Annotated in this window: 99 protein-coding genes, 2 tRNA genes and 5 pseudogenes (1 of these 106 running past the window's edge); 58 read left to right on the forward strand and 48 right to left on the reverse strand. The window is 63.8% G+C overall.

Features of this window, described 5'->3' with window-relative positions; translation table 11 throughout:
- The first annotated feature begins 236 nt into the window (after positions 1-236).
- From HZ321_RS15425 to HZ321_RS15440, 4 genes are all read left to right on the forward strand, one after another.
- Entirely contained in the window at positions 237-2,021 is a 1,785-nt protein-coding gene (locus HZ321_RS15425; RefSeq protein WP_181703292.1) for a thiamine pyrophosphate-binding protein, read from the forward strand.
- A gap of 76 nt (positions 2,022-2,097) precedes the next feature.
- Positions 2,098-2,772: an HAD family hydrolase gene (locus tag HZ321_RS15430; RefSeq protein WP_181703293.1), complete on the forward strand. Its 675-nt coding sequence runs from the start codon at positions 2,098-2,100 to the stop codon at positions 2,770-2,772.
- Positions 2,773-2,841: 69 nt separating this feature from the next.
- The gene (locus HZ321_RS15435) at positions 2,842-3,108 is read left to right on the forward strand and encodes a DUF4242 domain-containing protein (protein WP_181703294.1); all 267 of its coding nucleotides are present in this window, start codon (positions 2,842-2,844) and stop codon (positions 3,106-3,108) included.
- Between the two features lie 149 nt (positions 3,109-3,257).
- A complete protein-coding gene (locus tag HZ321_RS15440; RefSeq protein WP_181703295.1) occupies positions 3,258-5,408 on the forward strand; it encodes a putative bifunctional diguanylate cyclase/phosphodiesterase in 2,151 nt (716 codons plus the stop codon).
- 285 nt (positions 5,409-5,693) lie between these two features.
- On the opposite strand, the gene HZ321_RS15445 is transcribed toward HZ321_RS15440, so the two are convergent.
- Together HZ321_RS15445 and HZ321_RS21695 are read right to left on the reverse strand one after the other, a co-directional pair.
- Positions 5,694-6,251: a dihydrofolate reductase family protein gene (locus tag HZ321_RS15445; protein ID WP_181703296.1), complete on the reverse strand. Its 558-nt coding sequence runs from the start codon at positions 6,249-6,251 to the stop codon at positions 5,694-5,696.
- 213 nt (positions 6,252-6,464) lie between these two features.
- On the reverse strand, positions 6,465-7,571 hold the full coding sequence (locus HZ321_RS21695) for a helix-turn-helix transcriptional regulator (protein ID WP_244635912.1): 1,107 nt from the start codon (positions 7,569-7,571) through the stop codon (positions 6,465-6,467).
- Positions 7,572-7,681: 110 nt separating this feature from the next.
- Between HZ321_RS21695 and HZ321_RS15455 the strand changes: the two genes are divergently transcribed.
- Positions 7,682-8,467, forward strand: coding sequence for a carbon-nitrogen hydrolase family protein (locus tag HZ321_RS15455; protein ID WP_181703297.1), 786 nt, complete (start codon positions 7,682-7,684; stop codon positions 8,465-8,467).
- 34 nt (positions 8,468-8,501) lie between these two features.
- Here the strand turns inward: HZ321_RS15455 and speB are convergent, their stop codons facing one another.
- Positions 8,502-9,479 carry an agmatinase gene (gene speB, locus HZ321_RS15460; RefSeq protein WP_181703298.1) on the reverse strand — a complete coding sequence of 326 codons (978 nt, stop codon included), beginning with the start codon at positions 9,477-9,479 and terminating at the stop codon, positions 8,502-8,504.
- A gap of 246 nt (positions 9,480-9,725) precedes the next feature.
- On the opposite strand from speB, the gene HZ321_RS15465 reads away from it, so the two are divergent.
- The 5 genes from HZ321_RS15465 (at position 9,726) to HZ321_RS15485 (ending at position 14,381) form a co-directional block, all read left to right on the forward strand.
- Complete coding sequence (locus tag HZ321_RS15465; RefSeq protein ID WP_181703299.1) at positions 9,726-10,949, forward strand: ABC transporter substrate-binding protein; 1,224 nt, start codon at positions 9,726-9,728, stop codon at positions 10,947-10,949.
- Between the two features lie 79 nt (positions 10,950-11,028).
- Positions 11,029-11,796: an ABC transporter ATP-binding protein gene (locus tag HZ321_RS15470; protein ID WP_181703300.1), complete on the forward strand. Its 768-nt coding sequence runs from the start codon at positions 11,029-11,031 to the stop codon at positions 11,794-11,796.
- Positions 11,786-12,445: an ABC transporter ATP-binding protein gene (locus HZ321_RS15475; RefSeq protein ID WP_181703301.1), complete on the forward strand. Its 660-nt coding sequence runs from the start codon at positions 11,786-11,788 to the stop codon at positions 12,443-12,445. Before HZ321_RS15470 ends, HZ321_RS15475 begins: the two co-directional genes overlap by 11 nt.
- A 45-nt stretch (positions 12,446-12,490) precedes the next feature.
- The gene (locus HZ321_RS15480; RefSeq protein WP_181703302.1) at positions 12,491-13,354 is read left to right on the forward strand and encodes an ABC transporter permease subunit; all 864 of its coding nucleotides are present in this window, start codon (positions 12,491-12,493) and stop codon (positions 13,352-13,354) included.
- A 1-nt stretch (position 13,355) separates the two neighbouring features.
- A complete protein-coding gene (locus tag HZ321_RS15485) occupies positions 13,356-14,381 on the forward strand; it encodes a branched-chain amino acid ABC transporter permease (protein WP_181703303.1) in 1,026 nt (341 codons plus the stop codon).
- Positions 14,382-14,486: 105 nt separating this feature from the next.
- On the opposite strand, the gene HZ321_RS21850 is transcribed toward HZ321_RS15485, so the two are convergent.
- Together HZ321_RS21850 and HZ321_RS15490 are read right to left on the reverse strand one after the other, a co-directional pair.
- Positions 14,487-14,609 (reverse strand): hypothetical protein, encoded by a 123-nt coding sequence (locus HZ321_RS21850; RefSeq protein ID WP_280514503.1) that lies wholly within the window; start codon positions 14,607-14,609, stop codon positions 14,487-14,489.
- 55 nt (positions 14,610-14,664) lie between these two features.
- The gene (locus tag HZ321_RS15490) at positions 14,665-14,901 is read right to left on the reverse strand and encodes a VOC family protein (RefSeq protein ID WP_181703304.1); all 237 of its coding nucleotides are present in this window, start codon (positions 14,899-14,901) and stop codon (positions 14,665-14,667) included.
- A 113-nt stretch (positions 14,902-15,014) separates the two neighbouring features.
- On the opposite strand from HZ321_RS15490, the pseudogene HZ321_RS15495 reads away from it, so the two are divergent.
- Positions 15,015-15,152, forward strand: a pseudogene (locus tag HZ321_RS15495) (HTH domain-containing protein); the annotation flags it as partial.
- A gap of 133 nt (positions 15,153-15,285) precedes the next feature.
- Here the strand turns inward: HZ321_RS15495 and HZ321_RS15500 are convergent.
- Positions 15,286-15,972, reverse strand: coding sequence for a hypothetical protein (locus tag HZ321_RS15500; protein ID WP_181703305.1), 687 nt, complete (start codon positions 15,970-15,972; stop codon positions 15,286-15,288).
- Positions 15,973-16,080: 108 nt separating this feature from the next.
- Here HZ321_RS15500 and HZ321_RS15505 point away from each other — a divergent pair, with 108 nt between their 5' ends.
- The 4 genes from HZ321_RS15505 (at position 16,081) to HZ321_RS15520 (ending at position 24,137) form a co-directional block, all read left to right on the forward strand.
- A complete protein-coding gene (locus HZ321_RS15505; RefSeq protein WP_181703306.1) occupies positions 16,081-16,578 on the forward strand; it encodes a hypothetical protein in 498 nt (165 codons plus the stop codon).
- Between the two features lie 639 nt (positions 16,579-17,217).
- Positions 17,218-19,389 carry a hypothetical protein gene (locus HZ321_RS15510; protein ID WP_181703307.1) on the forward strand — a complete coding sequence of 724 codons (2,172 nt, stop codon included), beginning with the start codon at positions 17,218-17,220 and terminating at the stop codon, positions 19,387-19,389.
- Positions 19,389-22,013: an SIR2 family protein gene (locus HZ321_RS15515; protein ID WP_181703308.1), complete on the forward strand. Its 2,625-nt coding sequence runs from the start codon at positions 19,389-19,391 to the stop codon at positions 22,011-22,013. The genes HZ321_RS15510 and HZ321_RS15515 overlap by 1 nt, the downstream gene beginning before the upstream one ends.
- Before the next feature lie 42 nt (positions 22,014-22,055).
- On the forward strand, positions 22,056-24,137 hold the full coding sequence (locus HZ321_RS15520) for a tetratricopeptide repeat protein (RefSeq protein WP_181703309.1): 2,082 nt from the start codon (positions 22,056-22,058) through the stop codon (positions 24,135-24,137).
- Positions 24,138-24,228: 91 nt separating this feature from the next.
- Here the strand turns inward: HZ321_RS15520 and HZ321_RS21700 are convergent.
- Positions 24,229-24,408: pseudogene (locus HZ321_RS21700) on the reverse strand (integrase core domain-containing protein); the annotation flags it as partial.
- Positions 24,409-24,762: 354 nt separating this feature from the next.
- Between HZ321_RS21700 and HZ321_RS15530 the strand changes: the two are divergent.
- Together HZ321_RS15530 and HZ321_RS15540 are read left to right on the forward strand one after the other, a co-directional pair.
- Positions 24,763-25,972: pseudogene (locus HZ321_RS15530) on the forward strand (IS3 family transposase).
- A gap of 9 nt (positions 25,973-25,981) precedes the next feature.
- Positions 25,982-27,072 (forward strand): annotated as a pseudogene (locus tag HZ321_RS15540) (IS3 family transposase); the annotation flags it as partial.
- A 211-nt stretch (positions 27,073-27,283) separates the two neighbouring features.
- Here the strand turns inward: HZ321_RS15540 and HZ321_RS15545 are convergent.
- On the reverse strand, positions 27,284-27,634 hold the full coding sequence (locus HZ321_RS15545) for a hypothetical protein (protein WP_181703312.1): 351 nt from the start codon (positions 27,632-27,634) through the stop codon (positions 27,284-27,286).
- 529 nt (positions 27,635-28,163) lie between these two features.
- Between HZ321_RS15545 and HZ321_RS15550 the strand changes: the two genes are divergently transcribed.
- From HZ321_RS15550 to HZ321_RS15560, 3 genes are all read left to right on the forward strand, one after another.
- Entirely contained in the window at positions 28,164-30,299 is a 2,136-nt protein-coding gene (locus tag HZ321_RS15550; protein WP_181703313.1) for a VapE domain-containing protein, read from the forward strand.
- Positions 30,300-30,809: 510 nt separating this feature from the next.
- Positions 30,810-32,042 (forward strand): tyrosine-type recombinase/integrase, encoded by a 1,233-nt coding sequence (locus HZ321_RS15555; RefSeq protein ID WP_181703314.1) that lies wholly within the window; start codon positions 30,810-30,812, stop codon positions 32,040-32,042.
- A 109-nt stretch (positions 32,043-32,151) separates the two neighbouring features.
- Positions 32,152-32,337 (forward strand): hypothetical protein, encoded by a 186-nt coding sequence (locus tag HZ321_RS15560; RefSeq protein WP_181703315.1) that lies wholly within the window; start codon positions 32,152-32,154, stop codon positions 32,335-32,337.
- A 615-nt stretch (positions 32,338-32,952) separates the two neighbouring features.
- Here HZ321_RS15560 and HZ321_RS15565 read toward each other — a convergent pair.
- Positions 32,953-35,805, reverse strand: coding sequence for a zinc dependent phospholipase C family protein (locus tag HZ321_RS15565; RefSeq protein ID WP_181703316.1), 2,853 nt, complete (start codon positions 35,803-35,805; stop codon positions 32,953-32,955).
- Positions 35,806-36,034: 229 nt separating this feature from the next.
- On the opposite strand from HZ321_RS15565, the gene HZ321_RS15570 reads away from it, so the two are divergent.
- Both HZ321_RS15570 and HZ321_RS21705 read left to right on the forward strand, forming a co-directional pair.
- On the forward strand, positions 36,035-36,673 hold the full coding sequence (locus HZ321_RS15570; protein WP_181703317.1) for a M35 family metallo-endopeptidase: 639 nt from the start codon (positions 36,035-36,037) through the stop codon (positions 36,671-36,673).
- 3 nt (positions 36,674-36,676) lie between these two features.
- A pseudogene (locus tag HZ321_RS21705) lies at positions 36,677-37,213 on the forward strand (LLM class flavin-dependent oxidoreductase).
- An 856-nt stretch (positions 37,214-38,069) separates the two neighbouring features.
- On the opposite strand, the gene HZ321_RS15585 reads toward HZ321_RS21705, so the two are convergent.
- Positions 38,070-38,972 carry a LysR family transcriptional regulator gene (locus HZ321_RS15585; RefSeq protein ID WP_181703319.1) on the reverse strand — a complete coding sequence of 301 codons (903 nt, stop codon included), beginning with the start codon at positions 38,970-38,972 and terminating at the stop codon, positions 38,070-38,072.
- A gap of 129 nt (positions 38,973-39,101) precedes the next feature.
- Here HZ321_RS15585 and HZ321_RS15590 point away from each other — a divergent pair, with 129 nt between their 5' ends.
- Entirely contained in the window at positions 39,102-40,520 is a 1,419-nt protein-coding gene (locus HZ321_RS15590) for an MFS transporter (RefSeq protein ID WP_181703320.1), read from the forward strand.
- On the opposite strand, the gene HZ321_RS21855 is transcribed toward HZ321_RS15590, so the two are convergent.
- The 8 genes from HZ321_RS21855 to HZ321_RS15625 all read right to left on the reverse strand — a co-directional run bounded on the left by HZ321_RS21855 (position 40,517) and on the right by HZ321_RS15625 (position 49,304).
- On the reverse strand, positions 40,517-40,645 hold the full coding sequence (locus HZ321_RS21855; RefSeq protein ID WP_280514504.1) for a GIY-YIG nuclease family protein: 129 nt from the start codon (positions 40,643-40,645) through the stop codon (positions 40,517-40,519). The two genes, HZ321_RS15590 and HZ321_RS21855, sit on opposite strands and share 4 nt — an antisense overlap.
- A 146-nt stretch (positions 40,646-40,791) precedes the next feature.
- Positions 40,792-41,085 carry a MerR family transcriptional regulator gene (locus HZ321_RS15600; RefSeq protein ID WP_244635916.1) on the reverse strand — a complete coding sequence of 98 codons (294 nt, stop codon included), beginning with the start codon at positions 41,083-41,085 and terminating at the stop codon, positions 40,792-40,794.
- Positions 41,046-41,177, reverse strand: coding sequence for a hypothetical protein (locus HZ321_RS21860; protein WP_280514509.1), 132 nt, complete (start codon positions 41,175-41,177; stop codon positions 41,046-41,048). Before HZ321_RS21860 ends, HZ321_RS15600 begins: the two co-directional genes overlap by 40 nt.
- Before the next feature lie 66 nt (positions 41,178-41,243).
- Positions 41,244-41,525: a hypothetical protein gene (locus tag HZ321_RS21540; protein ID WP_206682790.1), complete on the reverse strand. Its 282-nt coding sequence runs from the start codon at positions 41,523-41,525 to the stop codon at positions 41,244-41,246.
- A 631-nt stretch (positions 41,526-42,156) separates the two neighbouring features.
- On the reverse strand, positions 42,157-42,708 hold the full coding sequence (locus HZ321_RS15610; protein WP_181703321.1) for a hypothetical protein: 552 nt from the start codon (positions 42,706-42,708) through the stop codon (positions 42,157-42,159).
- 322 nt (positions 42,709-43,030) lie between these two features.
- Positions 43,031-46,444 (reverse strand): DEAD/DEAH box helicase, encoded by a 3,414-nt coding sequence (locus tag HZ321_RS15615; protein WP_181703322.1) that lies wholly within the window; start codon positions 46,442-46,444, stop codon positions 43,031-43,033.
- Positions 46,441-48,405: a DNA methyltransferase gene (locus tag HZ321_RS15620; protein WP_181703323.1), complete on the reverse strand. Its 1,965-nt coding sequence runs from the start codon at positions 48,403-48,405 to the stop codon at positions 46,441-46,443. The genes HZ321_RS15615 and HZ321_RS15620 overlap by 4 nt, the downstream gene beginning before the upstream one ends.
- Positions 48,406-48,413: 8 nt before the next feature.
- Positions 48,414-49,304: a BrxR family helix-turn-helix transcriptional regulator gene (locus HZ321_RS15625; RefSeq protein ID WP_181703324.1), complete on the reverse strand. Its 891-nt coding sequence runs from the start codon at positions 49,302-49,304 to the stop codon at positions 48,414-48,416.
- A 138-nt stretch (positions 49,305-49,442) separates the two neighbouring features.
- Between HZ321_RS15625 and HZ321_RS15630 the strand changes: the two genes are divergently transcribed.
- From HZ321_RS15630 to HZ321_RS15640, 3 genes are all read left to right on the forward strand, one after another.
- Positions 49,443-49,688: a hypothetical protein gene (locus HZ321_RS15630; protein ID WP_181703325.1), complete on the forward strand. Its 246-nt coding sequence runs from the start codon at positions 49,443-49,445 to the stop codon at positions 49,686-49,688.
- A 35-nt stretch (positions 49,689-49,723) separates the two neighbouring features.
- Positions 49,724-49,864: a hypothetical protein gene (locus HZ321_RS15635; protein WP_181703326.1), complete on the forward strand. Its 141-nt coding sequence runs from the start codon at positions 49,724-49,726 to the stop codon at positions 49,862-49,864.
- A 76-nt stretch (positions 49,865-49,940) separates the two neighbouring features.
- Positions 49,941-50,219, forward strand: a complete 279-nt coding sequence (locus tag HZ321_RS15640; protein WP_181703327.1) for a hypothetical protein — start codon at positions 49,941-49,943, stop codon at positions 50,217-50,219.
- A gap of 310 nt (positions 50,220-50,529) precedes the next feature.
- Here the strand turns inward: HZ321_RS15640 and HZ321_RS15645 are convergent.
- Positions 50,530-50,604: transfer RNA gene (locus HZ321_RS15645), tRNA-Gly, on the reverse strand.
- A gap of 196 nt (positions 50,605-50,800) precedes the next feature.
- Between HZ321_RS15645 and HZ321_RS15650 the strand changes: the two genes are divergently transcribed.
- From HZ321_RS15650 to HZ321_RS15665, 4 genes are all read left to right on the forward strand, one after another.
- Positions 50,801-51,307: a prolyl-tRNA synthetase associated domain-containing protein gene (locus HZ321_RS15650; protein ID WP_181703328.1), complete on the forward strand. Its 507-nt coding sequence runs from the start codon at positions 50,801-50,803 to the stop codon at positions 51,305-51,307.
- Between the two features lie 158 nt (positions 51,308-51,465).
- Positions 51,466-52,413, forward strand: a complete 948-nt coding sequence (gene trxA, locus HZ321_RS15655; protein WP_181703329.1) for a thioredoxin — start codon at positions 51,466-51,468, stop codon at positions 52,411-52,413.
- Between the two features lie 87 nt (positions 52,414-52,500).
- Entirely contained in the window at positions 52,501-53,187 is a 687-nt protein-coding gene (locus tag HZ321_RS15660; protein ID WP_181703330.1) for an LON peptidase substrate-binding domain-containing protein, read from the forward strand.
- A gap of 8 nt (positions 53,188-53,195) precedes the next feature.
- A complete protein-coding gene (locus HZ321_RS15665) occupies positions 53,196-53,399 on the forward strand; it encodes a Trm112 family protein (protein WP_181703331.1) in 204 nt (67 codons plus the stop codon).
- 4 nt (positions 53,400-53,403) lie between these two features.
- Here HZ321_RS15665 and HZ321_RS15670 read toward each other — a convergent pair whose 3' ends face one another.
- Both HZ321_RS15670 and HZ321_RS15675 read right to left on the reverse strand, forming a co-directional pair.
- Positions 53,404-53,718 (reverse strand): DUF167 family protein, encoded by a 315-nt coding sequence (locus HZ321_RS15670; RefSeq protein ID WP_425305410.1) that lies wholly within the window; start codon positions 53,716-53,718, stop codon positions 53,404-53,406.
- Positions 53,719-53,725: 7 nt separating this feature from the next.
- Positions 53,726-54,016 (reverse strand): YggT family protein, encoded by a 291-nt coding sequence (locus HZ321_RS15675; RefSeq protein WP_181703514.1) that lies wholly within the window; start codon positions 54,014-54,016, stop codon positions 53,726-53,728.
- A gap of 162 nt (positions 54,017-54,178) precedes the next feature.
- Here HZ321_RS15675 and HZ321_RS15680 point away from each other — a divergent pair.
- Positions 54,179-54,254, forward strand: a tRNA-Ala gene (locus HZ321_RS15680).
- A gap of 165 nt (positions 54,255-54,419) precedes the next feature.
- Here HZ321_RS15680 and HZ321_RS15685 read toward each other — a convergent pair.
- The gene (locus tag HZ321_RS15685; protein WP_181703332.1) at positions 54,420-55,283 is read right to left on the reverse strand and encodes an NAD(P)-dependent oxidoreductase; all 864 of its coding nucleotides are present in this window, start codon (positions 55,281-55,283) and stop codon (positions 54,420-54,422) included.
- Positions 55,284-55,304: 21 nt separating this feature from the next.
- Positions 55,305-56,021 (reverse strand): enoyl-CoA hydratase/isomerase family protein, encoded by a 717-nt coding sequence (locus HZ321_RS15690; RefSeq protein WP_181703333.1) that lies wholly within the window; start codon positions 56,019-56,021, stop codon positions 55,305-55,307.
- A gap of 115 nt (positions 56,022-56,136) precedes the next feature.
- Here HZ321_RS15690 and HZ321_RS15695 point away from each other — a divergent pair, with 115 nt between their 5' ends.
- From HZ321_RS15695 to pcaC, 3 genes are read left to right on the forward strand one after another with little or no spacing between them, the layout of a single operon-like run.
- Positions 56,137-56,910, forward strand: a complete 774-nt coding sequence (locus tag HZ321_RS15695; protein WP_181703334.1) for an alpha/beta fold hydrolase — start codon at positions 56,137-56,139, stop codon at positions 56,908-56,910.
- Between the two features lie 18 nt (positions 56,911-56,928).
- On the forward strand, positions 56,929-57,633 hold the full coding sequence (locus HZ321_RS15700; protein WP_181703335.1) for a GntR family transcriptional regulator: 705 nt from the start codon (positions 56,929-56,931) through the stop codon (positions 57,631-57,633).
- The gene (pcaC, locus tag HZ321_RS15705) at positions 57,630-58,019 is read left to right on the forward strand and encodes a 4-carboxymuconolactone decarboxylase (protein ID WP_181703336.1); all 390 of its coding nucleotides are present in this window, start codon (positions 57,630-57,632) and stop codon (positions 58,017-58,019) included. Before HZ321_RS15700 ends, pcaC begins: the two co-directional genes overlap by 4 nt.
- Positions 58,020-58,045: 26 nt before the next feature.
- Here the strand turns inward: pcaC and HZ321_RS15710 are convergent, their stop codons facing one another.
- From HZ321_RS15710 to HZ321_RS15735, 6 genes are all read right to left on the reverse strand, one after another.
- Entirely contained in the window at positions 58,046-59,089 is a 1,044-nt protein-coding gene (locus tag HZ321_RS15710) for a 2,5-dihydroxypyridine 5,6-dioxygenase NicX family protein (protein ID WP_181703337.1), read from the reverse strand.
- Between the two features lie 33 nt (positions 59,090-59,122).
- Entirely contained in the window at positions 59,123-59,683 is a 561-nt protein-coding gene (locus HZ321_RS15715) for a flavin reductase family protein (protein WP_181703338.1), read from the reverse strand.
- Entirely contained in the window at positions 59,680-60,975 is a 1,296-nt protein-coding gene (locus HZ321_RS15720; protein ID WP_206682791.1) for an amidase, read from the reverse strand. The genes HZ321_RS15715 and HZ321_RS15720 overlap by 4 nt, the downstream gene beginning before the upstream one ends.
- Positions 60,972-62,432 carry an amidase family protein gene (locus HZ321_RS15725; protein ID WP_181703339.1) on the reverse strand — a complete coding sequence of 487 codons (1,461 nt, stop codon included), beginning with the start codon at positions 62,430-62,432 and terminating at the stop codon, positions 60,972-60,974. The genes HZ321_RS15720 and HZ321_RS15725 overlap by 4 nt, the downstream gene beginning before the upstream one ends.
- Positions 62,429-62,845: a nuclear transport factor 2 family protein gene (locus HZ321_RS15730; RefSeq protein WP_181703340.1), complete on the reverse strand. Its 417-nt coding sequence runs from the start codon at positions 62,843-62,845 to the stop codon at positions 62,429-62,431. Before HZ321_RS15730 ends, HZ321_RS15725 begins: the two co-directional genes overlap by 4 nt.
- Before the next feature lie 66 nt (positions 62,846-62,911).
- Positions 62,912-64,393, reverse strand: coding sequence for a 4-hydroxyphenylacetate 3-hydroxylase N-terminal domain-containing protein (locus tag HZ321_RS15735; RefSeq protein ID WP_181703341.1), 1,482 nt, complete (start codon positions 64,391-64,393; stop codon positions 62,912-62,914).
- A 161-nt stretch (positions 64,394-64,554) separates the two neighbouring features.
- Between HZ321_RS15735 and HZ321_RS15740 the strand changes: the two genes are divergently transcribed.
- Positions 64,555-64,866, forward strand: coding sequence for a hypothetical protein (locus tag HZ321_RS15740; protein ID WP_181703342.1), 312 nt, complete (start codon positions 64,555-64,557; stop codon positions 64,864-64,866).
- A gap of 13 nt (positions 64,867-64,879) precedes the next feature.
- On the opposite strand, the gene HZ321_RS15745 is transcribed toward HZ321_RS15740, so the two are convergent.
- Positions 64,880-65,329 carry a hypothetical protein gene (locus HZ321_RS15745; RefSeq protein ID WP_181703343.1) on the reverse strand — a complete coding sequence of 150 codons (450 nt, stop codon included), beginning with the start codon at positions 65,327-65,329 and terminating at the stop codon, positions 64,880-64,882.
- A gap of 112 nt (positions 65,330-65,441) precedes the next feature.
- On the opposite strand from HZ321_RS15745, the gene HZ321_RS15750 reads away from it, so the two are divergent.
- The 4 genes from HZ321_RS15750 (at position 65,442) to HZ321_RS15765 (ending at position 70,163) form a co-directional block, all read left to right on the forward strand.
- Positions 65,442-66,473: a putative B6 ABC transporter substrate-binding protein gene (locus HZ321_RS15750; RefSeq protein WP_181703344.1), complete on the forward strand. Its 1,032-nt coding sequence runs from the start codon at positions 65,442-65,444 to the stop codon at positions 66,471-66,473.
- A gap of 97 nt (positions 66,474-66,570) precedes the next feature.
- Positions 66,571-68,145, forward strand: coding sequence for a putative B6 ABC transporter ATP-binding protein (locus tag HZ321_RS15755; protein WP_181703345.1), 1,575 nt, complete (start codon positions 66,571-66,573; stop codon positions 68,143-68,145).
- On the forward strand, positions 68,142-69,224 hold the full coding sequence (locus tag HZ321_RS15760) for a putative B6 ABC transporter permease subunit 2 (RefSeq protein WP_181703346.1): 1,083 nt from the start codon (positions 68,142-68,144) through the stop codon (positions 69,222-69,224). The genes HZ321_RS15755 and HZ321_RS15760 overlap by 4 nt, the downstream gene beginning before the upstream one ends.
- A 3-nt stretch (positions 69,225-69,227) precedes the next feature.
- A complete protein-coding gene (locus HZ321_RS15765) occupies positions 69,228-70,163 on the forward strand; it encodes a putative B6 ABC transporter permease subunit 1 (RefSeq protein ID WP_181703347.1) in 936 nt (311 codons plus the stop codon).
- A 17-nt stretch (positions 70,164-70,180) separates the two neighbouring features.
- Here HZ321_RS15765 and ppaT read toward each other — a convergent pair whose 3' ends face one another.
- The gene (gene ppaT, locus HZ321_RS15770) at positions 70,181-71,356 is read right to left on the reverse strand and encodes a pyridoxamine--pyruvate transaminase (RefSeq protein ID WP_181703348.1); all 1,176 of its coding nucleotides are present in this window, start codon (positions 71,354-71,356) and stop codon (positions 70,181-70,183) included.
- Between the two features lie 365 nt (positions 71,357-71,721).
- Here ppaT and HZ321_RS15775 point away from each other — a divergent pair, with 365 nt between their 5' ends.
- From HZ321_RS15775 to HZ321_RS15785, 3 genes are all read left to right on the forward strand, one after another.
- Positions 71,722-72,444 (forward strand): FadR/GntR family transcriptional regulator, encoded by a 723-nt coding sequence (locus HZ321_RS15775; protein ID WP_181703349.1) that lies wholly within the window; start codon positions 71,722-71,724, stop codon positions 72,442-72,444.
- Between the two features lie 101 nt (positions 72,445-72,545).
- On the forward strand, positions 72,546-74,093 hold the full coding sequence (locus tag HZ321_RS15780) for a GMC family oxidoreductase (protein WP_181703350.1): 1,548 nt from the start codon (positions 72,546-72,548) through the stop codon (positions 74,091-74,093).
- Positions 74,094-74,160: 67 nt separating this feature from the next.
- Entirely contained in the window at positions 74,161-75,240 is a 1,080-nt protein-coding gene (locus HZ321_RS15785; protein ID WP_181703351.1) for a serine hydrolase domain-containing protein, read from the forward strand.
- Here HZ321_RS15785 and HZ321_RS15790 read toward each other — a convergent pair.
- From HZ321_RS15790 to HZ321_RS15805, 4 genes are all read right to left on the reverse strand, one after another.
- Complete coding sequence (locus HZ321_RS15790) at positions 75,237-76,418, reverse strand: CaiB/BaiF CoA transferase family protein (protein ID WP_181703352.1); 1,182 nt, start codon at positions 76,416-76,418, stop codon at positions 75,237-75,239. The genes HZ321_RS15785 and HZ321_RS15790 overlap by 4 nt on opposite strands.
- Positions 76,415-76,972 carry a MaoC family dehydratase gene (locus tag HZ321_RS15795; RefSeq protein WP_181703353.1) on the reverse strand — a complete coding sequence of 186 codons (558 nt, stop codon included), beginning with the start codon at positions 76,970-76,972 and terminating at the stop codon, positions 76,415-76,417. The genes HZ321_RS15790 and HZ321_RS15795 overlap by 4 nt, the downstream gene beginning before the upstream one ends.
- Positions 76,973-76,984: 12 nt before the next feature.
- Positions 76,985-77,830 (reverse strand): amidohydrolase family protein, encoded by an 846-nt coding sequence (locus HZ321_RS15800; RefSeq protein WP_181703354.1) that lies wholly within the window; start codon positions 77,828-77,830, stop codon positions 76,985-76,987.
- Between the two features lie 99 nt (positions 77,831-77,929).
- Positions 77,930-78,733: an IclR family transcriptional regulator gene (locus HZ321_RS15805; protein ID WP_181703355.1), complete on the reverse strand. Its 804-nt coding sequence runs from the start codon at positions 78,731-78,733 to the stop codon at positions 77,930-77,932.
- Between the two features lie 206 nt (positions 78,734-78,939).
- Between HZ321_RS15805 and HZ321_RS15810 the strand changes: the two genes are divergently transcribed.
- The 11 genes from HZ321_RS15810 (at position 78,940) to HZ321_RS15860 (ending at position 89,698) form a co-directional block, all read left to right on the forward strand.
- A complete protein-coding gene (locus tag HZ321_RS15810; RefSeq protein WP_181703356.1) occupies positions 78,940-80,250 on the forward strand; it encodes an ABC transporter substrate-binding protein in 1,311 nt (436 codons plus the stop codon).
- A gap of 127 nt (positions 80,251-80,377) precedes the next feature.
- Positions 80,378-81,274, forward strand: coding sequence for a carbohydrate ABC transporter permease (locus HZ321_RS15815; protein WP_181703516.1), 897 nt, complete (start codon positions 80,378-80,380; stop codon positions 81,272-81,274).
- A gap of 1 nt (position 81,275) precedes the next feature.
- Positions 81,276-82,142 (forward strand): carbohydrate ABC transporter permease, encoded by an 867-nt coding sequence (locus HZ321_RS15820; protein ID WP_181703357.1) that lies wholly within the window; start codon positions 81,276-81,278, stop codon positions 82,140-82,142.
- 3 nt (positions 82,143-82,145) lie between these two features.
- Entirely contained in the window at positions 82,146-83,252 is a 1,107-nt protein-coding gene (locus tag HZ321_RS15825) for an ABC transporter ATP-binding protein (protein ID WP_181703358.1), read from the forward strand.
- Between the two features lies 1 nt (position 83,253).
- Entirely contained in the window at positions 83,254-84,372 is a 1,119-nt protein-coding gene (locus tag HZ321_RS15830; RefSeq protein ID WP_181703359.1) for a mandelate racemase/muconate lactonizing enzyme family protein, read from the forward strand.
- Positions 84,369-84,698, forward strand: coding sequence for an L-rhamnose mutarotase (locus HZ321_RS15835; RefSeq protein ID WP_181703360.1), 330 nt, complete (start codon positions 84,369-84,371; stop codon positions 84,696-84,698). The genes HZ321_RS15830 and HZ321_RS15835 overlap by 4 nt, the downstream gene beginning before the upstream one ends.
- 44 nt (positions 84,699-84,742) lie before the next feature.
- Positions 84,743-85,804 carry a Gfo/Idh/MocA family protein gene (locus tag HZ321_RS15840; protein WP_181703361.1) on the forward strand — a complete coding sequence of 354 codons (1,062 nt, stop codon included), beginning with the start codon at positions 84,743-84,745 and terminating at the stop codon, positions 85,802-85,804.
- Positions 85,805-85,813: 9 nt separating this feature from the next.
- Entirely contained in the window at positions 85,814-86,263 is a 450-nt protein-coding gene (locus HZ321_RS15845; RefSeq protein ID WP_181703362.1) for a MaoC/PaaZ C-terminal domain-containing protein, read from the forward strand.
- A gap of 60 nt (positions 86,264-86,323) precedes the next feature.
- The gene (locus HZ321_RS15850) at positions 86,324-87,457 is read left to right on the forward strand and encodes an extracellular solute-binding protein (RefSeq protein WP_181703363.1); all 1,134 of its coding nucleotides are present in this window, start codon (positions 86,324-86,326) and stop codon (positions 87,455-87,457) included.
- A gap of 99 nt (positions 87,458-87,556) precedes the next feature.
- On the forward strand, positions 87,557-87,856 hold the full coding sequence (locus HZ321_RS15855) for a c-type cytochrome (protein ID WP_181703364.1): 300 nt from the start codon (positions 87,557-87,559) through the stop codon (positions 87,854-87,856).
- A 90-nt stretch (positions 87,857-87,946) separates the two neighbouring features.
- Entirely contained in the window at positions 87,947-89,698 is a 1,752-nt protein-coding gene (locus tag HZ321_RS15860) for an alpha/beta fold hydrolase (protein WP_181703365.1), read from the forward strand.
- On the opposite strand, the gene HZ321_RS15865 is transcribed toward HZ321_RS15860, so the two are convergent.
- From HZ321_RS15865 to HZ321_RS15885, 5 genes are read right to left on the reverse strand one after another with little or no spacing between them, the layout of a single operon-like run.
- Positions 89,689-92,154: a glycosyl hydrolase 2 galactose-binding domain-containing protein gene (locus tag HZ321_RS15865; protein WP_181703366.1), complete on the reverse strand. Its 2,466-nt coding sequence runs from the start codon at positions 92,152-92,154 to the stop codon at positions 89,689-89,691. The genes HZ321_RS15860 and HZ321_RS15865 overlap by 10 nt on opposite strands.
- Positions 92,151-93,164, reverse strand: coding sequence for a DUF1839 family protein (locus HZ321_RS15870; protein WP_342343860.1), 1,014 nt, complete (start codon positions 93,162-93,164; stop codon positions 92,151-92,153). Before HZ321_RS15870 ends, HZ321_RS15865 begins: the two co-directional genes overlap by 4 nt.
- A gap of 51 nt (positions 93,165-93,215) precedes the next feature.
- Complete coding sequence (locus tag HZ321_RS15875) at positions 93,216-94,130, reverse strand: amino acid--[acyl-carrier-protein] ligase (protein WP_181703367.1); 915 nt, start codon at positions 94,128-94,130, stop codon at positions 93,216-93,218.
- A 6-nt stretch (positions 94,131-94,136) separates the two neighbouring features.
- Positions 94,137-95,321, reverse strand: a complete 1,185-nt coding sequence (locus tag HZ321_RS15880; protein WP_181703368.1) for an acyl-CoA dehydrogenase family protein — start codon at positions 95,319-95,321, stop codon at positions 94,137-94,139.
- The gene (locus HZ321_RS15885) at positions 95,318-95,572 is read right to left on the reverse strand and encodes an acyl carrier protein (RefSeq protein ID WP_181703369.1); all 255 of its coding nucleotides are present in this window, start codon (positions 95,570-95,572) and stop codon (positions 95,318-95,320) included. The genes HZ321_RS15880 and HZ321_RS15885 overlap by 4 nt, the downstream gene beginning before the upstream one ends.
- 315 nt (positions 95,573-95,887) lie before the next feature.
- Here HZ321_RS15885 and HZ321_RS15890 point away from each other — a divergent pair, with 315 nt between their 5' ends.
- Entirely contained in the window at positions 95,888-97,120 is a 1,233-nt protein-coding gene (locus tag HZ321_RS15890; RefSeq protein WP_181703370.1) for a VpsF family polysaccharide biosynthesis protein, read from the forward strand.
- On the opposite strand, the gene ppsA is transcribed toward HZ321_RS15890, so the two are convergent.
- The 4 genes from ppsA to HZ321_RS15910 form a co-directional block, all read right to left on the reverse strand.
- Positions 97,117-99,519 carry a phosphoenolpyruvate synthase gene (gene ppsA, locus HZ321_RS15895; protein ID WP_181703371.1) on the reverse strand — a complete coding sequence of 801 codons (2,403 nt, stop codon included), beginning with the start codon at positions 99,517-99,519 and terminating at the stop codon, positions 97,117-97,119. The genes HZ321_RS15890 and ppsA overlap by 4 nt on opposite strands.
- Positions 99,520-99,656: 137 nt before the next feature.
- A complete protein-coding gene (locus HZ321_RS15900; RefSeq protein ID WP_181703372.1) occupies positions 99,657-100,394 on the reverse strand; it encodes a DUF3750 domain-containing protein in 738 nt (245 codons plus the stop codon).
- 200 nt (positions 100,395-100,594) lie between these two features.
- Positions 100,595-101,887: a polysaccharide biosynthesis protein gene (locus tag HZ321_RS15905; protein WP_181703373.1), complete on the reverse strand. Its 1,293-nt coding sequence runs from the start codon at positions 101,885-101,887 to the stop codon at positions 100,595-100,597.
- Entirely contained in the window at positions 101,884-103,143 is a 1,260-nt protein-coding gene (locus HZ321_RS15910; protein ID WP_244635920.1) for a glycosyltransferase family 4 protein, read from the reverse strand. Before HZ321_RS15910 ends, HZ321_RS15905 begins: the two co-directional genes overlap by 4 nt.
- A 253-nt stretch (positions 103,144-103,396) precedes the next feature.
- Here HZ321_RS15910 and HZ321_RS15915 point away from each other — a divergent pair, with 253 nt between their 5' ends.
- Entirely contained in the window at positions 103,397-104,647 is a 1,251-nt protein-coding gene (locus HZ321_RS15915; RefSeq protein ID WP_181703374.1) for a glycoside hydrolase family 5 protein, read from the forward strand.
- A gap of 16 nt (positions 104,648-104,663) precedes the next feature.
- Here HZ321_RS15915 and HZ321_RS15920 read toward each other — a convergent pair whose 3' ends face one another.
- Positions 104,664-106,787 carry a GumC family protein gene (locus tag HZ321_RS15920; RefSeq protein WP_244635922.1) on the reverse strand — a complete coding sequence of 708 codons (2,124 nt, stop codon included), beginning with the start codon at positions 106,785-106,787 and terminating at the stop codon, positions 104,664-104,666.
- 274 nt (positions 106,788-107,061) lie between these two features.
- On the opposite strand from HZ321_RS15920, the gene HZ321_RS15925 reads away from it, so the two are divergent.
- Entirely contained in the window at positions 107,062-108,555 is a 1,494-nt protein-coding gene (locus tag HZ321_RS15925) for a glucosamine inositolphosphorylceramide transferase family protein (RefSeq protein WP_342343861.1), read from the forward strand.
- Positions 108,556-108,624: 69 nt separating this feature from the next.
- Here the strand turns inward: HZ321_RS15925 and HZ321_RS15930 are convergent, their stop codons facing one another.
- Positions 108,625-110,076 carry a flagellin N-terminal helical domain-containing protein gene (locus HZ321_RS15930; RefSeq protein ID WP_181703375.1) on the reverse strand — a complete coding sequence of 484 codons (1,452 nt, stop codon included), beginning with the start codon at positions 110,074-110,076 and terminating at the stop codon, positions 108,625-108,627.
- 448 nt (positions 110,077-110,524) lie between these two features.
- Here HZ321_RS15930 and HZ321_RS15935 point away from each other — a divergent pair, with 448 nt between their 5' ends.
- Positions 110,525-111,904 carry an HD-GYP domain-containing protein gene (locus HZ321_RS15935; RefSeq protein ID WP_425305411.1) on the forward strand — a complete coding sequence of 460 codons (1,380 nt, stop codon included), beginning with the start codon at positions 110,525-110,527 and terminating at the stop codon, positions 111,902-111,904.
- A gap of 208 nt (positions 111,905-112,112) precedes the next feature.
- Here the strand turns inward: HZ321_RS15935 and HZ321_RS15940 are convergent, their stop codons facing one another.
- Positions 112,113-112,856: a glutamine amidotransferase gene (locus HZ321_RS15940; protein ID WP_181703377.1), complete on the reverse strand. Its 744-nt coding sequence runs from the start codon at positions 112,854-112,856 to the stop codon at positions 112,113-112,115.
- Positions 112,857-112,949: 93 nt separating this feature from the next.
- Positions 112,950-113,405, reverse strand: a complete 456-nt coding sequence (locus HZ321_RS15945; RefSeq protein WP_181703378.1) for a tellurite resistance TerB family protein — start codon at positions 113,403-113,405, stop codon at positions 112,950-112,952.
- A gap of 332 nt (positions 113,406-113,737) precedes the next feature.
- Between HZ321_RS15945 and HZ321_RS15950 the strand changes: the two genes are divergently transcribed.
- A protein-coding gene (locus HZ321_RS15950) for an amidohydrolase family protein (RefSeq protein ID WP_181703379.1) crosses the window boundary here: on the forward strand, positions 113,738-113,975 show its 5' portion. The gene runs 1,040 nt beyond the window's last position; the window shows 238 of its 1,278 coding nt (coding positions 1-238); its start codon is at positions 113,738-113,740; the stop codon falls past the right edge of the window.

A 113,975-nucleotide genomic window follows, 5' to 3' on the forward strand; every position in this document is an offset into this window, starting at 1 on the left:
GAGAACGAAAAGGAAAAGCCCATCACCGTCAACTACGACGAGCTCGTGAAGAGCTGGGCCGACGCCAAGCAATAACGTCACCAGCTCTCCCATGGTGACGCGAGCAGGGCGCGGACCTTCGTGCCGCGCCCTGCCCACACCTTTCAAAGCTGCTCCAGCAGTCGAGTAGCTGCTGAAAACCCAACGTCGCTCGCAGCTTCCAGTCAGCGACCTAATCTCAAGAAGCGAGTTGTACTATGCCGCACATCGGAGACCTCGTTGCAGAAATGCTGGCGCAATATGGCGTCGAGCTGGTTTTTGGAATGCCGGGCGGCCAGACTACCGCGCTTCACGACGGCATCTCTCGTCGGACGGATCGGATCCGTCACGTGTTGATGCGAGACGAACGCAACGCTGCCTATGCTGCCGATGCCTATGCTCGACTGACCGGAAAGCCGGGAGTCTGCGACGTCACGGTCGGCCCGGGTGCCAACCTGCTCCCAGCCGGGTTCCTCGAAGCCTTGAACGCCTCGATCCCGATGATCGGGATCGTGGGCGAACTACCGCTAGACTGGCTTTCGCTGAAGGAGAAAGGCATCGCCTCGCAGGGTTTCGACCAACTGTCCTTCTTCAAGACCTTTTCCAAGGATGCGTGGCTCGTCCCCTCGGTTGAAGCTCTTCCCGATCTGATCCGGACCGCGTTCCGCGTTGCTACGGCACCGCGGCCGGGTCCGGTCGCATTGATCATCCCACATGACATCTTCGATGCCGAATGGGACGAGTCCTCCATCAAGGTTGCTGTCGACCACCGAGCCTGCCGCGCCCCGTTCATTCGATCCGCACCAACCCGCTCCGCAGTGGATCAGGCAGCCGACTTGATCCGTTCCGCACGCCGACCGGCGATCGTCTATGGAGGCGGTGTGCACGGGGCCGACGCCGTCACGGAAGCCGTCAGTTTTGCAGATCGACTTGGTGGCCTGGTCGTCACCAGCCTAACGGGGCGGGGCTCTGTTCCGGAAACGCTGCCCTACGCGGCAGGTGCTCTCAATCCGCTCGGTTCCTATGCGGCGATCGAGCTCATCAAGGAAGCGGATCTCGTGATCTGGTGCGGATCCAAGGCTAGCCAGAATACCGCGATGAACTGGACCCTTCCGCTGCCTGAGCAGGCCACAATCACGATCGACGCTGATCCGAACGAACATGGCCGGACATTCCTACCCACCGTTTGCCTCTTTGGCGATGTCAAGGAAGCGCTGACTATGCTCAACGATGTGCTTGAGCAGCAGGATCACCCGGAATGGCTGGATCGGATCGCGACAGTCAAAGCTGAGGGCGAAGCGCAAAAAGCCGAGGAGATCGCCAGCGAACGCATTCCGGTTAATCCTCCCCGAGCAATGGCAGAGCTCGCCAAGAGGGTGGAGCCGGACGACATCGTCGTCTCGGACGCCAGCTTTTCCGCCGGCTGGATCGCCAACTACCTCCCTGCGCGCAAGGCCGGGCGGCACTTTCTGTACGCACGAGGGCAGGGCGGGCTCGGGTACTCGACGCCCGCGGCAATCGGTGCCGCTGCAACGCGCCCCGGCACACGGATAATTACCGTGGCGGGAGATGGGGGCTTTTCCTACACGATCGGGGAGCTCGCAACCCAAGTCCAGAACAATCAGAAAATCGTCAATATCGTCCTCAATAACGGTCGGCTCGGCTGGATACAGCTTTGGCAGGAAATCTTCTTCAAGAATGTCCAATCGGCCATGCTGGAAAATCAAAGCTGCCAGCCGAATTTCGCCCAGGCAGCAAGTGGTCTGGGTTTGCTCGGAATCTATGTCGAGAAGCCCGACGAGATTGGCGCCGCTCTCGACCGAGCATTTGCACACGACGGCCCGTCGGTCGTCGAGATCAGGATTGATGATCTCGCCACTCCAATCCATAGCTTCAAGCGGCGGATGAGAGAAGGGTCGGATACGGCGCGGCCACGACCCGGTACGGTATACAAGCTTCGCGAGTGGAAGGTTTCTGCCGATCTTCGCAAAGAGCCGAAGTAATGATTTCTGTTAGTTGGACGTGGGGCGCTCCGGTTATGTGAGCGCCCGACAGCCTGAACGCGGAGGAGATCCAGTCATGCGACAGGAAACCACTTTCCTTTTTGATCTGGATGGAACTCTCGTCGACAGCGTCTACCAGCATGTCCTTGCCTGGCAGGAAGCGCTCGAGGAGGAGGGCATCTCGCTCTCGGTCTGGCGGATCCACCGTAAGATCGGGATGAGCGGCGGATTGTTTACGAACCAGTTGCTCCGCGAAACGGGTCTGACGCTCGACGACGAGCGCAACGATCGGCTTCGAAGGCTACACGCCCAAGCCTATCAGCGACTAGCTCATCGCATTCACCCCCTGCCCGGCGCCGTAGAACTCCTCAAGACGCTTGACGAGTACGGCCTCCGTTGGGCCATCGCCACGAGCGGCCGAATGGAAACCGCGGCGCAGAATCTCATCGCGCTTGGCCTTGACCCCGAGAACACGCCGGTCATCACGCGCGACCTGGTCAAGTATGCGAAGCCTGATCCCGATCTGTTTCTGGCTGCGGCCGAGCGGCTCGGGGTCAGAATCGAGACCGCCATCGTGGTCGGCGACAGCATATGGGACATGCTTGCAGCTCAGCGGTGCCGCGCGCTCGGTGTCGGTCTCCTCTGCGGCGGTTATGGATCCGATGAACTGGAGCGCGCAGGCGCATACCGGGTGTTCGAGGATCCTGCCGATTTGCTCAAGCACTTGGATGAGGTGGGCGGCAGAGTTTAGCTGCGCAGGCTACGGCCGACGCAGGCTGTGATAAGCTCGGTGCGCGGTGGGTCATCGCGGGAGGACCAGATGACCGTTTACATGGTCGAGCGCAATCTCAAGGGCATTGAGATGAGCGCCCTAGCTGAGGCACAGCAAGCAGCCATACGCAAAGCGAATGATTTTCGCGCCGAGGGCACCCCTATGAGGTACATTCGGTCGACGTTCGCGCCGGAAGACGGGCGGTGTATGTGTCTTTTCGAGGCCGAAAGTCCTGAAGACGTCAAGCGCCTGAACGACGAGGCTCAGATCCCATACGACCGCGTAGTTGTGGCGATGGACCTGACACCCCCCTAAAAGCTGAAGACTCAGAATTCAATCAGGATTGTACCGGTCGCTGGACGGGTCGACGCCCGTCCGGCACCGCGGCGTTGGCTCGACTCATACTGGCGGTTAATCGTTTTATGTAACGCTCACACAAGGGGGCGCGTGTCGGGATGTGAGGAATGGGTGACCTGAAGATCCAATCGGCCATCAACTGGTGCATGTCGGCATTCGTCTTCCTGCTGATCATCATGGGCGTTGCCACTGTGAGCGGCGTCCGCATCGTCGATCAGAAGATCGAGGCGCTTGAAGGCAAATGGCTGAATGGGACGCAATTGCTTGGCGCCATCAGCAGCGCCGTATCCGAATTCCGAATGGCGGAAGTTTCGCGCGCTTTGGCGCCCGACCGGGATAGCCGGGTTGAGGCGCAGCAGCGGATCATGGAAAGCACCATAAGGGTCCGGGACCTGCTGGATGAATACTCCTACATGCTTAACAGTGAGAAACCCAATGAGGAGGTACATGCATTTCTCGTCGCATTCCATGAATACAGGCGAGCGAACCGGCAGTGGGTCGTTGCCGATTTTGCTGGAGAAGACGATGGACCGGCCCAGGACGGGAGCGAATTGCATGCGCTCTACATTGACACGAAAATCGCGGTTGATCGGCTGGTCAGGGAAAATCACGAACTTGCAGGCAAAGACGCTCGAGGCGCGGACGAAATCAGCGACATCATTCTGATATCTGTTGGAATCATCTCTCTCGCAATCGGTTTGCTGGCAACGGGATTGCTGGTTTTCGTGCAGCGGCGGGTGACCGGTCCGCTCGGCGAGATGACATCGGCATTGGCGCGTCTTGCGTCCGGTGACCGGAGTGCCGGCGTTCCGGCCATCGACCGCCACGACGAAATCGGAGTTCTTGCTCGTGCCTTTGGCGTCTTCAGCGCGAACGCGGCTGCTCTGGAACTTGCCCATCAGGCCGTCGTCGAGGCTCAACGAGCGGCCGAGGAATTGGCCAGGCATGACGCGCTCACCGGTCTACCCAACCGCCGCACCTTCTCTGCCGCGCTCACCTCTGCCATCGGTGACCCGGATGGCACGGACACCGGTTCCTACGTGCTCTTGATCGACCTCGATCGCTTCAAGCCGGTCAACGACACCTATGGTCACGCTGCGGGCGACCAGGTGCTTTGTGAAGTATCAAGACGGCTCCTCCGCCTGGCTGGTCCGGACGACATGGTGGCGCGTCTTGGCGGGGACGAGTTTGCAATCCTGTGCCGGCCAGGATCACGGTCGGACATTCTGGAGACTGCAAAGGGTTTCGCCGAGCAGATTATCGCTTCGTCGCGAACACCCATATCTGTGGGAGACATTGCGGTGGAGATCGGTGCGAGCGTTGGGATCGCCCTCTGCAGCACCGACGGAGCGGATGCAGACGAGGTGCTCCGCGCGGCGGACGTTGCCATGTACCGCGCCAAGCAGGGTGGTCGGAACACCTACCGCAACTTCGAACCTCTGATGGACGAGGAGCGGAAAACCAGGGCAAAGCTCGAGGAGGATGTCCGCGCGGGTCTCCTCTCCGGTGCGATCGAGCCCTATTACCAGCCGCTCCTGGACCTCCGATCCGGCCACATCAAAGGGTTCGAAATTCTCGCCCGCTGGAACGACGAGGCACGGGGATCTGTGTCCCCTGATCTGTTCATTCCGGTGATAGAGCAACTTGGGCTTGCCGATGAGCTTGCGACCCGGATGCTGTCGCGTGCTTGCCAGGACACCCGAGATTGGGATGTGGAGCTGTCCCTCAACATCTCACCGCTCCAACTGCAGGATCCATTCCTCCCGACACGCATCTTAGCCGTTCTCACCCGTGAGAACTTCCCTCCTTCAAGGCTTGAGATCGAGGTGACCGAAACGGCTCTGATGGGAGATGTCGACCGCGCTCGACATGTCCTGAGCGAGTTCAGGGGGCTTGGGATAAGCGTTGCGCTGGATGATTTCGGGACCGGATACTCCAGCTTGAACCATCTGCGGGAGCTCAAGTTCGACCGCCTCAAGATCGATCGATCGTTCATCATGACGATGGCGGACAACCCGGAAAGCGAGAAAATCGTCGATGCCGTCCTCGGTCTTGCTGAAAGCCTCGGGATTGCAGTCGTAGCCGAGGGTATCGAGAACGAGGTGGCACGAGCCAAACTGGCTGGTCGAGGATGTGAGTTCGGTCAAGGCTATCTGTTCAGCAGGCCGGTTCCCGCCGATCAGGCACGCGTTCTGGTGGAGAGTGACGCGCGGAAGACGGGTCGCTCCCAAGCCCGAGTGGCCAAGCTGTCTCGTTGACCTTGGTTTGGTTCGCTACGCTGCTCCCCCCATGCTGACCTGCACCGTTATGCGCGACCAGCCATGGTACCGCAGTCGTACCTCCGGCGCCGCAGCCAGATGCGCTGTAGGATGGGACGAGGTGGCATCGAGCCGGTTTCGAGACCCTCCCCTGGTTCGACCTGTCGCACGGTACAGCCGACAGGAGGTTTGTCCGACCCCAGCCCTGATCCACGCGGAGTCAGGTATTCGTAGACCCGCCTTCGCCGCAGGCTCCCGAACAGGGGGCGTTGAGGTTGCTCCGCGTCAGCGCTCACGGCGATAATGCATAGCGACCGCGCCGCTGCGGAGCGGCTTCGCCGAGACCAGTTCGAGCCGTCGCGCCCTGTGCAGCCCGCTCTGATACAGGGTCGGGCCGTGGCCCGCGATCCTGGGATGGACCAGGAGTTGGTATTCGTCGATCAGATCCAGCCGGTCCAACTCAGCCGCCAGTTTGCCGCTACCGAGGAGCACGCCGGCGGGCGTGGCGTCCTTGAGCTTCTGGACGCTTGTTCGCAGGTCGCTGCCGATGTTGTGGCTGTTGGCCCATGGGAAGTCCGTTCGTGTCGACGACACGACGAATTTCGGTTTGGCGTCAAGCTTGACCGCCCATTCCCGTACCGCCGGCGCCGCTTCCACCTCGCCGCGAGCAACCGCCGGCCAGAAGCTCTCCATCATCTCGTAGGTGATGCGGCCCCACAGCATCGCGCCGCGCTCGTCCATAAGGCGCGTGAAGAACGCATGCGTTTCGTCGTCCGCGATCCCCTCCTCGTGGTCGACGCAGCCGTCCAGGGTGACGTTGAGGCTGAAGGTCAAAAGTCCCATGCGACAAGCCTTAAAACCATGCGTCCCAAAAGACCTGGGGCTCTCGGTTGATGTTCAACTCCCGAGGGGTCGGACCGGCCGTCTCCTGCCTCATCGCTGTCCATCCCGCACCTCAACGCCAGGGCCCTCACCCTACCCGGCTCCATGCGCATCGTCTCGTCTTCCCGCCAAATCCGCTCTTCGGAAAGATACTGGATGATAGCACCAACCCGCTTAGGCCAGAGGTGTCTCCTTCCCGGTGTCCATAGACAGAAGAGCCGTCAGGAACTGGTGGAACAGTTCGCGTTCGGTGGTGATGTCCAGCTTGTAGTAGAGCCTCCAGCGATGGTTCTTTACCGTGCCGGCCGAGACCCCGAGCCGCTCGGCAATTTTGCTGTTGGGAAAACCGAGCAGGATCAGCTTGACGATCTCGGCCTCGCGAGGAGTCAGGTCGTGGCGGCGGCAGAAGGCTTCCACGGCGTCGGTGGCCGACACACGAATTGGACCGTCTGATCGGCGCTCGATCATCCAGAGGGTGCCGCCAGGGGCGATCGAGAATTCCTCACCGAGTGCATCCCGATGGAGGACGTGCTCGTCGTCGAGCGTGACATGCGCAGCTTCGTCGCTTCGGGCCAGGGACAGAGCCCTTTCCAGGTCCTTCGATCCGGCATGCTCGCGCCAGGCCTCGTTGGCGAAAACGGTTCGGCCGGTGCAATCCTGGATGAGCACAGCACCCGGAATGCCGCTTGCGTCCGTCTGCCCGAGCCGCCTGAGGGCCGCGGCGAAGACGGCGTCCACATGCTGGCGGTGCAACGCTGCGATCAGCGGCAGCATGGCGCGGGCATTCTCGCGGTCGGCTTCGGTGAAGGGCTCGACGCACTTCTCGCAACAGATCGCGACCGTGATACCGCCATGCGAGGGCAGCATGAAGGCGAGTTCGTCGAAGATGAAGGCGATCTTGAAGATCTCGGCGAGATACTGCTCCTCGATCTGATCGTCGGGCTGGAGCGAGCGAAGGTTGACGACGACAGGCTCGCGGTTGCGGCGCGCGATCTCCTGAAGCGGATCCAGGCGATGAAGACCGCCGAGGTAGAGGTCCACTGCCTCCGGGGTCATAAAGCCGTTGACGAGGAACGCCGGCCGTTCGTAGGCGGCGTAGCGCATCACGAGGCGCTGGTCGCATCCTGTCGCCCGCGCGACGAAGCGGGACAGCACGTCGTAGAACCCCGTGCGGCCGGCGCTTTCCAGCACGTCGGCGATCTCGGCATAGATCTGCTGGTCCGGCGCGGCATGGGCCGGTTCGATCTCCTCGGTCCGGAAGCCGTGCTTCGGCGCGGTCATCACCGTCTCCGCAAGGCCGACCTCCCGGTGACTTCGGTCACCTTGCCAGAGGTCGACGGTTCGTGTTGGCGTCTTCAAGCCCATGATCCATGCCGCGCGGGAGTCAATCAATGCCAGCCCTTCTCCAATGTCTTCCCGTCGCGGCTGACAAGACCGCCAACCTCGCCACCCTGCGACGGACGGCGTTCCTCGCCTCGCAGTGCGGAGCCGACGTCCTGGTCATGCCGGAGCTCTTCCTGACCGGGTACAACCTCGGCGACCGGCTCGCCGGCCTCGCCGAGCCCCTCGATGGGCCTTCCGTGGCCGCCGCCCGGGCGATTGCCCGGGAGACGCGGACGGCCCTCGTGTTCGGACTTCCGGAGCGCGACGGATACGACGTCTACAACACGTCGGTCGCCATCGACCGTGACGGGAGCCTCGCCGGCCGATACCGGAAGATCCAGCTCTTCGGAGACATCGAGCCGACGATCTTTACGCCGGGCGACCGGACCGAGGTCGTCACTCTCGCCGGCCTGAAGGTCGGGCTTGCGATCTGCTACGACATCGAGTTCCCGGAAATCGCCCGGTCGCTGAAGCGTGCCGGCGCCGAGCTGATCTGCGTCCCGACCGCCAACATGACACCCTTCATCGACGTGCCGACCACGCTGGTGCGCGCGCGGGCGTTGGAGAATGGGGTCCCGGTCGTCTACGCCAACCTTGCCGGCGCGGAGGGAGACCTCGCCTACACGGGGCTCAGCGGCATCATCGGCTTCGACGGCCGGGACATCGCCCGGGCCGGCGCGTCCGGTGAGGTGTTCCTGGCCTGCAGAACGGAAGCGATCCGAGCCCCAGCCGCTCATCCCATGCTCAGCACGCAGCATCGGGACCTCAAGCTCGACGCACGCGCCGCCCGGTGAGGACGGCGCGCGCGCTCCGGGTTTCCGGTTGCGATCAGCCGCGCCGGACTGCGCCGGCGTTGCCGGTCAGGGCCTCCAGGATCAGCTGGACGGCGAGGCGGCTGGTGATGCCGTCGTGGTCGTAGGGCGGAGAAACCTCGACGAGATCCATGCCGCCGAGACCGACCTTCCCGATCTCGCGGATGAGGGCGATGGCCTCGCGCGAGGTCATGCCACCGGGCGCGGGCACACCCGTACCGGGCGCGTAGGCGCCGTCGATGGAATCGATATCGAAGGTGAGATAGACGCTGTCGGTGCCGGCACCGGCAATGGCCGTGGCTTCACGGGCGACCGCGACAGGTCCGCGCTCCAAGATCGCTTCGAGCGGAATGAGCGTGATCCCCTTCTCCCGGATGTAGTCGAGTTCCGACTTCGGGTTCATCCAGCCGTTGGTGCCGACGATCACGATCTTCCGTGGATCAAATCCGGCGTCCACCGCCCGCGTGATCGGGCAGCAGTGGCTGAGGTCCTCGCCACCGACATCCAGCGCGGTGTCGAAGTGGCTGTCGACCAGGATGAGGCCAGGATTGGCGTAGCGCTTCCGGAAGGCACGGACGCAGGCGATTGTGATGGAATGGTCGCCGCCGACCGTGACAGGCATCGCCCCGCCGGAGAGGACCTCCGAGACAATTGCTTCCGCCCGGTTCATCGTCGTGACGGCCGAACCGGGGACGACCGGGACATCGCCAACGTCGGCGAAGCGGTAGTGGTCGTTGAGGTCGATCCCGTGGTTGGCGTTGAAAAAGCTGAACTGGTCCGACGCTTCGCGGATGGCGCGCGGGCCGTAGTTCGTGCCGGTCCGACTGATGCACATGGCGTCCCAGGGAAAGCCCAGGAAGGCTGCGGTCACTCCGGCCTGAGAGAGCGCTGACGCGCTCGCCGCCAGCCGCGGCAGACGCATGAAGGTGCCGCCGGTTCCGGCGTGGAGAAGCCCGGCGAAGGCGTTTTCGCTGAAGGTCACGGTATCGGACATCTGATCTGTTCCTCGCGGTCAACCGGCGCCCTCACCCGGACGCCCGCCGTCGAATGGGCCCAGACTGTCGCGGACCGCCGCCGACTCCAATGGTGCCTGCGGTCACCATTGCCCACGGCGGTTCCGGCGCCGAACATCGCCCCAAGCCAAGAAGAACTGTCAGGGCCCGGCTGCCGCCGTTCAGCCGGAAACACAAGGGCGGCTGCAACGGATCGTCCCGACGACAAGACCTGGAGGGTGGAAGCCATGTTGACGAGGAAAGACGTTCTGCGCGGAGGATCCGCGGTCCTTCTGATGCTCGCCGGCTTTGCGGGATCAGGCCCGGCGACGGCGCAGGAGCCGATCGTGGTCGGAGCGCCCATTCCGGTCACCGGACCCTTCGCCAGCGACGGGATCGCCATGAAGATGGGCCTGGACCTCGCCGTCGAGGAGATCAATGGCCGGGGCGGCCTCCTCGGCCGGCCGCTCAAGCTCGTCGAGTTCGACATCGGCGACCTCACCCCCGACAAGTTGGAGGCCGCGGGCACCAACCTCGTCTCGCGGAACAATGCCGCCGTGCTGATCAATGGATACGGCGGCATGGGTCCGGACATCCCGGCCTTCTGCGCCTACCCGGTCCCCTATATCAACAACAACGCGACCTCGAACGTGGTGCCGCTCCGCAACCAGATGGAATGCGGCAACATCTTCATGGGATCCGACGTGGACAGCGCCTATGCGAAGGCCACGTTCCAGCAGATCCTCGACCTCGGCTACGCCTTCCCGTCGAAGACCGTCGCCATCGTCCACGGCCCCTACGACTGGGAACTGAACTCGGCGCAAGGCATCCGGGAAGCGGCCGAGGCCGCCGGCTGGGAGGTGGTGATCGACGAGGAGGTGCCTTACGACAACCGTCAGTGGTCGGGCGTCCTCTCCCAGATCAAAGCCGAGGAGCCTGGCCTGGTCTTCTTCGAGCTGCTGGACACCGCCGGCGTCAGCTCGTTCGTCGACCAGTTCCTGGTCGATCCCCCGAAGACGTCCCTGCTCTATGCCGGCTACATTTTCAGCACGCCGGCCTTTCAGGAGATCGTGGCGGGCGGCGGCGCAAACGGCGTCCTCGGCATGACCGTGTCGGCGCAGCTTCCCGGGGCAAAGGGCGAAGCCTTCGTCGCAGCCTGGGAGAAGAAGCACGGGGCCAAGCCTCCGTTCAGCATCGGCGCGGCGATCTACGACGAGTTGATGCTCTGGGCCGCCGCCGTGGAGAAGGTCGGTTCGGTCGACGACTATGCCGCCATCAACGAGGCGATCCGCGGGCTTGCCTACGAGGGCGTCACCGGCGTCTACCGCTTCAACGAGGAGCAGTATGTCCCCGTCGCCGACGACACGCTTCCGTCCCACCTCATCCAGGCGCAGGATGGTCGCCACGTGCAGTTGAAGGTCGGCAGCCAGAAGGTGGGCGACTTCAAGGTTCCTGCCTGGATCGCTCCCTGACCGATCCCGCCCGGGGCCTTTCAGGCAGGCTCCGGGCGGCTTTCATCCTGCCTATCCGAATGACGGGAGACCCGGCGCCATGCTGGCAAGAGCCGACGGATACCCCGGCGACGGAGCGCCTTCCGATCTCCTGGAGGTCCGCGCCGTATCCAAGCACTACGGTCCGATCCAGGCGCTTAGCGACCTCAGCTTCACTGTCCGCAAAGGCGAGATCCTCGGCGTCGCCGGTCCGAACGGTGCCGGCAAGAGCACGCTGCTGGCGGTCTGTACCGGCCACCAGAAGTCGGACGCGGGTGACGTCCTCGTGGAGGGAGCCGTCCTCTCGGGCCGGCCGCCGCATCGCTTCTGCCACGCCGGCGTCGCCCGCATGTTCCAGATCCCCCAAGTGTTCTCATCGCTTACGGTGCGCCAGAACGTGGAGGTCGGTGCGACCTTCGGGTGGCGACCCGGTTCCGGCAGCCGCCTCTCGGTCGAGGAGTTGATGCGCGTCACCGGCCTGGACGGGCTTGGCGATCATTCGTCCGCCGACGTCGACCTCATCACGCGCAAACGCATCATGTTGGCCGCAGCCCTGGCAACCGGGCCGAAAGTCCTCTTCATGGACGAACCGCTGGCGGGACTGAACGAAGAGGAGATCGAGACGCTCGCCGAGCTGATCGCGACCCTGCATCGGACGCTGGCGCTCTCGATCGTGCTGGTGGAGCACAAGGTGCGTGCGCTCGCCCGCCTCTCCGACCGCATCATGATCCTGAACTTCGGGAGGCTGGTCCGGCTCGGTCCGCCCGCCGAGATCCTGGCGGATCCGGAGATCATCGACCTCTATCTCGGTAGAAGCTATGTCGCTTGAGATTCGCGACCTTCACGTCTTCTACGGCGATTTCCACGTTCTCCACGGGGTCTCCCTCACGGTTGAGGAGGGGCAGCTCGCCGGTGTGATCGGCGCGAACGGACACGGCAAGAGCACGCTGCTCAAAGCGATCTGCGGGCTCGTTCCCGTGCGCGCGGGGTCCATGACCTACCGCGGCGAACGGATCAACGGGCTCAGCGCACCCGATCTCGTCGCCCGGGGCATCGTCTACGTCGCCGAGGTGCGGCATCTCTTTGCGCAGATGACGGTCCGCGAGAACCTGATGCTGGGAGCTTATCTGCCGCGGGCGCGGAAGGCCGCGGCGCGGAATCTCGATCAGGTCTACAGCCTCTACCCGCGTCTCAAGGAGCGCGAGCGTCAACTCGCCGGAACGCTCAGTGGCGGCGAGGCGCAGATGCTCGCGCTCGGCCGGGGGCTGATGTCGGAGGCGGCGTTCATGGCGATCGACGAACCGTCGCTCGGTCTCGCGCCGGGGCTGACCGCGACCATGCTGGACACGATCCAGGCCATCAACGCCCGAGGCATCACCATCCTCCTGGTCGAGCAGAGCCTGGCGCTCATCGCCGACCGGGTCCACGCGGTCCACGAGATCGAGGAAGGGCGGATCGCCGCCCTTGCCCACGCATGACCGATAGGATCCACCATCTTCCGACCAGGCGGGCCGATGCAACAAGTGCTTGAAATCCTTGTCAGCGGCCTGTCGCAGGGCGCGGTCTACTGCGTGTTCGCGCTGGGGCTGTCGCTCGTCTACGGCACGTCGCGGATCCTCAACTTCGCACACGGTTCGATGTACATGACGGCGGCCTACCTCGCCTGGCTGCTGACGGCAGGCTGGCTCACGCTTCCCGTCGGCGTGGCGCTCCTAGTGCTGGTACCTGTGCTCTTCCTGTTCGGGGTAGGGGTGGAACGGCTGGTGATCCGGCCGCTCCGGCCGCACGCCAACTGGAAGACCGCCACGATGATGGCCACCCTCGGCTTCGCCTTCGTCCTGGACAATCTGAACCTCGTCCTTTTCGGTCCGACCAGCATCACACTGGCGCCGCTCGTGGAGGGAACGCTTGCGCTCGGCCCGGTGGTCATCTCGCGGCAGAGCGCCGTCACGCTGGTCCTTGCAGTGCTGGTCGTGGCCGCGCTTCAGGTGTTCCTGACGCATTCCGCCTTCGGTCGGGCAATGCGGGCCGTCTCGCAGGACATGACCGGCGCGGAGATGGTGGGTATCCGGGTCGGCCGGGTCTATGCAGCGAGCTTCGGGATCTCTGCGGTATTGGCCGGCGTCGCGGCGGTGCTGCTGTCGCCGGTCTACCTGATCTCGCCTCTCGGCGGCTGGGCGCCGTTCCTGAAGGCCTTCGTGATCGTGGTGTTCGGCGGCCTCGGCAGCACCCAGGGCGTGCTCTACGCGGCTTTCATCCTCGGTCTCGTCGAGGCGGTGGTCGTCGCCGAACTCAGCGCGTCTTGGACGATGCCGATCTGGTTCCTTGTGCTCCTGACCGTCCTGATGGTCCGCCCGCGTGGGCTGCTCGGATCCTGGGGAGACTGACATGACCGGCGAAACCACTGCCCGTTTGGGCTTTCTGGCGGCCGTCACGGCCTTCGCCATCGCGGCGCCCCTGATCGGCGACAGCTACATCCTCCACGTGATGGTGCTCTGCTTCATCTGGGTGATCGTGGTCTCGGCCTGGGACCTCGTGATGGGTTACGCGGGCATCTTCAACTTCGCCCAGCTGGCCATCTTCGCAGTCGGCGGCTACGCCTCCGGCATGCTCGCGATCGGGACCGGGATGCCGCCGGTTCTAGCCGTGCCGCTCGCGGCGGTGATCGCCGGAGCATTCGGACTCCTCATCGCGCTGCCGTGCCTCAGGCTGCGCGGCGAGTATGTGGCCCTCTTCACCTTCGCCGTGCACCTCGCCCTCCCGACCCTTCTCGAGAAGGGCCGAGCCTGGGGTACGGGCGGTGCGAGCGGTCTTGTCGGCGTTCCCCCGATCCGGATCGGCGATCTCGCCTTCACCACAAGCAACAAGATCGGCTGGTACTACCTCGCTCTCGCGGCGGCCGCGATCAGCGTGTGGCTCATCTACTTCGTGGTGGTCCAGGGGCGCTGGGGCCGGGCCTTCGTCGCCCTGCGGGACTCCGAAGCCTTCGCCCGGTCGCTCGGGATCGATGAGTATCGCACCAAACTGAAGCTCTTCACCTTGTCAGCGGCGGTCACCGGCTTCGGAGGGGCTCTCTATGCCCACTACGTCGGGGTTATGACACCGCGCGTGCTCGGCAACGAGTTCTTCCTGATGGTGATGGTGATGCTCAGCATCGGTGGCCTCGGGCGTTTTCCAGGGGCCATCTTTGGTGCCTTCCTGGTGACCGTCGGCAACGAGCTTCTGCGGGAGGCCGGGCAGTACCGGCTCTTGTTCCTCGGTGCGATCGTCGTTCTCGTGGTCATTCTCCTGCCGAACGGGGTCTCCGATCTCTTGACCCGGCGGAAGAAGGCGGCCGCGGCGAAAAACATTGAAATCGGCAAAGCCGATGTGCCGACGATCAGATCCGGAGTGAACCCAAGCTGCAGTCCTTAGCAAGGGATCACCCCACGGCGGGTGGGACAAAGCCCGCCGTGTTCGCTGCTTGAACTGCTTTCGATCCCTTCTCCCGAGCTGCGAATCTCCACTGATCGCTCTGCCTTATGTCAAGACAAGGCGGTGAGCGGGCGACCGTTCAGGGCCACCATCGGTTTCACGCGCCGTGGCGGCCGCTTCGATGGCGCGAAATGGCCGCCAGTTGATCTGGCCAAGAACGTTGAACATCTAGGTCTCCGTGAAAGACCGAATGGGAAGTCAACCCCAGCTCTGGATTGCGTGACTAGGTGGCGGGGTGAGCAAAATGGAGATCGAGAACCCAGGTTACTCCGAAGCCATCCTTCAGCATTCCGTAAAGCGGGGAGAAGCCGGCGGGGCCGATCGGCCGGATCACGGTGCCGCCCTCGGAAAGCTTGTCCCAGTAGCCCTTCAGGGTCCCAGCATCGTCGCCGGGTACCGAAACGAAGACCGGATCTTCGCCCGGGTACCAGGGGCGTGCGCCTGGCACGTCGTAGGCCATGACATGAAAGCCGTCGGCAGAACGGGGGTCTCGATGGTCATGGACGGCTCCTTGGTCCGGGTTGATGCAGATGTTAGACGTGATCCCAACTGACAGTATCTGGCAGTTGGATCATGGCCCGGGCAGACAGGCTTTTTCAGCTTCTTCAGGCAATGCGGGTCATGCCGGCGCCGATCACGGCCGCCCGTCTCGCCAAGGAAACCGGCATGTCGCTGCGCTCGCTCTATCGCGACATCGACAGTCTGCGGGCCGAGCGGCGGGCTTGAAGGTTTGGCTTGAAGACCGGATCGACGACATCACAGGTTATTGCGTAGACTAGGTGCATCCACCTGGATCCAGGTCCAACAGCCAAACGACCGCGCGATGATTTGTCGGTGAATTGTCCTATTGATCGCCGGTTTGCGATAATCGCTCGACCTTCAGCGCCCTATCGTGACCGCCGATGATCGGGACGACTATGTTTCCCAGTAGCACAATGACAAACCCAATCTGCTGCAGGACAAAACCTACGAATGTGTAATAGTCCCTGTCTCTGGAAGCAGTCTCTTTCAGTTTATCTTTATCTTCCGTCTGCTTGATCAGCTCAGTCTGAAGACGTCGCCCAAATGTCAGTACGTCTGATTCATATCTCACGAGTTCATTAAGCGCTTCACTGCCCCGACTCGCAGCTGATGCAACCTCATCGAACTTGGCGATGGAAAATGGGGGATTCGGTACAAATGCCTGAATTTCAGCAACTACAGCTCTGATCGGCTGACGCCTGCTTGTATCGATCAACTGAACGAACTCCGGTCGATACGACGGAGAAAGGCTGTCCGTATGAACGACAGCCGTTATGAGCGCCCCGGTTGTGACAAAGAGCTGATACTCCGAAACTGCGCGATCGATTGCTTGGATGCTACCTCGGAGAATCGCCAATTCTTCGTCTGCCGCATCAATTCGGCGCCGCGCATCGTCAGCATAGATGACAGAGGCAATACCGGCGACAACGGTCAGAACGCCGCCGACAATCGCGTTCAGATTGCTGAGCGACCAGAATTGCCGCGAGCCAAACACATGAAGAGCTTTCATTGCTCGCCCTCACTTTCAGATATACGATCGCCCATGTAGCAGTGCGTTGTATTGTAGCACTCGCGAAGCGCTTCAATTTCTACGGCGATCAAATTAGGAGGGAAAGACATGCGGCTAGCAGTTTTCTCACTCTTTATCGCTGCCGCTGCTCCAGCATTGGCGCAACCAGCACCAGAAGGGTGCTATATAACGCGGGATGGCCCGATGATCGCGGGAAACACCGCCGCCTACTTTGACCAGAACCTGACCGCGAACTGGTTAGCTACGCAACGGGCGGCCAATCCACAGCTTATGGCGAGCATTGCCGGAACCTATTACATAGAGATCGTAAGTCCGAACAACGACGCGGTCAGTCGGAGTTATCGAACGATCGACGCGAATGGTCTGTTTTCGTATCAGGATCAAACCTGCGGTGGTTTCACCTGTTCGAACAACGGCGGCCATGGTCAATGGGCCGCCCATGCAACGCAGCGGAATACGATATATCTCATGATCAACTGGTCTGACTTGAGTCGCACCAGCGCCTGCATAAGTGCAGAGCTGTATATGGACGGATCGGACCTGGTTGGCGCCGGAGATCAGATTCGCTGGCGCCGAGTACAGTAGAACGTAAGCGGGTCTTCAGGCTCCCAGGCTGCGAGCTCTTTCTACTCAGGCTGGTCGCACGTCACGAGGCGTGGATCTCGACCTGATCTGCATCTGCTGGGGTCCGTCTTGAAACCCGGCAATGACCCGACGCCCCCGCAATCCGGAATCGCAGCTTCGATGCTCGGCCCAAAAACGACAAAAGCCGCGGTTTCCCGCGGCTTTGTAGTCATCGGAAACTGGAGCGGGCGATGGGATTCGAACCCACGACCCCAACCTTGGCAAGCAAGAAATTGGAGCGTTACAACCTTACACTGCAGTTCGGTGGCATTCAGCGGGGTGTACTGGAGTACTATATCGCGACCGAGTACGGGCCGCGGAGCGGTATGTACCGCAGGCCAATCCGGTGAACTGGAAGGAACGGGTGTGACGGTGACCGGGCGGGGACCCGGCCCTTGGGCGAGGCTGCCCTACTCCAGATATCAGCGCCAACTGCAACGTCACCAGATGTACCCGCGCACCATCAAGCTGATCTCAGTGGCGCGCCTCAGCTTCGCGTCGCCCTTGTTACTTCCTGTCAACGGACACAGTGTTCTTCCAAACGTGCTTCCCAACCGTTAGACTGCAACTAAAGAGAACAACAGACACTCGGGGGCAACCTTGTTCGAAGAGCAAGCGAGGAAAGCCGAACACTGTCAGGCACTGATCGCCGTCGCGGGAGACCCAGCAATTGATAGCTTTCAGGAGGAGGTTCGCGAGCAGATTACCAACCCCACCAGTCAGGAAAACTGGCATCGCGAGGTCGGTTTCCGGCGGTACAGATTGGGGGGCGGTGTTCTCCTTCTTGGCCACCTCTTGAAAGCATGCGCCGAGCGAGCGGGTCTTTCGATCGCGGTATCCACGCCGCAGTTCGAACTGCCGGACCGATTTGATGCCCCCGTAAAGATCATCAGGTCGCTCGCCTACCTCGTGAGAAGAGAGACCGTCATTGACGGAAAACTTCAGAACCGCTGGTTCGCCTCGCAGTTCGCGGGGTTCAGTCGCTCAGCCACGCCCTCCAGCAATAAAGGAATTGAGAAGACACTTCGCGGGGTGGATACGGACGGAAGAGAGCCTGATGTCGTAGTGATTGACGATGCGGGCAACGGCTTCCGAGACGATCCCGAATTGTGGCCCGATTGGCTGCGAAAACCTGGCGCCCATTCATGTTTCCTCGCTGTCCTGAAGATCAACCGCCCCTTCCGGACCGAAAGCCCCCTGTTCCAAAGCTTCACTTCCTATCCGGCCGCCAACAGGATTGTTGTCGTCAACGGCTACGATCTTCGCGATGACGGGCACGACATCAGCCGCCGGCTATCCTGGGAAAGGACGACAGCGGACCTCGCGCGATACGCGACGAAGGAACCCTTCAGTCAACTTTCCAACGGCGGACAGCATACCGTCGTTGTGCGTCTTGGTCTTGAGGGCACGGGCATTCTCTCGAACGGCGAGGTTCAACTTATCGCCGAGCCGTCTGCAATCGAAGACGATCTGGAAGCTGGCTCGGGAGCCCAGATGTCCGGAAAAACGTCTGCCTTTACCGCTGGCCTCGTCGTGGCGGCACTTCGCGGTAAATTGAACAGCCCCGATCTCGACGTGGCGCAGTGCGTTGAAGCTGGTATGAACGCCGCCCTATCGTACCGCCTGAACGGCTACGTGGTGGAGTCCGGCCCTGAGCCAAAACTCACCATTCCCCCGCCGGCCAATGAAACAGCAGGCTTCAGACCCCAATCGGACAGATCACGTTTTGTCCGGAACTACCAAACCGATGCAGCCGTGACGGCACTTTGGCCGACTCACTATCGGGCGACTGCAACCACTGGACACGACATCCAGGCTCTCGCCAAGCGGGTCGTCCGAGAGGGTGAGGGTCCGCTTAGACCCTATCTGCGGGCTCGTTTTGGTGGCCTGGTGGTCACGGACTGGCGCGAGGTCGAAACCTTCCGTTACGTCGACAATCTGATCCGCAAGTACATCGCCGGACAGCAAGCGACGCCCCTGTCCCTCGCCGTTTTCGGAGCCCCCGGGTCTGGTAAGTCGTTCGGTGTCAAGGAGATCGCACGATCCTTCTCAAAGAAGCAGTTGAAACCGGATATTGCCATCTTCGAGTTTAACGTCGCTCAATGGTCGAGCCAGCGGGACCTCACGATGGCTCTCCACCGCATTCGGGACGAGGCGATCGCAGGAAAGATGCCTCTAGCCTTCTTCGACGAGTTCGACGGTAACTGTCGAAACTGGCTCAAGCTCTTCCTCGCGCCCATGCAGGATGGAACATTCCGCGACGAGGCGCAGGACCACACCATTGGCAGAGCGATCTTCATATTCGCCGGTGGCACAGCAAAGTCTTACCGCGAGTTCACGGCACCACTCGAAGACAGCAAGACAGAAAAGGAACTACGCGACGCTAAGGCACCGGATTTCATCAGCCGCTTGAGCGGTTCCGTCGACATCCGCGGTATCGACCGCCCGGACGACGCCGAAATGGATGACGGATCGTGGCAGATCCGCCGGGCGTTGATCCTAAGAAGCCTCCTCTCGCGGCAGTTCAAGAAAGTCTTCGACCAAGACGGGGTCGCTGACATAGACGAACCGGTACTGGACGGCCTCCTCGGGGTTCCCCGTTTCAAGCACGGGACCCGCTCACTTGAAGCAATCCTGCGTATGAGCAGTGCGGACGCCGAGACAACCCATTTCGGACTGTCGGAACTGCCGCCCGACGATCAACTGAAACTGCACGTCGCAACCGGCGAGCTGCTTTCCGCCATTCGGGGAGAGTTGAAGACATTGTCCTGATGCAGCTCATTCAAGAGCTTGGGGCCATTTGCACCAAACCCGTTCCTACGAAAAGCGATCGATCACCCATGTGGACGCATGTTCATCCCTACGAGAAAGCTGAGTTGACCGCCGAGTCGATTGAAAGGCACGGGCGTATGGCTCTGTACCGAGCCCTTAGCCTGCGCCGGGTCGTCGGGTTTATCGGCTCAGGCGTGACGATCGCCTATGGGCAGCCGACTTGGGCGGAACTCGCGGCCGTCGCAATCGAGGCTGTCCGAATGAAGATTGACGACCACAAACCGAATGACTGGCCGGGCGAAGCGAAGAGCCTTGCCAAACTCCTCGGGGCCTCTGACAAGGACATCAAAGAACGGGTTGCAGTAGTATTCAAACTCGACCCAGAAGACGAGTTTCGGCTGAGTAGCCGTATTCCCAATCTCCTCGCGCTCTGCGAAGCTACGCTCAAGATCCTGGCCAAGAAGCCCGGGGGCGGGACCAGCGCCGAAATTGCCGCGGCTGCCCGAAAGGAAATTGCACGTGAGATACTATCGCCACCCAAGAAAGTCGCGCAGAACCGGCTAACGCGCGCCAAAGTGAAAATCGATCTCAAGAAAATCCCTCCGTACAGCCCGTTCGACTTCGTCCGCCTCCTAGCGCACCTGATTACGTCGAGCGAAACGGTATCCCCCAATCAGACGTCGTTCCTTAGGGAGCACTTTGAGGACGTCGACGAAGGAATTCGATGCGCCCCGGACTGCGACATTATCAAGTCTCTCATGGATCTCGGACTTCGGCGATTTGTTACATTGAATTATGATGTTGAGATTGAGAGGCGAATCGCACACGAGGCAAAGGACACATCTAAAGAAGATTTCGGTAGACTATTGAGCGAAAGTGAGCACGGAAACTCGAAAGTACGTAAGACGCAACACGCTCCTGGTGTTGCCCCGTCCATCAGCGTGGAAATGTGCGAGGAAACAGCTGCCGACCTGATCAACTTCAGTGCGCATCCAAAGCGAGCAGAGCGATCCGTCTTTCATCTCCACGGTCGCGCTGATCGCCCGGAGGGCATGATCCTGACGGAGGACGACTATAAAAGGCTCTACGTGAAAGACGGGATCTCGCGTCGCATCTTTCGAGACGGCCAGGAGATCCTACTGTCAGGGAACGATGTGTTGTTCGTCGGTGTCGGTATGGAGGAAAGCGACGTTCTCGGCGCGCTCCGACTTTACATGACCCGAGACCCGAATTCTGACACGGAAACGCGCGAGACCTACGTATTAATTGAAAGCGTCGCCGATACAGAAGATAGCGATACAAAGTACTCTCGAGACGATGTTCAAAAGGCGATCGATCTCAAAATCAAGTACGGGGTCAGCACCCTCTTTTTCGGAAGGAGGATGAAGGGCTATCGGCAGATACAGCGGGCGTTCAAATCGGCTCAAGAGGTAATGGATGACGCGTCTTCGTTCTCAGCAGGCGAAGTCGACCAATGGAAGATGTGGCTAGAACGCGCCGGTAAAAGTCTGACTAAAATAGATGAGATCGTTAAGAGTGACAATGCGACTGGCGATGTTGGCGTCGAATACAAACAGCTACCTATAAGAAGATATGAGGTAGACGCAGTTAACGCATTGCGCAGAGAAATTTACGGACATTCGGAGGATCTGACGGGCGGGAAGAATAAAGACGACGTCCGCAAACGCATCCAACAAAAACGTATCCAACAAACAAGACGACTTGGCCGGCTCCTTATCGCCGCCATCTCCAGCCGTATGCGGACGCGCGCCTTGATGCATGAACTCGAACACATCGAGAAAAGGCAGCAGGAATGGTGGCGTGACTGGCGTGTTCTGCCCCGCTTTGCGCGACCCACTTTCAACGTTAAGGAAAAGTCTGAAAAAGTTCCTCACCCGGTTTGGAGCAGGCAAGCAGTCGTGCTGGAGCGCTCCGTCAATGAAATTACAGATTTCGAGATGCTAAAGCAGGCTCAAGCCGCTGCGAACCCCGCTGTCGCATACCCTTGTCCGTTTGGATTACGTATACTCCGCCTAGCCATGACGCGGGGAGCCGGACGCGGCACTTTCCTCTCTATGCTCCAGAATCCTCTGATTCACAAGCAATTATTCCCCAAAAACAGCTCCAGTAACGAATATCAGAGTGCCTTTTTCGCTTCTACCGCCTTCAGCATACAATTTAACTCCGTCATCCAAGCTCTTTGTTCCATGCTGGCTGGCGCGATCGCTAAGGTAGATGACGAAAACGACGAAATTGCGCAGAAGTATCCGCACAGGGTGTTGAAACGTGACGACAAAATATCGGTCGTCCACGTCCATGTCCTCGATCTTCTGAAGGCGCTTATGGAGAAATACGTAGCTCTATATAGAAGCGGGAAGGTCGGCCGAATCTTTTTATGCCTCGGAGGTCTGGATCGGCTTTGCGATTCCAGCGGGCACGCGTTCAGCCCGACCCATCGAGCCTTCTTTCGAATGATCACGGCGTACGGCTTTGATAGCAAGGACTGGCCACTGGATCTCGTCCTCGTTTCCAGCTGGGTCGAAACGCCGCTCGCTTACCTGAGCGAGCCCAGTACCTCACACGACTTGGCAAGTAGCGGAGTCAACAGAGAGTTGAAGAACTGAACAGTTCTGAGCAACCTTAGTCTGCACGAGAAAATAAGAGTTTTGAACTCCACAGTAAAAAGCAAAGAGGCGGGCGATTTTTTAAGTAAATTTATTGAGGGTCTAGATGTCGCCACCGCAAAAAGCATCTGGAAGCTGGGCCAAATCCTGAAGACCCTCGAGAGTAGTATGGCGCTGACGGCCTGGTGTTTTCACCTGTATCGAGAGACCGTCTACGGTAGGACTGGAAAGGATTCGAAGGCAGAACTCATAGAGTTTTTGGAGCGCTTGGATGACGGTGCTGCGGAAGGTGGCGCCTCGGGTGTTCTCTCAGCTGTTTTGGGCAGTTGGGTTGCCTGGGATCGGAACAATCTTGAAAAGAGCGTTCCGCGGAACGATAGCGTCATATTGCGCCACCTGACGCTGTTCGTCACGCCGGTATCGGCTCGGACATTAAGCAATTGCCCGGACGTCTGTCGAATCGCCGACAAGAACACGACTGCGCTACGCGCCGTAACCGCAACACTTGAACGCTTGTCTGCACGGGGTTTGCTACAGAAATTTAATAAAAATAAATATCAGGACGTAACATACGTCATGCATGATCAGATCAGAGAGCATTATGCCCGCAGCATGGGCCTATTCGTTCCAGACGGAGCCGAGAGAAACCATTACCAAGCGTCGCTCTACTGCACACAGCCTCGTGACCTACCTACCCCATCTATGGAGCATTTCACGTGGGTTCGAGATATCGTGATGCACCAGATCGATGTGTGCCGTCAGATCGTCGGAGAATACTACTCCAAAAACGACCCGCGTCCAGTTCAAATTGAAACGATTTCGAGAGAATTGAGGCTGGCCAGAGCTGTAGCGCAGTCTCTACAAGCAACTTACGGAATCCTGAGAGGTGGTTTTTCGATCGCTGTCCTTGCTCGACTTCCCTTCACTGAGGAGGATGTTGAACAAAAAAAACCATTTGGCGAATTCCGAAATTGGCTTCGCAGGCTAATCAATGCCGCAAACGGCCTAGACGAGATGATCGATAAGATCGACAGAAAGATTGAGAAGCGGCTGGAGAATTCAGGTATTAAAAATGGCGAGCAAGCGAAGCTTCGTGAGAAAAGGCAGACTCTGTCGTATCTGCGCCCTTTATTCATGGAGGAGATCGCCTGGCTCCTGAATGAAAGGGGCCTTGTTTCATTCGTCCAAGGGCGAACCTACGATGCCGTCCAGCATTTCCATCGGGCTCATCAACTCGTCCGACACACACGCGATGCGAGTGTCCAGGAGAGCGCCTATTTCGCCATGGAACGGCGGATCCGGCTCAATTGGATCGCGGCCCAGATCGACCGCGGTAACATCGTCAAGGCTCGGGATGAGGCGGTCTCCATCCTCGACCACACGGCGGAGTTCGACTGGTCGACCCGGAGCGTGACGAATCTCTACGCCCGAGGATACTTGGCCCTGTCCGATCACCTCTCTGGAGCCGTCGATCCTGCCAAGAAAAACTACCTGTCGGTGATTGATGGATGTAACGAGCAGGGAAACATGCGCGGCGTCGCCATCTTTCGACGTCATCTCTCGGACCTCTACGCCAGTCAGGAACGTCTGGACGACGCCCGTGAGCAGATCAATCTGGCGGTCGCTGCGGCGGCGAGGTCAGAGCAGCAGGACGTGCTCCATGGATGCCTTTTGACACTTGCCAGTCTGCTTGGTCGGGGCGGAAACCCTCGAGGCGCACTCGAGCGATTGGATCAGGTCGACACCTACGGTCGACGTGCCGGGATCTTGAAACTTCAAGCCGATGTGCTGCGTATGCGCGCGGAAATCATGTTCCAGCAGGGGGAAACCGATCAGTCCGCAGCCCTCGTAGCGCGCTCAATCGCGATCTGCAACCGACACGGCATACGTCTCCGAAAGCTGCACGCTCTTATCCTCTATGCGGAGATTATCCAGAGCGAAGGTCAAGACGAACACGCTCGGAACCTGCTCATCGAGGCACGGCTGAAATGCGAACGGTTGGGCTACAACACCAAGGGTGCTCGAGCGCATCGTCTTCTGAATCGCTTTGCTCATGAACGAAGGGGACAGACCGGGAGTCTATTGAGCGATGCAGCTAGGACGACCGGTTCGGCATGGAGCTAGTGTTCGACTCAGTTACGGACGAGAGGCTGAGGTGCTCCCCGTTTCCCGGACGTTTTAGCGGCGCTGCGAAGCTTGTTTCTTCCCGTCGTAAAGCCGCCAGTCTGATGCCATCGGCACCCTGGCGGACTTCCTCCGGCGTCCGTCCGCCTAGTGCCGGGTGTGGCCGTGAGCCGTTGCAGGAGGTCACCAATCGTTCGAGCCCGGCGCGGGCTTCGGACCCGGTCTCGGAGGCGTGGAGATAGATGCATTCGTATTTCTGCGACGTAAGCCTCCGGCGACACCCGCCTTGTGGCCGCTTCCGCGCCGATCAAGGTTCGCCCTTAAGTCCAGACCTAAGGTGATCATCTTATGAAGGTCGAAGTGCTCGGAGCTGAACGCCAGAGGAGGCTCGGTTGATCTGAACAGGTTCCGGGCGTTTTCAAAGTGGTTTTCCGCCTCGGTTATGAACCGCCCTGGGTTTGCCGGAGGCTCCAACTCCTGAGAAGGTGGAGCCTCCATGGGCAATACGATCAACAAATCTTCTCCCGAAGTCCGCCAGAGGGCGATCCGTCTTGTGCTGGATTGACCTGCCACTGCTTCTTTCCTCCACGTGGCGTTAGAGTCCGGCCTGACGAGGGACGGACAGATGAAGCGAGCACGGTTCACTGAGGAACAGATCATCGGGGTGCTGAAGGAGCACGAGGCAGGCGCCAAGACGGCCGACCTCGCCCGGAAGCACGGCATCTCCGAGGCGACACTGTACAACTAGAAGGCCAAATACGGCGGCATGGACGTGTCCGAGGCCAAGCGGCTGAAGGCGCTCGAGGATGAGAACGCGAGGCTGAAGAAGCTGCTGGCGGAGTCGATGCTCGACGCGGCGGCTCTTCGTGAACTGCTTGCAAAAAAATGGTAGGGCCCGCCGCCAAGCGCGAAGCGGTCGCGCATCTGAAGGCCGTGCTCGGCCTGTCGGAGCGGCGGGCCTGCAGCATCGTTTCGGCAGACCGGACCATGATCCGCTACCGTTCTCGCAGGCCGGCGGACACGGCGCTGCGTGAGCGTCTGCGGGCTCTGGCGAACGAACGGCACCGGTTTGGATACCGTCGTCTCTTCGTCCTCCTGCGCCGGGATGGCGAGCCGTCGGGCATCAACCGGGTCTATCGGCTCTACCGCGAGGAGGGACTGACGGTGAGGAAGCGACGCGCCCGGCGGCGCGCGGTCGGCACCAGGGCGCCAATCCTCGTCGAGGCGAAGGCGAACGCCCGCTGGTCGGTGGACTTCGTCCATGATCAGTTAGCCTGCGGGCGGCGCTTTCGGGTCCTCAACGTCGTCGACGACGTGACCCGCGAGTCCCTTGCGGCGATCCCGGACACGTCGATCTCCGGACGCCGTGTCGCGCGGGAACTGACGGCCCTGCTCGCCCGGCGCGGCAAGCCGGGCATGATCGTCTCCGATCACGGGACGGAGTTCACCCCCGCCTTCGCGGGGGCAGGCTCTCGAACGCCATGCTCGCTTGGGCGGCTGAGCATCGGGTGACCTGGCACTTCATCGCGCCGGGCAAGCCCATGCAGAACGCCTACTGCGAGAGCTTCAACGGCCGCATGCGCGACGAGCTCCTGAACGAGAGCCTGTTCTTCGGCCTCGACCATGCCCGGGCGAAGATCGCAGCCTGGGCGGACGAATACAACCGGATCCGACCTCACTCGGCTCTCGGCTACCAGACCCCGGCCGTCTATGCGGCCAATCTCTCCGCAATGGCCAATCGGCTGCGCAACCCCGACCAGCTCCGCCGATCGGCCATTGCTCCACCCGCGCCAGACGGCGCACAATCCGCCGAGACTCTAGTCGCCGCTGGATGAAGGTTCAGTGGCAGGTCACCCAGCCTCGTGTTTCGATGGAGGCAGTTGATGAGCGAAGGCGGGAAGGAAGCCGTTCGTGTCGACGACGATGTCGTCGGTGCCAACGAGGTCCGCCGGCTCGAGGAGCGCGTCCGCGACCTCGAACGCATGCTCGGCCGCAAGACCTTGGAAGTCGAGATCCTCAAGGAGGCCCTCGACCTCGCACGGGCAAAAAAAGCGATCTCGCTGTCGAGCTCTGTGCTGAGGGACGGTTCCCGATGAAGGCCGTCACGGACACGTTGGGCGTCTCCCGATCGAACGTCGCCGAGCGGGTGCGGCGATCGAGACCCAAGCGAGGACCACAGACCCGGGACGGCGACCTGGAACTCTGCGCCGAGATCCGCCGCCTCGTCGATGCTCGGCCGACCTATGGATATCGGCGGATCGCCGCTCTTCTCAGGCGCGAACGCGCCGCCGCCGGACTGCCAACCGTCAATGCCAAACGGGTCTATCGGCTCCTGAAGAAGCTCGGCCTACTCCTGGCCCGGCACACCGGCCGCCGTCGCGCCCGGGAGCACGACGGCCAGGTGGCGACACTCCGATCCAATATCCGCTGGTGTTCGGATGGGCTGGAGTTCACATGCTGGAGCGGCGAGGTGGTGCGCGTCGCCTTCGTCCTCGACTGCCACGACCGGGAGATCATCGGCTGGACTGCGACAACGGCGGGTCTTTCCGGCGAGATGATCCGGGACATGATGGTGCAGAGCGTGGAGGCCCGCTTCGGGGCACCGCGCGCACCTCATCGTGTGCAATGGCTAAGCGACAACGGTTCGATCTACGCGGCTGCCAAGACCATCGACATCGCGCTCGCCCTCAATCTCGATCCCTGCTTCACTCCGGTCGAAAGCCCCGAGAGCAACGGGATGGCCGAGGCCTTCGTGAAGACGTTCAAGCGCGACTACGTCCGCGTGAGCCCAATCCCCACCGCCGCTGCCGCGATGGCGGCGATCCCAACCTGGATGGACGACTACAACGACGTCCATCCCCACAGCCGGCTCGGATACCGCTCACCACGCGAGTTCATCAGAACCATGTCGAAGCCCGCCGAGTGTCCGGTCTGACGGGGTCAACTTCACGCTCCCAATCCAGAATGGTCAAACTTTCTCGCTGAATTGTTCGGACCGGCTACGCTGCTCCCTGCCATATCCCGCTACATTCCCCTGCGCCTACTATGGCTTCATATCCCAGTCGTTAACCGACGCGCCGCAGCCATATGCGCTAAAGGGCAGGACGAGGTAGCATCGAGGCAACACTATCAGCAGAGTAACAGCTTCACATCCTACCAAACCGGATAGAGACATCTTCCAATTGCTTGAGAGGTACTGGAGATAAGACGAAAGTCTCGCCATTATTCTCCTGCTTCCACACGAAACCGTGCACGAAACTGTTCGATCCACTCACCAGCGGAAGCAGTCTGGGTTTCCTGCCCGATCTGAAGGTACCGTCCCAATTAACCTTCTTAGCGAGGCTTTTGGCAATCTGCAGATCGAGCCGAATTCGGTTGATTTCATTTTGTGTGAAACCAAACTGGTCCGGGCTACTGCACAGAACTTCATCAACTTCGACAAGCCGCTCCCGCCCGAAATCAATTGGGTCCAGCTGATAACAATGCCAATCTGCCATAATGTCTCCCTCCAAACCACGAGAAGGCTAGGTCGGCACATATAGGGGTGTCAACCCTGAACAGGCGCAACATGTGGTTCGGCGGGGCAATATGGGGCCTGGATTATATACCCCCGAATCACTTATCCTACGCATGCGTGACAGAGGTTAGCTGCGTGCAGACACCACCGGGTGCCGGCGCTGACCTTGAGGCGGGAAAGCCGTGGGCAAACCGCCGCGCTAGGTAGACCCAATCTCGAAGGGTCCCGGCTGGATCGCATCAACGTATCCGTACTTTACGGAGCGATGATGCACGACCAGCTCTGCAGCATCGCTCCCCGTTCAGAGGAGTGGCTGCAATGTCCAGCCCGGAGAAATTCTATACCATTAGGGAAATGGCCCAGGCGCTCGGGCTGCCGTACTGGAAAGTTCAGCGGGCAGCTAAGGCCGGCTGTTTCCCGGTCCACCAGTTTGGCAACTCTCGCCGACTTCTGCTCATGTCTGAGGTTCTGGCCTACGCCGGTTGCGGATGCCGTTCGGGAGATGCCGAATGACACCCGAGCCGACCGCCGAAGCTGTCGAATTTCTCCGGTGCTTGGCACCGGATGAACCTGCTCACCTTGTGGCCATGCCGCCCGACAATCGCCCCGTGTGTCGCACCTTCGACCCGATCGATTTCGCAAAGGTCCGCGACTGGATCGAAGGCAAGATGGGGGCGGAGAACATCTACTATCATGTGAACGTTCTGAAGGATGGAGTTCGCGACAAAAAGGCGACCAAAGCGGACATTGAGCACGCCCGCTGCCTCCACGCTGATGTCGACGACCTAAACGCGTTAGATCGCATCCGTAGCTTCTCCCCTCCGCCTTCGGTGGTCGTGGCGAGTGGTGGCGGCTATCAGGCGCTTTGGCTCCTCAAGGAGCCCTCTTTCGACCTCGACCGAGTGGAACGCTGCAACAGAGCTCTTGAGCAAGCCCTCGGCGCCGACCACTGCCACAACGTGGACCGCATTCTCCGGCTCCCGGGCACTATCAATGTGCCGAACGCGAAGAAGCGGGCGGCCGGCCGGGTAGCGGTGCCGGCGCGTGTCGTCGAAGCGAACTGGGACCTTCGGTATGACCTGGCCGACTTCAAAGAGGCGTCCCCGCCCACGGCGGCAGCCGCCACGAGTAGCGTCGAGGTCGTGCCGATCGGCCCTGAAGACCTGCCCGGAGCGCTCACCGCTTACGAGAAGGTGCTGATTGCGACCGGCGATGACCCGGTCAGGCCTCGCGGGTCGGAGAACGCGCGGTACCCGTCCCGCAGCGAGGCGGTGTTCCGGGTCGCTTGTGCACTGGCCCGAGAAGGTTGGGAGGAAGCCCGGATCGCCGGCGTCCTCATCAACCCTGTGTTCGGCATTTCGCAGTCGATTTTGGAGAAACGGAATCCAAATAGATACTCCGTGAAGCAGGCCCGGGACGCCATTGCTGCGGTTGGTGACGGCTGGCCGGACGTCGACAAGAGCATTAACCCTCGACCGACCTTCCGCAACACGCTGGTCGCCTGCCAGCGGCTCGAGATCCGGTTCGCGTTCAACCAGTTCAAAAGCCGCAAGACGCTCAGCGGCTACGAGCTGGAGGAGCACCAGGGCGAAATCAGCGACGACGCCGTGTTGGCCATCCGGGGCCTCATCCTGAAGCGTTTCGGATTCGACCCGCGGTCCGACAACGTCCGCGACGCGGTCAATTTCCTCTGCATCGAGAACGCCTATCATCCCGTTCGGGAGGAGATCGACCGGCTGACGTGGGACGGTGTTCCGCGGCTAGACACCTGGTTGACGACCTACCTCGGCGCCGAGGAGACGCCACTCAATCGGGCCATCGGCGCCATCCTGCTGATCGCGGCCGTGCGGCGGATCCGGAAGCCCGGCACCAAGTTCGACCAGATCGTCGTCTTGGAGGGGCCGCAAGGGTCGGGCAAATCAACCGCGGTTCGGATCCTTGCTGGAGAAGGCAACCACTCGGATCAGGAGATCATCAACCTCGACGCCAAGGCTCAGATGGAGATGATGGAGGGCGTCTGGTTCTATGAACTCGGCGAGCTCGACGGCCTCAACAAGGCTGAGGCCAATCGGATCAAAGCGTTCGCGTCCCGGACCGTCGACCGGGCCAGACCTGCTTACGGGCACTACTCCGTCGCACGCCCGCGACAGGCTGTGTTCGTCGGCACGACGAACGAGGAGAAGTACCTCAGAGACCCGACCGGAAACCGGCGTTTCTGGCCAGTCATGACCAGCGCCATTGACCTTGAGGCGCTCGCTCGCGACCGTGATCAGTTAATCGCCGAGGCAGCCAGCCGCGAGGCGGCCGGCGAGTCCATCGTTCTCCCGACCGAGTTGTGGGCCCAAGCCACTGCGGAGCAGGCGGCCAGAACCGAAGATGACCCGTGGATGGATGCGGTCGAAAATGCCCGGCCCCAGGTGGTCGACGGGATGTTGCGCCACTTCACGACGAACCTTCTCGCGAACATTCTCGATATCCGGCCCGACCAGCAGAATCAGGGACACACCAAGCGGCTGGCCGTCTTGATGAAAAAGCTTGGGTGGAAGCCAGTCCGTTTGCGCCAGGGCGGGCGCGTGATCCGCGGGTACGAGAAGCCGAGGCCGGACGGCTACGTCTTGCCACCGAAGACGCCAGAGTCGTTTTGAGAGGCCAAAGGGACCGGGTCGCTGTAGCGGGTGTAGCGGGTGTAGCACGTGTAGCGGGACCCTTATGGAGGTCCCGTGCGCGCCACCGCTGCCCCGCGCTCGGGTCAGCGTTTTCCCATCCCCACTCAGGGAGAACAGGTGTGACACGTCTACTGTGCGCTAAATCAAAAGGGGAAAGAGGGGGGTCGGCCGGCAGCCGCGGCGTGGGCACCTCCCCAGGTGTGTGCCACACCCGCTACACCCGCTACACCCGCTACAGGCCGCGCCGGCAGTGGCCGCCTACCTGTCTGTCCCGCCGCTGACTTGCGATTTCAATCCTGGTCCACTTGGAGTCAGGTATTCGCAGACCCGCCTTCGTCGCGGCCTCTGAATAGTCGCGTCGTCCAAGGTTACACGCCAGGTTACAAGCTGCCGCTTTGGCCGGAATACCTGGCCGCGTCGCGATTAATTGTGTCGGTTACACAGCCGTGTTTTCGTCTCGTTTTGACGTTCTCGTTCAGGCTCATCGTCATGGAACTCGTTATCAGCATCACCACGACCGTCCGCCGCCGGAACCTTGCTTCCGGTGAGCGCACCTACAAACAGTACTACGCTAACTACCGCGACCCAGAGTCCGGCCGCCGGATCCGCCGGGCCTTCAACACCCGCCGCGAGGCGGAGACGTACAAGGCGGAGGTGCTTCGGCGCTTCGCCGAGGGCTCGTTCGTGGACGAGCGGAGGGTGCCAACGGTCGCCTCCGCGGCAGAGCATTGGCTGGCGACCAAGGATGGCGCGGTCAAGCCGAGCACGCTGAAGAACTACCGTGTCGTCGTCCGCGGCGCCATTGTCGGTCCGCTCCTCGTCGGGACGAAGCAGCAGCGCGCCGACTTCACCGAGAAGGGGATCACGCCGAAGGGCGCCCGGTTCTTGAAGCTCCTCGGCGACGTTCGCCTGAACGACCTCACGACGGCGCAGATCCGCCAGTGGCATAGGCTCCTGTCGATCGAGGTCGCTCCGTATACCGCCAACCGCGCTATGTCGCACCTGAAGTCGATCCTCGCACTCGCCGAAGAGGACTTTCGGGTGCGGGCACCGTCGATGCCGACGGGCATCTCCCGCGGTCGGGGCAAGCTGAAGAAGGCGATCCTCAAGCCGGAGGACATTGCCCGGCTGATCGCCCATGCCCGGACCGATGACGAACACGGCCTCTACTACGCGTTTCCGTTCCTTGCCGGCACGCGGCCGTCCGAGCAGCTCGGCCTTCTATGGACCGACGTCGACTTCAACCGGAGCGTTATCCGGATCTGCCGCGTCCAGGAGCGGGACGGTTCGCTGACCGACATGACCAAGACGGAGGCCGGCACGCGCGAGATCCCGATGAGCCCGCTGCTTCGCGCGATGCTGCTCGACTGGCGCGACCGGTGCCCGCGGAAGGGCAAGACGCTGCATCGGGTGTTTCCCGGACCTGGGCGCCTGCAGCCTTGGCCGAAGCCGCGGATCGGCGGCGGTGGGGTGCTGCTCTACCAGAACTTCCGTCGGCGGTACTGGGAGCCCGTGTTCAAGGCTCTCCGGCTTCCCTACGTGACGCCGCACTCGGCCCGACACTCGTTCATCTCCACACTGCAGGCCCAGGGCGTCGAGGTCGGCCTCGTCGCGCAGATCGCTGGCCACGCCAATCCGACCGTCACGCTCGGCCATTACACGCAAGCCGTTCGCGGCGGCGAGAGCGCAATAGCGAATCTCGATGAGGCATACGCGCTGTGACGGCTGCAATCGGCAGCGGCAGCCAATCGCCGGCTGCGATCCCCGCATAATTGTGGGCGATATCGGGCCCGTGTTTTCCTGGATTGTAGAAATTCGGGAGATCCGAGCCATGTCGAAGTACCGCGTCGAAGACCTGGAGACCGGCGATGTCCAGACCCTCACCCTCGAAGACGCTGAGGCGCTGACGGAGATCGACCGTCACGAGATCGAGTGGGCCATTGAGGAGTGCGGGACCTGCGAGACCGACCGGTTCGCCATCACCGCCTACGAGGCCGCGGCCCAGTCCGCCGCATGAGCCAGGGAGCGGCCACGGGACGGGCGCTCCTGCCGCCCGCTACCGGCGTACCGCCCGCCTGCTCACGGCCGCCGGCGTAGCACTCCTGGCCTCAGGCGTAGCGACGTACGTCAGGGGCGCCGGGAGCGGGCTGTCGGGGGTCCTTCTCCGTGCGGGGGCGATGCCTCGCATCCTCCCCCATGTGCGATGTTGCAACCACTGTCAGAGGGACCCGGAAGACACGACGGAAATGTCCGGGGTAAACAGTCAGATCTCCCTCGCTCCGGAAGCGGATGCTCTGCTTAAGATGCACCAAATATCCTACAGCCGGGTAGCTTCAGCCGCCGCATCTCAGGGGCACCAACCCATCGTACGGGCGTTACTCTGGGCTTCTCCCGTCCAGGCAAGCCGACGGAGTGTTCCGCCTTCCGGTAGCTTTCCGTCACTGGCATGCACTCGTCTCCTACTACAGAACGAACGCCTCCGGGGAATTCGTGGATCTCAATGCCGTCATCGGCTCCGCTCCTCTCAGCCGGTATTTTTCATACTGGGAATTTAAACTCGAATGCACCAGTTTCCCCGGGAATAGGCCAAGCCTAAGAGAGCGTGCTCCTTTCACGGTGCCAAGCTCCTGTTTTACAACACCGACAACCGTACGGGATGCGACCAGGGGTTCTCAAGTTTCTGCCCAGGAAAAATAAGGTCTTGATCCCTAATTCTATTCGAATTAGCTTGGAAGAGCGTTGAATACTGAGATCCTTCGCCCGTTATTCTCTTGCTGATCTTCCACAGGCTATCGGCAGTGACAACCTCTATGAAGCCATGCTCAGAAACCAGAGTATCCTTCGCCAGGCCGGTGCATCCGAGCTCGACAACGTAGGAAGATATTATCTCTCCGTTTGCAGTCTTTTTAACTACCCGAAGCGCGGTCGCAACTGACCCCACCCTAATCTCAAAGGTGTGGTGCATAACACCATTGCTATCATAGGGGGCCACGGAGATAATCTCTCCGTCCGCCGATATTTCGGCGCTAGCAGCTTGCGGATCAGCATCCTCGAGCAGCAGATTGAAAACAGTCGCTGCAGCGCTTGCAGTGAGCGTTATGCCATCGTCGTCCCAAGCATTCCCGCGGAACAGGTCAGGATAGCTGGGATCGAGGACGGGCGCGAAACCCGATCCTAGCCCGGCAGGATCATCAATGCCAGCCGCAATCTTTCCCTTAAACAGCGCCATAAAAAGCTTTTTACGCGCGCGGGGATCGACCCACATCCGCATTCCTAGGCGCCTCGGGCACGCCCGGTCGTAATAGCCGTATCTTAGGTCAACATCTGCGCTTCGGTTCGAAAAGTCCGTTTTATCATAACCTCCAATTCTTGGATGGGGGGGCGAAAGATCATGCCATTGATCATTTCCATCGATATTCTGCAAGAACCCGAACAGAATGTTTTCGGACGCGACATGCTCATCACCATAGAGATTAGGTCCGAAGACAGAATCCTTTATACCTGCCGCGCGCGAGAGGTTGACAAGCCCGGTTCGATCCAGCATCGCAAGCTTCGAAAGGACTACCGCGTTGTAAACGGCGTTGAATCGAGCTTTATCAAACGTACCATCTCTGATGTGCATCTCCTCCAGAATGCGTTGCGCCGCATCAGGAATGAGGAGCAAGTTTTGACCACTCTCATCCCTCGACATGACCTCGTTGAGCTCCCCAGCCCCAACTGGCTGGGTAAGTCCTTTGAATATATATGTCGTGTTCGTGTTTGCGCGCTTATCGAATTCCTGTAGCAGCGCTGAAACTGCGACATTGCTCACTTTCTGCTTCACTTCCTCCAGCTTGCGCTCCAGTCGAGCCTTCGCCTCGAAAATTTCTTGGGTAATTGGTGTCAGTTCAGCTAGCGATTTTTCGAGCTCCTGCAGCTCCTGCTCAAATTGCTGCACCCCGTTCCAAACAATGCAAATGCCTTCGGTCGCTTTGACGGGTACCGCAAACAACCCACCACCATAGCAGACGATCCACTTTTTTAACGGCTCCGTAATACTGGGTTTGGACGGATCAATGGTGTTAACGATCGCTTGTAGATTAGCTCGAGTCCATTCGGTCATCACAACTGGCAGGTTATCCCTCCAGATTTCAAAGTGGCGCCGGAACGCATTGCCAAACGGTTTATCACCAACGAAGGCAATGAACTGATTAGTTAATGCTATGCGCGTTTGCAGCTCTACCTCGATAATGTCAAACGCTTCCCGAATCGCGTCTTTGAGTTTGGGAGTTAGTTGATCAATCTCGCGCCGAGCATCAGCTATGGCCTTCTCAGCCTGCTCGATTAGAAATTTTTTAGCCAGCCGAGCAGGGTTTAATTCTAGAACTACGTCGCACAACTTGTCCAATGGCCAGGGCAGGTTTCGGCAAACTTCCTTGGCAACTTTCTCTGGAAGATTGTTGAATTCGTCTATGAGACGCTGCAGCTCCACAAGCTTCGCTGCCACGTCCAGATGAAGTTTCGCCAAGTTCTGCGCTAAACTAATTGTTTCAGTCATCCCTTTCTCAATTACGTCATTCCGAAGCCCTTCAATCTTATGTAGTTCGGTATTTACGTTTTGCACAAATTTTGAAAGATCACCAGCATAGTTATTAAGCTCTGAGTTTACCTTGTTTGAGAGCCTCTGAACCTCCTTCGCCAGTTCCTCGGCGATGGGAATTCCTGCCGCCGCTTCGGCTAACAATCTTAGGACAAGAGCCTCTAGGTCAAACAGTTGTCCGTCTTCGGCGAGAAATCCATTGAGCGAGCGGTGTAGGTCATAGACGCCCGTTAAGTGGCCAGCTGTTCCGGACCTTTTGAGTTGCTCGATCGATTCTGGGTTCAGCAAGAATTTACGAAGAATTAGGTCGCTTGGGAAGTTTAACTCGCCATCCGACTTAATAAATTCGTGCAACGGTTGCGCCGCCCCACTGCCATTATTCAAACGGGGTAGATAGTTAGATATAAATGTCTCAATATGTATGTGACGAATGGCGGCCCATTCGTGTTCAGACAGGTCGAACACGTCGCCAGCGTACTTGTTCACGAAGGTATGCGCGAACGCGTCGGCTGCCGCATGTGTGAGGTAACCTAGCGCAAAGGCCAGCTCTGCCCCTTGTAGGCTCGGGTCTCTTATGAGGTGCTGTAGCCATTCCGAAGTGCCCCAACCGCCAGGAACAGACGGGTGGATAACCATTTGTCCAGAGAATACGTCCGGGAACGCGTCTGGCCCAAGGCTGCCGAGTAAGAAGCTCTTGGGGTGGTTCCTGAGGGCTGCACGGTATCTTTCGCTGATCCGAATCGTTTTAATTATACCGCCAATTTCGATTTCCAGGTCACCGTCCCGAAGATCGTTGAGTACTTGCTGCGCCACCCAGATGTGGACGTCCACCTTGAAGGCATGCGCCGGAGGTGTGAGGAGCATCACAACAAGTAGAATGCAGGTTGCCAATCCGCGGGTGAACATCGCATCCTCCTCAGTGGCACGCTGTCGCGGTTCGGAACGCCAGATTGAGACAAAAGACTGTGCGACGCAAGGGTGTTGGGGACCCTGTCTTGATTGCCGCCGATCTGCGGGCATATAGTACTAGAAGGTAGCTAGTGGCACGAGTTGGCCGAAGACCGGTGTCTAGGGGTCGACGATGTCTTGATATGGACGCGTTGCGCGATATGAGACGACCTGGAGCGGATGAACAATGACGCTTACGAAGGCCCTCGCAGCAAGCGCTCTAGTAATTTATGCGGCTTTCGCGAGTCCCGCTTTGGCGGTTGACTTGGAAGCATATCGCGTGGTCTGTAGCGATACAGATGCCGCCATAGCGAAGGCCGCCGTTGCTGAATCTGGACGGCTCGTGGGTGTGGCAGAATCCGCGATCCCGCCGGTTAACTCGGTGGAGGGCAATGCCTTCAAACGCTGGTTCGGTGGTCCAGAAGGAGACACCGATGCAAATCTCGAGAAGATCTTCTCCGGGATGAGGACTACTTTGATAATCAGTAAAATCTGGTGTCCAAATCTTACGCTACCGGATGAAGAGATCGGAAGAGATACTATAGCTTGGGTGCCCGCTGATACGACGGGCGAACTGTTCCTCCAATCTTTGTTCTTCTCTCTATCGACTAAAGGGGCGGATTCTCAAGCAGGCACAATCCTCCATGAAGTTGGCCACCTGTCACCATTTGCTAACGTAGTCGATACCGACGTGAACGGCGACCAAGTGCCGGACTACAGCACCGAGGATGCCGAGCAGCTCGCGCGTACGAATAAAGCGCTGGCGCGCCGCACCGCAAACAATCTCCAATATTTTGTTGAGGATCTGGCGTACGGGATTCCATAAGCGATCGTCGCCCAGGGCGCCGCGACGCTTCTGGAGATGTATCCCGACCGGCTGTGGCTGGCACTCGGCAGCGGCGAGGCCATCAATGAGGCGATCACCGGCCTCCCCTGGCCGGAGAAGGCGGAGCGGAACGCGCGGTTGCGTGAATGCGTGGACGTGATCCGTTCGCTCTTCGCGGGCGAGACGGTGACGCACCGGGGCCAGATCACCTGCGTCTAGGCGAAGCTCTACACCCGGCCGGCGCGGCCGCCGAAGCTGATCGGCGCGGCGGTCTCGGAGGCGACGGCCCAATGGCTGGGGAGTTGGGCGGACGGGATGATCACCGTGCACGCCGAGCCGGACCAGCTGCGCAAGGTCATGGACGCCTTTCGGCGCGGCGGCGGCGAGGGTAAGCCGATCATGACCCAGATGGTGGTATCCTGGGGCACTACCGAGGAAGAGGCCTTGCACGAGGCGCACCAGCAGTGGGCGCCGAACCTCATCGGTGGCGACGTAAACTGGGAGCTGCGTCGGCCCTCGGATTTTAATCTGGCTAAATGATTCGTGCGGCCGGAGGACGTGCGTTCGTCTTGCCTAGTGTCGGCGAGCGCCCAGAAGCATGTGGACTGGCTGTCCGAGTTCGTCGCGCTCGGGGCGGATGAGCTGCAAGTGCATGCACTCGGGCGAAACCAGGACGCGATATCGAGGCCTACGGCACGTCGGTGCTGCCGCACGTGGCCCGGGATGTCGCGACGACCAGGACGATCGAACCGCGTTGACGTTTATGGCTGGAGGACTCACGGCCGGCCTTGACATCGATCGGATCCGAACCAGGCGACGGCCATAACAGAACGGCCGTTAGCGCAAGGCGGGGATGGCGGAGGCGCGGCGCTATCACTTACTCATCATCATGACAGCCGCTTCTTCACAAGCGGACTGCTGATGTCGCTGCGGGACGGCCCCGGCGGCTTTCTCAAGATAATGAGGGACCGGACGGAACACCTCCAAGCCCAGCGCAACCGGCTCCGGCACCTTGATCAAATGCGTCCCCTGGCGCATGCCGCCGGACGATTAGGTCCAGAGACGCTGTATCAAGGACCGTCGGCCAGCAGTTCACCGCAGTTTTGAGCGGGGATTCCTGTGCCGGTGGCCTGCAACGCCGAGGTATTCGGTCGGGCGCGTTTTAGATCATTTTCAGTATAGCTGCCGGGCTTCTATCGTCGGAAATCGTGTTGGCCTGGGTCTGCGAAAGGCCATGATTCGGCATGCGGCACCGCCGACGTCAGTTCCGGTTCAGCCCATCTCGCGGCTTTGCAGCTTCAGCTTCCAGCGGACCTCCATTGAGAGAATCTCATGAGCCGTCTGTGTATCGTAGAACTGATCAGCTGGATAAGGCGATTAGTTCGGTCGGTGAGGATCAGCCGCAGTTAACATTCTGGCATACCTCCCGAACACACTCGCGCAGCCAGCGATGAGCAGGGTCGGCGTCCATGCGCGGATGCCAGAGCAGCGAGATTGTCAGGGCGGGCAGTTGGAAGGGCAGAGGCAAGGTGAGCAGGCCCTCCCGAAGCGTGCCCGTGAAGCGCTCTGGGACCGTTGCGATCGAATCGGTTGCACGGACGAGTGCGAGCGCTTCCGAAAAGCTCCCGACCTCGGTACCCGCCGCCCGCTCCAATCCAAGGCGCGCCAGCCCTGCATCGACCGGGCCGCGAGCCGAACCACGGCGCGAGACGAGCACGTGCCGAGCAGCAGCGTAGGCCGTCGCGGTGATCTCGCTCGATACCAGTGGATGCCCGGCCCGGACTACCGCCACGAACCGGTCTCGGAACAGTGCCTGCGCCCGGATTTCCGGTCCGATGTCCTCACCGAGCACTCCCGTCTCAAGGTCCACTGCGCCCTCGCGGAGCAGCAGGCTGTCCTTGTCGGCTTTCGGGAGAAAGCGAAGCCTGGCCCCGGGTGCATCGAGTGCCACCCGGGAGACGAGAGCCGGTCCGAAGTTCTCCACGAATCCTTCGCGGTTTCGCAGTGTGAACACCCGGGTCAGGCGAGCAAGGTCCAGGGTTTCGGCTGGCCTGAGGACCGCCATCGCTTCATCGACGAGGGAGCCGACCCGACCGCGGAGTTCCATCGCCCGGGGGGTCGGGACAAGGCTGCGGCCCGCCCGGACCAGAAGCGGATCGCCCGTGGTCTCCCGTAGCCGCGTCAATGCCCTACTCATGGCGGACGGGCTGAGTTGCAGTCGCTTGGCTGCCCCGACAACACTGCCCTCCGAAAGGAGCGCGTCCAGGGTAACGAGAAGGTTCAGATCTGGCTGACTCATGGCTGCACAATAACACAGCCTCCGGATCGTTGCGTCTCATGCACTGATATCCTGCGTTTCATGCGCCTTCCGCCTGTTCAGCTCCAGGCCTACTCATAAGGGCACACACCCAATGCGGAGATCCGCGCCATGCCGTCTGCCCGCCTGGCCATCGCCAGCCTCTCTCTCTCCATGCTGCTGTCGTCGCTCGGCACGAGCATCGCGAGTGTGGCCCTGCCGACATTGAGCGATGCCTTCAACGTCCCGTTCCAGCAGGTCCAGTGGGTCGTCATCGCCTACCTCGTCGTCATAACCAGCTTCATCGTCAGCGTCGGCCGCCTCGGCGACATCGTCGGGCGCCGCAGACTCCTGCTGGCCGGCCTTGCTGCCTTCACGACGGCATCGGCCCTCTGCGCGGTGGCGACGAGCCTGCAAGCACTGGTCGTCTTCCGTGGCATTCAGGGATTGGGCGCGTCCGTGATGATGGCGCTGACCATGGCCCTGGTCACCGAAGCCGCTCCCGAGGAGAGGACCGGCAGCGCCATGGGATTGCTGGCCACGACCTCTGCCGTGGGTACGGCGCTTGGCCCCTCCCTGGGCGGGATGCTCATCGCCGGCTGGGGTTGGCCGGCTGTCTTTCTCATCAACGTTCCAGTGGGTATCTTGGCCTTCGGGTTGGCCTCACTGTACCTGCCCCCAGACACCAAGGCCGGGACATCCGCTGCTCGGTTCGACGGCTTGGGCACTGTGCTCCTGGCGAGTTCAATGGCAGCTTTCGCCCTATCCATGACCCTAGGGCGAGGCCATTTTGGTTTGCTGAATGGCGCGTTGGTCGTCGGCGCGGCCGGAGGAATGGTTGTCTTCCTCTTCTCCCAAACGAGAGTCGCGTCACCGCTCATCCGGCTGGCGTCCTTCCAGGACAAAGGCTTCAGTGCCGGGCTTGCCGCAAATTCCTTGGTCTCGACCGTGATGATGGCGACCTTGGTGATTGGACCGTTCTACCTCACCGGTGCACTTGGGCTTCGCGAAGTGGAGGTCGGCCTGGTGATGTCGATTGGGCCGATCGTTTCGGCATGCGCAGGCGTGCCAGCAGGCCACCTTGTGGACCGCTATGGCGCATCGCGAATGGTGCCCGCAGGCCTCATGACGATGTTGGCCGGAGCTGCGGCGATCGCAGAGCTGTCCAGTCCGTATGGGCTCGTCGGCTATGTCGCAGGAATCCTCTTATTGACCCCGGGATATCAGCTGTTCCAGGCGGCCAACAACACAGCCGTCCTGGCCACTGTTGCCCCCGGCGAGCGCGGCGTGCGGTCCGGCATGCTGAACCTGTCGCGCAATCTCGGGCTCGTCACTGGTGCTTCAGCCATGGGGGCAATTTTCGCGATCACCGTCGGAACGTCGCCTGCCGGTCCCGGGGATCCGAACGCGGTCACCTCGGGCATGCAGATGACGTTTGCAGTCGCTGCTGCATTAATGACGGTAGCGGTTGCGCTGGCGATGTTTGGCCGGATTGTGGTCCAGAAAACAGCCGCCAACAATGTGTACAAAGCGTCTAGCCCGGATCACTAGTTGCGGTTCAGCCCCATCTCGCGGCTCTGCAGCTTCAGCTTCCAGCGGACCTCCATCGCGAGTATGTCGTCCACTGTCGCTACGGACCCTGCGGCCTCCAGGATGGAAACTTGGTAGTCGCTCATCTACGCAGCTGCATCAGCTCTTGCGCCCTGCGATGTATAACCGCTCGGCTTCCTCCAGCGTACCGCGCCAGGAGTGGTCGACATGAGCCGTTGAACGCTGATTCCCTGTCCGGTGAACGGGCGCGCGGGACTGCAAGGCGGTTGGTTCAGAGCTGGTTATCCTCAAGCCGCGGTGCGGGTCCCGTCTTGCCGGCCTTAACCCATTCGACTTTCCTATGAAGGAAGGTCAGGGCTGCTTCCAACGCATCCTTGCGCTGCTGGAGTCGTCCGATCTGCAGCTGAAGAATCTCAACAGTCCGCTCCGAGGAATGCTCGCCTGCCCGGTACTCCTCGTTAAGAGCGAGGATCTCTCCAAGAGTGTAGCCAAGCGTCTGCTGAAGCCGGATCATTCGAGCAGTAATCACATCCTCAGGCTTGAACAGCTGGTACGCGCCTTCCATTCCGGCTCCGGCGCGTCGAGCAGATCCCGCATGGCCTGCCAGCGGACGGACGGATCGGAATCGAGCAGCCAGGCGATCACGTCGGGGTTCATGTTTGTCTCCGGTTGAGGCGCCAAACCGTCGCGACCAGCCTTGGTTCGTCACATCCGAAAGCCTGCCTAGAGCTTGCACCCTATCCAGCCCTTGAAGGTCAGCGCGGCATAGAACAGTTCGACCTCCTCAAGTCCCGCCTCGTATAGCACCGCCTCGTCCTCTTCCGGCGTAAGCGCTGGGAGGCGCTCCCTCATTGCTGCGATCATCTCGCCGCTTCGCAGGCCGGGTATCCCCGATCCCGCCAGGAAGGCCGCGTTGCGCCGAAGCCAGCGATCCGGGTCGGCATCCGGCTTCGGGAAGCTGTGATGAATCGCCACGAACGGCGCACCGGGTTTGAGGCGCTTCACGACCTCTCGGACGGTTCGGAGTCTCTCGTTCCTATCGAGGAAGTGCAAGACCAGCAACGCCGTCGCCCCATCATTTGGCCCTCGGGAGCGTCTTCGATGGTGCCGAGGTGGAAGCGCACTCTGTCGACATCGCCGCCCAGAACGGTTTCCGCGTGACGGATCATCGCCGCGGACGGATCGACCCCGTCGAAGCGCCACGTCGGGTGCATGTCGATGGGACCATTCACCTACGCGGACCAGTGCGTCGAATACGAACCGAGTTCCAAGTACGACCCGGCCACAGCCGACTCCGCTAATAGGCCTAATCTCTGGACCATTCTTCAATCGAACAAATCATCAACGATTTTGGCGCCGCCCGCTGCGTTGACACTAACCGCGGCGTAGAGATTCCGCATCAGAGAGAATTCTTCCTCTTCCTGGGTTACGGTAAAAAAAGCATCACCTTTCCCTCGGATAATACGGAATGAGTAAGCAGTCTCTTCTGTCTCTTGATCGAACAGGAATCTAAAGTGAATATTTGCATCCTTTAGGACAGCGAAGTAAGCGCTCTCGGCGCCTTCTCTCCAAGTAATTTGGCCCTCGTTTGTGGCTTGCAGCAGTCGATGAATAAAAGGTCTTATTGGAGTTGGTATCATTGTTCAGTTTCCGACATTCTTGCGCTTGCGGACGCGGTGACATGGGCTAGCATTTCAACGAGCGTTCCCTTCAGGCGTCCGAAGGCTTTTGGTTTAAGTGGGCCAGGCGCGCTGATCGCATGCGATTGCAGTGCGGCTATTGCTAGGCTCTGAGGGGAATTCTTTTGGTCATACGCCGCGTAGAACTCCGCAGAGTATAGCTCAATTACTCGCGATAGCAGCGAGATCGAAACCCAACCCTCTTTATCGAGGTCCTGCAAAGAGCTTTTGATACACAATTGGCATTCAGCTGCATTTCTGATTTTGGTTAGATCAGTTATTCTTCGATTTGCTGAACGAGCGGCTTCCCTAGCTAGTTCGGATGCAGATCGGGCGCGCCAAGTCTCAATCACGGCGAATACGACGCCATAAAATGTGAGAAAACCGCTTGCAGTTGAGAATACCGCGACGCGATTACTCCAGAGTTCTGGGACATACCCTCCTGACGCATAAGCCAGTGAGGTAATGATTACAAGCGAAATCAAATGAACTATCTTGCTTGAGTTCAATTAAGACATCCCGTCGAGTGCAGCCCGACTCTTAAACGGCAGAGATTCAGTTTTTGTAAGGGTACAACCTCCGCTTAGACGGCGTCCGCTTGCTTGCCCTCGCGCCGGTGACGAGGTGTGGAGCTTTCCTGTAACTTGACCGGTCAGGGGCTTGACAGATTCCGGAGCGGTTCGCGAAGCGTAGCATATCAAGAACCCCTCTTGCCAAGATACACAATCCTTTTCTTCAGCATAGTCCGGCGCCGCCACCGTGCAGTACACCCGAACCAGTTCATGAGACGCCCGTGTGAGGGAACCCGCCTTCAGATCAAGAGTACCCACGTCACATGACGGCTACGTCCGCCAGCGCCGAAACCCACGCTCGCAAGTTATGCTCAGCAACCTTCGCATCTCGGACCTCCTTTTCGGCATGAGCGACATATGTGTTGCGGAAGTCGTTGACCATCGTCACTTTGTCCAGCAGTGCACGCGCCCCCTCGACGCGGAACGCAGTCGTCACAGCCTTGAACACGCCGTCCACCTTCGTGTTGTCGTTCAGCGCGAAGTCCAAGCAGGAACGAAGCAGGCCGATCACGGAATGTGGGTTGCCGTAAACGAGCCCGCGTTTCAAGTTCTTTGCCATTCCATTGTAGTGGTCGAGGCGTTTTTTATCGATGCCGCTCGGCATATAGGGTTCAAACCAATCCCGTTGATCGACAGGCTTGGCTGGAAGCTGCGACTGAAGGCGGGAAACGATCACGGCCTTGCACGCCTCGTCGAAAGATCCAAGCAAGGCGCTGAACACAGGCGCGAAATTAGGGGCCTCGGTCTTCTTCTCGAAGAACCGATACAATTCGAGCGCATCAGTGGCCGCCTTCTTGGCGCGAAGCGGGAGCCGGTCGAATGTCTCCTTGCCGAAGAACTGCTCTGCGTCATTGTCTGACTTCGGACCGAACAACGGAAGTTCGGGCTGCGCGGTCGTCTCGCTGAGCAAGTTCTGAAGTGCCGGGACGCACGCTCTCGCAAGATCGGCGAAGCGATTGCCAGTCAGCCGCTCCATGACGTTCTGCGGGGTAAAGACGTAGGTCCACTTTATCCCACCTTTCGAGGCGGCCTTGCACCACTCGATGGCAGCTTGCGCCTTGCGCGGAACGTCGCTGTCTTGGCGTCCTTTCGTCTCGACAAGGGCATACTCGCCCGTCTCCATCCGAACGAAGAAGTCCGGGCGATAGAACGCAAGGCGTTGGTCAGCCGTCAGGTAGTCGATGCGAAGCGCCTGCGGGCCAGCATTCTTGGCGAAGGCGACAACATCGGCGCAATTGTCGAGGAACGCCGTCATGGCGACTTCAAGCGACTGATCGCATGGAACGAGGTTGAAGAGCGTATGCTTGGCTTTCTCGACGGGCTTTCGCTCGGAAAGCGTCGCCTGAAACGGCTTCCAGTTCCGAAGCTGCGTCGATGCCCCGTTCGGTCGCCGCTTCTCCGTCTTCACAGTGCGCGCCCGGATCAGGGGAATGAACACCGCCCGGATGTGCTCGCGAACATCCTGATCCGCGAGGCGGCTTGTCAGCCGCTTGTCGAACAGCCCCGCCTTCTCGGCGAATAGGATGTCTGTGAGGAAAGTCTGAAGCAGAGGCGCAAGGACAGGATGGGTCGATTGCACCTTGCAGGCGGCTTCCAATTCGCGAACGTAGAACGAGATCGCTGTGACGCCGTTCTGAAGCAGCGGCAAGCTGATGTTCATCACCTCAACGACTTCATCGGTGATGAGGTGGCGACCCTCGTAAACGACATCGACCGCGCCTTTACTGCCAAGAGGCAGAGGTGAGTAGCGCGCGAAAGCACCTTTCACGTCTTCGATGGTCAGCCCTTCAAGCTTCGGCTGGATTTCGTGAGCCGCCGTCAATGCTGGAAGCGCGATGTCGAGCGCCGTCAGGTCTTTCGACTCGTCCGGGAAAATGGTGACGGTCGTGGCGGGAACCTTGTCAGTGTCCAGCACCTCAATGGGTAGGCCTTCCTGCTCAAGCTCCTGCTCGTAGAGGCTGGAAAAGGCGGGATGTTCGACAACGGTCACAAGCTCGTTGGCTTGGCCGGGCGCGGTCATGCGGCGAAGGCCGCGACCAAGGGTTTGCTCGGGAAGGATGTTGGCGACAGAGCTATAGGGACGTAGTGGGACGATAGTCGTCACGTTCCGGACGTCCCAGCCTTCGCGAAGCATGAGCACCGACACGATGCACGAGTAGGGACTGTCGGCGCGGTCAAGCTCACGGCTGATGCGCCGGATTGCCTTCAGGTCGTCGTCACTGATGTCCTTTTCGCTTTCCTCGAACACCTCGATGGTTTGGCCGCCGATGTTTCGGCGTTTCACCGACCCCTTGAGGTTCGTATGGAGATTTATGGTCTTCCCGTTCAGTTCCGCGAACACACCATCGGCGTTGAGACGTGCCGTGATCTGGTTCGCCGCGTCCGTGTCGGTGCACATGACGAACAACAGCGGCTTCTTCCCGCTCTTTTCCCATTCCGTCCGGCTGCGCTTCCACCGCTCATAGCCAAGGCGAAGATGGGCCTCGTAGCGGTAGGCCGCGTCATCATGGGCCTGCTCAACCAATTCCTTGGTGCGACCGATGATCGGCGTCTTGACGATACCGGCGTCAACGGCCTCGCCAAGGGGCGTGTCGCAAACGACATGCGGAAAGATGCGGCCCTTGTTGTCCTTCGGCGTGGCCGAGAAATCCAGTTGCGCCCTCAGGCCGCTGCCGGTGCGCTTCCTGATCGCCTCGTGCAGCCATCGAATGGCCTCACTCCAAGCCGAACCGGGGTCCCAAACGTGATGGGCCTCGTCGTTCAAAACCATGATGCGCGGATGCGACGTGATGCGGTCGCGAAGCTCTGCGCCTGTGTCGAGCGCTTTGGACTTGGCGACGGCGGGGCCAGCCCAATCATAGGTCTCCGCCTCGGAGCGGCTTCCGCTGCGCGGCTCGAACAGCCGATGGATATTGGTGAGATAGAGAATACCGCCCGTGCTCGCGCCACTGGCCTCGTCCTGGAGCACACAGGTGAAATTCCAGTCCCCGCGCCATTCCGGTGGAATGAGGGGGTCTTTCTGGAAGATGTCAGGACCGCCGCCTTCGGGACGGAAGTCTTCCTTTAAACGCTCGAAGACGGTGAGGTTCGGCGCGATGATGACGAAATGCTTCGCCATCTCGGAGCCGCTTTCTCGCAAGGCGTGGAAGTAGCTCCAAACCATCGCAAGGCTCATGCACTTGGTCTTGCCTGCTCCGGTCGCCAGCTTGAAGGCATAGCGCGCCCATTCGTCATCTTCGGGCTTGATGCCGAGCGCTTCGGTTTCGGCGTTCGGTCCGCCGTACTCGAAGATGAGGGATGAGAGGGATGTGAGGCGGCGAACCTCGATCAGATAGATGAAAGTCTCGATGGCCTCCCGCTGGCAGAAATAATAGCGGAAATCGAATTCCTCGCCGCCCCCGTTCATCAGCCGGTGCGGACGCTCGAACCAGTAGGCCAAAAGTTCGCGGGTGGTGTCGCTGGCTCCGAAATAGTTGAGTTCGCGCCATTCTTTCACGGCGGCGCGAAGCGGGTTCACCATTCGAATGGGTGATTGCCGACGATAGGTTTTGATCTCAGGCGGTTGCCCTTTCGCGCCGCGAATGCGGTGCTTGCTCGGCTCCTCCCAAGGTGCGAACAGCGGTTCGAGCGCTGCCACGTTGATCGAAATTGTCTCGGCGGGTGCGTCGGTCATATCTCGATCTCCACCGTGATGCTGGTGTCGCAGCCGAACACATCCACCACCTTGACGCAGGCGGTGTATCGACCCGGCGCGTCATAGGTGAATTCAGCGTCGCTCACCGTTTTCAAGGAGCGGTCCTTGCGCGTACGGTAGTCCTGCCAATGGTGATTGAAAGGCTTTCCCGGCACCCAATCGAAATCCACCGCCCAAAAGTCGATGAAATCGAAGCCGCTGGTCATCGCGCGTTCCTGTAGGGCTTCAAGCTCCTTTGACGGCACTTCCGTGAGGCTTGGCAAGAAGTTCTTCAGCTTGATGTCCACCGACTTGCCCTTCGCGGCCTTGCGGATCACAGGTTCGGCCTCAAGCAAGGCCACCTCGAAGAAAGGGGGAACCTCCGTGCGGTTCTTCTCCATGATCTCGCGCGGGATGCGGTGCAGCCTGATCTTTACATCAAGCTCGGTCTCTATAGCGGCGATGGCTTGGCGAATGTCCATCTCGAAATCCCAAGCGAGGCAATGAACCTGCTTTCCGCCTGCTGCTTTGACGGCAGCGGCAACCGCCTTGGCTTCCTCGCGCGAGAAAATGCTGTCGATCCCATCGACATGCACGAAAGCTGCCGCTTTGCGGGCGTGGATAAGCGGCGAAGGTGCGTTTGGCAGCGGCTCAGCGCGGAAGAAGTTTAGGACGACGGTTCGATGCTCTGTTTCAGCGCCATTTAGCGCGTCCTGCTGCCACCATTGCCGTTCGTAGCGCCCGAGATTGAAGACATCGAATGACCTGTAAGGAACAGACTTGTCGTGTAGGTCACGTTGGACCCCTATCATTCGCTTTCGAGTAGTATGAATTGCAAACCTACCCAAATCGGCCATCAACCATCGCCGCCCTAAGCGTTCTGCGACGGCTCCAGTCGTTCCAGACCCACAAAAGAAATCTGCTACGAGATCACCTTTATTGCTCGATGCTTTGATCAGTTTTTCGAGCAACGCGGTTGGCTTTTGCGTTGCATAGTCAGTTCGATCATTCGAGGACTGATTTTCCATCGGAATGAAAAACGAATCATTCGGAGGTATTCCCGCTCGAAGATAATCCCTAACAACTAACTCAGGATTTGTAGTTTCCCACTTTGGATCTACGTCTTTTGCTCCTTTGATGGGACTGCCCTTGATGAAGCGGCCACAAAGCCGGTAAGGACCGTTTTCATCTCTGAGTCGATATTTTTTGACCGTTACATCTGATAGCGGTTGTATTACCCCTTCCACGTTCCAGTTGAAGGTCCACTTGGCACCCTTCTTGTACAAAAGAAGGTCATCGTGCTTTCTATTCCAGAACCGGTCACTACTATGCCGTGTTTGATATGACCAGATTACGTTATTTAGAAAATTATCCTTTCCAAACACGTCATCCATAAGCAACTTGATCGAATGCCCCATCGTGTTATCGCAATGCACATATATGCACCCTGTCTCTGAGAGCAGATCACGCATAAGAGTGAGTCGCTCGAAGAGCATATGAAGATACGAGCCAGTCCCCTTGCCCCAAATATCACGATACGCGACCATCTCCATTATTGATTGGTCTTTATAAATGTGCTCGTCCTCCTCACCAAGAGGAACGTTAAGCTTGAAATCTGCGCCAACATCGAACGGCGGATCAATATATATCAAGTCTATCGAATTCCTGAATTCTGCTGCGAGTGCAGCGAGAGTGACTTTGTTATCTCCCCATATAAGTCTGTTTCTGAAGTCATCATGATGAGCCTTCTTCTCGTCAAAGAGCGTACCTTGTGCATGTGATCTAGAACGAGGCTCGTCGATCGTCTCAATCCGTTGCAGCGGCATTGCAACGTTGGCTACGTTGACCTCTCGGCGGTTGCCGAACTCATCGTATTTTCCCTCCCACACCAATTCCGTCCGCATTTGCGAGAGCGGGTGCGGGTTACCGGGGCCGTAGGCGATCTTTGATTTTTCGGACATGTCTACTCTCACAGAACGGGCGGCAGCTTGGCGCGGGCTTCGGCTTCACGGACGGAAGCGGGATCAGCCATGACGATATGCTGCTGTTGCGGTGATCTCTGGTGCTCTTTGTAGTCGAGCCTCTGGTGTTTCATAAAGTAGAAGAGCATCGCGAGACGCATCGGCACCTCGAATTCCCCATCTTTCATTCCGTAATCGGACGCGACAGCGCGCTTCTGCTCGTCCGAGAAGCCGGGGTGGGGTTTCAGCTTGATCTTGTATGTCTCATGCCAAGCGTGATCCTTCACCGCCGATAGGCCCGGCTCTGCTTCCGCCCGTAGGCCGATGATTCGCGGCAGCATGAAATCGCGGAAATCGAGATTGTCGTGACAGAAGGCGCGGGCATGCCAGCGCATTCCGTCGAAGCAGAAGGCGTGCGGGGTGATTCGTCGCCATTGCGGCTTGGGCTTGTCCGGGTTCAGGGACTGGTACCGGATTTCCACGGATTGCCCCGCACGGATCACGCCTAGCAGTTGGCGCAGCATCGCCGGATCGATCATCCGCTTCGGCAAGGGAATTGTCGCAAAGGCCAAGGGCTGGGCCACCCAAGACTGGCTCGCGGCATAAGGTGCGAGGTCCTTTGCCGCCATTTGCATCAGGTAGTCGGAAGCATCGGGCTTCAGATATCGCGGCGTGAAGGTCTCGCTCGCGAAGTACCGCTTCATGCTGGCGTCGTAGCGCAGATTTTCCGGCGCGATCTCGCGATAGTGGGTGAAATCCTTAGATGCCTGCGGCTCCGAGACTTTGAAGCGATTGATGATATCGGCCCGGTTTACGCCATCCTCCCAAAACGCCTTGAACTCGATGAATTCAAGCCGCTGCTCGATGCCCCACTTTAGGCCTTGTCCATCGTCTGCCATCTGACGCTACGCCTCTCGAAAATGGGGATCGAAAGTATGAGAACCTTGACAGGCCTAGCGCTCCCCTAATATTTTCTACGCCCATCGGCGACTCGTGGTCAAGGGGCCATCCGGGTCGATGCGCAAGGAGCGGCGACGATGGTCAAGGTCGAGTTCAAACTGAATGGGCGCACTGTTCGCCCCAATGACATCGCCAACCAGTTGGAGAAGGCGATGCTTAAGCAGGTTCAGGACGGGATTGCGCAGAAGCTGCGCAATGTCCGCGATCCCGAAACCGGCGCTGCGCCGACCGTGAAGGTCGTCGGGCGCTCTCTCGACAATCTCTCCTTCGAGGTCGCGGGGTCCCCCGCGCTCATCGAGGAAGTGAAGCGCCGCTTGCGGTAGGCGGCGGCAATGTGCCCGGAAAGGAGGTGATCAACATGGCGAAGTCGAACAAGGAAGTGACGAGCGCGAAGGCTGCTACGGCGGCGTCGAAAGTGCTCCGCGACCCGAAGGCCAGCCCGGCGGCGAAGTCGGCGGCGGCCTCGGCCCTCACTCAGCGTCCGAACAAAAAGAAGTAGGACGCGGCGAAGTCAGGGGCCGGGCGTTTCCCGGCGCTTCTTTCCTTAGTCAACCGGCTCAAGGAGGGCCGAAATCATGATCTACGCGATCGATTACGACCTGAAGCGTCCGGGTCAGAACTACGAGGCGCTGTATCAGGCCATCAAGTCGTGCGGCGTTTGGTGGCACCACCTCGACTCAACGTGGCTCGTCGACACCAGTTTGACCGCCCAAGGCATCTGGGATCGGCTCGCCCCGCATGTCGACAAGAATGACTTCTTCCTCGTGATCGGCGTCACCCGCGACTATCAGGGCTGGCTTCCGAAAGAGGCTTGGGAATGGCTCGACAGCCGCAAGCCCAAGATGGCGGCGTAGGAGGCGGCGATGCGTGTGCAAGGCGCGGTGATCCGCGAGCAGGGGCAGACCTTCGCGGTCGTGGTGGTCAAGCCCAGCGTTGCCCTTCGGTGCGGCGCCGGTGGTGATCATTGCGCAAGACGGTCGGGCGCGTCCTATTGCGGGATACCTCGTGAACCGCAGCGACGCCGCGACTTCAACCGCTTCCCCGAATCCGCCGTGTAACCCGGCGGTGACCCGACGCCTGCTTCAACTCCGAATCGTGGTCCTCATGGAAGGCCCAAAAACGGCAAAAGCCGCGGTTTCCCGCGGCTTTGTAGTCATCGGAAACTGGAGCGGGCGATGGGATTCGAACCCACGACCCCAACCTTGGCAAGGTTGTGCTCTACCCCTGAGCTACACCCGCTCGCACCGTTTCCGGCTTGCTCCGTCGCCGGAGCGAGGGCGTATATGAACCAAAGCGGAGGGGATTGCAACAGGGAAAGTTGGCTCCTCGCAGAGGGTGGGAAGCGCGGGCGAAAGCGGCGGCGGACGGACTTGCGCACCGCCGGGTTCTGTCGCAAACCGTCCGTCGAAATCGACCGAACCGGGGAAACAGCCGGATGCCGAACACGCCCGAGGACCTCATTTCGTTTCTCACCGAACTCGGGATCGAGACCCGGACGACCGAGCATCCGCCGCTGTTTACCGTGGAGGAGAGCCAGTCGCTGCGGGGCGAGATTCCCGGCGGGCATGCCAAGAACCTCTTCGTGAAGGACAAGAAAAGCCGACTGTTCCTGATCACCGCCCGCGAGGACGCGCGGCTGGACCTCAAGCGCGTCCACGAGGCGATCGGGGGATCGGGCCGGGTGTCCTTCGGCTCAGGTGAACTCCTGGAGGAGGTGTGGGGAGTGAAGCCGGGTGCGGTGACCCCCTTCGGTGCGATCAACGATACGGCCGGACGGGTCACCGTGGTGCTGGAGCGGGCGCTGATGGCGTTCGATCCGGTCAACTTTCATCCGCTGGTGAATACCGCCACGACGTCGATCCGGCCCGACGACCTCGTCCGCTTCCTCGGGGCCACCGGCCACGAGCCGCTGGTGGTGGATCTGCCGCTCGCCGAGGGCTGATCCGGGCCGCCGGCCGGGGCGCGTCCCCCTGCTGCAGGCCGGCCAATTCACGGCGTCGTTTTCCGGATTTGTTTTCCGGCCCGTTTCACGCCAAATAAGGTCCAACTTGCGAACGCCGGTCATCTCCGGACGAACGCGCACCAACCCTGGATGCGATCATGAGCGGACCCACTTTCTCCTTCGGCAACAGCTTCGGCGCTTCGCCCCAGCCGGCAGCCGCCCCGGCCGCCCCGGCTGGCGACCTCATCAAGGACACCACCACGAAGGACTTCGCACGCGACGTGCTTGAGGCGTCCAAGGCGGTGCCGGTGCTGGTGGACTTCTGGGCGCCCTGGTGCGGTCCCTGCAAGCAGCTGACGCCGGTGCTGGAGAAGGTGGTCAAGGCGGCCGGCGGGAAGGTGCGCCTGGTCAAGATGAACATCGACGACCACCCGCAGATCGCCGGCCAGCTTGGCATCCAGTCGATTCCGGCGGTGATCGCCTTCGACAAGGGTCGACCGCTCGACGGCTTCATGGGGGCGCTGCCGGAAGGCCAGGTGAAGCAGTTTATCGAGCGGCTGGTCGGACCGTCGGGCCCGAGCCAGGCCGAACAGATCCTCGAGGAAGGGCTGGCCGCGCTGGCAGAGAAGGATTTCGAGGGCGCCGCGCAGCTTTTCATGGCGCTGCTCCAGGCCGAACCGGAAAACCTCCCCGCCACCGGCGGTCTCGCTCGGGCGCTGATCGGCGTCGGGCAGTTGGAGGACGCCAAGGCGGTGCTGGACAACGTCCCGGAGGCCAAGCGGGGCGACGCGGCGATCGCGGGAGCCCGGGCCGAGCTTGAGCTCGCCGAACAGGCGGCAAGCCTTGGCGACGTGGCCGAGCTGGTCCGCCGCGTGGACAGCCACCCGACCGATTTCGACGCACGCTTCGAGCTGGCGGTGGCGCTGGCCGCCCGCGGCGAACGGCAGAAGGCGGTCGACCACCTCGTCGACATCGTGCGCCGGGAACGCGGCTGGAACGACGAGGCGGCGCGCAAGCAGCTGGTCACCTTCTTCGAGGCGTGGGGCGCGACGGACCCGGCGACCCTCTACGGCCGGCGACGTCTATCGTCGGTTCTCTTCTCCTGAGGGGAGTCGCCGCCGTCGGGCGGCGACCTATATTGAGGCGAGCACCGGGGCGATGCCGGTGAGTCAAGCCCGAGGTGGTCCGCAGCCATGATGGCCGGAAACGCGCGATACGACACTGCGACAGACCTGCCGCGCCGGATGCCGGTGTTTCCGCTGTCCGGCGCGCTGCTGCTGCCGCGCGGACAGCTGCCGCTCAACATCTTCGAGCCGCGCTACATTGCGATGGTGGATGCGGCGCTGGCTGGCGACCGGGTGATCGGCATGGTCCAGCCGCGCTTCGATGCCGGCGCACAGCGCCACGGCTCGGAACCGGCACTTTGCAACGTGGGTTGCGCTGGCCGAATCACCACCTTCAACGAAACAGGCGACGGCCGCTACCTCATCACCCTCACCGGGATCACCCGCTTCCGGATCGAGGAGGAGGAAAGCTCTGCCGGCCGGCTGTTCCGGGTCTGCCGGGTCACCGCGGAGCCCTTCGAAGTCGATTTCCTGACGCGGGTCGGCGAGAGCGAGGTCGACCGGCCGGCGCTGCTGCGGGCGTTCCAGGCCTATCTTTCCGCCAACGACCTGGAGGCGGACTGGGAAAGCGTGGAGAAGACGCCGACCGAGGCCCTCGTCAACGCGCTGTCGATGATGAGCCCGTTCGGGCCGCCCGAGAAGCAGGCTCTCCTCGAAGCGCCGGACCTGAAGACGCGCGCCGACACGTTGATCGCCATCACCGAATTCGCGCTCGCCCGAGCCAAGGGCGGCGGCGAATCCACGCCTCTGCAGTGAGGGACAGCATGTCCGACGAAGGCCGACGGGCCGGTGCGATCGATCCGAAGCTGCTGGAGATCCTGGTCTGTCCGCTGACCAAGACGACGCTGGAGTGGCGGGCGGACGTTCAGGAGCTTGTGTCGCGCTCCGCACGGCTCGCCTATCCGGTGCGCGATGGCGTGCCGATCATGCTGCCGGACGAGGCCCGCCCGCTCGGCGACGACGAATAGGCGGTCAGCCCTTTAAGAGGGCCAGGAGCGCAGTCTCGGCCGTCACGGGTGCATCCCGCAGGCGCACGGTCTTCAACCGGGCGGTTTTGCCGGCGATCACCGTCGCCGAGGATTTTGGCACGCCCGCCATCTCGGCCAGCAATCGTTCCAGCGCCGTGTTCGCCTTGCCGTCCTCGGGCACCGCGCGCACCCGCGCGGCGATGACCGGCCTGCTGTCGGAAAGACGCTCCAATCCGTCGATGCGATCCATCGCCGCCCGCGGGGTCAGCCGCACGTCGACGTCGAGATGCACACCGTTGCGCCGGACAGCCCCCTCCACCGCCGCCTCAGAAGGCGATGGGGATCAGGTAGATGTAGATGATCTGCTCGATCAGGATGATGCCCAGCAGAAGAACGATCGGGGACAGGTCCAATCCGCCGAGATTGGGCATGACGTTGCGGATGGGTCGCAGCAGCGGCTCGGTCAGCTGGTAGAGCGTGTTGCCGATCATCGCCACCACCTGATTGCGCGGGTTGACGACATTGAAGGCGTAGAGCCAGGAGAAGATGGCCGCCGCGATGATGACGTAGGTGTAGAGGTTGAGGGCGATGAGAATGACGTTCAGGACGGCGAGCATGAGGCGCGTGCGCTCCGGCTTCAGGTTGGAACGGGTGTAGCGGATGCGCGGCATGGCCTGCAACCCTGTTGATCCGCGGGCGAACCGGCGGGCCATGCTTTCCGCCCCAGACGGGCGCTTGACATCACCCGGCCCGGTCTCCTAAATGCGCGTCACCTGACCGGGGCCGTAGCTCAGATGGGAGAGCGCTGCAATCGCACTGCAGAGGTCAGGGGTTCGATTCCCCTCGGCTCCACCAACCCCCTTTCCTGTCCATACCTGTGCGCAAGGCGGACCCCTTGGCGCGGTCGGTAAGCCGAGGATTGGGGCCGGCTATAGTTCCCATCTGCTCTCATCGATACGGATCGGCGTTGTCAAAGGCGTAGCCATCCTTTGGCCGCTTCGCCGGTTGCAGTGACGGCGATCACCGCTCGTCGATGATCTCGGCGATCCGGGTGATATCGTTGCTCCCGCCAAGGGAATCGCGGGCCGAGGTCCAGAGCAGCTGCAGGGCGTCCAGTCCGCGCGCGTCGACGCCGGCCTCCTCGGCCAGTGAGGCCGCGATCGCAATGTCCTTGCAGAACAGCTCCAGCGTTTGGCCGAAATCGAAACGACCGGTCAGCACGTGCTGGGGCAGCTTGACCTCGGTCGCATGGCTGCGGCCGGAGCCCGCCGTCCAGACCTTCAGCATGGTTTCCGGATCCACGCCCAGCCGCATGCCGATGATCAGCGCCTCGGTGGCGGTCCAGAGGGTGGCAGCCGACAGGAAGTTGTTGAGGGCCTTGACGACGTGCCCGGAGCCGACGGGACCGACGCGGGTCACCGCGCCGCACATCGGCTGAAGCAAGGGCGCGAAGCGCTCGAACACGGCCGGATCGCCTCCCACCATGGCGGTGAGGGTTCCCTTGCGGGCGCTCGCCATGCCACCGCTGACCGGCGCATCCAGCATGGGAATGCCGAGCGCGGCGAGTTGGCCGGAGAGGCGAGCGGTGGAACCGGGCGATGCCGACGACATGTCGATCACGGCGCTGCGCGGCAGGCCGCGGCAGGCGCCCTCCGGACCGAACAGGGCGTCCTCGACCTGCCGATCGGTAGGGAGCATGGTGATGACCACAGCACCGGGGAGTTCCGCGCCGCGATGGCCGACCGGAACGCCGCGTGCCTTGAAAGGCGCCAGGGCGTCGTCGGAGAGGTCGGCTACGGAAAGCCCGATGCCGGCATCCAGCAGGCGTTCGGCCATGGGTCCGCCCATGCGTCCTGCGCCGATGAAGAGGACGGTGTCGTCCATGGTGGCCTCCCGGCTCGGTTTTCAGTGCGGCACCGAGGCTTTCGCCGCCAGCATGATCGCCATGGTCGCAACGCCGTTTTGCGCCTCCTGGTCGTCCGAGAGCCCGGCGACGCGGCGGGCGAAGGCGCGAAGCATGCGCACCGATTCCCCATCCAGACCGGCGATGAGGTGTGCAAAGGCGACCGCCCGTGCATGGGCTTCGCCCTTCGGGACGACTTCCGTCGCGACGCCGATCGCGACAGCCTCCTCGGCACCGAACTCGCGGCTGGTCAGCGCGAGCTCGAACGCCTTCTTGAAGGGGACGAACTTGCCGAAATAGGAGAGCACGATCAACGGTGGCAGCTTGTGCGACATCTCCGGCAGGGCGAAGCGGGCGCCCTCGGCGGCGATCGTCACGTCGCACTGGGTGGCGAAGCCGCAGCCAAAGCCGAAAGCTTTTCCCTCCACCGCAGCGACGAAGGGTACCGGCGACTCGCGAAGTCGCTTGTTCACCTCCAGGATGAGGTTCAGGTCGGCGGAGACGTCGGCTGCGGAGGCCAGCCCCTTCGCGCCGATGCGGCCGCCGCAGAAATTCTCGCCCTCCCCGCTGATCACCACCGCCTTCAGGTTTGGCCGGCCCAGGACGGTGTCCAGGGCGGCGGCGAACTCCGCCAGCTGGGCCGAGGTGACGGTGTTTCCGTCCTCGCTCCGCGTGAAGACGACGCCCGAAACGCCGCCGCCGTGATCATCGATCCGCATTCCAACAACCTCCGTCTCTGGACTTCGCCACGCTTGACCGAACGGCATGCGTGTCTGATTGTATGTCTGTACGACAGTTATGGTTCGTGTGGTCCGATCTGCTCGGGAGGCTTGCGTGCCCATCATCGACGTCAACGGCGAAAGCCTCGCCTACGAGCGCGCAGGATCGAGCGAACCCCTGCTCCTCATCCACAGCCTGGGCACCGCCGCGTGGCTTTGGGAGGAGCAGATCCGGCGCTGGTCCGATCGCTTCGACGTCCTGGCCATCGACGCGCGTGGGCATGGACGGTCGACGCGGCGCGGCGGCTTCAGCGTGCGCAACGTCGCCGCGGATTGCGCCGCGCTGCTGGACGCGCTCCGGCTTCCGGCCGCCAACGTGGTGGCGATATCCATGGGCGGGCCGATCGCGGCGCATCTCACCGACCTCGCTCCGGAGCGTGTCCGACGGCTGGTGATCGCCGACAGTTTCGCCACGCAGGGCGAAGCCGGCGCGCAGCGCGCCACCGCGATCGCCGAGACGATCGAGGCGCGCGGCATGGACGCCTACGCCCGGCAGTATGCCGCGGACACCCTGGTCGAGGACGGCGATCCGGCCCATGGGGAGAAGCTGGTGGCGAGCATCGCCGCCATGTCGGCGGAGGCCTACGTGGAGGCGGCGCGCTCCGTCTTCACCGCGGACGTGGTGGAGCTGATGCGCGCCATCCGCGTCCCCACGCGCGTGGTCGTGGGTTCGCGGGACCAGAGGACGCCACCGCGGCTGTCGGAGGAGATCGCCGGGTTGATCGCAGGTTCCGATCTCCAGGTGATCGAGGGGGCGCGGCACCTTGCCAACCTCGACCGGCCGGACGGCTTCCATGCAGCCGTCGATCCCTTCCTCATGTCCGGCTGACGAGCCGGGGGCGCAATGATGCGGAACGAGCCCGACCTCGCCGATCACATCCCACGGGAGCATGCCCCGCTTCGTCGCCGCCTGGTGACGACGCTGAGGCGCCTGGTGGAAAGCGGTGACCTGCCGGCCGGCCGGCAGTTGGTGGAGAAGGATCTCTGCGAACGGTTCGGCGTCAGCCGGACCGTGCTCCGGGAAAGCCTGCGCGAGCTGGAGGTGGACGGCCTGCTGACACCCGGCCGTCGTGGGTTGGTCGTCAGCACCATCGACCGAACCGAAGCCGAAAACGTCTATGCGGTCCGTGGAGCCCTGGAGGCGCTGGCCGCGCGCGAGTTCTGCGCGCGAGCCGAAGCGATGGACGTTCAGGCGCTCCGGACGGCACTCGACCGGCTCAAGGCCGCCTACGCAGCGGATCTGGTGGCCGACATCCTGGCGGCCAAACAGCATTTCTACGCCGCGCTGCTGGCGGGCGCGCGCAATCCGGTCACCACGGAGCTGCTCGGCCGGCTGACGGCGCGCACCGGACTGCTGCGCGGTCGATCGCTGGCCGACCGCAACCGGCGCGTCGCCTCGCTCGCCGAGATCGAGGCGCTGACCGAAGCCCTGGCCGCGCGCGACGCGGCGAGAGCCGCTGAGCTCGCCGCCCGGCACGTGTCCGCCGCGGCCAAGGCTGCCCTCAGTACGTTCGACCCAGCGCCAAAGCGCCACGAGGAGAGTTTTCAATGACGGACGACCTTTACGAACGAGGCCTGGAGATCCGCCGTGCGGTGGTCGGCAGCGAATATGTGGACAAGTCGCTCGCCGAAGCCGACGACTTCACGCGGCCGCTGCAGGAGCTGGTGACCCGCTACTGCTGGGGCGACGTGTGGAGCCGGCCCGGTCTGGAACGCCGCGAGCGGTCGATGATCAACCTTGCCATGATCGCCGCGCTCAACCGCCCGCACGAGCTGAAGCTTCACGTCCGGGGTGCGCTGAACAACGGCCTTAGCCGGGAAGAGATCCGCGAGATTTTTCTGCAGGTGGCGATCTACTGCGGCGTGCCGGCCGCGCTCGACAGCTTCCGCGTCGCCAAGGAGGTGTTCGCGGACGTCGACAAGAAGGCGGCGGGCTGACGGGGAACCGGTCCACATATCCCACATCAGAGCTGGTCCTCCGGGATCACGCGGCCGTCGATGGTCATCGGCTCGCCGTCGAGCGAGAGCGAGCAGCCGCGGAGCGGAATGTCCATGTGGCAGGGCGTGTCGCGGGTGCCGCCGGCCTCGGTGTTGGGGCCGCTGGACCACAGGAAATTGCCCATGAAGGAGCGGGCATCCATGCTGAGACCGGCTTCCCGGTCGTAGAGGCCGAGGGTGGTCCAGTGCGCCCGGTCGTGCAGGCCCCAGCCGACGTGGGCCATGGCGTAGGCGTCCGGATCGTCGAAGGTCTCCATGTAGCTGCGCAGGTACTCCGCCTCGAAGCCGCCTTCGATCCGTCGGATCCAGCCGTTTTCGATGACGATCCGGATCGGCTCGCGGGCATAGCGCTTGAACGGCAGCAGGATGTCGCCGGTGTCTATTACGATGACGCCGTTGCAGCTGCCCTCGTTCGGCCAGGTCGCCACGAAGCAGCTTGGCCAGTGGTCCCACCCGCCGGGCTTGTCGACGAAGCCTTGCTGTTTCAGGACAGGATACTGCCCGAGGTCGCAGCGGAAGTCGGTGCCGGCCTTCGACGTGACGGTCATGGTGCGGGCGCGGGCAAGCCGGTTCGCGGCGTTGCTGGCGCGGCGGCCGTCGTTGGCGTTCGGCTTCATGCGGAGCATCACCTCCGGCGGTTCGCAGGCAAGCAGCATCCGGGCACCGGTCTTCAGGATCTCCTCCTGCTCGGGCGAGAAGAGCAGCATCATGGTGTCGATGACGAGGTCGGAGTGCTTCATCGCCTCTAGCGCGGGCCGGTTTCCCTTGAGGGCGGTGTGGCCGACATAGCCCGACTTGTCGCGTGAAAGCGCCACGTCGCCGTTCAACGGCGGCAGGGTCAGGATCGTCAGGATGCCGCCGAGCTGGCCGACCGCGATGCGGGCCGTGGACACGAGCTGTGGGTTGCTGTCGTCGCTGACAAGCAGCGAGACCTGCTCGCCGGCGGTCAGCTTCGACAGGGTCAGGACGTCCTTCCAGGCTTCGACGAGTTGAAGATCACTGATGGCCATGGTGCGTGTCCCCCGATGGACTGATGCGATGTGTCAGGCGAGCGTCCGGTAGGCGCGGTCGAAATGGACCAGCGGCGGACCGCCGTCGCCGATCCGCACTTGGAGCACCGTCCCGAAGAAGACGGTGTGGGTGTAGGCTTCCACGCTCTCTGCGACCCGGCAGTCGATGTTGACGAGGGCGCCGTCCAGCGCCGGCGAGCCGCTGGCGAGCTCCGTCCAGGTGCCCTCGGCGAATTTGTCCGCGCCGGATGCGCCCGCCCTGCCCGCGAAGCGGTCGGCCACCGGCCGGTTGGCAGCCGCGAGGATGTTGACGCAGAAGGTGCCGGTCTCCGCGATCGCCTGGTGCGCCTCGCCGGTCCGGTTGACGCAGACGAGTAGCGTCGGGGGCGCGATCGAGACGCTGCTGACGGCGGTGGCGGTGAGGCCGCGCGCCAGGGGGCCGCGACCGGCGGTGATGATGGTGACCGCGCCTGCCAGGTTTCCCATCGCCTGCTTGAAGACGTCCACCAGTGCCGGGTCGGCGGCTGGCCCAGGGTTGGACGGGATGGCGAGGCCGGGCCGGCGCGTTGCGCCACCGGCGGTCGAAACGGTCATGACGTGGCTCCGTGGAGAGCGCGTTCCAGAAAGGCGGCGGCGGCAAGCGTCTCGGCGTCCCTGCCGAGGCGGCCGACGACCTGGACGCCGACCGGCAGTCCACCGGGGCCGACGCCGGTCGGGACGGTGATGCAAGGCCCGTGCAGCAGCGTCCAGACCTTGTTGAACACGGGATTTCCGGTGGCTTGGAGCCCGGCAGGTGCTTCGCCGGGCGCTGCCGGCGTGATCAGGACATCGGCGTCACCGAGGAGGCTGTCGAGCAGGCTGGCGCGGTCGACGAGAGCTTCGAGCGCGGCGTCGTACTCCGCCCGGGTGGTCCGGGCGAGGACATCCAGGAAACGGCGGGTTTCAGCGGCGAGTTTGTCGGTCAGCACCTTGCGCTCGTAGGCCAGCGACCGCGGTGTCTCCCAGCCCATCACCGCATCGTGGCCCGCGTAGAGATCTTCGAACCAGTCCGGCACCTCGGCCGGCCGGACCTTCGCGCCGCCAGCCTGGGCCGCGGCCGCGGCGCGGTCCAGCGCTTGCCGGGTCGCCGGCTCCGCCTCGGCCCAGCGGGACGTCGCGAAAACGCCGATGCGCAGGTTCGCCGGGGCCGATCCTTTTGCCAGCGCCGGGTTCTCCGCTAACGCGGCGACCACGGTGGCGGCGTCGCCAACGGTGCGCGTCACCACCCCGATCGTGTCGAGGCTGTCGGAAAGCACCTTGACGGCGGTGCGGTTGAGGGTGCCGAAGGACGGCTTGTAGCCGACCACCCCGCAATAGGAGGCCGGGCGGATGATCGATCCGGACGTCTGCGTGCCAAAGGCGACGTGCACCATCCCCGCGGCGACGGCGACGCAGGATCCGCTCGACGACCCGCCGGGCGTGTGGGCGAGATTGTGCGGATTGCGCGTCTTGCCGGGGCTCGACATGGCGAACTCGGTCGAAACCGTCTTGCCGAGGACCGTTCCGCCGAAGGCGCGCGCGAGCGCCACGATCGGCGCGTCCCATCGCGGACGGAAGCCTTCGTAGGCGGCCGAGCCGTAGCCCGTCGGCATATCCGCCGTGTCGATCACATCCTTGACGCCGAAGGTGACGCCGGCGAGCGGACCTGCCGCCTTGTTGGAGATGGCTTCCTGTCGGGCACGATCCGGATCGAGGAAGGCGAAGGCCTGCACGTCCTTCTCTCGCTCCGAAATCCTGGCGAGGTGCGCCTCTGCGACCGCCGAGGGCGTCAAGCGGCCCCCGCGGACCGCGGTCGCGACAGCGGCGATGTCGAGCCCGCGGATCTCCTCGTCGGACATGGACGTCATGGCGTGCTCCCGCGGACGTTCGGCGGCCGCCTTCCGATCCAGGGACGGGCGCGCTCGAATTGGGCGGCGAGACGGAACAGGAGGCCATCGTCGCCGAACCGTGCGCCGAGATGCAGGCCGACGGGCAGTCCCGTGGACGTCTGGCCGAAAGGAACGCTCATTGCGGGAGCTCCGGCGGCATTGAAGACGCAGGTGAATGGCGCGTGGGACCAGAACGCATCGTAGAATTCGTCAAGCGATTTCCCCGCGCCGGCCAGCGTGCCGAGAAGCGGAGCCGGGGTGGCCGTTGTCGGGGAGAGCAGGACGTCGTAGCGCTGGAAGAAGGCGCCGAGGGCGCGGGCGCTCTGATGAAGGCGGTTGACGGCGGCAAGATAGGCTGTCGCCGGCAAGGTCTTCGCCTCCTCGATCCAGGCGAGGTTGACCGGCTCGATCCAGCCGGCGAGATCGTCGATGCCGAGATGGGCGGCGCGGGCGGTCACGCCCGCAAGAACGTTTGTGCCGGCGATCACCCGCCAGGCCGCCTTCAGGGCATGGGCGTCGTAGCCGTGATCGGCGACCTCGACGCTGTGGCCGAGACCTTCCAGAAAGCGAGCGCCGTCCGCCACGATGGCAGCCACATCGGGATCCACCGGCGTGCCCAGCGGGGACTGCGGTGTGTAGCCGATCCGCAGCCGGCCGGGCTCGATCTGCGTCTCCGCCAGATAGGAGCGTGGCTTCGCCGGCGAGGCATAGGGGTCGCCGACGTCGGGTCCGCCGGAGACGTCCAGAAGGGCGGCGTTGTCCCGGACCGTCCAGCTTGCGGCGTGCGGCGTCGACATGCCGGCGATACCCTCGACGGCAATCGGCCCGAGCGGGTTCACCATGCGGCTCGGCTTGAAGCCGAACAGGCCGCAATGGGAGGCGGGAACACGGGTGGAGCCGGCCCCGTCGGAGGTGTTGGCCATGGGCAGGTAGCCCGCGGCGACGGCAGCCGTCGATCCGCCCGAAGACCCCCCGGGCGACCGGGCCGTATCCCACGGATTCCGGCTCGGCCCGAAGGCTTCCGGCTCGCTGGTGAAGCTCAGGGCGAATTCCGGGGTGTTGCTCTTGGCGAAGATCACCAGTCCCGCCGCCTTGTAGCGGGCGACCAGCGTGGTGTCGGCGCGTGACACGGCGTCGGCGAAGAGCCGGGATCCGGTGGAGAGGATCGTGTCCTTTGCTTCGAAACCGGTGTTCTTCAGGATGAACGGAACGCCGGTGAACGGACCGTCCGGCAGGCCCTGGCCGATCGCCTTGCGGGCCAGATCGTCGAAGCGATGCACGAGCGCGTGGAGCACCGGTTCGCCAGCCTCGACGCGGTCGAGAGCCGCTTCCAGGAGCTCGGAGGCCGTGACCTCTCCCGCCTTGACGAGCGCGGCCAACCCGAGCGCGTCGTAGTTTTCGTAGTCCGGAAAAGAGGACGGTCGCGGGCCTGTCACGCCGCCTCTCCTCGGGCCTGACGCTTGAAGTCGTCGAGGCTCCAGTAGTCGCGGGTTCCGGCGATCGAGTCCCCGTCGAGCTCGATGAGGTGGACGCCGTCCAGGCGGATCGGGCGGCCCTTGGTTTGAGCGCCGCCCATGTCGATGCCGAGATGGCCCGTCAGGGTGTAGACCACCGCGACCGTGCTGCCCGCCGGGATGGTCTCCCGTCGCTCCCAATGAGCGTCCGGCAACAGCGAGAAGAAGCCGGACAACCCGGATTCCAGAGCCGCCCGCCCGGTCCGGCGAGGACCGGCAGTGCCCTCCTGGTGCCAGGCGTCTTCGCGATAGAGGGCCGCCGCGGCTGCAGCGTCACGGCTGTTGTAGGCGCGATAGAACGCGTCCACGAGGTCGAGGGCCGACCCATGGCTCATGACTGTTGCTCCGGACTGACTGGGCGGATCGGTCGGGCGCCGCTCCATGAGCGACGCCCCGTTCGTTCAGGGCATGCGGGCGAGCGTCTTGACCTGGTTGACGAAGGCGTCGCGCTTCACCTCGTTGAAGAGGCGTTCACGCAGACGCGGCGCCGGGCTCGCGTTGACGTTCTCGAACAGGGCCACGCGGCCGGCCAGCGACGACGCCGTCATGTCCCAGATGAAGTTCATCAGCTGTTCCTTGACCTCGGCGGTGACGCCCTTGCCCGGCAGCAGATCCTGGAGATAGTGCCCGATCTCGGGGTTCTCGAAGGCTTTCTTGCCGAAGCGCATGACGAGGCCCTGACCGCAGAGCTCCTGCAGGATGTGGATGATCCGCGGGTAGTGCTCGATGGAATAGAGCCGTCCAGCGGTCAGCATGCCGACGTCAGGCGCCATGACGCCGCCCTCGGTCAGCTTGGCCTTGGCCTCGGCCGCCGTGATGAAGGCCCGAAGCGTCTGGGCGTACTGGATGATCTCACCGAGCATGCCCTGCACGGCGGGAATATGGCCGGTGCCGAGAACGTCGAGCACCAGCTGCCCGGCGCCGACGAAGAGCTCCGCCTTCACGGCGAGGCGCGTCAGCACGTGCCAGTGCGCGAAGACGCAGACCGGGCCGTAGTAGGACATCGCAGTCGGATCGCCGAGATTGAAGATCCGGTCCTTCGGCACGAACACGTTGTCGAAGATGATCAGCTGGTCGGCTTCCTCACCCATGCTGGCGACGGGGTGGTCGAAAGGGTCGGAGCCGGGATGGGAGACCATCTCGCGGGAGATCAGGCGGATGCCTTCCGAAGCGATCGGAACCGAAGCCCAGATGCACGCCTCTGCGGGGGTTTCGCGAATGCCGCCGAGGTTGGTGAAGAAGATCTCGTTGGCCTGCGCCGAGATCGAGCCCACGGTCTTGGCGCCCGAGACGCGGATGCCGTTCTTCTCGACGCTCTTGACCTTGAGAAGCGAGGCTTCGGCGCCCTTGGGGCTCGAGCGATCGTTCTGCGGTCCGGTGAGGCTCTCCGAGGCGGTCAGGTTGTTCTCCCGACCGAACTGGACGTAGGCCTCGATGTTCTCGGCAAAGTCCGGCGAGCATCCGTCGATCAGCGAGGTCTTGGCCTTGAAGGTGGGCAGGTGGGCCAGCAGGCCAACGGCGATCGCCGGCGCCAGATCGGGCGGGCGGCCGAAGGTGCCGGCGGTCTTCAGGCTGGTGTACTCGATCATCTTGCGCCGGTCGGCGAGATCCTCCAGCGTGCGCGGCACCTGCCAGGCGCGGCTGTAGACCACGCCGTCGCTCGGATCCGTGTAGGTGGTGGCATCGGCGAACTTCGGATCGAACTGGTCGTCGAACATGCTGGCGACGAGGTCGACGCCGGCCGACAGGGCGGGATCGTCGAACACCGTTTCGATTCGCTCGCCGTTGACCCAGAGCGCCCGCCCGTCGCGCAGCGTCGCTTTGAACTCGGCGCCGGTCTTCAACCGGTGCTTCACGCTCGTCTCCCGCATTTGCGCCGTCATGTCCACACTCCTCTGGATGGACCGGGCTCGCGCGACGCTTCTCTGGAGGACTGCCGCGGAGGGTCGCCAAGGGCGAACGCTCCGACCGGCAGACACTCTCGGCGCACTCAGCGACCGGGTCGGTTTCATGATCCAACCATTAATCGCCCGAATTGGTCAAGATGGCTTCGTTGGTTGAGAGCCGCGGAACCTGCCTTTCATTTGAGCGGCAGCGCCGAATTCGACCAATCGGGCCGCAGGCACGCACCGCGATGCACGATATTTTCTGGAAAATCAACTACTTAGAGATGCGCGACAAAACGGCAGAACGGATTTCCGCACGGCGGCGGCGTGCTGCGTTCGGTAAAATCACCGCCGCGATCTTGTTGACCAAATCGTCCGGTTCTGGTTTTTTGGTTGAAGCATACGGTGCCTCTCGGGACGATCCGTCACCGGAGGTCGGCCAGTGGGGTCGCCATGTCGATCACCGATAGACGCACAACGCGATCATGGAGCCGGAAGGGGCGTGCAGTCCAGTCGGTTGGTGCCCGCCGCGCCATGGCAGGCGACCGAAATAGGCTTTTCGGCCGCTCCGGCTCGTCGAAGAAGCGGCAGGTCGCTGGCCGTGCTGACGTCGGCGCCGGAGTAGCCACACCAGACGCGCAGCAGCGGCATGCGATCCAGGTGCTCGTTGAGCGCGAAGACCTCGCCGGTCTTCGGGTCCGACCAGAGGGTCGCAGTCACGCTGGCGCCAGGCGCGGCGCTGCCAACCTCGGCAGAGTACCAGTGAGCGATGGTCGCAGCGCAAGTGATCGCCGCGGAGCTCCTGTTGTCGGCCCGGAAGGGAACGGCGGTGAGGCCGTCCGTCCCTCGTTTCATCGGGTGAGTCTCTTCGGCGGCGGCCACCGTCGTGGCGAGAATTGCGGCAAGTGGAATCAGGTATGTACGCGCTCGCATCGCCGGCAAAATCCCTATCCGATCTGAATAGCTTCAGTATATCGATATCACCGGCGATCGATCTGTTACAAGTAGGCCAGTAAACGATAATCAGCAAACGGGGAACAAAGTCATGAAGACGTATTTGCTTGGAGGCGTTGCGATCGCCATGATGGCGTTCGCGTCTGTGGCGCATGCGGCTGAACTGAAGTCCATTGCGATTCTGACGCCGGAAGCCGGCACCGACTACGGCTGGAACCAGCAGGGCGTGGATGCTGCCAAGGCGGCGGGCGCCGCCGCCGGCATCGAGGCGGTCGTGGCCGAGGACCTCGGCTACGGGGACGTGCGTCCGACGCTGCGCGGACTCGCCCAAGAGGGCGCCGGCCTCCTGATCGCCCACGCCAGCGGCTACAACACCGCCGCGCCGGAGATCGGAGCGGAAGCGAAGATCCCGGTGGCGATCGTCGATCGTCCCGACGCGCTCGCGGCCGGAGCGGTCGCGGACTACACCTGCAGCGGCCACGAAGGCGCCTATCTGGCCGGTCGTCTGGCCGCCAAGATGTCGCGCACCGGTACCGTCGGGATCGTCGTCTCCGGCGAGCCTCCGTCGTGGAATGCGCAGTCGGTTGCATTCGCCGAAGGCGCCAAGGCCGAGAAGGCGGACATCACCGTCCGCTACGCGGTGATCGGGCCGGCGGCCTATGCCGACGCTGCGGGCGGCAAGCGGGTCACCGAAGCGCTGATGGCCGCCGGCGCCGACATCATCTTCGGCCAGGGCAACGGGTCGAGCTTCGGCATGCTGCAGGCGATCGAGACGGGCAAAGCCACCGACGGCGGCAAGGTCTTCTTCATCGACGTGATCGGCGACAAGACCCCCATCGACAAGGGCAACCTCCTGAGCTCGGTGGTCTGGAACCTGACGCCGGTCTACTCCGCGATGATCGAGGACGTGAAGGCCGACAAGTTCGGCACGCGCAACTACGGCATCCAACTCGCCGACGACAGCGTCAGCCTGTTGAAGACGAAGCAGATCCCGGACGACATCTGGGCCCAGATCGAAGCGCTGAAGAAGGACATCGTCGACGGCAAGATCAAGCTGACGCCGAAGTTCGACGCGGAAAGCGTTCATGCGGTGGTGACCCAGCTGGCGGTCGCAGCCGAGTAAGCACGAACCGAGGGCCGGGACCCACGTCAGGGGTCCCGGCCGCTCCCTCCGGGGTTAGCACGCCCGCGCCTTCCGGCCATACCCAGTTGGACCGTTCATGACCGATCCGGCCGCATCCTCCGGTATTCATCCCTCTCCCGGCATGCCTGATCCGTTGATCGCGCTGGACCACGTGACCAAGCGCTTTCCAGGCGTCGTCGCAAACGACCAGGTGTCGGTGGCGATCTGGCCGGGCGAGGTGCACGTGCTGCTGGGGGAGAACGGGGCGGGAAAGTCGACGCTGGTCGGTATGCTTTCCGGCATCCAGCAGCCGGACGACGGTGGGATCCTGATCGAAGGCAGGGAAGTTTCGATCGACACGCCGGCCACCGCCCTTTCGCTGGGAATCGGAACCGTGTTCCAGCACGCCATGCTTGTGCCTTCCCTCACGGTGGCCGAGAACATGGCCCTCGGCGGCAAAGCCTGGACCAGGCCCGACCGTCAGGGCATCCGGCGCGACATGGACAAGGTCTGCACCGACCTCGGGATCACGATCGACCCGCACGCGCGGGTCGGATCCCTGTCGCTCGGCGAGCAGCAGCAGGTCGAGATCGTCCGCGCGGTGCTGCGCCACAGCCGCGTGCTGATCCTCGACGAGGCGACGGCGATGCTGACGCCCAAGGGCGCGCAGGAACTGGGTGCCCTGATGCGCCGGCTGGTGGCGCGCGGACTCGCGGTCATCTTCATCACCCACAAGCTCAACGAGGCGGTCGAGTTCGGCGACCGGATCACCGTGCTGAGGCTCGGCCGGAAGGTCGGCGAAATAGCCCCGGATCGGCTGCGCACCCTCGGCTCGGAAGCCGTGACCGCGGAGATTCTGCGGCTGATGTTCGGGTCGCATGTCGTCGGCGCCGACACCGGCGGCCGTCGCCGGCCGACGCCGACCGGCGAGACGGTCCTGGCCCTCTCCGCGATCGACGTTCCCGACGAGAGCGTACCCGTGCGCGGCGTCGACCTGACCATCCGGTCGGGCGAGATCCTCGGGGTCGCCGGGATCGACGGCAACGGACAGAAGCAACTGGCGGAGGCCATCGCCGGCCAACGCCGGCTCGGCGCCGGGACGATCCGGTTGGCGGGCGTCGCCATCGAGACCCTGTCTGTGGCCGACCGGCGACGCCTCGGCCTTCGCTACGTCACCGACGACCGGCTGAACGAGGGAACCGTCGGATCGTTTCCGATCGCGCTCAACCTCGTCCTCAAGCAGGTCGGCGAAGAGCCGTTCTGGTTTCGCGGCGTGCAGCGGTCCGCCCCGATCGCGGACCATGCCCGCCGCCTGGTCTCCGAGTTCGACGTCCGCACGCCCGGGGTGGAGACGGCGATCGGCAAGCTGTCCGGCGGCAACATCCAGAAGGCGTTGCTGGCGCGCGAGCTTTCCGGCGAGGCGCGGGTGGTGATCTTCGCCAAGCCGACCTACGGGCTCGACGTCCAGAATATCCGGGCGACGCGGCAACGGATCCGTGACGCGGCCGAGCGCGGGTGCGCCGTGATGCTGATCTCGACCGATCTCGAAGAAATTCTGGAGCTGTCCGACCGCATCGCGGTCATGGACCAGGGCCGCGTCGTCGGGGTGGTCGACAACGACGCCGACGCCCGATCCCGGGTCGGGGCCCTGATGAGCGGGGCGCACAGATGACGTCGGAACTCGCGCGCAAGAGAATGACGGCCTCCGCGCCGCGACCGGATCTAGGGCCGCTCGCCCGGCGCGCCGCTCTGGCCTTGGGGCCGGTGTTGGCCGCCTTGGTTCTCGGTGGCCTGGTTCTGCTCGTGCTCGGCGTCAATCCGATCGCCTACTATGTATTTGTCGTGGAACGCGGCCTGCTGTCGCCGACCGGAATCCAGGCGACGCTGACCCGGATGGCGCCGCTTCTCCTGATCGCCGCCAGCCTCATCGTCGCGTTTCGGGCGGGGATCTGGAATCTCGGCGGTGACGGCCAGTTTCTGCTTGGCGCGGTCGTCGTCGCGGCGGCGGCGCCACTGCTGATCCAGCACCTCCCGAGCTGGGCCGTGCTCGTCGTCTGCATGGCGCTTGGCGCCCTGGTGGGAGCGGTGTGGTCGGTGCTGCCGGCGCTTCTCAAGGCCTATCAGGGCGTCAACGAGATCATCACGACGCTGATGATGACCTTCCTCGGGGTCTCCTTCGCCAATGTGCTGGTGAAACTCGCGTTCCGCGATCCGGGCACGACGGTGCCGCAGACCCGCACGCTCGAGGTCGCGGACCGCCTGCCGCGCCTGTTCGAGACGACGATCTCCAGCGGGCTGGTGATCGGCATCGTCGCGATCCTGGCGGTCCACGTGATGATGACGCGCACGGCCTTTGGACTGAAACTACGGATCGTCGGAGCCAACACCCGGGCGGCCGTGCACGCCGGGCTCTCCGTTCCGCGCCTGACGGTGGCCGTGTTCGCGATCTCGGCCAGTCTCGCCGGCCTGGCGGGCGCAGTGGAGATCCTCGGCGTGCAAGGAAACGTCAGGGCCGACTGGAACCCGGCCTACAGCCTTACGGTGGTGCCCCTGGTGTTCCTGGCGCGTTTCAACGGGCCGGCCACGATCGCCTTCGTGTTCCTGTTCTCCGTGCTCTCGATCGGCGGTGAGAGCGCGGCAAGGCGGATGGGTGTGCCCAACTTCTTCACCCTGGTGATCGTCGGCATTCTTCTCATCCTGCTCGGCCTTGCCGAGTATCTGGACCAGCGCCGCCGCGCGGGAGGGCCTTGACCGATGTCAGCGCTCTTCACGGAAGCCTTTCTGACGGCGCTCATCCTGGGAGCAGTCACCGCCGGGATCCCGCTGATGCTGGCCGGTCTCGGGGAGCAGATCTCCGAGAAGGCAGGCGTACTGAACATCGGCATCGAGGGAATGATGCTGATCGGTGCCTACACCGGCTTCCTGGTCGCCTATTTCACCGGCTCGATCTGGCTCGGATTCTTCAGCGGAAGTCTCGGGGGGATGGCCGTCGCGTCCCTGATGGCGCTGTTCTGTGTCCGGCTGGGCCTCAGCCAGATCGTCATTGGCATCGCCCTCACGCTCGGCGCGGAGGGTCTGACCGCACTGCTCCACCATTTCCAGTTCTCGCAAAGCTATCCGCGGCTGGAAGCGGTCGAGTCGCTTGCGATCCCCGGCCTGTCCGCGCTGCCGGTCATCGGGCCTGCGCTGTTCGATAGGCCGCCGATCATCTATCTCGCGATTGCCGCCGTGGCCGTGACCGCCTGGGTGTTCCGGTCCACGAACCTCGGGCTCGCGCTGCAGGCGGCCGGCGACAAACCCGCGGCGCTCGACGCCGCCGGCGTCGACGTGATCGCCGTGCGGACCGGCGCCGTGCTGACCACCGGCTTGCTGGCGGGACTTGGCGGCGCCTTCATGGCGGAGGTCGGCGCCGGGATCTTCGTTCCTTTCATGACCAACGGAGCGGGCTTCATCGGAATCGTGCTGGCGATGCTGGCCCGCGGTCGCCCGCTGTGGGTGCTGCTGGGCGCGCTGCTCTTCGGAGCATGCCTGTCGGCGACGACGGCGCTGCAGGTCGCCGGTGTCGACATCCCGACCGACGTCATCCAGATGCTGCCCTTCGCCGCCGTGCTTGCCATTCTGGTGGTCTTCGGCCGTCGGGCCAGCTTGCCGCCGGCGCTCGGCAGCCACTACGTGAGGGGCGCGCGATGACGGCTCTCCCCCGGCAGCTATCCGGCATCGATGGCGGCGAGTGCGGCGGCCACGCCCCTGCCGACATCGACCGCATGACCCAACGCGGCAAGCGCGCCGCCGAAGGCCGCGACAGCCGTGACCGCATGGATCGGCTGGGCCGTCGGACCCATGTGGCCGATGCGAGTAAGCCGGCCGAGCGTTTCGCCGCGCCCGGAGGAAAGCACGACGCCGTAGCGGGCGCGGATCTCGGCACGCAGGGCCGCCTCGTCAATCCCCACCGGGGTGCGGACGGCGGTGCAGGTCGGCGAGGCGAACCGTTCCTCCCGCGGCCAGAGCGACAGGCCCATGGCCAGGATGCCGGCCCGGCAGGCCTTGGCGGTCAGAGCATGGCGAGCCCACACCGCGTCCGGTCCCTCGGCGATGTAGAGGTCGAGCGCTGCTTCAAGGCCGTTGACCTCGGCAACCGAGGGCGTGAACGGGAAAGGCCGGTCGGCGCGCCATGCATCGCGCCAGTCGAGAATGCTGAGGATCGAATCCCGCGGGGCCGTCGCGGTTGCGGCCATCTTGGCCCAGGATCGCTCGGACACGCCGAGAATGGAGAGTGCCGGCGGGCAACCCAGGCACTTGTTCGGTCCGGTGATGAACATGTCGGCCCGGCAGCTGGCCGCGTCGACCGGCATGCCGCCGAAGGACGACACGGTGTCCACCAGGAACAGCGCTCCATGGCGCGCGACCACCGCTCCGATCTCGTCGATCGGATTGACGGTTCCGGACGGGGTATCGTGGTGGCAGGCGGCGACGATGGTGACGTCGGGTCTCTGGCGGAGCGCCTCCGCCACGGCCGAGGGTTCGATCACGCTGTCGTAGGGCACGGCAAGCTCGACGATCTCGGCGCCGGACCGGGCCGCCCAGCCCTCGAAACCCTTGGCATAGACCCCCGACACCAGGTTGAGGACGACGTCGCCCGGACCGATCAGGGAAGCTGCGGCGGCCTCAAGGGCAAGGACTGGTTCGCCGTGCAAGAGAACCGGCACGGTCTCGGACCGGACCACGCTCTTCAGCGTCTCACAAACGCGCTGGTAGGTGGTTTGGAAGGCAGGGTCGTAGTCGTAGAGCACGGGAGAGGCGAGGCCCCGCAGGACCGCCGGATAGGCATCGACCGGACCGGTGGTCAGGGTCAGGACCGGAAGAGCGGTGGTGGCGTAGCGCATGACGGGCCCCTCTTTGATGGTGGTATTGCGAACTTGACCTCGTCGGCCCGACGCAACCAAATTTCGACCAATATCGAAACAATGGTTCGACAATGTCAACCGGTGACGAACGTGCCGACGACACGGTGGAAGTCACGAACTTTGCCCGGGAACAGGCCTCGACAGGCGTGCGTTTCGGGACTTGTACAGCCGCGGCGGTCGGGATACAGACCGGCTCCCGGCCAGCAGGAAGCCTGTGTTGCGGACGACCATGTTCCAACCAATGTTGAATTCGGTGTCGACGGGCGTCAGCCCTCCCCTCATCAGGTCAGGCCTTGGCACATCGGGGTGCAGGGCCCGCACGAGGCTCACGACGGAGTAGGCCATTGAGCTCGATCGACATCATCGCGGACAAGCCCGCGAAGAAGGAGCGCAAGCGACCCGTCGGTCGACAGGCGGGTTCCGCCGGCCTGGACGATCTCGTCGAATCGCTTCGCTCCATCCTGGCGCGGACAGGAAGCATGCCGCCTGAACGCACCGTTGCGGAGGAACTCAGCGTCAAGCGACATACGCTGCGCCGGGCCCTCGGCCTGATGCGGGCGCGCGGGGAACTGGAGCCGGCACGCGCCGGGCGCCGCGCTTCGACGGAGGCCGGCGAAGGCCGCAGCCTGATCAACTCCACCAATCCCCTGGAGGTGATGGAACTGCGCCTGATGCTGGAACCGTCGCTGGCGCGGCTGGCCGCGCTGCGCGCCTCGCCGATGGAGATCGAGCGTATCCGCCGAGCCGCCACGACGGCGCAGGGCGCCGATCCGAACACGGCGGACATGACCTTTCACAAGGCGATTGCTGCTGGATCCCGCAACAGCCTGGCCTCCGAGCTCTACGTCATCCTCCACAGGGTGGCCAACGACGGCCGCCTGCGCTTCACGGACAGCGACGCCAGCCTCGTGCCCGAGCGCGTCCGCCAGCGCGACGCTGAGCACTGCCTGATCGCGGAGGCGATCGCCTCGCGGGATCCGGAAGCGGCGGAGCGCTCGATGCGGCAGCATCTGGTCGCCATCCAACAGAAGATCATGGGCAGGCTCGCGCCCGGGAGCGCCTATTAGGGCGAACAGGCTTCCCGCCTGAAGAGGTTCACTTCCCGCCGGCGGCTGCTCGCCGTTGGCGATGGCGGATGCATGTCCGATCGAAAGAGCGTGGGGGCGGCATGACGGGACCCTTCGACATCCTCATTATCGGCGCCGGGTCGGCGGGGAGCGTTCTGGCCTGGCGCCTGTCGGCGGATCCGGAAATCCGGGTCGGCGTAATCGAGGCGGGCGGCTTTCCGGACGACCCGGATATCGCCATCCCGCAGAAGTGGCCGATGCTGCAGGACCGGTCCTATGACTGGGCCTATCGCACCACGCCGCAGGCCGGTACGGCCGGGCGCATCCATCCATGGCCGCGGGGCCGGATCGTGGGCGGGTCCAGCTGTCTCCACGCGATGGCGCATGTTCGCGGCCATGCGGACGATTTCGACGCCTGGGCAAAGGCGACCGGCTCCGACGCATGGTCGTACGACGGGCTGCTTCCTTCGTTCCGGCGCACCGAAGCCTATTCTGGTGGGGAAGACGCCTTGCACGGTGGTTCGGGACCGCTCCCGGTCCATCTGCCGGACGAGGAGTTGAGTCCGGTCGTCAAAGCCTATATGGCCGCGGGGCTTGCGCGCGGCGTGCCCTTCATCGGCGAGCACAACGGCGGTCCGCTGAAGGGGGTTGCTCCGAACTCGCTGACCATTCGAAACGGTCGCCGCGTCAGCGCGGCGGATGCTTTCCTGGTACCGGTGCTCGACCGTCCCAACCTCACGCTGCTCACGGGCACGAAGGTCCATCGCCTGGCGTTGGACGGGTCGCGGGTGATCGGCGTCGTGGCGGAACGGAACGGGCGGACCGAGACCGTCAGCGCGGGCCGCACGCTTCTCGCCGCGGGCGCGGTCGCCACGCCGCTTCTTTTGATGCGATCCGGGATCGGCCCCGAGGTCGATCTCCGAGCCGCGGGCATCCGATGCCTCCTCGATGTCCCGGAGATCGGCGCCAACCTCCACGACCACATGCTCACCGCCGGCAATGTCTATCGCGCGCGCCGTCCGGTGCCGCCGTCGCGGCTGCAGCATTCGGAGTCGCTTATGTATCTCGACGCCGATGACCCGATGAAGGCCGACGGCGCACCCTCGGTGGTGCTCGCCTGCGTCGCCGCGCCGACGACGTCGGAACGCCTGGCCCCGGTGGAGTACGGGACCGCCTACACCATCCTCTCCGGTGTGACGCATCCGACCAGCCGCGGCCGGCTGAGCGTCACCGGGCCCGACCTCGACGACCCTCCGATGATCGATCCTGCCTACCTCTCTACCGACCACGACCGGGAGATGGCGGTCCGCGCTCTGGAACTCGCCCGGGAGATCGGCGCATCGGCAGAGCTCGCCGAATGGCGAGCCGAAGAGATCCATCCCGGTCCGGCGGTTCGGGACAGACACTCGCTCCTTGCCTTCATCCAGGAGGCAGCGATCACCCATCATCATCCCGTCGGCACATGCCGGATGGGATCCGACCCTGCGTCGGTCGTCGACCCGGAGCTCAACGTGCGGGGCCTCTCCGGCGTCCAGGTGGTCGATGCGTCCGTCATCCCGAGCATCACATCGGGACCCATCCATGCCGCAGTATTGGCAATTGCCGACCGCTTCGCCGACGATCTGCTCCGGAACATCGGAAAAGCTTGACCGTCACCGGACTCAAATCGGCGTGACGGAGATGGACAACCGGTCCGGAGGCAGCCAACTCCAGACGATGACATCAATCTGGATCAGCCGGTTCGTACCGGCACTGCTCACCCTCCTCGTCCTGCTCGGCTCGAGTGGCGGCGGCAAGGCCGCCGATCGATACGGCGCGCTTCTCGACCGGGCGGCGGAGATCGACGCGCTGGAAACGGTTCTGATCTCCGTCGACGGCCGGGTCGTCGCGGAGCACGGCTACCATGGCGCATCTGTCGGCCAGCCGACGAACATCAAGTCGGCCTCAAAGACCATCGTCTCGGCGCTGGTCGGGATCGCCATCGCCAAGGGTCTGTTGGAGGGGCCCGACCAGCGGATCGGCGCGCTGGTCGCCCGGGACATGCCGCGGGATGCGGATCCGCGCCTGCGCCAGATCACCATCGGACATCTCCTTTCGATGCAGGCGGGTCTGGCCCGCACTTCAGGCCCGAACTACGGGAAATGGGTCGCGAGCCGGAACTGGGTCCGGTCGGCGCTTGCCCAACCGTTCGAGGACGAGCCGGGCGGCCGGATGCTCTACTCGACCGGCTCCACGCACATTCTGTCCGCGATCCTGACCCGTGTATCCGGCCGATCGACGCTCCAGCTCGCACGGGAATGGCTCAAGCCGCTGAAGGGCTTTTCGATCACCAGCTGGGACCGCGACCCGCAGGGCGTCTACTTCGGCGGGAACCAGATGGCCATGTCGCCGAGGTCGCTGTTGGCCTTTGGCGAGCTTTATCGGCGTGGCGGTGTCACACCGGACGGGACGCGGCTGATCACACCGGAGTGGATCGAAGCGTCCTGGCGACCGCGCACCTCGTCCCGCTTCAGCGGAGACGGTTACGGCTACGGCTGGTTCGCGCGTTCGATCAACGGGCACGATGTCCGCTACGCCTGGGGCTTCGGCGGACAGATGCTCTACGTCGTGCCGGACCTGAAGCTCACCGTGGTGATGACCTCGGACGACACTCGGCCGTCCGCCCGGACCGGGCATCGGGACCGCCTGCACGGCCTGCTCGGCGAAATCATTGGCATCACGGGGTCCGACTTGGCAATCGGCCAGCCGGCCTCCGGGCCTGCGGGGGCGGAAGCGGGCGAGGGGAAGCCGGATTAGTTCAGGCCGAACTCGCGGCGGAGCGCTTCGGTGTGCTCGCCGATCCGCGGCGCCGCCAGGGCACCGTGGGCCCGGGCTCCGTCCACGCGCAGCGGCACGGATGTGGTGCGGATGGCGACGCCATCGTCGCGGGACACGGTCTGCAGCATGTCGAGCAGCTTGAACCCGTCGCTGGCAAAAAGCCGGGGCCAATCCAGCACTTCGGCGCACCAGATGTCGGCAGGCTCCAGGATCGCCGTCCAGTGCGCGGTGGGCACGGTCCTGAGCCGATCGGCGATCACCTTTTTGATTCCGTCCCTCTTCCTGAAGGCGGCATCGGCCGGAAGACCGACGATCTCCTCGAGGCCGAGGAGAGCTCCGAGGGTGTCCAGCGGCGTCATGGCGACGGCGAGCCAGCCGTCCGCCGTCTCGTAGACGCCGTAGGGAGCAGAGAGATAGGCGTGTGCGTTTCGGAACGCGGAGCGCTGCGGGATACGGCCGCCGTCGTTGAGATGGGTGGTCAGCACCTCGAACTGGAAGTCCACCAGGGCTTCCAACAGGCTGGTCTCCACATGCGCGCCGCGTCCCTTGACGCCGCGGCGGACCAGGGCCGCGAGGATGCCCTGGACGATGGCGTTGCCGGCGAGGAGGTCGGCGACTGCGAGACCGAAGGGAACCGGCCCCTGGTCCGCATCGCCGTTCAGCCACATCAGTCCCGAGCGAGCTTGGGCAAGAAGATCCTGCCCGGGTCGCGATCGCCAAGGTCCGTTCGAGCCGTAACCGGTGATGGAGGCGTAGACGATGCCCGGGTTGAGGGTGCTCGCCGACGCGTAGTCCAGTCCGAGGCGCTCGATGACGCCGGGCCGGAAGTTCTGGATCACCACGTCCGCCCGGGCGATCAGCGCGCGGACGGCCGCGATGTCCGCTGGGTTCTTGAAGTCGGCAGCGAAGCTCTGCTTTCCGCGGTTGATGGCATGGAAAAGGGTGGAGTCCCCGCCGATCTCGGTGTCGGAGAGATAAAGGCGGCGACAGAGGTCGCCACCGTCGGGGCGCTCGATCTTGATCACGCGGGCGCCAAGGTCGGCAAGGCGGAGCGCCGCGAAGGGACCGGACAGGAACTGGCTCATGTCGAGGACGACGATGCCCTCCAGGAGTCCTGCCGCCGCTGTTTCCGTCTCGAGCGACACGGTGCCTTTCATCCCTTCTGCTCCAGCGCATCGGCGAAGGCCGACGGATCGCGATAGCGGACGGTCTGGATGTGCTCGCAATAGAGCACCAGCTCGCCCTCGCCCTTGAACACCTCGTAGGACGCCCGGATCAGCCCGAGATCCTTGTACTTCGGACGTTTCTCCATGTTGGTGCGGATCGTGTAGATCGTTTCGCCGATGAACGTGGGCTTGATGAAGCGCAGTTTGTCGTAGCCGTAGGAGAAGGCGTTCACGCAGTTGGTCGCGACCAGGCCGAGACCGGCGGAGAAGACGAAGGCTCCGGCGACCAGACGGCGTCCGAAGATGCCCTCGCGTTCAGCGAACATCTGGTCGGCGACATAGGGGTGCATGTCGGTGACGAGGGCGTTGAACTGCATGGATTCGCCCTCGGAGATCGTCCGGCGCAGGGACCGGATCCGGTGGCCGACCTCGAAATCCTCGTAGAACCAGTTCTCCGCGTTCCAGACCGGGAGTTCCGCGTGGTCGGCCGGCATGTCGGTCGGGCGGGTCGTGTGAACGCCCACCGTGGGGGTGCGAGAAGGCATGGACGTGTCCGTTCAGGCTGGAAGCCGCCAGATGCGCCGCGCATTGTCGGCGAACAGCGCCGAGCGCTCGTCCTGACTGCAGGCCGCCATCAGCGCATGGGTGGCGGCGACCCAGGTGGAAAGCGTGCCGCCCAGGGTTACGACAGGCCAGTCGCTGCCCCAGACCACGCGGTCGAATCCGAAGCAGGAAACGACGTGCTCCACGTAAGGGCGGATGTCTGCGAGCGTCCAGGCGGCGGGATCGGCATAGGCGACCACACCCGAGATCTTGGCGGCCACATTCGGTCGGCGGGCGATCTCGGCGACATACTCGCGCCAGGGGTGCTCAGCACGATCCTTGATGGCCGGCACGCCGCAATGATCGAGCACGAACTGGACGTCGGGCGCACTGTCGACGAGGGCGATGGCCTTCGGGATCTGATGCGGCAGGACGACGAGATCGAACGGCAGACCGGTTCGGGAAAGTCGCGCGATGTTCTGGCGGAAGAGGGGGCCTTCCGAGAGATCGTCGGGCATGACGTGCAGGACGCGGCGGAAGCCGCGTACCACGCCGCCGTCCTGCACCGCTTCCAAGAAAGCCGGAAAGGTCTCGTTCTCGGGACGGCAGGCCGCGATCGCCCCGCGTACCAGGCTGCCGGGGCGGAGCATCAAGGCGCGGACCATCTCCACCTCGCGCTCGATGTCGCCGTCGGCGACGTCGACCTCCATATGCAGGACGTCGGTGACGCCGACCCGGCGCGCCTCCGCGGCATAGGCGTCATAGGTGAAATCGCGATCGAGCGCCGGGACGCCGGCGAGCCAGGGGTAGGAAAGCCGGCTCCGCTCGATCACGTGCAGATGCGTGTCGATCAGGTTCATCAACCTGTCCCTCCCATTCCGTCCGACAGCTCTTGTGCGGCCGCTTCGCCATCATTCTCCACATTTGAATGCAGAGTTCAAATACAAAAGTCCGGGATGTCAGACATGCTGGAGCTGAGGTGCGATCGATTCGCGTCCTCCGACCATCTCGGAGAGTTGCCTGGCCGCCTCCATCACCAGACGGATGGTCTCCGGCATATCCGGGGCGAACGGCTGATTGAGCGGAGCGAGATAAGGCACCGTCAGGGCAGCGATCGCGTTGCCGTCGGGGCCGAGGACCGGCGCGGAGAGATTGTGCACGCCCGCGGTCTGGCGGCTGGGCATCGCCTCGAACCCGCGCGCCCGCACTTGGGCGAGCCGCTGGGCGATGTTGTCCGGCTCCTCGGTGTCGTCCACCACCCGCTCGTATTCCGCGACCATCAGGGCGCGTTCCTCCGCCGAGCGGAAGGCCAGGAGCACGTGGCCGGACCCGGTGTTGAACAGACCCACCCTCGCACCGACCCGGATGGAAAGGCCCCAGTAACCCGGTGAATCGATCTGCGCGATGATGATCACGTGACCCCGATCGAACACCGCCAGATGACAGGCCTGCAGCGTGCTCGCCGACAGGCTGCGCAGGATCGGCATCGCCTGGGAAACGAGGCGGCGCAACGGGGCATGCTGGTGAGCAAGGGCGAAAAGGCGGAGCGTCAGTTCATAGCGGTCGTCGGCCGTCCGCGCGACATAGCCGCGGCGCACCAGCCGGTCGAGCATCCGATAGAACTCGTTTGGGGTGCGCCCGAGGGACTTGGCGATCTCGGCCTGTGTGAGCCCGCCGTCGATCGAGGCGAGGAGTTCCAGGATGTCCAGCCCCTTGTCCAGCGCAGGCGCCCGATAGCGGTCGTTGTCCTCGATATCGCTCATGCCCGTCCATCCGCAGCTGCTTGCCGGCCGTCGTCTTCTCTAGCGGATCCTGGCCGAAGCTGCACGTCGCCCGAACCGACTTGACGACGTCGAACTGTCCGTTTATCGATGAATACACTATCCATATTTAAGCGACAATAAGAACCTGGATCGATATGGAAGCGGGTCCGAAACAGAGGCGGACCACCTAACGGGAGGAGAGAACGATGAAATTCTTCGGAGGCGCTTCGGCGCTGGCGCTTGCCGCATTCCTCGCCACCCCGGTGGCGGCTCAGATGCCCGGCAAGTTCGACGGCGTCACCATCGACGCCAAACTGATCGGCGGACAGCAGTACGAGGCGCTTTACGCCCGCATCGCGGAGTGGGAGGCGGCGACCGGAGCGAAAGTCAACATCCTGTCCAAGAAGAACCACTTCGAGCTGGACAAGGAATTCAAGTCCGACATCGCATCCGGCACGATCAACTGGTGCGTCGGCTCGAACCATACCTCGTTCGCACCGCAGTACCCCAGCCTCTACACCGATCTCACGGCGCTGATCCCCGCGGACGAGATCGCCAAGTTCGTCCCGGCGAACATCGGCGCCTCCACGGTCGACGGCAGGCTGGTGATGCTGCCGCGCGCCCAGTTCGACGTTTCGGCGCTCTACTACCAGAAGAGCCTCTACCAGGACGACGCCAAGAAGGCCGCCTTCAAGGAAAAGTACGGCTACGACCTCGCTCCGCCCAAGACGTGGAAGGAAGTCACCGACCAGGCGATCTTCTTCTCCGATCCGCCGAACTTCTACGGCACCCAGTTCGCCGGCAAGGAAGAGGGCCTCAACGGCCGCTTCTATGAAATGCTGGTCGCTGAGGGCGGCGAGTACATCGACGGGGACGGCAAGCCGGCCTTCAACTCGGAAGCCGGTATCCGGGCGCTGGACTGGTTCGTCAACCTCTACAAGGCCAAGGCCGTGCCGGCCGGCACCACGAACTACCTGTGGGACGAACTCGGCGCCGGCTTCGCATCGGGCACGATCGCCATCAACCTCGACTGGCCCGGCTGGTCCGGCTACTTCAACGATCCGAAGTCGTCCAAGGCGGCCGGCAACGTCGGCGTGGTCGTTCAGCCGGCGGGATCGTCGGGCAAGCACACCGGCTGGTCCGGCGCGCACGGCTTCTCGGTGACCGAGTCCTGCCCGACCAAGGAAGCGGCCGCCTCGCTCGTCTGGTGGCTGACCAACGAGGACAGCCAGAAGATCGAAGCGGGCAACGGCTCGCTGCCGACCCGCGGTTCGGTGTGGGACTGGGTGATCGCCCAGGCGGAAACCGATCCCTACAAGAAGGAGGTCCTGACCGCCTTCCAGGAGGCGGGCACGCACGCCTTCCCCGTGCCGCCGCTGGCGGAGTGGATCGAGATCTCCAACGTGGTCTATCCGGAACTGCAGGCCGCCATCCTCGGCGACAAGACCTCCAAGGAAGCCCTCGACACCGCCGCTGAAAAGGCGACGCAGGTGCTGCAGGACGCGGGCAAGCTCTGATTTGCCGATAGGCCGGCGCCCGGTGACGGGCGCCGGTCTCCGCGCCCGCCCGACGTGGTCGGCCGGGCGAACGTCGCCGGTGTCCCGACAGGCACGCCACCTCGTCCTGAACACACCCCCGGCCGTCATGCGCAAACTTCGCGTCTCCGCTCCGGTCCTGCTGCTGATGCCCGCCATCCTCGTGATCGCGGCGGTGGTGGTGGTCCCGCTCATCCTCTCCTTCTATTCGTCCTTCACGTCGTTCCGGCTGACCAAGCCGGAGACGCTGTTCGTCTTCATCGGCCTGCGCAACTACGTCACCGTGCTTTCCGACCCGGTGTTCTGGACGGCCTTCGGCCGGACGGTGCTGCTGCTGACGATCGCACTCAACGTGGAGATGCTGCTCGGGCTCGGCCTGGCGATGATGGTCGACCGGGCGACGCGCGGGCAGCGTATGCTGCGCACGATGATGATGTTCCCGATGATGTTCTCGCCCATCCTCGTCGGCTTCCAGTTCAAGTTCCTGTTCAACGACAACGTCGGCCTCGTCAACAACGCCCTTCAATCGCTGGGTCTGACGGACCAGGCGATCCCCTGGCTGATTGAGGGCGACCTCGCCTTCTTCGCCATCCTGGTCGCCGAAGTCTGGTCGTCCACGTCGGTCTTCGCGATCCTGATCCTCGCCGGCCTGCTGGCAATGCCCCGCGAGCCGATCGAGGCCGCCCGGGTCGATGGCTGCACGCCCTGGCAGACGTTCCGCTACGTGACCTGGCCGTTCGTGATGCCGTTCGCCTACATCGCCATGACGATCCGATCGCTCGACGTCGCCCGCGCCTATGACATCGTGAAGATCATGACCGACGGCGGACCGGCGCGGCGCACAGAGCTGATCTGGACGCTGGTGGGGCGCATCGCCTACAGCGACGCCCGAATGGGGCTCGCCAACGCGATGGCCTACTTCTCGATCCTGCTGTCGATCCTGTTCACCGTCTACTTCTACCGGAAGCTCGCCGCGGCGCGCACCCAGATCGCTGCGGAGTGGTGACATGGACCGCAATTCGAGTGCCCGCTCCACCCGCCGCCTGCTCGCCTTCGGCCACTTCGTCGGCCTGTTCCTGGCGATGACGGTGATCTGCCTGCCGGGTCTGTGGATCGTCCTCAACTCGCTGCGCCCCGCCGTGGAGATCATGGCCAAGCCGCCGGTCTGGATCCCGCAGGATCTTTCACTCGACGCCTACGTGGCGATGTTCGGCCGGGTCGGACAGGGCGGCATCCCCGTCTGGGACTACTTCCGCAACTCGCTGATCATCTCGGTGACCTCCACCGTGATCGCCATCGCTATCGGGATGAGCGGCGGCTACGCCTTCGCGCGCTACCGGTTCCGGGGCAAGTCCACGCTGTTCCTCGGCTTCATGCTGAGCCGGACGGTGCCGGGGATCGCGCTGTCGCTGCCGCTCTTCATCATCTATGCGCGGATGGGGATCATCGACACCCACTTCTCCCTGATCGTGACCTACGTGGCCCTCAACGTGCCGTTCACGATCTGGCTGATTGAAGGCTTCTTTCGGCAGGTGCCTAAGGATCTGGCCGAAGCGGCCCAGATCGACGGCTGCACCCGCTGGCAGGCTTTCTGGGCGGTGGAGTTCCCGCTTGCGGGGCCGGGCATCGCCTCCTCCGGGATCTTCGCCTTCCTCACGTCCTGGAACGAGTTCGCGCTCGCCTCCCAACTGACCCGATCGGTGAATTCCAAGACCCTGCCGGTCGGCCTCCTCGACTACACCTCCGAGTTCACCATCGACTGGCGAGGCATGTGCGCGCTGGCGGTCGTCATGATCGTCCCCGCTCTGGCCCTGACCTTCGCGATCCAGAAACACCTCGTGTCCGGCCTGACCTTCGGCGCGGTGAAGGGCTGATCCATGGCAACCGTCACTCTCGAAAAGCTGGTCAAGCGGTATGGCAACCTGGAGGTCGTACACGGCATCGACCTCGCCATCCGCGACCGCGAGTTCATTGCCCTGGTTGGGCCGTCCGGCTGCGGCAAGTCGACCACGCTGCGGATGATCGCCGGCCTGGAGGACGTCAGCGCCGGCACGATCCGCATCGGCGGCGACATCGTCAACGATCTGCCGCCGCGGTCCCGCAACATCTCCATGGTGTTCCAGAGCTATGCGCTCTACCCGCACATGACGGTGGCGGAGAACATGGGCTTCTCGCTGAAGATCGCCAAGCGTCCCGCCGACGAGATCGAGCGGCGCGTGGCCGAGGCCGCCGCGATCCTGCACCTGGAGCCGCTGCTCCACCGCCGGCCGAGCCAGCTTTCCGGCGGACAACGGCAGCGCGTCGCGATGGGCCGGGCCATCGTGCGCCACCCGGAAGTCTTCCTGTTCGACGAACCGCTCTCCAACCTCGACGCAAAGCTGCGCGGGGAGATGCGGACCGAGATCAAGAAGCTGCACGCCAAGGTGCAGTCGACGGTGGTGTATGTCACGCACGACCAGGTCGAGGCGATGACGCTCGCGGACCGAATCGTGATCATGCGCGACGGGCATATCGAGCAGGTGGGAACGCCGGACGAGGTGTTCTCGCGCCCCGCGACGCGTTTCGTGGCGAGCTTCATCGGGTCCCCGCCGATGAACCTGGTGGACGGTGTGATCGACGCCGGGTTCGTCGTGTTCGCGAACGGGGACCGGCTGCCGGTGCCGGAGGCCTTCCGGGGCAGCGTTACGGCCGGTGAGAAGGTTGTCTTCGGCTTGCGTCCGGACGACCTCTACCCGACCGGCCACGGCTTGCATTCCGGTGAGGCCACGGCCGTTCACGAAACGGCGTTGCGGGTCGCGATCACAGAGCCTCTCGGCAACGAAACGCTGGTCTTCCTGGAGTTCGCCGGCCGGGAGTGGGTTTCGCGCATGCTGAACCCGCGTCCGCTGGTCATCGGCGAGCCGGTCCGGGCGAGCTTCGACCTTGCCCGGGCTCACCTGTTCTCGGCCGAAACGGGCCGCGCGATCCAGCGGAAGGGAGTCTGACATGGCCCGGATCGAACGGATCGAACTGAGGATGGTCGACCTGCCGCCAAAGGTGAAGCGGACCGACGCGATCCAGAGCTTCGTCAGCCAGGAGACGCCCATCGTCACAATCACCGACAGCGACGGAGCCGTCGGCACCGGGTACAGCTACACGATCGGCACGGGCGGCTCATCAGTGATGCGCCTGCTGGCGGATCATCTCGCGCCCCGCCTGATCGGCCGCGATGCCGACCATTTCGAGGCGATCTGGCGAGACCTGGAATACGCCACCCACGCCACGACCATCGGCGCGATCACCGCGCTTGCCATCGCTGCGATCGACACGGCGCTTTGGGATCTGCGGGCCCGCAGGCAGGGCCTGCCGCTCTGGGTGCTGGCCGGGGGCGCCAAGGACCGCTGCCCGCTCTACACCACCGAAGGCGGCTGGTTGCACATCGAGCCGGCGGCGCTCGTCGACGACGCGTTGCAGGCGAAGGCGAAGGGATTCCGCGGCTCGAAGGTCAAGATCGGTCGGCCGCACGTCTCCGAGGACGTCGCCCGCCTGACTGCCGTCCGCAAGGCCGTCGGCGACACATATGAACTGATGACCGACGCCAACCAGGGCTTCCTCGTGGACGAGGCTATCCGCCGGGCCGATCGCCTGCGCGACCTCGACCTCGCCTGGATCGAGGAGCCCCTGCCCGCCGACGACATCGAGGGGCACCAGAGGCTTTCCCGTTCGACCGCGACGCCGATCGCGGTGGGCGAGTCGCTCTATTCGATCCGGCATTTCCGTGAGTATCTCGCCCGCGGCGCCTGCTCCGTGGTCCAGGTCGACGTGGCGCGGATCGGCGGCATCACGCCCTGGCTCAAGGTTGCGCACATGGCCGAGGCCTTCGATGTGCCGGTCTGCCCCCACTTCCTGATGGAGTTGCACGTCAGCCTTGTCTGCGCGGTGCCGAACGGCAAGTACGTGGAGTACATTCCCCAGCTCGACGACTTGACCACGCACGGGATGACCGTGGCCGACGGCATGGCTCTCGCCCCCGCTGAGCCGGGACTCGGCATCGCGTGGGATCTCGAGGCCGTCCGCAACCGCAGCATCCCCGAGTTCACCAGAGAGATCCGGAGGACAGCATGAAGCGCTACGGCCAGGTGATCGGCGTCCGCCCCGACAAGATAGCCGAGTACAAGCGCCTTCACGCGGCCGTCTGGCCGGACGTGCTGGCGATGATCTCCGCCTGCAACATCCGCAACTACTCGATCTTCCTTCGCGAGCCGGAGAATCTGCTGTTCGCCTCCTTCGAGTATCATGGCACCGATTTTGCCGCCGACATGGCGAAGATGGCGGCCGATCCGGTGACGCAGGAGTGGTGGTCCGTCTGCATGCCCTGCCAGAACCCGCTCGCCACCCGCGGCGACGGCGAATGGTGGGCCGGCATGGAAGAGGTCTTCCACCACGACTGATCGCCTGCCCGGCCGTTCGCGGCCGGATCGACGGGAATTCCAGCATGACCCATTCCCTCCGCCAGTCCTGGCCGCTGCCGTCCGCCCCGCTGCCCGTCATCACGATCGGTGCCGGCTCGATCGTGGGTGACGCGCACTTTCCCGCCTATCGCAAGGCGGGTTTCCCGATCGCCGGCGTATTCGACATCGATCACGAGCGGGCGGCCGCCGTGGCCGCGCAGTTCGGCGTGGAGACGGTGTTCACTGACTTGGATGACGCCCTGTCCCGGCAGGGCGTGGTGTTCGACCTGGCGACCCCGCCGGCGGCGCATGCCGACGTACTGTCGCGGCTGCCGGACGGTGCAGCCGTACTGATCCAGAAGCCGATGGGTCGGGATCAGGCGGACGCGACGCGGATCCTGGAGATCTGCCGCGCTAAGCGGCTCCGTGCCGCCGTCAATTTCCAGCTGCGCTTCGCTCCGATGAGCCTCGCGCTGGCGGATGCGATCGACCGCGGGTACCTGGGCGAAGTGGTGGACGTGGAGGTCCACCTGGCGATCCATACGCCATGGCATCTCTTCGCCTTCCTGAAGGGCTTGTCGCGGGTGGAGATCGCGGTCCACTCCATCCACTACCTCGACCTGATCCGCGGGCTGATCGGCGACCCCCTCGGCGTGCACGCCAGGACCCTCGGGCACCCGAAGTCGGACATGGCCCAGACGCGCACCTCGGCCATCCTCGACTACGGCGACAGGATTCGCTGCACGCTCTCCATCAATCACGACCATGCGTTCGGGCGACGAAACCAGGTCGCCGAGATCCGCGTCGACGGCACCGACGGCGCCGCGCACATGAAGCTCGGACTGCTGCTGGACTATCCCCGCGGAGAGCCCGACGAGCTGTGGATCCGCGGCAAGGCCGATGCCGATTGGATGCAGGTTCCGCTTGCCGGCAGCTGGTTTCCCGATGCGTTCGTTGGCCGGATGGCAAACCTCCAGCGGTTCGTGTCCGGCGAAGACGCGGGGCTCGTCGGCTCCGTCGAGGACGCCTGGTCGACCATGGCCCTCGTCGAGGCCCTCTTTCAATCGAGCGCGAGTCCGGCGACCCCGCTCGCCGAAAAGCCCTGAGGCGGCGTCATGGAACAGGTCATCTATTTCGAGGACTACCAGGCCGGTCACGTCCGGGTCACCACCGGTCGCACGATCACCGAGACCGATTTCGTGGTCCACGCGGGGCATACCGGCGACTTTTTTCCGCACCACATGGACGCGGAATTCGCCAAGACACTGCCCTTCGGCCAGCGCGTGGCCCACGGCACCATGGTGTTCGCGATCGGCGTCGGACTGACGGCCACGCTGATCAACCCCGTGGCCTTCTCCTATGGCTACGACAGACTCCGCTTCGTCCGCCCGGTCTTCATCGGCGACACCATCCGCACCCGCGTCACCATTGCGGCAAAGGAGGACGATCCGAAGCGGCCCGGGCAGGGCCGGGTCGTGGAGCGCTGCGAGGTCATCAACCAGCGGGACGAGGTGGTGCTTGCGGCCGACCACATCCTCCTCGTCGACCGCCGTCCGGCAGGTTGAACCGGTACACCATTTCAGGCGGGAGCGCGGTCCGGCTCCTTCCATCTGCGAGGCTTCGCCATGACGGACATCCAGTTGCGCGGAATGACCTGGAGCCATCCGCGGGGCTTCGATCCCCTGGTCGCCGCGTCCGACGCATGGCGGGCGAGGACGGGTGTGTCGATCGCATGGGACAAGCGATCGCTGCAGGATTTCGAGTCCTTTCCCGTTCGCACCCTGGCAGAGACCTACGACCTCATCGTCATCGATCATCCGCACGTCGGCCAGATCACCGCGGAGGACTGCCTGTTGCCGCTGGACGTGCCTGGCCGGGAGGAGGAGAGGGCGAGGCTCTCCGCCGGAAGCGTTGGTGCATCCTATCCGAGCTACCGGTGGAAGGGCCGGCAATGGGCCTTTCCGATCGACGCGGCGACGCAGGTCCAGGCCTATCGGCCGGACCGCCTCCCGGGGCCGCTGCAAAGCTTTGACGAGGTGGTCACGCTCGCCCGGGCCGGAGCCGTGATCCTGCCACTCCGGCCACCGCACTCCTTGATGTGCTTCTTCACCCTGGCCGCGCACCTGGGCCACGCCTGCTCGACCGAGGGTCCGGAGCTGATCGACCCGCAAGCCGGGGCCGCGGTCTACGAACACCTGCATTCGCTCGCCTCGGTGGTCGACCCCGCCGGGTTCGAGATGGATCCGATCGCCGCGTTCGAAGCGATGGCCGAGCCGACATCCCGGTTCCGGTCAGCGCCGCTGATCTACGGCTACGTCAACTACGCGATCGACGGATTCCGGCCGTCCCGGATCGCCTTTGGGGACATGCCGGTGATCGACGGGCGGCCGCCGCACGGCTCCGCCCTCGGCGGCACGGGCATCGCCGTTTCAGCATTCTCGGCCAACCCGGAGGCCGCGGTAGACTTCGCCTACTGGGTTGCCGGAGGGGAGGTCCAGCGCGGCCTCTATGCTACGGCCGGCGGGCAGCCGGGCCATTCGGACGCCTGGACGGATGCTGCGACGAACGATGCCACGCACGGCTTCTACCGCGCAACGCGCCGGACGTTGGATGGGGCCTGGCTCAGGCCGCGCCACGACGGATACATGCCGTTCCAGCATGAAGCGGCGGAGTTGATCAATCAGACCCTTCGCCGGGGATCGAACGCCGAAGCCTTCATCCGGTCCCTCAACCACCTCTACCGGCAGAGCTTCCGCTAGGCGCCGACCCAGGTTGTTCTGGATCAAGGACGGAAGCCGTTCCCTTGTCCATGCTCACCGGAATTCGATGGCCTGAACCTTGTCTCGGGAGAGCTCCGCATGCGTGTCCCCCTGCTCCTGATGAGTGCCTTCGTCTTCCTCCTCGCGCCGGCGGCGCATGCCGGGGTCGCCGAGGGCAAGGCGATCGCCGAGCAGTGGTGCCAGGAGTGCCATCTGGTCAAGGGTGACCAGGCGGAGGGCACCGAGAGCGCTCCTCCTTTCCCTGAAATCGCAGCCAAGCGTAGCGACCAGGAGATCGTGGGATTCCTCTTCGATCCACATCCGCCGATGGCCCAGTTGAACCTCTCCCGCCAGGAGACGAAGGATCTCGTGGCCTATATCCGGTCGCAGGCGAAATGAGGCCACGGGAGACCAGGGTTGCTTTCCTTGTCGGATTGGAAACCGCTCGCCGGTAGAGTTGCCGACGACACATTCCAAACTGGCCATTGAATGACTGCCATTGCACGACCGATCGCCGTCCGGGATGGCTTCGCCCTCCTTCATCCCGGCCGCAAGGACACAGCCGTCCTGATCTGCGCCCCGTGGGGCTTCGAGGCCCTGTGCGTCCACAAGAGCTACCGGATCCTGGCGGACAGGATAGCGTCGGCCGGCTATGCGGTGCTGCGGTTCGACTATCCTGGCACGGGTGACGCTCAGGGCTCTCTCGATGACTGCGAAGGCGTCGAGGATTGGCTGGAGGCGGTCGACGAGGCAGCGACCGTTCTGAAGTCGGCGAGCGGCGCAACGAGCCTCGTCGTCTGCGGCCAGGGGCTCGGTTCGGTGCTGGCCCGGGTCGCGGCCGCGCGTCGGTCCGACGTCGTCGGCTCCATCCTGCTGGCGCCGCCGGAAAACGGCAGGCGCGCCATGCGCGAGATCGGCGCGTGGGCGGCACTGATCAACGAAATCATCGGGCTGCCGAAGACGGACCGCTCGGGCGGTCTGGACTTCGCGGGTTTCGAAATGCCCGCAGCCTTTGCCGCTTCCCTGCAGGCGCTGGATCCCCTTGCCGGGCCTGCACCGGCGCAAGCACTCGTGGCGGTCCGCCCCGGACGGGACGGCGACGCTGCGGTGGCCCGGAAGCTCTCGGACGCGGGCGCGTCCGTGCGGACCATTCCCTTCGAAGGCTATGCGGAGCTGGCGACCGACCCGACCTCGGCGGTCGTGCCGCTCGCGACGTGGGATGCGGTCGTGGAGTGGCTTGCCGAGACGTTTCCGGGCGATGTCGCACGGCCGGAAGCTGGCGTTGGCGGTGAACCGCGGGCCGTCGGCCCAGGCTACGTCGAGACCGCCTTCCGGTTCGGGCCCGACGACCGGCTGTTCGCCATCCTCTGCGAGCCTGCGGGGGAGGCCAGCCCGCCTTCCGGCAGCGTCGCCGCCGTCTTCCTCAACTCCGGGTTCGACCACCACATCGGTTGGGCTCGGATGGCGGTCGACCAGTCTCGGGCTCTCGCGCGCGCGGGTTTTGCGGCGATGCGCATTGATTCGTCAGACATCGGAGAAGGGTTGGCCGCGCCAGGGGGACCGGTTCCGGTGCTCTATTCGGACGCGCAACTCGCAGACGTCTCGGCCGCGCTCGATGCGCTCGCCGACCGCGGATATCCCGGCGCCTTCCTGGTCGGACGCTGCAGCGGGGCCTTCCTGGCGTTCGGTGGCGCGGTCGCGGATGCGCGGGTCCGCGGCGCCGTGGTGGTCAACATCCAGCGCCTGGTATGGGATCCCGACGAGGACGTGGCGATCGCAATCCGCAACACCTTCCGATCGCTCGGCGACTACCGGGAAAGACTGTTCACGGCCGCCACGCTGAAGCGGCTGGTCACCGGCGATATCGATGTTCCCGGCGTGGTCCTCGACATCGGGCGTCGCATCGCCAAGAAGGTCGGGATTCTCATCGCTCCGGTGACCGGTGGTCTCACCAAATACGGCGGGCTTGCGCGCGAGGTCCGGCGGCGGTTCAAGACTCTCGCGGCGCGCCGGGCTCCGATCTCACTTGTCTACAGTGTCGGCGATGGCGGGCTCGACGAACTGGCCGCCTATTACGGCCGGTCCGGACGCGGTGTGGGGGCGTTCCCCAACGTGACGGTAAGCTTGATCCCCAACGCCGATCACACCATCACGCCGCCCCTGGCGCGCGCGACGCTGGAAGCGCACATCCTGCATTTCGCCGCGCGCGTGAACGCGGACAGCGGGCCGCGTCAGACCTGATAGGAGACGCCGTCGCAGGCGTTCAGGGCGCGGATCTCCCCGTGGGGTTCGGCCGAGGCCGCGGCGTCGGGCCGGCGGACGAGGCGCATGCGTCGCGTCACCCCCGGGGACAGGTGGAACCAGTCGTCCACCGCCCGGAAGCACTCGTCGACCACATGAACGCCGCGGGCGAACCGGTCCGTGGCGATCGACAGGACGAAACCGTCTTCGTGTGTCTCGCAAGACGCGGTCAGCAGGATTGGCTGGCGCTCCACCCGCCTGCCGAGCGGCAGGTGGTGGGCATCGGCAAGCATGTCTCCCGTTTCCGCGCAGACCAGCGACGCGGTCACCACGTCGTGGCTCGGCGGGCCGAACCGGTAGGCATAGGTGAAATCGAAGAATGCACCGAGAAGACCGGCGGCATCGAAGGCCTGGAGCGACCGCGGCGGCAGGTCGACCTCGCGTTCGAAGCCGACCACCTTCGTCCGGCCGTTCCGCAAGGCCTCGACCTTGAGGCGAGCCTTGACGGCGGCAGGGCGCTCGTTGGCGAGGTGGATGGCGAGGCCGTTGGTTCCCTCGTCCGTGAACCAGACGGAGAGCGGGCGGAAAGCGCGCTTCAGAGCGTGCCAGGCCGGCTTCGGACAGCCCGAGTGGTCGACGACCCCCCAACCGGCACCGGGGGCGAGGTCCGTCAGGGTCCAGACCAGGGCACCCCGCGTGGGGGAAGCGCCACGCCGCCATTCGCCGAATGTCGCCTCCATCACGTCGCCGGTCACGGCGCGGGAGAGCTCCAGGTATCGCACCGGATCCTCCCGCCTCAGCCGCTGCGGATCGATGCCGTAGAGCATGGCGAGATAGGTCTCCCGCACGTCCTCGAAATCCCAGGAGGCCGCGAGATCACGCGGCACGCCGGCCTTCCAGCGGGGATGATGGACGGCGGGGCCGAGGGGCGAGCGGGCAAGCGTCGCCTCGTCGGGCACGTTGGAGAAGGCAAGGCACTCGCCGGCAAAGCGCACCTCGGCCCGTCGGGCGTCCTCCAAGGGCCGGCCGTAGGCGCCGACGCCGTAGTAGTGGCCGATGCCCTCGCCGGGAACGAAGGGGAGCGGCCCGCCGGAGGGAGAGTTCTCCACATAGGGGACGTCCGGCCGCAGGGCCTCCAGTTCGGGCGGCAAGATCTCCGTGAAGAGCGGATGACGCCAAACGTCCCGAGGCAGGCCGAACATGGCTGCCTGCTGCATCACCTCGCTGCCGCCGCAGACGACCGCAAGGGAGGGCGACCCTGCCGAAGCCGACAACTGGTCGCGCACCTCGCGCCTGACCTCGGCCACGAAGGCGGCATCGGACGCAGGGTAGTCGAAGTTGGCGAACATCAGGTCTTGCCAGACGAGGATCCCGAGCTCGTCGCAGAGGCGGAAGAAGGCGGGGGACTCGTAGGTCATGGTGCCGCCGATGCGGACCATGTTCATCCCGGCTTCACGGACCAGCGACAGGCGCTCCGAAAGACGCGGGCCATCCGCCGGAAGGTCGACGATGTCGGCGTTGGTCCAGACCGCACCGCGGCAGAAGATCGGTTCGCCGTTGACGTTGAGACCGAACCCGCGGCCGTCGGATCCATGCGTGACCCCGATCGTCCGGAAGCCGGTGCGGCAGAGTTCGATCTCCCGTCCGGCGCCTGCCAGCGTTACCGGATAGAGCGGTTGGTCGCCGTGCGTCGCCGGCCACCAGGGTTCGACGTCCAGACCGTCCAGGGAGGCGATATGTCCGCCCGCCCCGTCCCCCACAAGCGGGGCTGACCGACCAGCGCAGACGATCGCGGCGCCCCCGGGGAGGTTCGAGGCCTCGACACGAACCGTGAGGCGGCCTTTTCCGCCGTCCCAGGCCGCATCGACCCGTTTGGACTCAAAAAACGGCGTGCTGGGGTCTTCGAGCCTGATCTCCCGATAGGGCCCCACGGCGTGCACGGACGGGCACCAGCCCGGCATGTGCCCGAGGAGGGTGGTCCGGACGAGGCGCAGGCCCTGCGTCGGGATCATCTGCGGACGCCAACGGGCACGCGGGCCCTTCATGGCAAGTGCCGGGCTCAGCGCCCGAAAGCAGAGCGCGATCCGGTGGCGGCCGTCGAGCTCCACCTCGACGTGATCCCGGGCGAACATGTTCGACGTCCGAAGGAGATGCCGGTCGTCGACGAACACGTCGCAGATCGTGGCGAGCCCCTCGAAGACCAGCCGGGTGCGGCCCCGACCGACGAGGTCGCCGAGAAACCAGTGGTCATCGTCGTGGAGAGGAATGGGCGCTTGTCGGTCGAAGCGACCGGCGCGCTCCAAGGCGCCGGCGACCGTGCCGGGAACCTCTGCCGGGGTAAACTCGGCATCCGGCGGGAGGGCGTCCGGCGTCGGGAAGGCACCCGACCGGGTGGAGAGGAGGCGCCAGCCTTCATGCCGGGCGACATCCGGGGCCGTGTCGGTCGCGGCGCTCATCCGCCGTAGCGGACCTGGAGGTCGGCCATCAGATCGTCCCAGGCGGCAATCGCCGGATCGAGCGCCGGCCCGAGGCGGTCGAACGACCGCCTGGAAACGGCCCGTGCGAGCTGGAACTGGGCAGCCTTGGCGGTTTCCGCGATCTGCAGCGCCTGCCTGGCGGCCGATCCGTTGTCGCCGAGCCAGCGGAGGTGGGACGCCAGCAGCTCGAAGTTCGCGCCGACCTGACGCAGCGTGTTGAAAGCGTAGCGATGGAACGCGTCAAACGGACGGTCGGCCAGCAAGGCCGCCTCGGCCGGGAAGCGTTCGGCGAAGGCCGCGATCGGGTTCGCGTCGGGACGGCGGGCGAGATGCTCGGCCAGACGACGACGGGCCCAGTCAGCGAGATCTGTGCGGGCCTGGCGCATGGGAGGAAGCTTGACGAACTCAGAATAGGGCAAGAACAGGGGCCGGCGGCCGTCCGGACCTTCGATGCGCTGGAACACGCCGTCGAAGTCTGCGCCGTCCAGCGCGAAGTATCCGGCGTTGTGGAAATACTCCATCCGTCGGTTGGCGATGTCGATCCGGTTGACGGCGATGGTGGTCTTGCCGTGGACGGTGCCGTAGGCGACGCCCCTGGTGTCGGGCAAGTAGAATCCGTCGACCTCCACGAGGCACAGGCGGCCGCGCGCCACCTGGACAGCGACATGATCCTCGGGGTTCTCGAAAATGGCGAGTTCCTGGATATCGGCGCCGGTCACGGCTTCGATGTCCGGAATGGGGAACTTGAAGAAGGTGAACTGGTCGCCTTCGAAGTCCTGCCTGACGGTGAAGCCGAGCACCGCCTCGGGCGGCGCTCCAAGCGCCTGCAGCACCTCGATCCAGAGGTCGACGTAGCAGTTCGTCTCCGGCCAGACCCGATCCTGCGCGTGGAGCGGATGCGGGACATGGGTGTCCGGCCGCAGGTCGGGGAAGACGGCATCCGGCCGTTGCTTTGCGGTTGAGGTCGGGCGCTCTGCCTGTGCCAGCACGGGGCTCTCTCCGGGATCAGCGCTGGGTGCGGTCGGAACCGAAGAACACGCTCATGCTGTTCCCCAAAGGACCGTGCGCACATCGGTTGGCCACGAGGCGACGTCCAGGCCGTGGTGGCGGAAGAGGGCCAGCGCCACGCGTTCCAACCCGAAACCGACGCAGGCGGTGTGGGCCGTCTCGCCCTCAGCGGTCTTGATGCCCCAGGTCCGGCCGAAGTGGTCCTGGTGATAGTTGAAGCTCAAACAGGCGGTCGGCCGGTCCTCGCTGTTGACCGGAACCAGCAGTTCGAACTTCAGGCCCTGGTCACGCTGGTTGACCTTCATCATCCGCCCTGCGCGGCCGAAGAACGGATCATTCGCGACGTCCACGGTCATCGGCAGCCCGAGCGAGCGGATCAGCTGCTGACCGCGCTCCAGCCACGTCTCGCGGAAGGCGACCACCTCCTCCGGCGTACCGGCGCGGACATACTCCCGCATCCGGAACAGCTGCATGCGGGTCGGCTCGCGGGACGGCTCGTGGCGGAAGCAGTAGGACTGCAGATCGAACAGCAGACCGTCCGCCGGCAGCGTCCCGCGCGAGGCGATCACCGGGTAGAGGGGGTAGCAGGCGGCGGGCGTCAGCACCACGTCGGTGGCCGCCTGCTCGCCGGTCCAGTCGTCTCCAGCGGCCAGGCACTCCAGCAGGCGGTTGTGGCCGTGGTCGTCGCCGCAGAAGCTATGCACCGTTCCGGCAAGTTGGGGGAAGCTCTTGAGATAGCCGCTCTTCTCGAAGGCCATCCGGCTCATCCCGGGCGGGAAGCGCACCACCTCCGCACCGTCGGCTTCGCCATAGGTCGAGACGAGCGCGTCGAAGCGGGTGATGACGTCCTCGAAGACGCCGCTGCGGCCGTAGAGCCCGTCCACGCCAGTCGGAATCAGGAGACCGCGCGAGAACAGCTGGTCCAGGAAATCGGGTGCCATGTCCATGAGGGCTTATGCCAGTAGGCTGGTCTCCGGCTTCTGGATCAGAAGCAGCGTGGAGAGGTTGTTGAGGATCCGGTCGTTGCTGATCATCAGCTGCGCCGAATGGGCATCGCGCAGGTGCCGCCCGAGACTGTAGGGCGTGCCGTTCTTGTAGCCGAGGATGCCGCAAACGAGCATGGCGTGATTCACGATGGCCAAGACCTCCTGGGAGGTCGAGACCTTCAGGTTGTTCATCGCGACCGCGAAACTCATGGTGGACAAGGCGTCGGGATCCGACTTGGCTTCCTCGAAACGCTTGATCCCGGCGACAACGCTGGCGCGCATCGCCTGCAGCTGGTTGACGGCCTCGGCTAGACGCAGCGGACCGGGACCGGCGGCGCCGGACGGCTGGCGCCTTGCCGCTGCGCGCACGAAGGCCTGGGCCCTCGCCACCGCATCGGCCGCGATGCCGTACCAGAGCGCGCTCCACAGGATATGCGAGCTGGCCAGCATCGACTGGGCCGCGATCTCGGCGAAGGGCTTGGGAAAGATCTGCTCCGCCGGGAAATCGGCGACGAACTTGAAGCCTTCCGAACAGGTGCCGCGCATGCCGAGCGTGTCCCAGTCGTGGGTGCGCTCCAGCCTGTACTGGCCCTTTTCCACCACGCTCATCACCTGGTCCGACGAGGCGGCGTCCGCGGCGCGGCGCGAGGTGATCAGGATGGCGTCGGCGTGAGTGCCGTAGGAGATGACGGTCGCATCCTTCTCCAGATGCGCGTCGGGTCCGGAGACGGAGACGGCGCAGACCGAATTGCGCAGGTCGCCGCCGATGCCGGCCTCTGTGGTGGCGGACGCCAGCAGCAGCTGGTCGTTCGTCAGGCGCTGCATGAAGGCCCGATGCCAGGCACTGTCCTCGCCATGGGAGACCAGGCTCGAAACCTTGATCTGGTGCATCGCGAAGATCATGCCGGTCGCGGCGCAGGCTTGGCCCAACGCGCAGCACACTTCGGCGATGGCGCCGATCCCCTCGCCCTCACCGCCCAACTCCCTGGCGATCTGGATGCCGAGCAGCCGCTCAGCCCGCAGGGCGTCGATCGCCTCGCGCGGAAACCGCGCCTGGAGGTCGACATCGCCGGCATGCGCCGATGCGACGGCCGCGACGCGCTGAGCGCGTTCGGCGAGCGTACCGAGGTCGTGTCGGGCGAAGTGGGTCACTTTACGGTCTCTTGTTCGTGGACCAGCTTCTCCACGGTCGCCTTGATGGCCGCGATGCTGGCAAAGGACCGGCGGGTCAACAGGCTTTCCGGGAACTCAATGCCGAAGGCATCTTCCAGTCCAAGCATCAACTGCACCGAAGCAAAGGAGGAAAGCCCTGCCTTGTAGAGATCCGCATCGGCGTCGATCGTCGTGACATCGATATCGAGGGAGCCGTGGCGCTGAACAAGGCTTCGAATCTGGTCTTCCATGTCCCTGACCTGTCAATATTGCTGAGAAGGAATTTTGTTTAGATTGAACGGATTAATGCGCTCTTTTCCGCGGGCCTTCAACTCGGTCCGTCACTTACGCTTAACGGGATGGAGCCTTAGTCTGGAAGGCTACGAAACGAAGGTTGCGGCCTGATGGCGGGCGGAAGGCGCCCTTGTGAAACCGGAGCAGTGCGGAGGCGGAAGGGCGGCTATGGCGGTGTGGGTCTGAGCACGATGTCGGTTGTGCAAGGTCGTGGAACGGTTTCCTCTTCCGGACGGCTTGTCTCCTCGGTGGGACTGCCGGCGATCCTTTTCGTGCTGTTTGGTTTCTCCGGCGGCGTACTCTGGGTTCTCGGCTGGAACTACGAGGGCCTCACCGGCAGCGGCGCGACCAAGATACACCCGTCCACGTATCTGATCTTTCTGCTGTTCCTGGCGAGGGCCACACTTGCCGGCAATCCGGTCGGCTATCTCGCCCGCGCCGCGACGGCGCGTCCGGCCGGCGCCCTGCTCGCAATGGCCGGCGTGTTCCTGTTCGCCACCGTCGTGCTGCGCAACGGTCCCGGCATGGCGGGCGTGATCGACACCTATATCGCGCCGGGCCTCCTGGTGCTGCTCCTCTCCGATGCCGACGAGCGGCTTCTCTCCCGCCTGACGCTGCTGCTGCACGTGATCATGACGGCGAACGCGCTGCTCGGACTTGCCGAATACGTGCTCAAGTTCCAGCTGTTCCCCTATCGCTTCGACGGTGACGTGTTCCCCATGGACAAGCGGTCGTCCGCGTTCCAGGGCCACCCGCTGGTGAATGCGTTCGTCACCTCGATCTACACGCTGTCGCTGATGACCGGCGCCCGCGGACTGCCGGCGCCTGTGCGGTTCGCGCTCATCGGGTTGCAGATCCCCGCCCTGGTCGCATTTGGCGGCCGTTCCGCGCTGGTCGTCACCCTGGTGCTCGGCAGCGCCTACGGCATCTACGCGGCGCTCCGCCAACTGCAGACCGGTCGCGTGCAGCTGGTCGCCGTGGCGGCCGCCTTTCTCGCTTTCGCCCTGGTTCCGATCGGCATCGGGCTGCTGGCGACCGGCGGCTTTTTCGAGCCTTTCATCGAGCGATTCCTCAACGACGGCGGTAGCGCGAACGCGCGAGTGGAGATGCTTGGCCTATTCGACGACCTGTCGCTGCGCGAGATCATCGTCGGTCCGGACGTCGCGCTGATCGACAGCAACCGGCGGATTCTCGGCCTGGAGATGGGCATCGAGAACCCGATCGTGCGGATGACCCTCTACCAGGGAGCGTTCGTGACGGTCATCATGGCGATCGCTGTCGTGCTCTATCTCGGCGAGCAGGCCAAGCTCGCCCACGCCGGAGTCTGGTTGCCGTTGCTGGGGATCGCCATCCTGCTCAACACGGCGGAGAGCATCGCCTCCAAGACGAACATCCTCTCGAAATTCACGATCATCCTAACGCTGCTCTACGCGCGCCCCGGTTCGCGCGGATCCAGAACGGCGCGTGACGTCCCGGTGACCGCGAGCCGCCCGATCCGGCGCTAGCTGCCGGTCTCCCGACGCTTCTTTTCCGCGGCGGCGATGCTCTTCTTCACGGCGACGAAGCTGTCCGGCGTCACGGAGACGGAGTCGATGCCGCAATCGACAAGAAATCCGGCGAAGTCGGGCCGGTCGCTGGGCGCCTGTCCGCAAAGGCCGATCTTGGCCCCCGCTATCCGCGCGGCCTCGATCACGTGGCCGATCATCCATTTCACCGCCGGATCCTCCTCGTCGAACAGCGCGGCCAGATCTCCGGCATCCCGGTCGACGCCGAGCGTCAACTGGGTCAGATCGTTGGAGCCGATCGAGAAGCCGTCGAAGCGCTCGGCGAAAGCCGGGGCGAGGATCACGTTGGAGGGAATCTCGCACATCACGTAGACCTGCAGCCCGTTGCGGCCGCGCTCCAGCCCGTTCTCGGCCAGTACCTGGAGAACGCGGTCGGCTTCGCCGAGCGACCGGCAGAAGGGGATCATGATCACCACGTTGGTCAGGCCGATCTCCTCGCGGAGCATCCGGATCGCCCGGCATTCCAGCGCAAAGCCGTCGCGATAGCGGTCCGAATAGTAGCGTGACGCGCCGCGGAACCCGATCATCGGGTTCTCCTCGTGCGGCTCGAAGGCGGCGCCGCCGATCAGCCCGGCATACTCGTTGGTCTTGAAGTCGCTCATCCGGATGATCACCGGCTTCGGATGGAAGGCCGCCGCGATCCGCGACAGGCCGCGGGCGAGCGCCTCGACGAAGTAGGCGGGCTTGTCGGCATAGCCCCGCGTGAGCGCCACGATCGCCTTCCGCGCGTCCTCGTCCGTAACGGCATCGAAGCGGGTCAGGGCGACGGGATGCACCTTGATCGCGTTGCTGATCACGAACTCCATGCGCGCCAGCCCGACGCCATCGGCCGGGAGCTTCGCCCAGCGGAACGCCGCCGCGGGGTTGCCGAGGTTGAGCATCACCTCGGTCCGGGTGGGCGGGAGATCCTCAAGCGTGGTGGTGTCCACGGTGAAGGCGCCGATCCCCTCGTAGACGAAGCCCTGGTCGCCCTCGGCGCACGAAACGGTGACGTCCTGGCCGTCATGCAGGCGGTGGGTCGCGTCGCCGGTGCCGACAATGGCGGGCAGACCCAGTTCCCGGCTGACGATCGCCGCGTGGGAGGTGCGTCCACCGTGATCGGTCACGATCGCCGCGGCGCGCTTCATGATGGGCACCCAGTCGGGATCCGTGGTGCTCGTCACCAGGATCGCACCGTCGGGGAAGTCTGCGATGTCACGGGCGCTTTCGATGACCTTGACCCGGCCGGTGAGCACCGCCTCCCCGATTGCAAGCCCCTTGACTGCGACGGGACCCTTCCCGGTGATGCTGTAGGTGCGGACCTCGGTCAGCGAGCGGCGCGACTGGACGGTTTCGGGCCTCGCCTGGACGATGAAGAGTTCGCCCGTCTCCCCGTCCTTCGCCCACTCCATATCCATGGGGCAGCCGTAGTGACGCTCGATGTCCCGCGCCCATCGCGCCAACCGGAGGATTTCCCCATCGGCCAGGACGAAGGCGTCGCGCTCGGCCCGGGAGGTGGGCACCTGCCGGACCGGTCGCGAGCCGGTGCTGTCGTAGATCATCTTGATCGCCTTGGCGCCGCGTTTCTTGTCGAGGATCGGCTTCAGGGCGGCATCGTCGAGCAGCGGCTTGAAGACGGTGTACTGGTCGGGATCCACCTGCCCCTGGACGACGGTCTCGCCAAGGCCCCAGGCGGCGTCGATCAGCACGACCTTGTCGAAGCCGGTCTCGGTGTCGATGGAAAACATCACGCCGGAGCCGGCGAGGTCGGACCGGACCATCTTCTGGACCCCGATCGACAGGGCGACCTGAAGATGATCGAAACCCTTCGTCTGGCGATAGCTGATGGCCCGGTCCGTGAACAGCGACGCGAAGCAGCGGCGGCAGGCATCCAGCAGCGCGTCGGGGCCGCGGATGTTCAGGAACGTCTCCTGCTGGCCGGCGAAGCTGGCGTCGGGCAGGTCCTCGGCCGTCGCGCTGGAGCGGACGGCGACATCGGTGGCCTCCACCCCGTAGCGTCTCGACAGCTGGGCGTAGAACTCCAGGATCTCGGCGGCGATCGGCCCCGGCCAACTGCCGCGCAGGAAGGCCTTGCGGATCATCGTGCCAGCCTCGGCCAGGTCGATCACGCCCTTCTGCCAATCGGTCATGGCGGAGGCGATCAGCGGCGTCAGGTCGTTGTCCCGCACGAAGGTCCGGTAGGCGCTGGCGAGCGTGGCGAAACCGCCCGGAACGCTGACGCCCTTCTCGCCGAGCGTGCGCACCATCTCGCCGAGCGACGCGTTCTTGCCGCCGACGGTCGGGACATCCCCCCTGCCGAGTTGCTCGAACCAGGCTGTATAGGTCGCTTCGGACGTCATGGCGATTTCCTCCCGATGGGCAGTCGCCGACGTGCCTGGCGGCCGCGCTTCCTGGACGTGAGAGGCATGGTCGCATGCGGGCAGCAGAATGCGTTTGATCGAGCGCAATCGCCGGGCGGCCGAAGCAGTCCCTGGCGTCAGGTGCCGAAGCGGCCGAGCGCCGGAATCTTGAGGCCGGGCCGCGCCAGGTCCAGCCCGGCGACAGCGCCCATGATGTTGAGCTCCACCCCTTCGATCCACGCGACGGTCGCCCCTACGTAGCCCGCGATCGAAATGCGGATCCCGGTCCGCGACGGCGTCAGACCGAACCAGCGCCCGTCATGCGGGTAGTCGCGACCGAGGGCCGTCGGCGGCAGGGCCGTCTCGATCTCCGGAACCGCGGCGATGATCGCGGCGACGAAGGTGTTCGAGTTCGGGCCCGGCCAGGCCCGGTAGTCGCCGCGCTTGGCGTAGGCGTAGTCGGATATCGCCGCTCGGATTCCGGGGATCATCCGCTCGGCGGCATCGCCGTCGGCCGCAAAGACGAGGTCGGGCATGCTGCCGAACCATCGCCCGTCGGCGACGAACCCGTTCACCCGGATGGGCTCTCCCCAGGCAGTGTAGTCGTAGCGTTCGTAGCTGGTCGCACCTCGTGGCTTGATGACGATCCAGGAATGGGTCGCGAAGATCCCCCGCCATCGCACGGTTCGGGCGGAGAAGATGCGGACCACCGCCTCGGCCTGCGGCGGGTTCGGCAGCAGTCCGGCACTCGACCGGTCCGCGCTGCGCCAATCGGCCGGGCGGTCGGCGATGCTGTAGACGAGGGCCGAAATGGCGATCGGCACCAGATAGATCACGACGAACCCGATCAGAACCCACCGCAGAACCGTGATCATCCGGCATCTCCCGCCAGCATCGCCTCTAGGCACGACCTGGGCGTCCGCTCTGCGTTGTCCAGGCCTGTGTCTCGACAAACCTCAGGATCGCGCCTTTTTTCCGGCGTGACGGGAGCAGTGGACAATGGGCCAGACACGCGCACGACCGGCAAGGAATTCCGCGTAGAAACCGCCGGCGTTTGGGGTGGCCGACCGTCGGTTCAACCGCGGTGCGTGGCTGGCTGAGCCTGCGGATCCGCGCCCCCGGCCCAGGTGTCCGGCCGGCCACCGCGCAGCCGCACGGCCACAAGCCGCCGGCAGGCAACGAGGACGACCAGTTCGGAAACGGCCGCGCCGGCCAGGGCATAGGCGGTCGGCACCAGCCAGAGGAGCAGGATGACGCTGGTGAGGCTGGTGACCGCAGCAACGAAGGTCGTGATCGCGATGGCCCGGAAGTCGCCCAGGACCTCCAGCGCGGCCCACGGAACCACGTAGAGCAGCGCTGCCGTGTAGATCACCCAGGCGAAGAAGCACAGCGCGAAGACCGGCGCGTCCTGGAGGGCCGGCGTATGGATGAAGGGAGTGACGGCGGCGGCCATGGCGCCGTAGGCCACGGTCCCTGCGCAGACGATCAGCGTCCAGTAGCGGATAAGTCCTTTTGCCGCCTCGGTTTGCCCACGCGACAGAAGGCTGGAGAGTTCCGGTTGAGTGAGGTTGACGAGTGCGGTCGAGACCAGCCGCAGCGGGGCGAAGAAGACCATTGCTGCGGCGATCGGGGCGTAGGCTGCAGGTCCGGAGGTAGCCGTGACGAGAAACGCTATGCCCTGCGCCTGCAGGTTCGACGTCGTGATGCCAAGGCTCGACCAGACCAGTTGCCGCCAGATCGCCCCGTAGCGCCGGCGGGCGGCTCTGCGGAAGCTGAGACGGACCGGCTGGCGCACCAGCGCAAGCATCACCACGATCCCGACGAGGTTGGCGACGACCAGCACCTCGATGATATGGACGAGCGTATCGCCCCCGAACCACAGCGAGAGGGCCGTTCCGCCCGCGCCGGACAGCGCGAAGGCGAGATCGCCGATCGTCGCCTCTACCCGGCGGCTCCGGGCGAAGAATGTCGACCGCAGATGGCTGCGCAGCGACCAGAGCGCCACGAAGGCGCCGCCCGCAACCTGTCCGGCCTCCAGCCAAAGATGAAGCAACAGCCCCGCGATCCCGCCCGCCAGGATCGAGATCACCACGGCGGCGGTCCCGAACGTAATGTCGTAGGCCGTCACGGCATGGCGTGTCGTGCTCCGCGCGATCCGGATGGTCGCCGGCATGCCGGTGAGCGAACGCACGTAGGTCAGGCCCAACCCGCCGATCACCATCAGCAGGGCGAAGATGCCGTAGTCCCTCGCCGAGAGGAGGTGCATCAAGAGAATGTTGAGCGCGAAATGAAAGCCGCTCTGGATAGCCTCTCCCCCGACCATCACGCCGAAATGCAGCATTCGGGCAGGGAGGAGCTTGCCGATCATGGCGCGCCCAGAGCCTTCTGGGCGGCCTTGGGAGAGGCGTTCGCGCCGACAGCCAGTTTCGCGGTTGCGATCTGCCCGAGCAGACGGTCGGCGACGTCTTCGGCAAACAGCTGCTCGTAGCGGGTTCGACCGGCAGCCACCACGGTGGACAGGTCCGCAGGCTGCAGGAGAATGTGCTCCAGGCGCGCGGCCAAGGCCTGCGGATCGCCGGGGGGAACGAGCCAGCCCGTCTCGCCGTGGACGACGACTTCTGTCAGCCCTCCGATCGAGGATGCGATCGGCGGACGGCCGTTCGCCATGGCTTCGATGGCAACCCGGCCCAGACTTTCCGGGCGTCGCGACGGCACCACCACCACGTCGGCCCAGCGGTAGAGCTCCGCGGGATCATCCCGGAACGGCTCGGTGCGGACGACTGCCGACAGTCCCAGCGTCTCGACGAGCGCCTCGAGGTCCTTCTCCGCGTCGGGGTTTTCGAAGGCGCTTCCAACGAGCCGGGCTTCGACACGACTTCGCAACGCGTCCGGCAGCCGCGCGATGGCTTCCAGAAGAACCTCCTGGCCCTTGATGCGATTGACGCGCCCGAGCAGGAGAAGCCGGAGCGGCCGGCGGCCATCGTAGGTCGTCGGGTACGGCGCGGCCGGGCCTGGCACCCCGTTGTAGACGACATGCTGCGGGATGGATCGAGGCAGTCCGAACGCCGCCTTCGTCGCCTTCGAGTTGAAGATCAGCTCGGCTCGGCTGAAGCGGGCGAGAAAGCGAAGCACCTGCATTGCCCGGCCCTCGCCGATCTCGTGGATGTGCAGGAGTGTACGCCCGGGAAAGAAGCGGGACACGAGCGCATAGTCGAGGACCACGGACGTGTTGACATACACCAGGTCCGCCGATCGATACCGCTTTGCAGCACGAAGCAGAGCAGCAGGTAGAGTCGCCAAGCCGGCGGTGAGGAGCTTGGACAGGCTGCTGCGGCGCAGGATCCACAGCGGCTCGAAGGTCAAACGGACCGGCAGCCCCGCGAACAGGCTGATGATGGGCCCTTCGCGGGGAAGGACCACCTCGATATCGGCTCCAGGAAAATGACGGGCAAGCGTTGCCACGCTTTCGGCAAAGCTCCGGTCGGACCCGTAGCGCTCGTAACCCTGGTGTATGCACGCAATTCGCATCGATTCACCAGTTTTCTCCGACAGCCGCGACCCCTGAATTCGCTCCGACGATTTGTCGTCACTTGCAGCTGACAGAGGAGGCAGGCGGCGATCCATTGCTGCAGTTGTGAGGCCAACATCGCTAAACTTTCAAGCGGATTCGCTGTGTTTTGTAGGGAGGTACGCAGTAAACTTTTCGAATGGTAACCGGCCGCGGATGAACGCTTCCAAGGTTTTGCCGCGTCATCGCCGGGGCGCGCGAAACCTGCACGCCTCGGGTGCGTCTTGCACGGGGCCGCCTCAAGCGGCATCCTGGCCGGCGTCCATGATGATCGTCCCCGCCGTTCCGGCCGGAGGAGCAGCGCCCCTCATGCAGATCACCCGACGCGTGGTTCTCGCGGGAGCCCTGGCGGCTCCAACGGTCCTGCTGACGCGGCCGAGCCGGTCCGCCTCGAGGGCGTTGCGGTTGCGGCGGGGCGTCAACGCCTGGCCGTGGTTTTCGCTGACGCGCGAATTCCCGGCGCCGCGCACCGACTACGGCGATCCCGTCTATCAGGAAGGCCGCCCGGTTCCACATGTCGAAGACCTGATGAGGCTCGCCGAAGCAGGCTTCGACTTCGTCCGTCTCCCGGTGGACCCCGGTCCGCTGATGGCAAGCACGGCCACTCGGCGCGATAATCTCCTTGGCGCTGTGATGACCGCGGTGGATCAGATCCTGGCCGCCGGCCTTTCCGTGGTCGTCAACCTCCATGGCAACGCCGCGACGCACCACTGGAACCCGCAACGGATGTACGGCGGCCTTGATGCTCCGGAACGGTCCGGCTTTCAGGCGTTGGTCGGCGAATTCGCAGCCCGGCTCGCCAGCCGCGATACGACGCGGATCGCCTTCGAGCCCGTCAACGAGCCGCCGCAGTCGTGTTCCGGATCGGACTGGAACGACCTTCAGGCTTCCATTCTCGAACAGGCGAGACAGGCTGCTCCGCAGCTCACCCTGGTTGCGACCGGCGCCTGCGGCAGCATGATCGACGGGCTGCCAAGCCTCGACATCGAACAGCTGAAGAGCCTGGAGCCGCTGTTCTACACCTTTCACTTCTACGAACCCTACGTGTTCAGCCACCAGGGAGCGCCGTGGATGACCGGCGAGCCGATCTACCGTTGGCTGAACGGGGTTCCGTGGCCGGCGTCGGCAGGGTCGCGAAAGAAGACGCTCGCGGCGGTACGCAAGCGGATGGCGGCGGCCGCCGACGTGCCCGGAAACGTGAAGGACGCGGTTTTCTCCGAGATCGAAGAGGTGCTGCGCGTCTACTTCGAAGCCGATCCCGCGCGGTGGTTCGTCGATCAGTATCTCCAGAAGGTCGGCGCCTGGGCAGACGCCCATGCGATACCGCGCGAACGGGTCCTTCTCGGCGAGTTCGGCGCGCTCAGGACCGACGAGCTGTATCTGGCAGCCGCGGCCGCGGATCGGGCCCGCTATGTCAGGGACGTGCGCAAAAGCGCGGAAGCCCACGGGTTCGCCTGGGCGTTCTGGAATCTCTTCGACGGCATGGGATTGATGGACGACCGGACACGCGAGTTCGACAGGTCGATCCTCGCCGCGCTGGGCGTCAGGAATCCGGACTAGGAGCCCGCGGACTCGCTCAGTGCGTGTCGCCGGATCCGATCAGCACCACCCCGGTGACCGATCGGCCGATCAGCGAGATCGTCCGGACCGCACCCTTGACGTCGCGTTGTGCGGACGTGCCGAGTTCGGCAACAACCAGGATATCGTCGAGGGCGTCGGCGAGCGGTGCCAAGGCGATGTTGTCCGAGGCGGCTCCACCGTCGACGAGAACCAGATCGAAGTGCACACCGGCCTCCGTCAGGATGCGTCTTGCCTGAACGCGCGCGATCCGATCCATGATCGGTCCTGAGGCACGTCCAAGGGGCATGACCGCGAAGCCGGCGCCGCCGTTGATGCGGATGGCGTCCATCACGCCGCTCTCGCCGCGCAGGATATCGAGCAGTCCGGGCTGCGAGCCATGGCGGCCGCCGGCGGCGTTCGCGTCGATCAGAAGAACCCGGTCACCGCGGACGGACGACGCCGAGGCGATCTGGGCAGCCACCTGATGACGCTGCGGCTCGTCGCGGCGGCCCGACGTCAACAGGATGGTGCGAAGGGTGTCCGTCGAAGGCGCCCCAGAAGCGCGGTCCCCGATCCGGGCGAGAACGAGCCCTGCGGCATTGTCGGCCGACGCCGAGCGACGCGCGCGTTCGCTGCGGACCTTGGGGAGAACGCCGAGAACCGGGGCTTGGGCGATCGCCTCCGCCTGGCCGATCGACAGAAGCGACGGCGACCCGAACTCCCGCAGGAAGGCAAGGCCGGCGCCGATCCCGACACCCGCACCGATAGCTCCGACCAGGAGCAGGCTGAGCCTCGGCCAGCTCTTCTGGTTCGGCGGCAGGGCCTCCCCGATCACCCGGACGTTGGTGCTGTTCACGTTCGCCTGCTCGCGTGCCTCCTGGGCGCGGACCAGGAAGGCGGAATAGACCGACTTGACGGCATCCAGATCGCGCTGCAATTCGCGCAGGCGAACCGACGTCTGGTCCACGGCGAGCGACTGCTGCTTCAGGCTCTCAAGCTTGGCGGCCAGTTGCTGCTCGTTGGCGACAGCCCTGTCGTAGTCCGCCCGAGCTGACAGCGCCACGCGCTCCAATTCGCCCGTGACCGAGCGACGCACCTGCTCCAGCTGGGTACGGACGGCGATCAGGGACGGATGGCGCGGGCCGAGCCGGCTGCTGAGGTCGGCCTCGCGCTGCGCCAGCGTGCTCTCCTGCTCGCGAAGCTTGGCGACGACGGCCGACTGCATCGCTTCCGAGGTCGCTCCCGATGCGGTGCCGGCAGCTGCCTGTTGCTCGATCTGGTCGATCTGCGCCTTCAAGGTGGCGACGCGATTCTGGGCTGCGGACAGTTGCTCGTTGACGTCGGCGAGCTGGCGTTCGCTGACCAGCTGGCCGCTCGCCATCACCAGGTTGTTCTCGGAACGGTAGGTCTCGACGGCGTTCTCGGCCGCCTCCACCGCCCGGCGCTGGTCTTCCAGGCGCGCGGTCAGCGCTTCGGAGGCTTCGCGCGCCGCCCGGGAGCGGGCCTCGCCTTGATCGGCCAGGTAGGCGGCGGTGATCGCGTTGGCGATGCGCGCCGCCTTGTCCGGCGACTTAGCCGTCGTGGTCACCTCGATGACGAACACCTTGTCTGCTCGTTTCACCGCAAGGCGACGTCGCAGATTGGCCAGTGTCTTCACCTCGACGGACGTGAGGTTGGGAACCGATTCCTGGCGGCCGAGCATACCTGCCACAAGGCTGGTCATTTCGCCGATGAGGCTCGTTCCGTTGAACTCCTCGTCCTCGGTGAGCCGGGTCTCCTGGATTGCGCGCAGCAGCACGCCGCTCGACTGGAGCACGCTGACCTGGCTTTCCACCTGGGTGATGCCGCCATCGGAGGCGATCATGCTCGGGTTGAGGGCGTTGTTGACGATCTGGCGGTCGCGCGGATCCACCAGCAACTGGGCAGTGGCAGAGTAGAGCGGCGGCGTCACCAGACTGTAGAGAACGGCGAGCCCTGCAAACAGGACGACGGTCACCACCACCCACATGCGCCTGTGCCACAGGATGCGCCAGAGGTCCTGGATCTCCACGCCGCCATCGTCCGATGCCGCGGGCAAGGAGCGGCTGGGCAAATCATCTTCCCGGAAACGGTCGGTGATCGGCGTCATGGTCATGGTCATCAGCCAGCTCGAAAAACATGTCGCCGGGGAAAAGGGGGATCCGGCTCTCAGATGCGTAAAAGTTTACATGACCATTGCTTAGCCCAATCGAAAGATTCAAGTGATATCCCGGAACACAGTGAACGGACGCAGTGAACCAAAACGCCAGCGCGCCAGGCGGTGCGGTCAGGTCAAGAATGTCGAAACCACGCAGATCTTGATGGTGCCCGCAAAGATGATGTCGACCGTCTCTCAGACAGAAGTTTCCAAGGATCCCACGCGGGCGAGAACCTTTGTGGTTCGGCTGCCGAAGGCGGGCGGCAGGGCCTGGCACCTCACGCTCCTGGAGGCCCTCGCGTCGAACCCTAAGCTCCACGTCGGTATCGATTGGGCCGAGGAGACGGAAGCCTGGCCGGCCGAGGTGGACGCGCTGTTCCAGCTGGAAGCCACCCTCTTCGGCATTCCGCGGCCCGGGCCGCTGACCCGGCTGCCATGCGCCGCCTTCGAGCGGTACCTCGCACCGCCGACGTCGGTCGTGGATGTCACCATCGACTTTTCACTCGACTCGGCCGAGCCTGCCTCGAGCCGGGCCTGGCGCCTCCGCTTCGACGGCCAAGAAGGTCCCGTGGCGCTGCTCGGCGCGGTCATGGCGGGTCACACGCCCCGGGTGACCCTTGAGGCGAGCGGACAGGTGATCGCCGCGGGACGGGTGGGAAGCGAGCGGACCGGTGTCGTCCTCGCCACCCTGGAAGACATGCTGGAGCGGATCGTCACGATGATCGCGGCCGCGGCGAAAGGGATCCCGACCGCCGCGCCGCCGTCCCTTCCGGACACGTCGTCCGAAACGCCGATCGCCGCGCCAATCACCGGCAAGTCTGTCGCCGTCCGGTCGGCCAAGACGATCGCACGTGCCGCGGTCCGGATGATCTACCTGGCAGCGACGCGGTCCCCGCATTGGCGCACCGGCTGGCGCCGGGCGGAGGGCGGAGATCTCTTCGATCTTCGCAGGCACCCTGATACCGGATGGGCTGACATCCCGGACGACGGTCGACGTTTCTACGCCGACCCGTTTCCGATCGAGCACCGCGGCAAGCTTACGCTTTTCGTCGAGGATTTTCCCCACCGCACCGGGAAAGGGATCATTTCGGCGGTCGAGTTCGGTCCCCAGGGACCGGTCGGCATCCCGCGTCCCGTTCTGGAACTTCCGGTCCACCTCTCCTACCCCTTCGTCTTCGAAGCGGAGGGCGAGATGTGGATGATCCCCGAGACGTCGGGGGCAGGTACGGTGGAGCTGTTCCGCGCGACACGTTTTCCGGACGGATGGACACGCGAAAGCGTGCTGGTTTCAGGCGTCACAGCCAGCGACGCGACGCTCGTCCATCATGGCGGATTGTGGTGGATCTTCGCTACCGTGCGCGACGGCGGCGGCTCGTTCTCCGATGCACTCCACCTCTGGTCGGCTCCGGACTTTCGCGGCCCCTACACCGCGCATCCGCGCAACCCTGTGCTCGTCGACATCGCCTCCGCCCGCCCAGCCGGTCGGATTGTGGAGCGGGGCGGCGCCCTGTTCCGGCCGGTTCAGGACTGCCGCAAGGGCTACGGCGTGGCGCTCGGCATCGCCCGCATCCTCAAGCTGGACCAGGACGGCTTCGAGCAGTCTGTCGAGACGATCCTGACCGCGGGCCCGGCGTGGCCGGGCCGCCGCATCCACACCCTGAACGCTGCCGGTGGATTGGAATTCATCGACGGCTCGGCGATCGCCCCACGTTGGAAGCGGCGACGCGGATAGCAACTCTTCCCGAACGCGAAAAGGCCGGCGCTTCGGCCGGCCTCTGCATGGTTTCGATCGGCGTTCGCGTCAGCCGAAGAGGCGGAGTGCGGTCTGGTCGGCCTGGGAAGCCAGGGACAGGGCCGTCGAGGAGAGCTGCTGCCGGGTCTGCAGGGACAGCATGTTCGCGCCTTCCTCGTTGGTGTCGGCGAGCACGAGAGCATCACCGCCGGTCTGCAACGTGTTCATCATCATCTTCGTGAAGCTCGTGCGGTTCTCCACGATGGAGAGGTTCGAGCCGAAGGCCGACGACTGCGAGCGGATCGTGTTTAGCGCTTCCGCCACGTTGGTCAGCAGGGTGTCGATGTCATCGTCCTTGTCGAGTTCGCTGGCGGAGACGTCGGAGAGGCCGAGCCGAGCGGCGGTGATCGCTTCACCGTTCTTGGTCTGGATCTCGATGGTCGAGGTGCCGATCTCGTTGAACGTGATCGTCAGCTTGTCGCCGCGCAGCAGGTTGATGCCGTTGAAGGACGAGTCGTCGGACAGCTTGTCCAGCTGGTCGCGCAGTTCGTTGAACTGGTCGGCGAGGTTCTTACGGACCTGGTTGCCACCGATGGTGACGTTTTCCTGCTGGGCCGAAAGACTGTCCTGGATCTCCATCGCGAGCGCGGTTGTCGAGAGGTTCTCGATCCGGAGCTTGCCGTTGTTGTTGGAGGCCCGGACGCTCTCGGCAGCGATGGTGTCCGCGTTGATGGCCGCTACCAATTCGTCGACGCTGGAAGCATCGTCCGCCGCCGCCGCGACGGTGCCGGTTCCAAGCCCGAAGTCGGACAGGTTGTCCACGCCCTGGCTGTCCACCGACGCGATCGTGAGCGTCCGCAGGCTCGAGGCCGTGATCCGGATTTCACCCGCCACGATGGTGGCGCGGATGCCCTGCGACCCGTTTTCGGAGTTGCGCAGCGCGTTGTTGATCTTGTTGGCGATCTCCTTAGCCGAGTCGCCCGCCTTGATGTTGACCTCGACGGAGTCCAGCGCGCCGCCGTTATCATCCGTCATGCCGATGGTGATCGTCGAGTTCTCGACGTTCGCGACATCGAAGCCGGTCGATTCCAGGGAGTTCAAGGTCACGCTGTGGGCGGCGGCGAACGAACCGACCTTGTCGGCGTCCGTCGCAAAGGCAACGGTGCGCCAGGTGTCGGTCGTCTCGAACTCGAAGGATTCGGTCTGGAACGACTTGTCCTGCCGGGCCTGGCGCAGCGTCGACTGCATCGATTCCAGGTTCTTGGTGATCGATGTCAGACCGTTGTCGGCCGTCTCCAGCGTCTTGATGCCGTTCGACATCGCGTCCAGAAGGTTCGACAGGTCCTTGGACCGCGCGCTCAGGGCATACGCCGTGAAGAAGTTCGTCGGGTTGTCGAGCGCGGTGTTCACCTTCTTGCCGGTGGCAAGGCGGTTCTGCGTCACCGACATCATCGAAGCGGTGTTCTGGAGAGACAGGAGATTCTGGCGAACACCTGCCGAAAGTGTGACGTTCCCGGCCATGGTACAGGGGTTCCTTCCCGGCTAGCTGCCTCGTTCTGAGGTGTGGTTAATCATCTCGGGAAATGGCTAATGGGAGATTAACCTTAACGCTTCTTTTTGCCGGGCCTCGAGATGCCGAGTTTTCCCGGCATCTCAGCCTCGGCGAGCAGGCTCCTGGCCCTGAACCTTTGTGGAAAAATGCCAGAACTCTGCCCGGGCACCGTCGACCGGCGACGCATGCATGCATTCTGCTCCGGCCGTTTTGCAAAAAATGCAGCACGGGCGAACAGGGCCCGACGTGCTGGTAAGCCCGGCATTGGAACTGCACGCACCCGGGTGCGCGGGATTCGATTCGCCCAGTGCGAATCACCAGCGAATCAGCTCCCCGACAGAACGCGGCGAAGGCCTTTTCCGGGGCAAGCAGGATCTGTTGCAGCCTGCATTAACCCGCATCGACTAGCTTTGCTGCATGGAACGATCAGGAGGCAGCGAACCGATGGCTGGACAAACGCTCCAGCTCGCCGAATTGCTCGGAGCGCTCAGTCGCGCCCTGGACCTGACGGAGGGGCAGCCGCCCGGCCACTGCGTCCGCTGCGCCTGGATCGGTGTGGAAACCGGGCGGGCAATGGGAATCGAAGGGACCGCCCTGCGCGATCTCTACTACACGCTCCTCCTCAAGGACCTCGGCTGCAGCAGCAATGCCGCGCGAATCTGCGAGCTGTATCTGACGGACGACCTCCAGTTCAAAAGTGACTTCAAAAGGGTCGGCGACAGCCTTCCCCAAGTGCTTCGTTTCGTGCTCTCGCACACCGGACTCAAGGCCGGCTTGGCCGAGCGGTTTCGAACCGTGCTTCAGATTGTCCGGAATGGCGGACAGATCGCGACCGAACTTATCGAGACCCGGTGTCGGCGCGGAGCCGAGATCGCGCGAAAGATGCGATTCTCCGAAGCGGTGGCGCAGGGGATCCTGGACCTTGACGAGCATTGGAACGGCGGTGGCCGCCCGGCTGGCCTGTCAGGAGCGTCGATCTCGCTGTTTGCCCGCATCGCACTTCTGTCCCAGGTCGTGGACGTGTTCCGCACGACAGCGGGGCCCGATGTGGCGATGCGGGAGGTCATCAGGAAATCTGGAACCTGGTTCGACCCGGCGGTGGTCGCCGCCTTCCAGACCGCTGCGTCCGCTTCCGGCTTCTGGGACGCCCTGGCCGCTCCCGACATCGAACAACGGGTGCTTTCGATGGCGCCCGGACAGGTCGAGGACGTGGTCGACGACGATTACCTCGACGATATTGCCGAAGCCTTCGCCAAGGTCATCGATGCGAAAAGCCCATACACGAGCGGCCATTCCGATCGTGTGGCTCTGTTCACCGATATGATCGCGGAGGAAATCGGGTTCAGCCCGGACCGTCGCCGCTGGCTGAAACGGGCCGCGCTGCTGCACGATATCGGCAAGCTCGGCGTCAGCAACGCGGTGCTCGACAAGCCAGGAAGGCTCGATGACGAGGAATGGCAGGCGATGCGCCTGCACGCGGAGTATTCCGAACTGATCCTGTCGCGGATCGGAGCCTTTGCCGAACTGTCGCGGATCGCCGGCGCTCACCACGAGAGACTCGACGGGAAGGGCTATCCGAAGGGGCTGACGGCGGAAGCGATCTGCCTGGAGACGCGCATCATCTCGACAGCCGACGTGTTCGACGCTCTGACGGCCGATCGCCCCTACCGCGCGGCCATGCCGGTCTGGAAGGCGCTGTCGATCCTGAAGGAAGGCGCCGGAACAGCCCACGATCCGATCTGTATCGAGGCTCTGGAGACGGCGATGGCCCGCATCGGCGCGACTGCGGCGGCTTGAGCCGTTGAAGATTGAGCAGAAATCGACGCGACACGAGATGGGAGGTGTCGTCCGTCACCACCGGCGCGGAAGCTGCGATCTCCTACGCAAGACCTGAAGAGACCGCCCGAGCTTCCGTCCGGCTGAGTCGACGACGCAAAACCACCTGCCGACGCCGGGACTATGCGCGACGATGGTTGCCAAACCCTTTCCGCGTTCGATCAAATCGTCAGGCCGTGGCCAATGCGCCGGGAATGCAGACTGTCTCCCGGGTGCCGCTCTCCAGCCAGAGGTCGAGGAAACGGTCCAGCCAGGCCCGGACGGCGGCGTCGTGCATGGCGCGGCCATGGAAATGGGCGTGCCGGGCCTGTGCGCCGGGACTGGTCAATCGTTCGGCGCCCCGGACGCACCACCGGTTCATCATCGCCCAGGTCAGTTCAGGGTGGAACTGGATGCCGAAGGCAGCCGGCCCGACGCGGATCGCCTGGTTGGGAAAGGTTTCCCCGCTGGCCAGAAGTTCGGCACCCGCGGGAAGATCGAAGCCCTCCCGGTGCCACTGATAGACCTTGCTCGGCCAGTCCATGAAGGCCGAGCCCGTCTCCGTGGGCTCCAGGCCGTAGTAGCCGACCTCGACATGCCCGTCGGAATGCGGCGCGACGCGCCCGCCGAGATGGCGGACCAGCATCTGCGCCCCGAGGCAGATGCCCAGATACGGCTTGCCTTCCGAAAGCGGCACCGCGTGCCAATCGATCTCGGCCCGGACATAGTCGTCGGGATCGTTGGCGCTCATCGGGCCGCCGAAGATCACGGCACCTGCGTGTTCGGCCAGCGTTGCAGGAAGCGGATCGCCGAAGCGGGGACGTCGGATGTCGAGCAGGAAGCCCCGTCGTTCCAACGCCTGCCCGACGCGTCCGGGGCTCGACGTCTCCTGGTGCAGGACGATCAGGATCTTCGGGCTGGGCCCGTCAGTCATGAGGTCGGTTGCTGAAACGTGTCGCATGGTCCGAAATGTGACGCGGCGGCGATCGGCGATGGGCGCCATTGCACCGCAGCATGCGCCCAACAGTCATGAACTTGCAAGCTTCGCCTCGATCCGCTTACGGAGTCGTATACGGTCGCGAGACGACACGCCGAGGAGTTCGGCCACCCGCCAGACGATGTTGTCCTCGAACTCGTGCACGTTGCCGTCGGCGAAGATGATCTCCCACATCAGCTCGATCACCCGTTCGCGTCCGGGATGATCCAGCGAGCGCTTGAGGACGCTGGTGAAACCGTAGAGGTCCACGGCCTCCAGATCGCGTTCACGCGCCTCCTCGATCAACTGGTCCGCCTCCGACCGGTCGAGTCCGAAGGTGGACATCAGCGCGGCATGCAGGGCAGCCCGTTCGCGCGGCGAGATCGCGCCATCGATTGCAAGGGTGTGAACCAGGAGCGCAGCCGTCGCCAACCGTTCGTCGAGCACCTCGGGTGCGTCGGGCCGGCCCGTCAGGTCGGAAATCAAGGATCGAAGAGCATCAAACATCGAAAAGGAGCCCAGCCCGGTCAAGTATCAACATGATCTTCGAACAAATGGCCAACGGATTTGTGCCGTGCAACGTCTCACGGCGTCACGATTGCGCGATTGGTGTGATGGCGCTGCATCGTGAGATCTTGCGGAAGGAGTCGGAGAGGGTGTCGTGCATCTTCTGGGCGCTGCTCGATCGATCCTGCCCATTGTTCATGCTTCACCGCTCCGGATGAAAGTCGGACACTCCGGAGCCCACTCGATTCACCTGCAGCGGAGTCCCCGGTTGCCGGTGGATATGCTCGCGTCGCCGCGGTCGGCGCCATCACACGGCGGAGAAATCTGATTCCATGCCAGCCTCCGGCGTCGCCGCGCGGTTCCCGAGTGTTCCTGTCGACCTGCCTGCCGGCGAGTTCGTGGTCCGGGGCGTTCGTCTCCCGGGCCGTGCGGACCTGCAGGACATTTCGGTGTCCAAGGGGCGGATCGCAGCGATCGGGCACGAACTCGCCTGCGATGCGCCGGCGGTCGACGGGCGCGGGCGTCTGCTCACCGCCGGGCTGGTGGAGACCCACATCCACCTCGACAAGG

This window comes from Chthonobacter albigriseus, assembly GCF_013839445.1.
Lineage (GTDB): Bacteria > Pseudomonadota > Alphaproteobacteria > Rhizobiales > Pleomorphomonadaceae > Chthonobacter > Chthonobacter albigriseus.

Bases quoted from the DNA above. Each gene is read 5' to 3' on its own strand.
- HZ321_RS15515 (WP_181703308.1), top strand. From the start codon at position 19,389: ATGCAGCTCATTCAAGAGCTTGGGGCCATTTGCACCAAACCCGTTCCT.
- HZ321_RS15660 (WP_181703330.1), top strand. From the start codon at position 52,501: ATGATGGCCGGAAACGCGCGATACGACACTGCGACAGACCTGCCGCGC.
- HZ321_RS15915 (WP_181703374.1), top strand. From the start codon at position 103,397: ATGCAGATCACCCGACGCGTGGTTCTCGCGGGAGCCCTGGCGGCTCCA.
- HZ321_RS15785 (WP_181703351.1), top strand. From the start codon at position 74,161: ATGACATCAATCTGGATCAGCCGGTTCGTACCGGCACTGCTCACCCTC.
- HZ321_RS15550 (WP_181703313.1), top strand. From the start codon at position 28,164: ATGACACCCGAGCCGACCGCCGAAGCTGTCGAATTTCTCCGGTGCTTG.
- HZ321_RS15600 (WP_244635916.1), bottom strand. From the start codon at position 41,085: ATGGAAGGCGCGTACCAGCTGTTCAAGCCTGAGGATGTGATTACTGCT.
- HZ321_RS15685 (WP_181703332.1), bottom strand. From the start codon at position 55,283: ATGGACGACACCGTCCTCTTCATCGGCGCAGGACGCATGGGCGGACCC.
- HZ321_RS15545 (WP_181703312.1), bottom strand. From the start codon at position 27,634: ATGGCAGATTGGCATTGTTATCAGCTGGACCCAATTGATTTCGGGCGG.
- HZ321_RS15505 (WP_181703306.1), top strand. From the start codon at position 16,081: ATGCGGCTAGCAGTTTTCTCACTCTTTATCGCTGCCGCTGCTCCAGCA.
- HZ321_RS15570 (WP_181703317.1), top strand. From the start codon at position 36,035: ATGACGCTTACGAAGGCCCTCGCAGCAAGCGCTCTAGTAATTTATGCG.
- HZ321_RS15780 (WP_181703350.1), top strand. From the start codon at position 72,546: ATGACGGGACCCTTCGACATCCTCATTATCGGCGCCGGGTCGGCGGGG.
- HZ321_RS15700 (WP_181703335.1), top strand. From the start codon at position 56,929: ATGCGGAACGAGCCCGACCTCGCCGATCACATCCCACGGGAGCATGCC.
- HZ321_RS15940 (WP_181703377.1), bottom strand. From the start codon at position 112,856: ATGACTGACGGGCCCAGCCCGAAGATCCTGATCGTCCTGCACCAGGAG.
- HZ321_RS15855 (WP_181703364.1), top strand. From the start codon at position 87,557: ATGCGTGTCCCCCTGCTCCTGATGAGTGCCTTCGTCTTCCTCCTCGCG.
- HZ321_RS15635 (WP_181703326.1), top strand. From the start codon at position 49,724: ATGGCGAAGTCGAACAAGGAAGTGACGAGCGCGAAGGCTGCTACGGCG.
- HZ321_RS15615 (WP_181703322.1), bottom strand. From the start codon at position 46,444: ATGACCGACGCACCCGCCGAGACAATTTCGATCAACGTGGCAGCGCTC.
- HZ321_RS15455 (WP_181703297.1), top strand. From the start codon at position 7,682: ATGCCAGCCCTTCTCCAATGTCTTCCCGTCGCGGCTGACAAGACCGCC.
- ppsA (WP_181703371.1), bottom strand. From the start codon at position 99,519: ATGACGTCCGAAGCGACCTATACAGCCTGGTTCGAGCAACTCGGCAGG.
- HZ321_RS15875 (WP_181703367.1), bottom strand. From the start codon at position 94,130: ATGGACATGGCACCCGATTTCCTGGACCAGCTGTTCTCGCGCGGTCTC.
- HZ321_RS15435 (WP_181703294.1), top strand. From the start codon at position 2,842: ATGACCGTTTACATGGTCGAGCGCAATCTCAAGGGCATTGAGATGAGC.
- HZ321_RS15470 (WP_181703300.1), top strand. From the start codon at position 11,029: ATGCTGGCAAGAGCCGACGGATACCCCGGCGACGGAGCGCCTTCCGAT.
- HZ321_RS15815 (WP_181703516.1), top strand. From the start codon at position 80,378: ATGCGCAAACTTCGCGTCTCCGCTCCGGTCCTGCTGCTGATGCCCGCC.
- HZ321_RS15500 (WP_181703305.1), bottom strand. From the start codon at position 15,972: ATGAAAGCTCTTCATGTGTTTGGCTCGCGGCAATTCTGGTCGCTCAGC.
- HZ321_RS15440 (WP_181703295.1), top strand. From the start codon at position 3,258: ATGGGTGACCTGAAGATCCAATCGGCCATCAACTGGTGCATGTCGGCA.
- HZ321_RS21860 (WP_280514509.1), bottom strand. From the start codon at position 41,177: ATGAACCCCGACGTGATCGCCTGGCTGCTCGATTCCGATCCGTCCGTC.
- HZ321_RS15430 (WP_181703293.1), top strand. From the start codon at position 2,098: ATGCGACAGGAAACCACTTTCCTTTTTGATCTGGATGGAACTCTCGTC.
- HZ321_RS15445 (WP_181703296.1), bottom strand. From the start codon at position 6,251: ATGGGACTTTTGACCTTCAGCCTCAACGTCACCCTGGACGGCTGCGTC.
- HZ321_RS15585 (WP_181703319.1), bottom strand. From the start codon at position 38,972: ATGAGTCAGCCAGATCTGAACCTTCTCGTTACCCTGGACGCGCTCCTT.
- HZ321_RS15665 (WP_181703331.1), top strand. From the start codon at position 53,196: ATGTCCGACGAAGGCCGACGGGCCGGTGCGATCGATCCGAAGCTGCTG.
- HZ321_RS15830 (WP_181703359.1), top strand. From the start codon at position 83,254: ATGGCCCGGATCGAACGGATCGAACTGAGGATGGTCGACCTGCCGCCA.
- HZ321_RS15835 (WP_181703360.1), top strand. From the start codon at position 84,369: ATGAAGCGCTACGGCCAGGTGATCGGCGTCCGCCCCGACAAGATAGCC.
- HZ321_RS15920 (WP_244635922.1), bottom strand. From the start codon at position 106,787: ATGACCATGACCATGACGCCGATCACCGACCGTTTCCGGGAAGATGAT.
- HZ321_RS15690 (WP_181703333.1), bottom strand. From the start codon at position 56,021: ATGCGGATCGATGATCACGGCGGCGGCGTTTCGGGCGTCGTCTTCACG.
- HZ321_RS15735 (WP_181703341.1), bottom strand. From the start codon at position 64,393: ATGACGGCGCAAATGCGGGAGACGAGCGTGAAGCACCGGTTGAAGACC.
- HZ321_RS15930 (WP_181703375.1), bottom strand. From the start codon at position 110,076: ATGGCCGGGAACGTCACACTTTCGGCAGGTGTTCGCCAGAATCTCCTG.
- HZ321_RS15865 (WP_181703366.1), bottom strand. From the start codon at position 92,154: ATGAGCGCCGCGACCGACACGGCCCCGGATGTCGCCCGGCATGAAGGC.
- HZ321_RS15840 (WP_181703361.1), top strand. From the start codon at position 84,743: ATGACCCATTCCCTCCGCCAGTCCTGGCCGCTGCCGTCCGCCCCGCTG.
- HZ321_RS15750 (WP_181703344.1), top strand. From the start codon at position 65,442: ATGAAGACGTATTTGCTTGGAGGCGTTGCGATCGCCATGATGGCGTTC.
- HZ321_RS15745 (WP_181703343.1), bottom strand. From the start codon at position 65,329: ATGCGAGCGCGTACATACCTGATTCCACTTGCCGCAATTCTCGCCACG.
- HZ321_RS15650 (WP_181703328.1), top strand. From the start codon at position 50,801: ATGCCGAACACGCCCGAGGACCTCATTTCGTTTCTCACCGAACTCGGG.
- HZ321_RS15630 (WP_181703325.1), top strand. From the start codon at position 49,443: ATGGTCAAGGTCGAGTTCAAACTGAATGGGCGCACTGTTCGCCCCAAT.
- HZ321_RS15900 (WP_181703372.1), bottom strand. From the start codon at position 100,394: ATGATCACGGTTCTGCGGTGGGTTCTGATCGGGTTCGTCGTGATCTAT.
- HZ321_RS15720 (WP_206682791.1), bottom strand. From the start codon at position 60,975: ATGACGTCCATGTCCGACGAGGAGATCCGCGGGCTCGACATCGCCGCT.
- HZ321_RS15810 (WP_181703356.1), top strand. From the start codon at position 78,940: ATGAAATTCTTCGGAGGCGCTTCGGCGCTGGCGCTTGCCGCATTCCTC.
- HZ321_RS15620 (WP_181703323.1), bottom strand. From the start codon at position 48,405: ATGTCCGAAAAATCAAAGATCGCCTACGGCCCCGGTAACCCGCACCCG.
- HZ321_RS15765 (WP_181703347.1), top strand. From the start codon at position 69,228: ATGTCAGCGCTCTTCACGGAAGCCTTTCTGACGGCGCTCATCCTGGGA.
- HZ321_RS15800 (WP_181703354.1), bottom strand. From the start codon at position 77,830: ATGAACCTGATCGACACGCATCTGCACGTGATCGAGCGGAGCCGGCTT.
- HZ321_RS15910 (WP_244635920.1), bottom strand. From the start codon at position 103,143: ATGGATCGCCGCCTGCCTCCTCTGTCAGCTGCAAGTGACGACAAATCG.
- HZ321_RS15465 (WP_181703299.1), top strand. From the start codon at position 9,726: ATGTTGACGAGGAAAGACGTTCTGCGCGGAGGATCCGCGGTCCTTCTG.
- HZ321_RS15885 (WP_181703369.1), bottom strand. From the start codon at position 95,572: ATGGAAGACCAGATTCGAAGCCTTGTTCAGCGCCACGGCTCCCTCGAT.
- speB (WP_181703298.1), bottom strand. From the start codon at position 9,479: ATGTCCGATACCGTGACCTTCAGCGAAAACGCCTTCGCCGGGCTTCTC.
- HZ321_RS21855 (WP_280514504.1), bottom strand. From the start codon at position 40,645: ATGAGCGACTACCAAGTTTCCATCCTGGAGGCCGCAGGGTCCGTAGCG.
- pcaC (WP_181703336.1), top strand. From the start codon at position 57,630: ATGACGGACGACCTTTACGAACGAGGCCTGGAGATCCGCCGTGCGGTG.
- HZ321_RS15860 (WP_181703365.1), top strand. From the start codon at position 87,947: ATGACTGCCATTGCACGACCGATCGCCGTCCGGGATGGCTTCGCCCTC.
- HZ321_RS15850 (WP_181703363.1), top strand. From the start codon at position 86,324: ATGACGGACATCCAGTTGCGCGGAATGACCTGGAGCCATCCGCGGGGC.
- HZ321_RS15820 (WP_181703357.1), top strand. From the start codon at position 81,276: ATGGACCGCAATTCGAGTGCCCGCTCCACCCGCCGCCTGCTCGCCTTC.
- HZ321_RS15935 (WP_425305411.1), top strand. From the start codon at position 110,525: ATGGAACGATCAGGAGGCAGCGAACCGATGGCTGGACAAACGCTCCAG.
- HZ321_RS15675 (WP_181703514.1), bottom strand. From the start codon at position 54,016: ATGCTCGCCGTCCTGAACGTCATTCTCATCGCCCTCAACCTCTACACC.
- HZ321_RS15640 (WP_181703327.1), top strand. From the start codon at position 49,941: ATGATCTACGCGATCGATTACGACCTGAAGCGTCCGGGTCAGAACTAC.
- HZ321_RS21695 (WP_244635912.1), bottom strand. From the start codon at position 7,571: ATGACCGCGCCGAAGCACGGCTTCCGGACCGAGGAGATCGAACCGGCC.
- HZ321_RS15485 (WP_181703303.1), top strand. From the start codon at position 13,356: ATGACCGGCGAAACCACTGCCCGTTTGGGCTTTCTGGCGGCCGTCACG.
- HZ321_RS15555 (WP_181703314.1), top strand. From the start codon at position 30,810: ATGGAACTCGTTATCAGCATCACCACGACCGTCCGCCGCCGGAACCTT.
- HZ321_RS15740 (WP_181703342.1), top strand. From the start codon at position 64,555: ATGGCTTCGTTGGTTGAGAGCCGCGGAACCTGCCTTTCATTTGAGCGG.
- HZ321_RS15730 (WP_181703340.1), bottom strand. From the start codon at position 62,845: ATGAGCCATGGGTCGGCCCTCGACCTCGTGGACGCGTTCTATCGCGCC.
- HZ321_RS15490 (WP_181703304.1), bottom strand. From the start codon at position 14,901: ATGGCCTACGACGTGCCAGGCGCACGCCCCTGGTACCCGGGCGAAGAT.
- HZ321_RS15425 (WP_181703292.1), top strand. From the start codon at position 237: ATGCCGCACATCGGAGACCTCGTTGCAGAAATGCTGGCGCAATATGGC.
- HZ321_RS21850 (WP_280514503.1), bottom strand. From the start codon at position 14,609: ATGTTCAACGTTCTTGGCCAGATCAACTGGCGGCCATTTCGCGCCATC.
- HZ321_RS15560 (WP_181703315.1), top strand. From the start codon at position 32,152: ATGTCGAAGTACCGCGTCGAAGACCTGGAGACCGGCGATGTCCAGACC.
- ppaT (WP_181703348.1), bottom strand. From the start codon at position 71,356: ATGCGCTACGCCACCACCGCTCTTCCGGTCCTGACCCTGACCACCGGT.
- HZ321_RS15625 (WP_181703324.1), bottom strand. From the start codon at position 49,304: ATGGCAGACGATGGACAAGGCCTAAAGTGGGGCATCGAGCAGCGGCTT.
- HZ321_RS15805 (WP_181703355.1), bottom strand. From the start codon at position 78,733: ATGAGCGATATCGAGGACAACGACCGCTATCGGGCGCCTGCGCTGGAC.
- HZ321_RS15790 (WP_181703352.1), bottom strand. From the start codon at position 76,418: ATGAAAGGCACCGTGTCGCTCGAGACGGAAACAGCGGCGGCAGGACTC.
- HZ321_RS15715 (WP_181703338.1), bottom strand. From the start codon at position 59,683: ATGACCGTTTCGACCGCCGGTGGCGCAACGCGCCGGCCCGGCCTCGCC.
- HZ321_RS15755 (WP_181703345.1), top strand. From the start codon at position 66,571: ATGACCGATCCGGCCGCATCCTCCGGTATTCATCCCTCTCCCGGCATG.
- HZ321_RS15845 (WP_181703362.1), top strand. From the start codon at position 85,814: ATGGAACAGGTCATCTATTTCGAGGACTACCAGGCCGGTCACGTCCGG.
- HZ321_RS15905 (WP_181703373.1), bottom strand. From the start codon at position 101,887: ATGATCGGCAAGCTCCTCCCTGCCCGAATGCTGCATTTCGGCGTGATG.
- HZ321_RS15475 (WP_181703301.1), top strand. From the start codon at position 11,786: ATGTCGCTTGAGATTCGCGACCTTCACGTCTTCTACGGCGATTTCCAC.
- HZ321_RS15565 (WP_181703316.1), bottom strand. From the start codon at position 35,805: ATGTTCACCCGCGGATTGGCAACCTGCATTCTACTTGTTGTGATGCTC.
- HZ321_RS15710 (WP_181703337.1), bottom strand. From the start codon at position 59,089: ATGGCCATCAGTGATCTTCAACTCGTCGAAGCCTGGAAGGACGTCCTG.
- HZ321_RS15825 (WP_181703358.1), top strand. From the start codon at position 82,146: ATGGCAACCGTCACTCTCGAAAAGCTGGTCAAGCGGTATGGCAACCTG.
- HZ321_RS15945 (WP_181703378.1), bottom strand. From the start codon at position 113,405: ATGTTTGATGCTCTTCGATCCTTGATTTCCGACCTGACGGGCCGGCCC.
- trxA (WP_181703329.1), top strand. From the start codon at position 51,466: ATGAGCGGACCCACTTTCTCCTTCGGCAACAGCTTCGGCGCTTCGCCC.
- HZ321_RS15795 (WP_181703353.1), bottom strand. From the start codon at position 76,972: ATGCCTTCTCGCACCCCCACGGTGGGCGTTCACACGACCCGCCCGACC.
- HZ321_RS15590 (WP_181703320.1), top strand. From the start codon at position 39,102: ATGCCGTCTGCCCGCCTGGCCATCGCCAGCCTCTCTCTCTCCATGCTG.
- HZ321_RS15760 (WP_181703346.1), top strand. From the start codon at position 68,142: ATGACGTCGGAACTCGCGCGCAAGAGAATGACGGCCTCCGCGCCGCGA.